Annotated in this window: 93 protein-coding genes, 1 other RNA gene and 1 pseudogene (2 of these 95 running past the window's edge); 29 read left to right on the top strand and 66 right to left on the bottom strand. The window is 60.9% G+C overall.

What is annotated here, in order from left to right; all coding sequences use genetic code 11:
• The 5 genes from hemH to KYK33_RS11070 form a co-directional block, all read right to left on the bottom strand.
• Positions 1-620, bottom strand: partial view of a ferrochelatase gene (gene hemH, locus KYK33_RS11050; RefSeq protein ID WP_224430526.1) — the 5' portion only. 355 nt of this gene lie to the left of the window's left edge; the window shows 620 of its 975 coding nt (coding positions 1-620); its start codon is at positions 618-620; its stop codon lies beyond the left edge, outside the window.
• 73 nt (positions 621-693) lie between these two features.
• On the bottom strand, positions 694-1,338 hold the full coding sequence (gene adk, locus KYK33_RS11055) for an adenylate kinase (protein WP_042043142.1): 645 nt from the start codon (positions 1,336-1,338) through the stop codon (positions 694-696).
• 250 nt (positions 1,339-1,588) lie between these two features.
• Complete coding sequence (gene htpG, locus KYK33_RS11060; RefSeq protein ID WP_224430527.1) at positions 1,589-3,514, bottom strand: molecular chaperone HtpG; 1,926 nt, start codon at positions 3,512-3,514, stop codon at positions 1,589-1,591.
• A gap of 168 nt (positions 3,515-3,682) precedes the next feature.
• Positions 3,683-4,285: a recombination mediator RecR gene (recR, locus tag KYK33_RS11065; RefSeq protein ID WP_042043139.1), complete on the bottom strand. Its 603-nt coding sequence runs from the start codon at positions 4,283-4,285 to the stop codon at positions 3,683-3,685.
• Between the two features lie 57 nt (positions 4,286-4,342).
• Positions 4,343-6,244 carry a putative bifunctional diguanylate cyclase/phosphodiesterase gene (locus KYK33_RS11070; protein WP_224430528.1) on the bottom strand — a complete coding sequence of 634 codons (1,902 nt, stop codon included), beginning with the start codon at positions 6,242-6,244 and terminating at the stop codon, positions 4,343-4,345.
• A gap of 564 nt (positions 6,245-6,808) precedes the next feature.
• On the opposite strand from KYK33_RS11070, the gene sbcB reads away from it, so the two are divergent.
• Both sbcB and KYK33_RS11080 read left to right on the top strand, forming a co-directional pair.
• Positions 6,809-8,215 carry an exodeoxyribonuclease I gene (sbcB, locus tag KYK33_RS11075; RefSeq protein ID WP_224430529.1) on the top strand — a complete coding sequence of 469 codons (1,407 nt, stop codon included), beginning with the start codon at positions 6,809-6,811 and terminating at the stop codon, positions 8,213-8,215.
• Between the two features lie 115 nt (positions 8,216-8,330).
• Positions 8,331-8,837: a hypothetical protein gene (locus KYK33_RS11080; protein WP_042043135.1), complete on the top strand. Its 507-nt coding sequence runs from the start codon at positions 8,331-8,333 to the stop codon at positions 8,835-8,837.
• A 59-nt stretch (positions 8,838-8,896) separates the two neighbouring features.
• Here KYK33_RS11080 and KYK33_RS11085 read toward each other — a convergent pair whose 3' ends face one another.
• The gene (locus KYK33_RS11085) at positions 8,897-10,609 is read right to left on the bottom strand and encodes a glycoside hydrolase family 36 protein (RefSeq protein WP_224430530.1); all 1,713 of its coding nucleotides are present in this window, start codon (positions 10,607-10,609) and stop codon (positions 8,897-8,899) included.
• A gap of 181 nt (positions 10,610-10,790) precedes the next feature.
• On the opposite strand from KYK33_RS11085, the gene KYK33_RS11090 reads away from it, so the two are divergent.
• From KYK33_RS11090 to cdd, 3 genes are all read left to right on the top strand, one after another.
• Positions 10,791-11,183 carry a CidA/LrgA family protein gene (locus KYK33_RS11090; RefSeq protein ID WP_042043133.1) on the top strand — a complete coding sequence of 131 codons (393 nt, stop codon included), beginning with the start codon at positions 10,791-10,793 and terminating at the stop codon, positions 11,181-11,183.
• Positions 11,180-11,866, top strand: coding sequence for an LrgB family protein (locus tag KYK33_RS11095; protein WP_224430531.1), 687 nt, complete (start codon positions 11,180-11,182; stop codon positions 11,864-11,866). The genes KYK33_RS11090 and KYK33_RS11095 overlap by 4 nt, the downstream gene beginning before the upstream one ends.
• Before the next feature lie 272 nt (positions 11,867-12,138).
• Positions 12,139-13,017, top strand: a complete 879-nt coding sequence (gene cdd / locus KYK33_RS11100; RefSeq protein ID WP_224430532.1) for a cytidine deaminase — start codon at positions 12,139-12,141, stop codon at positions 13,015-13,017.
• A 134-nt stretch (positions 13,018-13,151) separates the two neighbouring features.
• Here the strand turns inward: cdd and ppiD are convergent, their stop codons facing one another.
• From ppiD to tig, 6 genes and pseudogenes are all read right to left on the bottom strand, one after another.
• Positions 13,152-15,065 (bottom strand): peptidylprolyl isomerase, encoded by a 1,914-nt coding sequence (gene ppiD / locus KYK33_RS11105; RefSeq protein ID WP_224430533.1) that lies wholly within the window; start codon positions 15,063-15,065, stop codon positions 13,152-13,154.
• 149 nt (positions 15,066-15,214) lie between these two features.
• On the bottom strand, positions 15,215-15,487 hold the full coding sequence (hupB, locus tag KYK33_RS11110; RefSeq protein ID WP_005315375.1) for a nucleoid-associated protein HU-beta: 273 nt from the start codon (positions 15,485-15,487) through the stop codon (positions 15,215-15,217).
• Between the two features lie 240 nt (positions 15,488-15,727).
• Positions 15,728-18,082 (bottom strand): endopeptidase La, encoded by a 2,355-nt coding sequence (gene lon, locus KYK33_RS11115; RefSeq protein WP_042043129.1) that lies wholly within the window; start codon positions 18,080-18,082, stop codon positions 15,728-15,730.
• A 141-nt stretch (positions 18,083-18,223) separates the two neighbouring features.
• Positions 18,224-19,498, bottom strand: a complete 1,275-nt coding sequence (gene clpX, locus KYK33_RS11120) for an ATP-dependent protease ATP-binding subunit ClpX (RefSeq protein WP_042043128.1) — start codon at positions 19,496-19,498, stop codon at positions 18,224-18,226.
• 70 nt (positions 19,499-19,568) lie between these two features.
• Entirely contained in the window at positions 19,569-20,192 is a 624-nt protein-coding gene (gene clpP, locus KYK33_RS11125; RefSeq protein WP_042043127.1) for an ATP-dependent Clp endopeptidase proteolytic subunit ClpP, read from the bottom strand.
• 86 nt (positions 20,193-20,278) lie between these two features.
• A pseudogene (gene tig / locus KYK33_RS11130) lies at positions 20,279-21,550 on the bottom strand (trigger factor); the annotation flags it as partial.
• Positions 21,551-22,010: 460 nt separating this feature from the next.
• Here tig and KYK33_RS11135 point away from each other — a divergent pair.
• Complete coding sequence (locus KYK33_RS11135; RefSeq protein WP_042043125.1) at positions 22,011-22,445, top strand: YccF domain-containing protein; 435 nt, start codon at positions 22,011-22,013, stop codon at positions 22,443-22,445.
• A 90-nt stretch (positions 22,446-22,535) separates the two neighbouring features.
• On the top strand, positions 22,536-23,126 hold the full coding sequence (gene yfbR / locus KYK33_RS11140; protein WP_224430534.1) for a 5'-deoxynucleotidase: 591 nt from the start codon (positions 22,536-22,538) through the stop codon (positions 23,124-23,126).
• A 98-nt stretch (positions 23,127-23,224) separates the two neighbouring features.
• Here the strand turns inward: yfbR and lolE are convergent, their stop codons facing one another.
• The 3 genes from lolE to KYK33_RS11155 are packed head-to-tail and all read right to left on the bottom strand — an operon-like array spanning position 23,225 to position 26,443.
• Positions 23,225-24,466 (bottom strand): lipoprotein-releasing ABC transporter permease subunit LolE, encoded by a 1,242-nt coding sequence (gene lolE, locus KYK33_RS11145; protein WP_224430535.1) that lies wholly within the window; start codon positions 24,464-24,466, stop codon positions 23,225-23,227.
• Entirely contained in the window at positions 24,466-25,164 is a 699-nt protein-coding gene (gene lolD / locus KYK33_RS11150; protein WP_224430536.1) for a lipoprotein-releasing ABC transporter ATP-binding protein LolD, read from the bottom strand. Before lolD ends, lolE begins: the two co-directional genes overlap by 1 nt.
• 43 nt (positions 25,165-25,207) lie before the next feature.
• On the bottom strand, positions 25,208-26,443 hold the full coding sequence (locus tag KYK33_RS11155; protein WP_042043119.1) for a lipoprotein-releasing ABC transporter permease subunit: 1,236 nt from the start codon (positions 26,441-26,443) through the stop codon (positions 25,208-25,210).
• Between the two features lie 76 nt (positions 26,444-26,519).
• On the opposite strand from KYK33_RS11155, the gene KYK33_RS11160 reads away from it, so the two are divergent.
• Together KYK33_RS11160 and mfd are read left to right on the top strand one after the other, a co-directional pair.
• A complete protein-coding gene (locus KYK33_RS11160; RefSeq protein ID WP_042043118.1) occupies positions 26,520-27,095 on the top strand; it encodes a PilZ domain-containing protein in 576 nt (191 codons plus the stop codon).
• 90 nt (positions 27,096-27,185) lie between these two features.
• Entirely contained in the window at positions 27,186-30,662 is a 3,477-nt protein-coding gene (gene mfd / locus KYK33_RS11165) for a transcription-repair coupling factor (RefSeq protein ID WP_224430537.1), read from the top strand.
• Positions 30,663-30,795: 133 nt separating this feature from the next.
• On the opposite strand, the gene nfo is transcribed toward mfd, so the two are convergent.
• The gene (gene nfo, locus KYK33_RS11170) at positions 30,796-31,638 is read right to left on the bottom strand and encodes a deoxyribonuclease IV (protein WP_224430538.1); all 843 of its coding nucleotides are present in this window, start codon (positions 31,636-31,638) and stop codon (positions 30,796-30,798) included.
• 200 nt (positions 31,639-31,838) lie between these two features.
• Entirely contained in the window at positions 31,839-33,860 is a 2,022-nt protein-coding gene (locus KYK33_RS11175) for a glycoside hydrolase family 3 protein (RefSeq protein WP_224430539.1), read from the bottom strand.
• Positions 33,861-34,104: 244 nt separating this feature from the next.
• Between KYK33_RS11175 and KYK33_RS11180 the strand changes: the two genes are divergently transcribed.
• Both KYK33_RS11180 and KYK33_RS11185 read left to right on the top strand, forming a co-directional pair.
• Positions 34,105-35,115 carry a helix-turn-helix domain-containing protein gene (locus KYK33_RS11180; protein WP_042043114.1) on the top strand — a complete coding sequence of 337 codons (1,011 nt, stop codon included), beginning with the start codon at positions 34,105-34,107 and terminating at the stop codon, positions 35,113-35,115.
• Positions 35,116-35,337: 222 nt separating this feature from the next.
• Entirely contained in the window at positions 35,338-36,741 is a 1,404-nt protein-coding gene (locus KYK33_RS11185) for a sensor domain-containing diguanylate cyclase (RefSeq protein WP_224430540.1), read from the top strand.
• A gap of 44 nt (positions 36,742-36,785) precedes the next feature.
• Here the strand turns inward: KYK33_RS11185 and KYK33_RS11190 are convergent, their stop codons facing one another.
• Positions 36,786-37,706 carry a LysR family transcriptional regulator gene (locus KYK33_RS11190; protein WP_224430541.1) on the bottom strand — a complete coding sequence of 307 codons (921 nt, stop codon included), beginning with the start codon at positions 37,704-37,706 and terminating at the stop codon, positions 36,786-36,788.
• A 122-nt stretch (positions 37,707-37,828) separates the two neighbouring features.
• On the opposite strand from KYK33_RS11190, the gene KYK33_RS11195 reads away from it, so the two are divergent.
• Positions 37,829-38,587: an SDR family NAD(P)-dependent oxidoreductase gene (locus KYK33_RS11195; RefSeq protein WP_042043111.1), complete on the top strand. Its 759-nt coding sequence runs from the start codon at positions 37,829-37,831 to the stop codon at positions 38,585-38,587.
• Positions 38,588-38,812: 225 nt separating this feature from the next.
• Here KYK33_RS11195 and KYK33_RS11200 read toward each other — a convergent pair whose 3' ends face one another.
• From KYK33_RS11200 to KYK33_RS11340, 29 genes are all read right to left on the bottom strand, one after another.
• Complete coding sequence (locus KYK33_RS11200; protein ID WP_224430542.1) at positions 38,813-40,369, bottom strand: MltF family protein; 1,557 nt, start codon at positions 40,367-40,369, stop codon at positions 38,813-38,815.
• A gap of 314 nt (positions 40,370-40,683) precedes the next feature.
• A complete protein-coding gene (locus KYK33_RS11205) occupies positions 40,684-42,360 on the bottom strand; it encodes a hypothetical protein (RefSeq protein ID WP_224430543.1) in 1,677 nt (558 codons plus the stop codon).
• 11 nt (positions 42,361-42,371) lie between these two features.
• Positions 42,372-42,593: a hypothetical protein gene (locus KYK33_RS11210; protein ID WP_224430544.1), complete on the bottom strand. Its 222-nt coding sequence runs from the start codon at positions 42,591-42,593 to the stop codon at positions 42,372-42,374.
• A 13-nt stretch (positions 42,594-42,606) separates the two neighbouring features.
• Entirely contained in the window at positions 42,607-43,317 is a 711-nt protein-coding gene (locus KYK33_RS11215) for a hypothetical protein (protein ID WP_224430545.1), read from the bottom strand.
• Positions 43,314-43,865, bottom strand: a complete 552-nt coding sequence (locus KYK33_RS11220; RefSeq protein WP_224430546.1) for a hypothetical protein — start codon at positions 43,863-43,865, stop codon at positions 43,314-43,316. Before KYK33_RS11220 ends, KYK33_RS11215 begins: the two co-directional genes overlap by 4 nt.
• Positions 43,866-43,878: 13 nt before the next feature.
• Positions 43,879-44,601, bottom strand: coding sequence for a hypothetical protein (locus KYK33_RS11225; RefSeq protein ID WP_224430547.1), 723 nt, complete (start codon positions 44,599-44,601; stop codon positions 43,879-43,881).
• Positions 44,598-44,783, bottom strand: coding sequence for a hypothetical protein (locus tag KYK33_RS11230; RefSeq protein WP_224430548.1), 186 nt, complete (start codon positions 44,781-44,783; stop codon positions 44,598-44,600). Before KYK33_RS11230 ends, KYK33_RS11225 begins: the two co-directional genes overlap by 4 nt.
• A 68-nt stretch (positions 44,784-44,851) precedes the next feature.
• Positions 44,852-45,220: a hypothetical protein gene (locus tag KYK33_RS11235; RefSeq protein WP_224430549.1), complete on the bottom strand. Its 369-nt coding sequence runs from the start codon at positions 45,218-45,220 to the stop codon at positions 44,852-44,854.
• A 191-nt stretch (positions 45,221-45,411) separates the two neighbouring features.
• Positions 45,412-46,125, bottom strand: coding sequence for a hypothetical protein (locus KYK33_RS11240; RefSeq protein WP_224430550.1), 714 nt, complete (start codon positions 46,123-46,125; stop codon positions 45,412-45,414).
• The gene (locus KYK33_RS11245) at positions 46,122-49,148 is read right to left on the bottom strand and encodes a toxin VasX (RefSeq protein ID WP_224430551.1); all 3,027 of its coding nucleotides are present in this window, start codon (positions 49,146-49,148) and stop codon (positions 46,122-46,124) included. Before KYK33_RS11245 ends, KYK33_RS11240 begins: the two co-directional genes overlap by 4 nt.
• A complete protein-coding gene (locus tag KYK33_RS11250) occupies positions 49,145-50,038 on the bottom strand; it encodes a DUF4123 domain-containing protein (RefSeq protein ID WP_224430552.1) in 894 nt (297 codons plus the stop codon). The genes KYK33_RS11245 and KYK33_RS11250 overlap by 4 nt, the downstream gene beginning before the upstream one ends.
• On the bottom strand, positions 50,038-52,068 hold the full coding sequence (locus KYK33_RS11255) for a type VI secretion system Vgr family protein (protein ID WP_224430553.1): 2,031 nt from the start codon (positions 52,066-52,068) through the stop codon (positions 50,038-50,040). Before KYK33_RS11255 ends, KYK33_RS11250 begins: the two co-directional genes overlap by 1 nt.
• A 10-nt stretch (positions 52,069-52,078) precedes the next feature.
• Positions 52,079-52,366, bottom strand: a complete 288-nt coding sequence (locus KYK33_RS11260) for a type VI secretion system PAAR protein (RefSeq protein ID WP_224430554.1) — start codon at positions 52,364-52,366, stop codon at positions 52,079-52,081.
• Positions 52,367-52,417: 51 nt separating this feature from the next.
• The gene (locus KYK33_RS11265) at positions 52,418-53,902 is read right to left on the bottom strand and encodes a VasL domain-containing protein (protein WP_224430555.1); all 1,485 of its coding nucleotides are present in this window, start codon (positions 53,900-53,902) and stop codon (positions 52,418-52,420) included.
• Between the two features lie 61 nt (positions 53,903-53,963).
• On the bottom strand, positions 53,964-57,458 hold the full coding sequence (gene tssM / locus KYK33_RS11270) for a type VI secretion system membrane subunit TssM (RefSeq protein ID WP_318010425.1): 3,495 nt from the start codon (positions 57,456-57,458) through the stop codon (positions 53,964-53,966).
• 30 nt (positions 57,459-57,488) lie between these two features.
• Positions 57,489-58,895 (bottom strand): type VI secretion system protein TssA, encoded by a 1,407-nt coding sequence (tssA, locus tag KYK33_RS11275; protein WP_224430557.1) that lies wholly within the window; start codon positions 58,893-58,895, stop codon positions 57,489-57,491.
• 8 nt (positions 58,896-58,903) lie between these two features.
• Positions 58,904-59,506 (bottom strand): type VI secretion system-associated protein VasI, encoded by a 603-nt coding sequence (vasI, locus tag KYK33_RS11280; protein ID WP_042043852.1) that lies wholly within the window; start codon positions 59,504-59,506, stop codon positions 58,904-58,906.
• Positions 59,507-59,534: 28 nt separating this feature from the next.
• Positions 59,535-61,073 (bottom strand): sigma-54 interaction domain-containing protein, encoded by a 1,539-nt coding sequence (locus KYK33_RS11285; RefSeq protein WP_042043854.1) that lies wholly within the window; start codon positions 61,071-61,073, stop codon positions 59,535-59,537.
• 3 nt (positions 61,074-61,076) lie between these two features.
• Positions 61,077-63,728 carry a type VI secretion system ATPase TssH gene (tssH, locus tag KYK33_RS11290; protein ID WP_224430558.1) on the bottom strand — a complete coding sequence of 884 codons (2,652 nt, stop codon included), beginning with the start codon at positions 63,726-63,728 and terminating at the stop codon, positions 61,077-61,079.
• A 19-nt stretch (positions 63,729-63,747) separates the two neighbouring features.
• Positions 63,748-64,527, bottom strand: coding sequence for a type IVB secretion system protein IcmH/DotU (icmH, locus tag KYK33_RS11295; protein ID WP_042043857.1), 780 nt, complete (start codon positions 64,525-64,527; stop codon positions 63,748-63,750).
• Positions 64,528-64,552: 25 nt separating this feature from the next.
• Positions 64,553-65,890: a type VI secretion system baseplate subunit TssK gene (tssK, locus tag KYK33_RS11300; RefSeq protein ID WP_042043859.1), complete on the bottom strand. Its 1,338-nt coding sequence runs from the start codon at positions 65,888-65,890 to the stop codon at positions 64,553-64,555.
• 2 nt (positions 65,891-65,892) lie between these two features.
• A complete protein-coding gene (gene tssJ / locus KYK33_RS11305; protein ID WP_042043862.1) occupies positions 65,893-66,405 on the bottom strand; it encodes a type VI secretion system lipoprotein TssJ in 513 nt (170 codons plus the stop codon).
• Positions 66,405-67,688 carry a type VI secretion system-associated FHA domain protein TagH gene (gene tagH / locus KYK33_RS11310; RefSeq protein WP_224430559.1) on the bottom strand — a complete coding sequence of 428 codons (1,284 nt, stop codon included), beginning with the start codon at positions 67,686-67,688 and terminating at the stop codon, positions 66,405-66,407. Before tagH ends, tssJ begins: the two co-directional genes overlap by 1 nt.
• A gap of 2 nt (positions 67,689-67,690) precedes the next feature.
• A complete protein-coding gene (gene tssG, locus KYK33_RS11315; protein WP_042043865.1) occupies positions 67,691-68,689 on the bottom strand; it encodes a type VI secretion system baseplate subunit TssG in 999 nt (332 codons plus the stop codon).
• Positions 68,653-70,419, bottom strand: a complete 1,767-nt coding sequence (tssF, locus tag KYK33_RS11320; RefSeq protein WP_042043866.1) for a type VI secretion system baseplate subunit TssF — start codon at positions 70,417-70,419, stop codon at positions 68,653-68,655. The genes tssG and tssF overlap by 37 nt, the downstream gene beginning before the upstream one ends.
• 3 nt (positions 70,420-70,422) lie before the next feature.
• Positions 70,423-70,854, bottom strand: coding sequence for a type VI secretion system baseplate subunit TssE (tssE, locus tag KYK33_RS11325; protein WP_042043868.1), 432 nt, complete (start codon positions 70,852-70,854; stop codon positions 70,423-70,425).
• A 6-nt stretch (positions 70,855-70,860) separates the two neighbouring features.
• Positions 70,861-72,339, bottom strand: a complete 1,479-nt coding sequence (gene tssC, locus KYK33_RS11330; RefSeq protein ID WP_224430561.1) for a type VI secretion system contractile sheath large subunit — start codon at positions 72,337-72,339, stop codon at positions 70,861-70,863.
• Between the two features lie 35 nt (positions 72,340-72,374).
• Complete coding sequence (gene tssB / locus KYK33_RS11335; RefSeq protein WP_042043873.1) at positions 72,375-72,878, bottom strand: type VI secretion system contractile sheath small subunit; 504 nt, start codon at positions 72,876-72,878, stop codon at positions 72,375-72,377.
• A gap of 433 nt (positions 72,879-73,311) precedes the next feature.
• The gene (locus tag KYK33_RS11340) at positions 73,312-73,536 is read right to left on the bottom strand and encodes a hypothetical protein (RefSeq protein ID WP_224430562.1); all 225 of its coding nucleotides are present in this window, start codon (positions 73,534-73,536) and stop codon (positions 73,312-73,314) included.
• A 358-nt stretch (positions 73,537-73,894) separates the two neighbouring features.
• On the opposite strand from KYK33_RS11340, the gene KYK33_RS11345 reads away from it, so the two are divergent.
• Complete coding sequence (locus KYK33_RS11345) at positions 73,895-74,203, top strand: hypothetical protein (RefSeq protein WP_224430563.1); 309 nt, start codon at positions 73,895-73,897, stop codon at positions 74,201-74,203.
• 296 nt (positions 74,204-74,499) lie between these two features.
• Here the strand turns inward: KYK33_RS11345 and KYK33_RS11350 are convergent, their stop codons facing one another.
• The 6 genes from KYK33_RS11350 to KYK33_RS11375 all read right to left on the bottom strand — a co-directional run bounded on the left by KYK33_RS11350 (position 74,500) and on the right by KYK33_RS11375 (position 80,765).
• Positions 74,500-75,351, bottom strand: coding sequence for an aldo/keto reductase (locus KYK33_RS11350; protein ID WP_224430564.1), 852 nt, complete (start codon positions 75,349-75,351; stop codon positions 74,500-74,502).
• A 126-nt stretch (positions 75,352-75,477) separates the two neighbouring features.
• On the bottom strand, positions 75,478-76,539 hold the full coding sequence (locus KYK33_RS11355) for an alpha/beta hydrolase (RefSeq protein ID WP_224430565.1): 1,062 nt from the start codon (positions 76,537-76,539) through the stop codon (positions 75,478-75,480).
• Positions 76,540-76,880: 341 nt separating this feature from the next.
• Positions 76,881-77,369 (bottom strand): (R)-mandelonitrile lyase, encoded by a 489-nt coding sequence (locus KYK33_RS11360; RefSeq protein WP_224430566.1) that lies wholly within the window; start codon positions 77,367-77,369, stop codon positions 76,881-76,883.
• A gap of 27 nt (positions 77,370-77,396) precedes the next feature.
• On the bottom strand, positions 77,397-78,425 hold the full coding sequence (locus tag KYK33_RS11365; RefSeq protein WP_224430567.1) for an MBL fold metallo-hydrolase: 1,029 nt from the start codon (positions 78,423-78,425) through the stop codon (positions 77,397-77,399).
• Between the two features lie 103 nt (positions 78,426-78,528).
• Complete coding sequence (locus KYK33_RS11370) at positions 78,529-79,512, bottom strand: aldo/keto reductase (protein ID WP_224430568.1); 984 nt, start codon at positions 79,510-79,512, stop codon at positions 78,529-78,531.
• 104 nt (positions 79,513-79,616) lie between these two features.
• On the bottom strand, positions 79,617-80,765 hold the full coding sequence (locus tag KYK33_RS11375; protein ID WP_224430569.1) for an iron-containing alcohol dehydrogenase: 1,149 nt from the start codon (positions 80,763-80,765) through the stop codon (positions 79,617-79,619).
• Between the two features lie 137 nt (positions 80,766-80,902).
• Between KYK33_RS11375 and KYK33_RS11380 the strand changes: the two genes are divergently transcribed.
• Positions 80,903-81,871, top strand: a complete 969-nt coding sequence (locus tag KYK33_RS11380) for a LysR family transcriptional regulator (protein WP_224430570.1) — start codon at positions 80,903-80,905, stop codon at positions 81,869-81,871.
• Positions 81,872-82,277: 406 nt separating this feature from the next.
• On the opposite strand, the gene KYK33_RS11385 is transcribed toward KYK33_RS11380, so the two are convergent.
• Positions 82,278-82,931 (bottom strand): NAD(P)H-dependent oxidoreductase, encoded by a 654-nt coding sequence (locus tag KYK33_RS11385; RefSeq protein WP_224430571.1) that lies wholly within the window; start codon positions 82,929-82,931, stop codon positions 82,278-82,280.
• Positions 82,932-83,178: 247 nt separating this feature from the next.
• On the opposite strand from KYK33_RS11385, the gene KYK33_RS11390 reads away from it, so the two are divergent.
• Positions 83,179-84,075, top strand: coding sequence for a LysR family transcriptional regulator (locus KYK33_RS11390; RefSeq protein ID WP_033131994.1), 897 nt, complete (start codon positions 83,179-83,181; stop codon positions 84,073-84,075).
• A 489-nt stretch (positions 84,076-84,564) separates the two neighbouring features.
• Here the strand turns inward: KYK33_RS11390 and ffs are convergent.
• The 9 genes from ffs to KYK33_RS11435 all read right to left on the bottom strand — a co-directional run bounded on the left by ffs (position 84,565) and on the right by KYK33_RS11435 (position 93,971).
• Positions 84,565-84,661, bottom strand: an RNA gene (gene ffs, locus KYK33_RS11395) — signal recognition particle sRNA small type.
• Between the two features lie 109 nt (positions 84,662-84,770).
• Positions 84,771-85,559 carry a sulfite exporter TauE/SafE family protein gene (locus tag KYK33_RS11400; RefSeq protein WP_224430572.1) on the bottom strand — a complete coding sequence of 263 codons (789 nt, stop codon included), beginning with the start codon at positions 85,557-85,559 and terminating at the stop codon, positions 84,771-84,773.
• A gap of 107 nt (positions 85,560-85,666) precedes the next feature.
• Entirely contained in the window at positions 85,667-87,103 is a 1,437-nt protein-coding gene (arcD, locus tag KYK33_RS11405) for an arginine-ornithine antiporter (protein ID WP_042042108.1), read from the bottom strand.
• Positions 87,104-87,511: 408 nt separating this feature from the next.
• A complete protein-coding gene (locus tag KYK33_RS11410) occupies positions 87,512-88,270 on the bottom strand; it encodes an SDR family oxidoreductase (protein ID WP_224430573.1) in 759 nt (252 codons plus the stop codon).
• 61 nt (positions 88,271-88,331) lie between these two features.
• Positions 88,332-89,237, bottom strand: a complete 906-nt coding sequence (gene mmsB, locus KYK33_RS11415) for a 3-hydroxyisobutyrate dehydrogenase (protein WP_224430574.1) — start codon at positions 89,235-89,237, stop codon at positions 88,332-88,334.
• Positions 89,234-90,370: an enoyl-CoA hydratase/isomerase family protein gene (locus tag KYK33_RS11420; protein ID WP_224430575.1), complete on the bottom strand. Its 1,137-nt coding sequence runs from the start codon at positions 90,368-90,370 to the stop codon at positions 89,234-89,236. The genes mmsB and KYK33_RS11420 overlap by 4 nt, the downstream gene beginning before the upstream one ends.
• Positions 90,371-90,417: 47 nt before the next feature.
• Complete coding sequence (locus tag KYK33_RS11425) at positions 90,418-91,245, bottom strand: enoyl-CoA hydratase (RefSeq protein ID WP_224430576.1); 828 nt, start codon at positions 91,243-91,245, stop codon at positions 90,418-90,420.
• Positions 91,246-91,285: 40 nt separating this feature from the next.
• Positions 91,286-92,443 (bottom strand): acyl-CoA dehydrogenase family protein, encoded by a 1,158-nt coding sequence (locus KYK33_RS11430; RefSeq protein ID WP_224430577.1) that lies wholly within the window; start codon positions 92,441-92,443, stop codon positions 91,286-91,288.
• 16 nt (positions 92,444-92,459) lie between these two features.
• Positions 92,460-93,971 (bottom strand): CoA-acylating methylmalonate-semialdehyde dehydrogenase, encoded by a 1,512-nt coding sequence (locus tag KYK33_RS11435; protein ID WP_224430578.1) that lies wholly within the window; start codon positions 93,969-93,971, stop codon positions 92,460-92,462.
• Between the two features lie 242 nt (positions 93,972-94,213).
• On the opposite strand from KYK33_RS11435, the gene KYK33_RS11440 reads away from it, so the two are divergent.
• The 8 genes from KYK33_RS11440 (at position 94,214) to KYK33_RS11475 (ending at position 106,190) form a co-directional block, all read left to right on the top strand.
• Entirely contained in the window at positions 94,214-95,362 is a 1,149-nt protein-coding gene (locus KYK33_RS11440; protein ID WP_318010398.1) for an isovaleryl-CoA dehydrogenase, read from the top strand.
• Positions 95,363-95,456: 94 nt separating this feature from the next.
• On the top strand, positions 95,457-97,070 hold the full coding sequence (locus tag KYK33_RS11445) for a carboxyl transferase domain-containing protein (RefSeq protein ID WP_224430579.1): 1,614 nt from the start codon (positions 95,457-95,459) through the stop codon (positions 97,068-97,070).
• Between the two features lie 21 nt (positions 97,071-97,091).
• The gene (locus KYK33_RS11450) at positions 97,092-97,934 is read left to right on the top strand and encodes an enoyl-CoA hydratase-related protein (protein ID WP_396021396.1); all 843 of its coding nucleotides are present in this window, start codon (positions 97,092-97,094) and stop codon (positions 97,932-97,934) included.
• A 109-nt stretch (positions 97,935-98,043) separates the two neighbouring features.
• Positions 98,044-100,017, top strand: coding sequence for an acetyl/propionyl/methylcrotonyl-CoA carboxylase subunit alpha (locus KYK33_RS11455; RefSeq protein WP_224430581.1), 1,974 nt, complete (start codon positions 98,044-98,046; stop codon positions 100,015-100,017).
• Positions 100,018-100,093: 76 nt separating this feature from the next.
• Positions 100,094-101,059 carry a hydroxymethylglutaryl-CoA lyase gene (locus KYK33_RS11460; RefSeq protein ID WP_224430582.1) on the top strand — a complete coding sequence of 322 codons (966 nt, stop codon included), beginning with the start codon at positions 100,094-100,096 and terminating at the stop codon, positions 101,057-101,059.
• Positions 101,049-101,474 carry a MerR family transcriptional regulator gene (locus tag KYK33_RS11465; protein WP_224430583.1) on the top strand — a complete coding sequence of 142 codons (426 nt, stop codon included), beginning with the start codon at positions 101,049-101,051 and terminating at the stop codon, positions 101,472-101,474. Before KYK33_RS11460 ends, KYK33_RS11465 begins: the two co-directional genes overlap by 11 nt.
• Before the next feature lie 173 nt (positions 101,475-101,647).
• Entirely contained in the window at positions 101,648-104,581 is a 2,934-nt protein-coding gene (locus tag KYK33_RS11470) for a DUF748 domain-containing protein (protein ID WP_224430584.1), read from the top strand.
• 1,012 nt (positions 104,582-105,593) lie between these two features.
• Entirely contained in the window at positions 105,594-106,190 is a 597-nt protein-coding gene (locus KYK33_RS11475) for an acetate uptake transporter (protein WP_042042287.1), read from the top strand.
• Positions 106,191-106,329: 139 nt separating this feature from the next.
• On the opposite strand, the gene KYK33_RS11480 is transcribed toward KYK33_RS11475, so the two are convergent.
• Together KYK33_RS11480 and KYK33_RS11485 are read right to left on the bottom strand one after the other, a co-directional pair.
• Entirely contained in the window at positions 106,330-107,073 is a 744-nt protein-coding gene (locus tag KYK33_RS11480) for a M90 family metallopeptidase (RefSeq protein WP_224433000.1), read from the bottom strand.
• 131 nt (positions 107,074-107,204) lie between these two features.
• Positions 107,205-107,663, bottom strand: a complete 459-nt coding sequence (locus tag KYK33_RS11485; RefSeq protein WP_224430585.1) for a GNAT family N-acetyltransferase — start codon at positions 107,661-107,663, stop codon at positions 107,205-107,207.
• 266 nt (positions 107,664-107,929) lie between these two features.
• Here KYK33_RS11485 and KYK33_RS11490 point away from each other — a divergent pair, with 266 nt between their 5' ends.
• On the top strand, positions 107,930-109,432 hold the full coding sequence (locus tag KYK33_RS11490; RefSeq protein WP_224430586.1) for an alanine/glycine:cation symporter family protein: 1,503 nt from the start codon (positions 107,930-107,932) through the stop codon (positions 109,430-109,432).
• Positions 109,433-109,508: 76 nt separating this feature from the next.
• On the opposite strand, the gene KYK33_RS11495 is transcribed toward KYK33_RS11490, so the two are convergent.
• Positions 109,509-110,315, bottom strand: coding sequence for a crotonase/enoyl-CoA hydratase family protein (locus KYK33_RS11495; protein ID WP_224430587.1), 807 nt, complete (start codon positions 110,313-110,315; stop codon positions 109,509-109,511).
• A gap of 160 nt (positions 110,316-110,475) precedes the next feature.
• Here KYK33_RS11495 and KYK33_RS11500 point away from each other — a divergent pair, with 160 nt between their 5' ends.
• From KYK33_RS11500 to KYK33_RS11520, 5 genes are all read left to right on the top strand, one after another.
• On the top strand, positions 110,476-112,263 hold the full coding sequence (locus KYK33_RS11500) for a putative nucleotidyltransferase substrate binding domain-containing protein (RefSeq protein WP_224430588.1): 1,788 nt from the start codon (positions 110,476-110,478) through the stop codon (positions 112,261-112,263).
• Between the two features lies 1 nt (position 112,264).
• Entirely contained in the window at positions 112,265-112,891 is a 627-nt protein-coding gene (locus KYK33_RS11505; RefSeq protein WP_224430589.1) for a 3'-5' exonuclease, read from the top strand.
• A 107-nt stretch (positions 112,892-112,998) separates the two neighbouring features.
• Positions 112,999-113,310 carry a DUF485 domain-containing protein gene (locus KYK33_RS11510; RefSeq protein ID WP_050720192.1) on the top strand — a complete coding sequence of 104 codons (312 nt, stop codon included), beginning with the start codon at positions 112,999-113,001 and terminating at the stop codon, positions 113,308-113,310.
• Positions 113,307-114,962 (top strand): cation acetate symporter, encoded by a 1,656-nt coding sequence (locus KYK33_RS11515; protein WP_224430590.1) that lies wholly within the window; start codon positions 113,307-113,309, stop codon positions 114,960-114,962. Before KYK33_RS11510 ends, KYK33_RS11515 begins: the two co-directional genes overlap by 4 nt.
• 153 nt (positions 114,963-115,115) lie before the next feature.
• A protein-coding gene (locus KYK33_RS11520; RefSeq protein WP_224430591.1) for an ABC-F family ATPase crosses the window boundary here: on the top strand, positions 115,116-115,343 show its beginning. 1,365 nt of this gene lie beyond the right edge of the window; 228 of the gene's 1,593 nt are visible here — the first part of the coding sequence; its start codon is at positions 115,116-115,118; its stop codon lies beyond the right edge, outside the window.

Consider the following 115,343-nt stretch of genomic DNA (forward strand, 5'->3'; position numbering starts at 1 on the left):
CCCTCATCTTCACAGCGCTGGGGGATGCCGTGGAAAGAGATCAACAAGTGCTCACCCTGGCCCTGCTGCTCCCACTGGCGGCGCACGCTCATGGCCAGCGCCTGAATGTATTCCGGGTGGTTGTGATAGTCGCGGATGAGGCGCATCACCGGCAAGTGACGCTCGCCCCTCATCACCTTGGCCCAGCCATCAAACACGGCCGCCGTGGTGCTGGCGCTATATTGGGGGTAAAGCGGCAGCAATATCACCCGGTTGACCCCTTGCTCCTTGAGCGCCTGCCAGCCGTCGCTCAGGGAAGGCTTGCCATAGGTCATCGCCAATACCACGGGCACATCGACGCCTTCGCGCTTGAGCTCTTGTTCAAGGGCCGCGCGCTGACGCTGACTGATGGCCATCAAGGGCGAGCCCTGCTCGGTCCAGATCTGCTGGTAGAGCTTGGCCACCCTGGGGGCGCGAATGGGTAAAATGGCGAGATTGAGCAGGGGCGACCACAGCAGGCGCGGCAGTTCTACCACCCGAGGGTCTTGTAAAAATTGGCGGAGAAAAGCCCTGACGCCGGCGGGGGTCGGAGCGGCTGGGGTGCCCAGATTGACAAGCAGGATCCCGGTTTTGGTGGTCACGTTTGCTTCCTGTCACATGCAAAGAGGGCCCAGTATGGGCCCTATTTATATGGCAATGATCCCGATGGCGGGATCAGGCCAGAATGGCGGCCAGCTGCTGGCTCACCTGATCAACGGGCTGAGTGCCGTCGATCTTGACGTAACGGGTGTGGCCGGCTTCGGCCTCTTTGCCGTAGAAACCGATCAGCGGCGCAGTCTGCTGATGGTACACATCCAGACGCTTGCGCACCGTGGTCTCTTCGTCATCGGCACGGATCACCAGATCCTCGCCGGTCACGTCATCCTTGCCTTCCACTTTCGGCGGGTTGAACACCACGTGGTAGGTACGGCCGGAGCCGGAGTGCACACGACGGCCGCTCATGCGCTTGACGATCTCTTCGTCCGGCACGGCGAATTCGAGCACGAAATCAACAACGACGCCGGCATCCTTCATGGCTTGTGCCTGAGGAATGGTGCGGGGGAAGCCGTCCAGCAGGAAACCGTTGGCGCAATCAGCCTGAGCAATACGCTCCTTGACCAGACCGATGATGATGTCGTCGGAGACGAGCTGACCTGCATCCATCACAGCCTTGGCCTTGAGGCCCAACTCGGTGCCCGCCTTGATCGCGGCACGCAGCATGTCGCCGGTGGAGATCTGGGGAATACCGTGTTTTTCCATGATGAACTGAGCCTGGGTGCCTTTACCGGCACCCGGAGCCCCCAACAGAACAATGCGCATACACGCTCCTATTGATTGGTTATTCAAATCTTGAGAAGGCAAAAAACTACACGGTTTCCCGCTTTTTAACAAGCAAACCGCGAGCGAGTGCCGATTTTACCACCAGTATCCCCACACTCCCCTTAGGGTGAGGAGAGGCAGATGGAAACCGGAAGTGAGTGAAAATGCAGCAGCTGTCGTAGCTGTCCGGCACGACAGCTGCCAAGGGATCGGCAAAAAAGAGGCCCACTCGCCAGAGTGGGCCAACTCATCAGGACTGAAGCAACAGCCGGTTGATACGGGAGACGAAGCTGGCCGGATCATTGAGGCCGCCCTGCTCCGCCAGCTGGGCCTGTTCGTGCAGCAGGCTGACCCACTCGCCGAACAGGTTGTCATCGGTGATGGCGCCCAGCTTCTTCACCAGCGCATGGTCGGGGTTGAGCTCCAGGATGTACTTCTGCTCCGGTACCGGCTGGCCGGCGGCGCGCATCAGCTTGATCATCTGGGTGCTCATGCCGCTGTCATCGGTGACGATGCAAGAGGGTGAGTCGGTCAGCCGATGGGTGACCCGTACCTCTTTCACCGCCTCGCCGAGGCTGCTCTTGACGCGCTCAACCAGACCGGCGTTGGCCTTTTCGGCCTCCTCTTGCGCCTGCTTGGATGCCTCATCTTCCAGATCCCCCAAGTCCAGCTCGCCACGAGTGACGGAGACCAGCTGCTTGCCATCGAACTCGTCGAGGTGGCTCATCAGCCACTCGTCGACCCGCTCCCACATCAGCAGCACTTCGACACCCTTCTTGCGGAAGATCTCGAGGTGCGGGCTGTTCTTGGCAGCGGCGAAGCTGTCGGCGGTGATGTAGTAAATCTTCTGCTGGCCTTCCTTCATGCGGCCAACATACTCTTCCAGGGAGACGGTCTGGGCTTCGCCCTCGCCGGCCGTGCTGGCGAAGCGCAACAGCTTGGCGATCTCTTCCCGGTTGGCATAATCCTCGGCAGGCCCCTCTTTCAAGACGTTACCGAACTCGCTCCAGAACTTGGCGTACTTCTCGCCGTCGTCCTTGGCCAATTTGTTCAGCATGGTCAGGACGCGCTTGGAGCAAGCCTTGCGCAAGGAGGCGGTGACCTTGTTGTCCTGCAAAATTTCACGGCTGACGTTGAGCGGCAGATCGTTGGAATCCAGCACCCCTTTAACGAAGCGCAGGTAGGTCGGCATAAACTGCTCGGCGTCGTCCATGATGAAGACGCGCTGCACGTAGAGCTTCAGGCCATGCTTCTGCTCGCGGTTGTAAAGATCGAAGGGTGCGCGGGCCGGGATGTAGAGCAGGCTGGTGTACTCCTGGCTGCCTTCCACCCGGTTGTGACCCCACAGCAGCGGATCTTCGAAGTCATGGGCGACGTGCTTGTAGAACTCCTGATACTCCTCGTCCTTGATCTCTTTCGGATTGCGAGTCCAGAGTGCGGTGGCGCGGTTGACCTGCTCCCACTCGCCAGTAGTACCCGCATCGGAGCCGACGATGGTCTCGCCGTCCTCTTCGCTGTCCGGGGTGCCCTCCTTGTACATCTCCACCGGCACCGAGATGTGGTCGGAATACTTGGCGACCACGGCGCGCAGGCGCCAGTCGTCGAGGAACTCCTCTTCCTCGGCACGCAGGTGCAGGATGACGTCGGTGCCGCGACCGGCTTTGGTCACGTCGGCGACGGTGAAGGAGCCTTCACCTTCCGATTCCCACTGCACGCCCTGGCTCGGCTCGGTGCCGGCGGCGCGGGAGATCACTGTCACCTTGTCGGCGACGATGAAGGCGGAGTAGAAGCCCACCCCGAACTGACCGATCAGCTGGGAGTCCTTGCCCTGATCGCCGGAGAGGTGCTTGAAGAAATCGGCGGTGCCGGACTTGGCAATGGTGCCCAGGTGTTCAATCACCTGGTCACGGGTCATGCCGATGCCGTTATCCGAGATGGTCAGGGTCTTGTTCTCTTTGTCCACCACCAGACGCACGCGCAGCTGGCCGTCGTTTTCGAACAAAGAGGCATCGGAAAGCGCCTTGAAGCGCAGCTTGTCCGCCGCATCGGAGGCGTTGGAGATAAGCTCGCGCAGGAACACTTCTTTGTTGGAGTAGAGGCTGTGAGCCATCAGGCTCAGCAGTTGTTTGACTTCGGTTTGAAAGCCGTGGGTTTCGGCATGAACACTTTGGGTCATCGACCAGTCCTCAAAACATCGGTTGAACGGTTACCCAACCTAGATGGGGCTGGCCTTGCAAATATCAAGGGGCGAGTGTGCAATCTTGCTCACTCGCCCCTGGTCGTGGCGGTCACATTGTCGGGTGTCGGCGCGGGTGAGCGCCAAGACCCGGGTCGCGCCGAGGTGCTACTTCAGGCGCTGGCGCCCCATCAGGGAGTGGGAAAGCGTGGTGCCATCCACCAATTCGAGCTCGCCGCCCACCGGCACGCCGTGGGCGATGCGGCTCACCTCGACCCCGGCGCTGCGCGCCATGTCGGCGATGTACCAGGCTGTGGCATCGCCCTCTATGGTGGGGTTGGTGGCGAGGATAAGCTCGCTGATGGACTCATCCTTCAGGCGGCGCTCCAGGATCTCCAGCCCCAGCTCTTCCGGGCCTATGCCATCGAGGGGGGAGAGATGCCCCATCAAGACAAAGTAGCGACCGGAGAACTGGCCGGTGTGTTCGATGGCGGCCACGTCCGCCGGACTCTCCACCACGCACAGCAGACCACTCTCGGCCCGTTTGGGGCTCTGACAAATCTCGCAGCGCTCCTGCTCGGTAAAGGTGCGGCACTGGCTGCAATGACCAATCTCGGTCAGGGCGCGGGTCAACAGCTGGGCCAGACGCAGGCCACCGCTGCGCTCGCGTTCGAGCAAGGTAAAAGCCATGCGCTGAGCAGACTTGGGGCCGACCCCGGGCAGAACCTGCAAGGCCTTCATCATGTCGTCCAGCAGGGGACTGAATTTCATCTCGCACTCCTCAAGGCGTTTCCTGGCGCAGGACTATACCCGAGGCGGGGACGGGCGTCAGCCCATGAGTGAGACAGCATGTGGTTGATGGGCAAGGTAGCGTTGGCAGAAGGCACGAAAATCGGCAGCGGGCATCGGCTTGGCGTAGAAGAACCCCTGGATCTCATCGACGCCGAGATCGTAGACCACCGCCAGCTCAGCCGCCGTCTCCACCCCTTCGGCCACCACGGGCACCGCCAGCTTGTGGGCCAGATCCGTGATGCTGCTGACGAACAGCTGTTGGCGGGCGTGGCTGTCGATATCGCATATGAAGGACTTGTCTATCTTGATCTTGTTGAAGTTGAGCTCTTTGAGGTAGGCAAAGGAGGACCAGCCGGTGCCAAAATCATCGAGGGCAATGCGCACCGTCAGCTGCTGCAAAGCGGTCAGAATACGCTGGCTGAGCTCGAGATCGTCCAGGGCTATGGTTTCGGTCAACTCCAAAATCAACTGATCGGCACACAGTGGACTCGTCAGCAGCATGCGCGCCACCCGCGAGGGCAACTCCTCATTGAACATGGAGCTGGAAAGGTTGATGGAGATCTCCAGCTTCATCATCTTGCTGGGCGGCAGTGGTGCCAAGTCCTGGCTGACCTGATTGAAGATCCAGTCGCCGAGGCGCTCTCCCAGGCCATTGTCTTCGGCCAAGCTGATGATATCCGGCGGGCTGATGAAGCCGTATTGAGGATGTTGCCAGCGAAGCAGGGCCTCGGCGCCGAGCAGGTGACGCCCCTCCCGCTTGATGATGGGTTGATAGTAGAGACTGAGTTGATCACTCCCATCCCCATCCAGATGATCACGCAACTCGGCCGCGAGTTGACGGCTGCGCTCATAACGGCTCAGCATGGCCTGATTGAACAGCTGGCTGCGGACTCCTTGCTGGCGGGCATTGTCCAGCGCAATGTCGGCAAACAGCATGATCTCTTCAACCTGGTGGCTGGCAGTCAGGCCCTGGCTGATCCCCATGCTCACCTTGACTCTGTGGGCCGGATCGGCCTGAAACACCAGTTGCTGCAGGTGAGCCAGCAGGCGATCCGGGTAATCCGGCTCCTGTTCACCGAAGTACGACAGGGCAAACTCATCACCGCCAATACGCGCCACGAAGGCCCTGCCTGCGACGAACTCCTCGATGGCCCGGGCCACCGTCATCAGCAGGGCATCCCCCGCCGCATAACCCAGGCTGTCATTGACCTCCTTGAAGTGATTGAGTTCGAGCAGGCAGAGCGTCAGCGGGCGCTGCTGATTGACATCGCGTCGCGCAGCCTGCTCCAGCTCCCGGATAAAGGCGGCGCGATTGGGCAATCGAGTAAGAGGATCGTTCCAGGCCAGGAATTGATGGCGGCGGGTTTCCCGGAAAAGCATGTAGAGCATCACCAGGCCCACCAGCAACAGGCCACTCAGCAACCAGAAATTGCTCTGTTTGGATTGCAATAATGAGACTCGCTGACGAATGGCGCTCGGGCCGGTGAAGTTCTCCACCATGAGGCCGCGAATGTCCGGCATCATCTCCTTGAGTCCCAGTGCCAGCTTATCAAGGCCCGCAGACCCCGGATGGGGATCCAGCACATCCTGCTCATGGGCCTTGATCAGCGTGAAGATGCGTCCCACCTTGCTTTGTGCGTCAAAGTGCTGGCGGATGATACTCGATTCGTCCCCATTGAGAAAAATCTCCAGCCGATTCCAGGCCAGATCGTAACGCTTGTTCAGCTCGCGCTCATCCAGATCCCCGCTCTGATAGAGGATTACCCCCTCCTGGAAGCTCTGCATTTCAAACTCCAGCTGGGCCAACGACCAGGCAGAGAGCTGGGTGTAGCGCACCAGCAGGGTGAAGGCGCGATCATTGCTCCAGGCCGACCAGATAGTGACCCCGAGAAAGGCCACCAGGATCAGGGCCAGGGAGGCGAACTTGCCGCGCACCATGCTATTGGGTCTCGCGCTGAGTCATTTGCCGCCCTCTCTGACGATGGCTCGGGTGCTTGCCAGGCACTGGGCAAGCGCTGCGGGCCTTGAGCAAGAGGTGCCCATCGCCCTCCTTGCCCCGCGTCGCGAGGGGCCCGCCCCCGGTGTTCATCTGAGGCAGTCTTGCCAAGGCCCTGGCCAAACACTGCACCGCGACCGCGCGGCCGCACTCGTCACTGAGCATGATGCTCATCTCCTGCTCCTGGTGCCCCTGGCTCGCTCCTTGCCTGCGGCCGTGTCCCGCCCACAGCCCCCCTGCGTGCGACTCTGCTCATCATGCGGTTTCCTCCGATCATGCGGTTTCCTCCGAGCCTGAACACACCCTATCGATTTGATATTTCAACTTATAGTAAACCATAGTCGAATGGCAATCAGCGTCTCGAATGAGAGAGAACGGCGACCAATAATGCAGCAGACGCCCTCCCCTTGCCCCGCCAGCGTTGCAGTGGGTTCCCCATCTGTGCCAGCATTGGCGGCCCAAGGCCTCAGGGGCCATATTTCACCGTGCAGCACCAGTAGAGACCCATGACACAGCCAACATTTTACTTCCACGATTACGAGACATTCGGGATAAGCCCGGCCCGGGATCGACCGGCGCAATTTGCCGGGGTGCGCACCGATGCGGATTTCAATCTGATTGGCGATCCCCTGGTCATCTACTGCAAGCCGCCAGCCGATTACCTGCCAAGCCCGGAAGCCTGCCTCATCACGGGGATCACGCCGCAAAAGGCGATGAAAGATGGCCTGTGCGAGGCGGACTTCATCGCCCAGATCCACGCCGAATTCGCCAAGCCGGACACCTGCATTCTCGGCTACAACAGCATCCGTTTCGATGACGAGGTGACGCGCTACACCCTGTATCGCAACTTCTATGACCCTTACGCCTATGCCTGGCAAAACGGCAACTCTCGCTGGGACATCCTCGACATGCTGCGCGCCTGCTACGCGCTGCGGCCAGAAGGGATTGAGTGGGCCTTCGATGAGGAGGGCAAACCGAGTTTTCGCCTGGAGAAGCTGACCGAAGCCAATGGCATCAGCCATGCCAATGCTCACGATGCCCTTTCGGATGTACTGGCCACCATCGCCATGACCAAGAAGGTGAAGGAGGCGCAGCCCAAGCTGTTCGATTACCTGTTTGCCCTGCGCAACAAGAACAAGGTGAAGGCGCTCCTCGATCTGGTCACCATGAAACCCCTGGTGCACGTCTCTGGCATGTTTTCCCCCTGGCAGGGCTGCGTGAGCTGGGTATCCCCCCTGGCGTGGCATCCCCATAACCAGAACGCCGTCATCATGGTCGATTTGACCCGGGATCCCACCCCGCTCATCACACTCAGCAGCGAGGAGATCCGCGAACGGCTCTATACCCGCAAGGATGAGCTGGGAGAGTTGGCAGGCATTCCGGTCAAGCTGGTGCACATCAACAAGTGCCCGGTGCTGGCCCCCGCGGCCACCCTGACCCCGGAGCGGGCCGACGCACTGGGGATTGACAGGGAACAGTGCCGCAAGAGCCTTGACCTGCTGCGTGCTCACCCACAAGTGCGCGAGAAGCTGGTCGAGGTCTTCAATCAGGAGTTTGAAGGGAGCCGCGACCACGACCCCGACACCCAGCTCTACGCCGGTTTCTTCGGCCAGGGTGACAAAGCGGCCATGGACATGGTGCGCGCCACGGCCCCGGAGCTGCTTGGGGAACGGGAGTTTGCCTTCAGCGACAAGCGCCTGCCTGAGTTGTTGTTCCGCTATCGCGCCCGTAACTGGCCACAGACCCTGAGCGAGCCTGAACTCAAACGCTGGCGCCAGCATTGCAGCGACTATTTTGAATCCCAATTGCCGGACTATCTGCCCAGGCTAGAGGCGCTGGCGGAGCAGAATCAGAGTAACGAACGGAACTTTGTCATCCTGAAGTCCCTCTACCATTACCTTGAAAATCTGTAACTTGTGACTAGTTTCACAGTTAAAGCCCTGTCGCCCAGCCCTGCTCACGCCATAATGGCAACAGGCCTTGATGACAGGGCAACCAGATCCAGCCAGAGGGATACCCCATAACAAGATGCGCGCTAACCTGCTTACTGCCAGCCTGTTTGGCCTGACACTGCTGACGCCCACCGTCTTCGCTGCCCCTCGCTTCGAGGTGCCCGAATACTTGTTGCAGCTGCCACGCCAGAGCTATCAGTTGATACAGCAGAGTTTCAGCTCCCTCTACCAGCAGACCAACTTCACGCCCTCCATCACCAACAGTTACTTCAACTATTCGGATCTCTACAAGTTTGTCGGGGTGCCCCTGGCCATCACCCCCCAGGCCGGTTTTCAGCTGGAAGTGTTTGGCCAGCTCTATAACCTCGCCTCTCAAAGTTATGTGCACATGAGCCAGGACATGTCTCTCTATCGCATGCTGCGGGCAGATATGATAGGCAACCCGAACGATCAGATGGCCGTTGGCATGGGTCTGGGTGTCCCGCTCAGCCCCATGCTCACCGTCAAGGCCCTGGCCTCCACCAATCAGATCCCCGGTTACGGTCAAGCCAACTACGCCCTCGGCATCGAGTGGCGCTACTGAGTCGAATACCGCTCAACAATCAGGCTCCCACGGGAGCCTGATGTCATCCTGGCGCGGGTTCAGGTGTAGCGGATCACTCTCCCCTGACCGGCCTCCAGAATAAGCCACTCATCCACCCCGCTCGCTTGCCAGAAATCCACGCCCCCTGCCGGCACAGTCACCCTCTCTGGCTTATCGCGCCAGTTGAACAGACAGAGCAACCTGCCTCCCCCGGGCAGGTCAACCCAGCCGCGGCGAAATGCCATGGTGTCGAAGCAAGCGCCGGGGGCGCGCATCGCGCTCAGCGCCAACAGTTTTTGCAGGGCTGCCGCTTGTTGCTGGTCAAGATCCTGTAACCGGTCGCCAGCCAGCACCAAGCCACCGCTGGCCACCAGGGCCGCCAGGTGGAATTCATAGTCATGGGGCTTTGCCTGCTGACTCGGCAGATCCCGCAGACAGACGCAGTCGGGATCCAGTGCCCACAACCTGTCATTTTGCCAGCCACGGCAGAAGCTCTCCCTGGCTATCTGGCGAAAACGGTGACCACTGCGCTCCACGTCATCGCCCACCCGCATACCATGCACCAGCCCCAGGCTCGGCCACAGCGGCGCATTGCAGCCAAGCAGGAAGGCTCCCTCCCCGGCACCCGCCAGTATGGCCGTCATGCCACGGCGATAGGCCTGGATGCGGGTCGCGGCCTGGTCAAAGAAACGGCCGCCATGAATGGCACCCCAGAAGTTGGCATCCAGCTTGAAGTACTGGATCCCCCACTGCTCGCGCAGGGTGCGAAAGAGGTGCTGGAGATGAGCCTGTACCTCGGGATGAGTGCCATCGAGTACATACCAGGGGGTACAACGCCAGCCGCCATAGGTCACCCGCTCGGCAGGGAGCGGTCGCCCATCGTCTCCTTGCACGAACCACTCAGGGTGCTCTTGAAACACCCGGGAGCCTGGCTCGGCGATAAAAGGGGCGACCCAGAGCGCCGGCTCACAGCCGCTGGCGCGGATCTCTGCCGCCAAGGTGGCAACCCCTTGTTCGAACTTGGCAGAAGGTATCAGCCAGTCTCCCATCCGGGCCTGATAGCCGTCGTCGATCTGCACGTATTTCAACGCAGGGAAGCGCGCGCCCCGCACCGCCAGGTTCTCGCGGATGTCCTCGGCACCCACCTCGCTGTAGTAGTGATACCAGGAGCACCAACCCGTTGGCCGCGCCTGCATCGGCGAAACCAGGGTGCCATGCTCGGCGCAGATCCTGTCGGCCAGCTCCACCAGCAGCCGTTCGCGATCCGGCCCCGTCAGGCAGAGCAGCCCCTCACTCTGCCAATGCTGGCCGGGCCCCAGCGCCCGCCCCTCGGCCCGCATCAAGATCTGCAGGCGACCGTCGGGGTAGAGGCGAAATTCGCCACCAAATTGCATGCAGCTGGTAAAGGCCAGCAGCAGCCACCCCTCGGGATGGGCAACCAGCAAGAGATTGTGAATGGTGTGAAAGCCGTCATCCTGGGTGATGCGATAGACATCGGCATCCGGGCAGCGCCCCACCGGCTCGGGCGACTGCCAGCGACCCATCGTCTGGGCCAGCATCTGGAACCCCTCACCATAGATGGCCGCATCCAGCGAGATGCCGAGCGAGCCATCAAACAACAACCACTCATCGACTGCCGCAGGCTCAGGCCCCAGGTTATCCAGCCGTACCCGGCACAGGGGCCCCTCCCACTGCCGGGTCTGCAGCATGCTGCCGGATTGGGCCAGATCCGCGGGCAGCGCCCGTAACCGGGCGAGGAGTGATGATGACATGGCGGTTTCCTTGGATAAGTGCAGGGAGTGGCACTCATGGTGCTGCGCCAAAGGTCGTTCAGCATGCGCGGCGTGAGAGCCCAACCCTGCTTGTACCATAAGTGGGTCAGTTGGCCCTGTCCTGCGGCCCCTGCACTCTGCTAAACTGCGACCTCGCTCACAGCTATCCAATGAGGCTCAAGTGCTAGCCCAACGCGCCTTGATCTACCTTCGCGACTTCATGGTCATCATCGCCTGCCTGCTGACAGGCAAAGCCCTGGCGGCCCTGCTGCCCTTCGCCTTCCCCGGCAGCATACTGGGGCTGCTGATCCTGTTCGTGCTGCTCTCCCTGCAAATCGTCAAACTAGGCTGGGTCGAGCAGGGTGCCGGCCTGCTGCTGCGTCATATGGGCGTCCTGTTCGTGCCCGTGGCCGTCGGTCTGGTCGCCTGGCTAGCGCCACTGAGTCAGTCCATCGAACTTATCTTGCTGTGCGTCGTGGTTGGCATCGTGCTGATCCTGGCCGTGGTGGGACGCCTCTATCAGCACATGAATCGACAGATGAATCAAAAAATCAAACAGGGGGTGGACTCATGATCTGGCTGGCCCTGCCCCTGACCCTCGCGCTCTACTTTCTGACCCGGGTCCTCTATCGCCGTCTGCCCTGGCCCATCATCAACCCTGTGCTGATCCCGACCCTGGTGATCATGGGGATCATCCTCGGATTCGACCTCCCCTTCAGCGACTATCAGCAAGGCACCCGCCCCATCACGGCCCTGCTCGAGCCCGCCGTGGTGGCCCTTGCCCTGCCGCTCTATCAACAGGCACGCCAGATCCAGGCCAGGCTCAAGCCCATTCTGATCTGCACCCTGGCCTCGGTCTTGATCTCGGTGTGTACCACCTTAGGGATCGGTTACTGCATGGGGGCAGAGCCGGCCCTGCTGGCGTCGCTGGCCACCAAATCGATCACCACCCCCCTGGCCATGAGCGTCAGCCAATCCTTGGGGGGCATACCGGCCATCGCCGCCGCCGTGGTGGTGGTGGTCGGCATCATAGGTGCCCTCATCGGCTATCCCCTGCTCAAACTGCTGCGCGTTACGGATCCCGAGGCTCAGGGACTCGCCATGGGGGCCTGCGCCCATGCCATCGGCACCGCCGCATCCGCCGAGCAGGGCATTAGCCAGGGTGCCTTCGCCTCCCTCGCCATGGTGATGTGCGGCATTCTGACTGCCGCCGTGGCGCCGCTGCTGTTCGCCCTCTATCACTGGCTGATCCCTTAAATCTGATGGCGGCTTGCCAGGCCGCCATCGCTGTTCCATAACCCCCAATGAGTCGCGGCGGCTCTCCCCCCGTCATTCTGTCCAGACTTGTCTGCCCCACTCTTAGCGCGCTTAGAGGCACGTTAACCCTGGCCGCCGACAAACCACTGGCAAAGCAAACGTTTCCCCTTCCCCGTAACCCTGGCAGCACGAGCAAGCTGTGAGTTAGTTCACACAAATGACCTCAACCACTCCCTACAATGTCCTCCCAATTGGCCCATGAGGACAGATAGATGCATCCCCGCTTTGCCAAGATACTCGACCAGCTGCCGACCTCTCTGAGAGACGCCGTGACCCCCATGCTTGGGGATGACTTTACCGCCAGCTTCAGCCCGGCGCAGATCCAGCAGTTATTAGCAGCCAGCCAGCTGGCCGAGCGCGAGCTGCGCCTGGCCCTGTTGCCGCTGGCCGCCGCCTGTTCGGTGGCTCCCATCTCCCGCTTCTTCGTCGGCGCCATCGCCTGTGGCCTCAGCGGTCACTGGTATCTGGGTGCCAACATGGAGTTTGCAGGGCAAGGGCTGTTCCACTCGGTCCACGCCGAGCAGTCCGCTATCTCCAATGCCTGGTTAGGTGGCGAGACCGGGATCAGCGAGATCACGGTCAACTACACCCCCTGCGGCCACTGCCGCCAGTTCATGAACGAGCTGAGCACCGCCAAGGAGATGAAAGTTTCTCTGCCCGATGCCATCAGCACCCTGCAGGCCTTCCTGCCCCACTCCTTCGGCCCGGCAGATCTCGAGATCAGCGATGCCCTGATGAGCCCCCAGCATCATGATCTGTCCCTCTGCAGTGACGATGCCCTGGTGCTCGCCGCCCTGACCGCCGCCCGCCAGAGTTATGCTCCCTACAGCCAGGGCTACGCCGCCGTCGCACTGGAGTTCAATGACGGACGCATCTTCTGTGGTCGCTATGCCGAGAACGCCGCCTTCAACCCCAGTCTGCCCCCCATGCAGATGGCCTGCGCCCATGCGGTGCTCAATGGCGCCGATCTCGCTGAGGTGCGCCGGGCCGTCCTGGTGGAGAACAGCAAGGGCCAGATCAGCCAGCAAGATGCGGCCAGATCGGTGCTCAAGGCCCTGGGCAAGGTCGAGCTGGAATACCAGGCAGTCTAACCCCCGTCACAACCTGTCAAAAGGGAGCCTGATCCGCTATCAGGCTCCCTTTTTTGGTTCTGCCCCGCAGTATCTGTCAGCATAAAAAAGGGCCCGCTATTGCGGGCCCTTTTCATGTTGTCCGAGGCGGGTGATTACTCTACCGCAGACTCCACATCAGTGAAGTACTCAATCTTGGCGGACTTGCGCAGCCCATCGACCAGAGACTTGTAGCTCGCCTGCGCCTTGCCCTGACCGAGCTGCCCTTGCAGCATGGTCAGCATCTGGGACGCCTCGGCAGGTACGTTGACCTGGTCCAGAGCAACGATGACACGGTCACCATTGGCCTCGGTCACCAGATCCACACTCGGCTTGCCGTCGGTCGGATGGGGCAGACGGAAGGCATCGGCCAGCAGGCTCTGATCCAGATCCTGAGCGAAACGGGCGACACCCTTGTGGGTTTCAGACTTCAAACCCAGCGCCGTCAGTTTGGCACTGATCTCTTCCCCGGCCTTGATCTGCTCGAGCAGACCCTGGGCCTTGCCACGGGCAATCTCGCTCGCCTTGTCGTGGGTGATGGCAGCAACGACCAGATCCTTCACCTCGGCCAGCGGCTTGGCAGCCTTGGGCTGATGACCGGTCACATGCAGCACCAGCGCTTTGCCATCGGCCAGCTCGATCACGTCCGAGTTGGTGTTCTCCTCGCGCAGCTGTTCGGAGAAGGCGGTATTGAGCGCCTTGCCATCATTGAGCGGCGCCGGGGCATCGGCCTGGCTGAAGTAGTCAACCGACTGCACCTTGAGACCCAGGGCATCGGCTGTCATGTCCAGCGAGTCCGGGTTCTCGAAGCTGGTATCGGCCATCTTCTGCTGCAGATTGAAGAACTGCTCCTTCGACTTGTCTGCCTGCAGACGAGCGATGGTGTCGCTCATCACATCGTCAAACGGCTTGGTCTGTGCGGCTTGCACGCCCAGCAGCTTGATGATGTGGAAGCCAAACGGGCTCTTGACCACGGCGGAGAGATCTCCCTCTTTGCCAAGGGCGAAGGCGGCTTGCTCGAAGGCCGGATCCATGACGCCTTTCTCGAACCAATCCAGTTCGCCGCCCTGTTTGGCGGAGAAGGTGTCAGAGGAGTTGGCCTTGGCCAGGGCTGCAAAATCGGCTCCGCCCTTGAGCTCGGTCAGCAAGCCCGCGGCTTTCTGCTCGGCTGCTTTCTCATCCTTGCCAAGGGGGATCAGGATATGAGCCACATGGCGACGCTCGGCACGCTGGAACAAGTCCTGATGCTGATCGTAGTAATCCTTGGCTTCCTGCTCGGTCACCTTGATCTCTTTACTCAAGCTGGCGGCATCGAGCAGCAGATAATCGACCTTGACCTTCTCGTCGCTCATGAAGCGGTTGCTGTTGCTCTTGTAGAACTGTGCCACCTCTTCATCGCTCACCTTGACCTCGCCCAGATACTTGTCGGCGGCCAGGCGCACCAGACGCAGATCCCGGGTCTGGTTATAGAGTTTGTCGAGCTGCTCGGCTTCACTCTTGAGGGCGAATTCAGTGCCCAACAAGGCGCCGACCAGTTGCTGGCGTACCATGTCCTGGCGCAGGGAGTCGCGGAACATCTCGGGCGTCATGTTGGCGCGGCGGATGAGTTGCAGATAGAGGTCGTTATCGAACTTGCCCTCTTTGGCAAATTCCGGCATGGCGACGATGGCCTGCTTGATCTGTTCGTCACTGACTCGCAAACCCAGCTCGTGGGCCTTGGTATCGACCAGCGCCTGATCGATCAAACGATCGAGCACGCTGCGGCGGAACTGTTTCATGTAGTCAGGGTTGGCGGCCAGCTGGCTGAAGGCTTCTCCCATCTGGGATTCCATGCGGGCGCGCTCATTACGATAGGCATTTTCCAGCGCCTGCTGGCTGATTTCAGTCCCGTTGACGATAGCGGGTGCGGTACGAGCAGGGCCATTGAGGTAGCTGCCTACCCCGGCCAAGGCGAAGGAGAGGATGATCAGGCCCAGGATTACCTTGGCGACCGTGCCCTGCGCGCCTTCGCGTAGTTTGTCCAACATCATGTGTGTACTTATGCTCCCGAACTCGATGGGCATGAATAATGAAAAGGCGCACCGATTGCGATGCGCCTTGGTCAATCAGTATGAGGGAGAGCCCTCTAACTTTGTCTGGTCTGCGACCAAGGACGGAGCCGACAGGATCAGCAACCGACTCAGTTTACAGCGTCTTTCAGAGCCTTACCGGCCTTGAAAGCAGGCACTTTGCCTGCAGCGATCTCGATGGTCGCACCAGTTTGCGGGTTGCGGCCAGAACGGGCAGCACGCTCACGAACAGCGAAAGTACCGAAACCAACCAGAGCAACCTGGTCACCCTCTTTCAGGGCTTCGCCTACGGCATCAATGAAAGCATCCAGCGCACGGCCAGCGGCGGCTTTGGAGATATCAGCGCCGTCTGCAATTTTGTCAATCAGTTGAGATTTATTCACTCTTATATTCCCCTTTTATCGAACATCGCTGCGGCAGTGATTTCCCTGGCCACAACAAGTGGAGGTTTTATAGCAAGCCTCCTGGCCAGTTGCAAGTGACAATATGGCGCAAACCCGCGCCACATCACGCATTGCGACTGATCATGAGTACCGGATCGGGGGTCAAGGCTACTGCCGTTATCCGGCGCTTGCAAGCCTTAACCCCCGAGCACGTGCGCCAAGTTTGCGGCGCATCAACTTTTATACGACAGAAACGCGTTCGAAACCCTGTGGATTGTCCTGCAACGCCAGTTCCAACACCTCATCAATCCAGCGAACCGGATAGATTTCAAGATCTTGTTTGACGTTGGCCGGGATCTCTTCCAGGTCTCGTTCGTTATCTTTCGGGATCAGCACCCGCTTGATGCCGCCGCGATGGGCTGCCAGCAGCTTCTCTTTGAGGCCACCGATGGGCAGCACTTCGCCGCGCAGGGTGATCTCCCCCGTCATGGCCACGTCGGCGCGGACCGGGTTGCCGGTCAGGCTGGAAACCAGCGCCGTGCACATGGCGATACCGGCGCTCGGACCATCTTTCGGGGTTGCCCCCTCGGGTACGTGCACATGGATATCGCGCTTCTCGTGGAAGTCGGCGTTGATACGCAACTTCTCGGCGCGAGCCCGCACCACCGTCATGGCGGCCTGGATGGACTCTTGCATCACATCACCCAGGGAACCTGTGTAAGTGAGCTTGCCCTTGCCTGGCACATTGGTGGTTTCGATGGTGAGCAGATCGCCGCCCACTTCGGTCCATGCCAGACCACATACCTGACCAATCTGGTTCTGATCGGCGGCCTTGCCGTAATCGAAACGCTGCACCCCCAGGTACTCCTTGAGGTTGTCCTGATTGACCAGAATATGCTTGATGCTCTTGTCCAGCAGGATGCGTTTGACCGCCTTGCGGCAGATCTTGGAGATCTCGCGCTCCAGGCTACGTACCCCGGCTTCGCGGGTATAGTAGCGAATGACACCGACCAGCGCGGAATCCTCTATGGTGATCTCCGCCGGTTTCAAGCCATTGCGCTGGATCTGCTTGGCCACCAGATGCTGCTTGGCAATGTTGAGCTTCTCATCCTCGGTGTAACCGGACAGACGGATCACTTCCATCCGATCCAGCAAGGGCCCCGGGATGTTCATGGAGTTGGAGGTGGCCACGAACATCACGTCCGACAGGTCATAATCCACTTCCAGATAGTGATCGTTGAAGCTGTTGTTCTGCTCGGGATCCAGCACTTCCAGCAAGGCGGAAGCGGGATCACCGCGCATGTCCGAGCTCATCTTGTCGATTTCATCGAGCAGGAACAGCGGGTTCTTCACGCCGACTTTCGCCATCTTCTGGATGAGCTTGCCGGGCATGGAGCCGATATAGGTGCGACGGTGACCGCGGATCTCGGCCTCGTCTCGCACGCCGCCCAGCGCCATGCGCACATATTTGCGGCCGGTCGCCCTGGCAATGGATTGACCGAGCGAGGTCTTGCCCACACCGGGAGGCCCAACCAGGCAAAGGATGGGACCCTTGAGCTTGTTGACTCTCGCCTGTACCGCCAGATATTCGAGGATGCGATCCTTGACCTTCTCCAGGCCATAATGATCCGCATCCAGCACCTCTTGCGCCTTGCCAAGGTCTTTCTTGACCTTGGAACGGGTACGCCAGGGCACCTGCACCATCCAGTCCACATAACTGCGCACTACGGTGGCTTCGGCCGACATCGGCGACATCATTCTCAGCTTGGCAAGTTCAGCCTGAGCCTTGTCATGGGCATCGGCAGGCATGCCCGCCTCTTCAATCTTGCGACTGAGCGCCTCGAACTCATCCGGCGAGTCTTCCAGCTCACCCAGCTCTTTCTGGATGGCCTTCATCTGCTCGTTCAGATAGTACTCGCGCTGGCTCTTTTCCATCTGCTTCTTGACCCGGGAGCGGATGCGTTTCTCGACCTGCAAGAGGTCAATCTCCGACTCCATCATGGCCATCAGAAACTCGATGCGCTCGGACACAGAGGCGATTTCCAGCACCTTCTGCTTGTCTTCCAGCTTGAGCGGCATGTGGGCCGCCATGGTATCGGCCAGGCGCGCCGCATCGTCGATCGCCGAGATCGAGGTGAGCACCTCGGGCGGGATCTTCTTGTTGAGCTTGATGTAGCCTTCGAACTGACCGATGGCGGAGCGCACCAGCACTTCCTGATCCTGCTCTTCGATAGGTGTGGAAGCGATGTATTCGGCCTCCCCCACGAAGAAGTCCTGATCATCGATCATCTGCTCGAGACGCGCACGCTGGCCGCCTTCGACCAGTACCTTGACGGTACCGTCCGGCAGCTTGAGCATCTGCAATATGTTGGCCACAGTCCCGACCGAGAAGATCTCCTCGACGGTTGGCTCATCGGTTGACGCATCCTTCTGGGCTATGAGCAGGACTTTCTTGTCTTGCTCCATGGCCGCTTCAAGACAGCGAATGGATTTTTCCCGCCCCACGAAGAGTGGAATGACCATGTGGGGGTAAACCACCACGTCACGAAGAGGCAGGACGGGAATCTTGATGCGTTCTGAACGCTCTAGGTTCATATATGTCCTCTCGGCTTGTTATACCGTTGGCAAAGCGCTTGGCTGAGTATATGGGGGCGTAAAGATGAGATTCAATCGCCTTGGCCGTAAAAAGCAAGAAAGGGGCTAAATGCCCCTTTCATCTGATTAAAAATCAGTCTGTTACTCTGATGCAGCCGCCTGGGTATCGTTATTTTCGTAGATCATCAGGGGCGCAGAATCCCCCTTGATCACCGTCTCGTCGATCACCACCTTGCTGATCCCGTCCAGGGACGGCAAGTCATACATGGTATCGAGCAACACGGCTTCGACGATAGACCGCAGACCCCGGGCACCGGTTTTACGCTCCATTGCCTTGCGCGCAATGGCGTTCAAGGCATCGTCACGAAACTCCAGTTCCACCCCTTCCAGATCGAACAGGGCCGCGTACTGTTTGGTCAGCGCGTTCTTCGGCTCTTTGAGGATCTGGATCAGGGCCGCTTCATCCAGTTCGGTCAGGGTCGCCACCACGGGCAGACGGCCGATGAACTCGGGGATGAGACCGTACTTGATCAGATCTTCCGGCTCCACCTTGGCAAAGGTCTCGCTCAAGGAAGCCTTGGCATCCTTGGATTTGACCTCGGCGCCAAAGCCGATACCCGCGCCCTTGTGGGAGCGCTGCTCGATCACCTTGTCCAGGCCGGCAAAGGCGCCGCCACAGATGAAGAGGATCTTGGAGGTATCAACCTGCAGGAACTCCTGCTGCGGATGCTTGCGGCCCCCTTGCGGCGGAACTGAGGCAACGGTGCCTTCGATCAGCTTGAGCAGGGCCTGCTGTACCCCTTCCCCGGACACGTCGCGGGTGATGGAGGGGTTGTCCGACTTGCGGGAGATCTTGTCGATCTCGTCGATGTAGACGATGCCACGCTGGGCCTTCTCCACGTCATAGTCGCACTTTTGCAGCAGCTTCTGGATGATGTTCTCCACGTCCTCCCCCACATAACCGGCTTCGGTCAGTGTGGTGGCATCGGCCATGGTGAAAGGCACATCCAGCAGGCGGGCCAGGGTCTCGGCCAGCAGGGTCTTGCCGCTACCGGTCGGGCCAATCAGCAGGATGTTGGACTTGCCGAGCTCGACACCACTGCCATCGCCGCTGTTACGCAGACGCTTGTAATGGTTGTAGACGGCGACCGCCAATACCTTCTTGGCATACTCCTGACCGATGACATAGTCATCCAGGTGCGCACGAATTTCGTGAGGGGTCGGCAGGGCATCGCCATCACGCTTGGGAGAGATCTCGCGGATCTCTTCACGGATGATGTCATTGCACAGCTCGACGCACTCATCGCAAACGTAGACGGAAGGGCCAGCGATCAGCTTGCGCACTTCATGCTGGCTTTTGCCGCAAAAAGAGCAGTAGAGCAGCTTGTCACCTTCACCCTTGCGTTTCTCTGTCATTCAGCAACCTCGTTGTATCAATAGAGGATGATCAGTCTGCTGAGTTTACAACAGACCGGTGTACCCTGCTTTAGGCGCGCTGGTTAAACACGCCATCCACCAGGCCATAGGCCATTGCCTGCTCTGCCGACATGAAATTGTCACGGTCGGTGTCACGCTCTATGGTCGCCATGTCCTGGCCGGTGTGGAAAGCCAACCGCTCGTTCAGGGTATTCTTGATCTTGAGGATCTCCTGGGCATGGATCTGGATGTCCGATGCCTGGCCCTGGAAACCGCCCAGCGGTTGATGGATCATCACCCGGGCATTGGGCAGGCAGAAACGCTTGCCCTTGGCACCACCCGCCAGCAGGAAGGCGCCCATGGAGCAGGCTTGCCCCATACAGACGGTGCTCACATCCGGCTTGATGAACTGCATGGTGTCATAGATAGACATGCCTGCCGTCACCGCGCCGCCTGGAGAGTTGATATAGATGGAGATGTCTTTATCCGGGCTCTCGGATTCGAGGAACAAGAGCTGGGCTACGACCAGATTGGCCATGTGATCTTCAACCGGACCGGTCAGGAAGATGACCCGCTCCTTGAGCAGACGGGAGTAGATATCATACGAACGCTCGCCCTTGGCAGTCTGCTCGACCACCATGGGGATCAGGGCATTGCGGGGAGAATCTGTCACGTCGTTATAGTTTTTGTACATAAGGCATTGTCCCTAAAATAAAATGGCCCGAGTGGACATCACACGAGCCATTATACTTAACAGTGTTGACCTTAAGTCAAATCTTCTTAGGCAGCGGCGCCAGACTTGTTGATCACGTCGTCAAAGGCCACTTCTTTTTCGGTCACTTGCGCCTTGGAGAGGATCAGGTCGATGGCTTGATCTTCTACTGCCAGGTTGCGAACGCCATTCAGCATCTGCTCATTCTTCTGGTAGTACTCGATCACTTCCTTCGGATCTTCGTAGGCGGTGGCCATGGACTCGATCAGTGCGGTAACGCGTGCGTCATCAGCCTTGATCTCGTTGGTGCGGATGACATCACCCAGCAGCAGACCGACGCGCACGCGGCGCTCAGCCTGAGCCTGGAACAGCTCAGCCGGCAGCTCGGGTGCTTGACCACCCTGGAAACCACCGAAACGCTTCAGTGCCTGCTCACGCAGGGCATCGATCTCTTGCTCGACAGCTGCTTTAGGCAGATCGATCTGGTTGGCTTCAACCAGGCCGTTCAGCACTTGCTCTTTCACGCTGTTTTTCAGGGCTTGAGTCAGTTCGCGTTCCATGTTTTTACGCACTTCGGCTTTCAGGTCGTCCACGGAACCGCTTTCGATACCGAAACGCTTGACGAACTCTTCAGTCAGCTCAGGCAGCACCTGCTCTTCAACCTTGTTAAGCTTGGAGGCAAACTTGGCCGCCTTGCCTTTGAGGTTTTCAGCGTGGTAGTCAGCCGGGAAAGTCACCTCGATGGTGAACTCGTCGCCCGCTTTCTTGCCAAGGATGGCGTCTTCGAAGCCCGGGATCATGCGGCCAGCGCCCAGCTCCAGGGTGAAGCCTTCAGCCTTGCCACCGTCGAACTCTTCACCGTCGATGGAACCGACGAAGTCCATGGTGACACGCATGCCGCTGGCGGCAGCTGCGTCAACATCAGCCCAGGTAGCGTGCTGCTTGCGCAGGGTCTCGATCATGTTGGCCAGGTCGGCGTCCTTGACGGAGGCAACCGGCTTCTCAACCTTGATGGCTTCCAGACCGGCAACTTCGAATTCCGGGTAGACTTCGAAGGTGGCGGTGAATTCGAAATCTTCGCCTTCCTTGATCTCTTTCGGATCCATGGTCGGGGCACCGGCCGGGCTCAATTTGCTCTCGATGATGGCTTTGATGAAGTTGTTCTGCATCATCTCATCGGCAACGCGGGCATGAGCCATGGCACCGAACATCTTCTTGATGATGGCAACCGGAGCCTTGCCAGGACGGAAACCGTCGATGCGACGAGTCTTGGCCAGGCCATTCAATTCTTTACGCACGGCGGCATCAACAGCGGCAGCCGGTACAGTGATGGTAAGACGGCGTTCCAGACCTTGGGTTGTCTCTACAGAAACTTGCATTCTTTTACCTCGTTCAACTCAGCACTGTGTGCTGACCCTTTATTGCCCCTGGGTCGAGACCCGGAGTCTTCCTGTTTATAAAGACAACGACTGTCTTTGTGATGAGAAAATATGACGCGACATTATAGCGGCGCACTTTGGTCACGTCGAGCCGCAGAGCCCCACATCCCTGCCCCTGAAGCGGCAATGAGTGCAATTCTGTGGTGGATATGGGGCAAGCTGGGGCCAACTTCAAGGGTAAAGGGTGCAAGAATTTGCACTGGCTCACTTTTTCTTCGATAAATCTAACGAAAATGCCCCCGCTGCGCCACAGGCTGCGACTCTAATTGACCGTTCAGTATGGCGAGGCGCCTATTCACATATTGCGTCCCCCGCCCCGCGCGGCTATGGTGGCAGCCAATCTGGATTTGGAGTCAAACTGATGGGCTTTTTTCGCGTTGTGTTCAACCTGCTGTGGTTCTTGCTCGGTGGTGTCATCATGGGACTGGCCTGGTGGCTGGCGGGATTGATCTGTTTTATCTCGCTCATCGGCATTCCTTGGGGCCGCTCCTGCTTCGTGATCGGCACCTTTACCTTCTTCCCCTTCGGCAAGCAGGCCGTGAGCCGCAAGAGCATGATGGGCCAGGGAGACATAGGCACCGGGACGCTCGGCCTCATTGGCAACATCATCTGGTTCCTGGTGATCGGCATCTGGCTCGCCATCGGCCACATCGCCTCGGCGCTGGCTTGCTTCGTGACCATCATCGGCATTCCCTTTGGCATACAGCATCTGAAGCTGGCACTGATTGCCCTGGCCCCCATAGGCCAGATGGTGGTCACCAACCAGGAAGCGGAATCCGGTCGTTATATTCGCTGATGAAGAATCACCATGCAGGCGATGCCTGCGGGGCAAAAAAAGGGCAGACTAAGGTCTGCCCTTTTTTATTGCCATAGCTCGAGGTCATCCATGCTGCCCAGCCACTTCTTTGCCAATCTCTCCCGCATGAAACTCATCTATCGCTGGCCCTTGATGCGCAACATACAGCCGGAGAACATCGCCGAGCACAGCTTGCAGGTCGCCATGGTGGCCCATGCGCTGGGGCTCATCCATAATCGGCTGTTTGGGGGCAAGGTCGATGCGGATCGCGCCGCCGTGATGGCGCTCTATCACGACAGCAGCGAGGTGTTGACCGGGGACCTGCCCACGCCAGTCAAGTACTTCAACCCGCAGATAGCCAAGGAATACAAGAAGATAGAGCTGGCCGCCGAGCAGAGACTGCTGGCTCTCTTACCCCCCGAACTGGTCGAGGATTTTCGTCCCCTGCTCGATTCCGCCGCCCAGGACAGCGCGCTCGGTCGGCTGGTCAAGGATGCCGATACCCTCTGTGCCTATACCAAGTGCCTGGAGGAGAACAACGCCGGCAACCGGGAATTTGAGCCCGCCAGAAAACGCCTGGAACAGATGCTTGAGCAGCGCATGAGCCCGGCCATGCGCTACTTTATCGATGTGTTCGTGCCCAGCTTCTCCCTCCCCCTCGATGAACTCAGCGGTCACTGACCCGCCTGCGCTGTAAATAGAAGAAGGGCCCTGCCGGGCCCTTCTTCATTTCCGTCATTGCTATTCGCGAGCAACGCGGTTCATCACGTATCGTTCTATCAGTGCCCCAGCTCCCGGGACGGCACCAGAGCACTCGCCCGCCAGGCCGGATAGAGGGTCGCCAACAGGCTCATCAAGATGGCCGCCCCGGTGACGATAGCCATGTCCTGCCAATGCAGCTCGGTGGGCAGAAAATCGATGAAATAGATATCGGGGTTGAGGAAGCGATGGCCGATCACCCCCTCGATGGCACTCAGGATCTGGGTCAGCTTACTCGACAGCAGGCCACCCAGCAGCGCCCCCAACAGCGCCCCCAGCACCCCGTTCACCATGCCCTGGATGACGAAGGTGAGCCGGATCTGGCCGGGGCTCGCCCCCATGGTCTTGAGGATGGCAATTTCGCTGCGCTTCTCGTTCACCGCCATCACCAGGGTGGAGACGATATTGAAGCAGGCCACCGCCACCACCATCAACATCACCACATACATGACGGTGCGCACCATCTGGATGTCCTGATAGAGATAGCCCTGGCTGTTCATCCAGCTGCGGATATAGACGTGATGGGGGAAACGCTGGGCCGCCGCCACCGTGATGGACTGCGCCTTGAGCACATCATCCACCTTGAGGCTGAAGCCCTCTACGTTCGTGCCCATGCCGGAGATGGCCTGGGCATCATTGAGGTGCATGAAGCCGAGCAGGCCGTCGAGCTGACCGCCGAGTTCGAGCAGGCCGACCACGTGCAACGCTTCGCGCCTCGGGTTCTTGATGCCGGCTGCGTCGCCGCCCTGGGGCAGCAAGATGGCCACCTGATCGCCGATGCCGACCCCCAGCTTGTCCGCGATGGTCTTGCCGAGGATGACCCCACGCTCACCGGCCTTGAGTTCGCGAAAACCCCGCCCTGTCATGAAGTTGCCCGCATCGGAGAGATTGGCTTCGAGCTCGGGCAGCACGGCGCGCAGCTGCACCCCCTTGAGGGCGCTGCCATGTTCGAGCAGGCCGTTGAGGCGAATGACCGGGGCTGCGGCCTCGATGCCGGGCTGAGCCAGCAGATAATCGCGCAGCCTGGGCCAGTCGGGCAGCGGTGTCTCCACCGCATCCAGCTCCCCGTGGGGAATGACGGCCAGTACCCGGTCTTTGAGCTCACGCTCGAAGCCGTTCATGGCCGAAAGCCCCAGGATCAGCGCCATCACCCCCAGGGCGATGCCGATGAGCGACGAGGCGGAGATAAAGGCAATAAAACCGTTGCGACGGCGGGAGCGACTGTAGCGCAGGCCCAGAAACAGGGGCAGCGGCTTGAACATCAGGCGACCTCCGCCATGACGCCGTTCACCAGATCCACCCGGCGATGCAACTTGGCCGCCAGGCTGAGATCATGGGTCACCACCACAAAGGCGGTGCCGAGTTCGCGGTTCAACTCGCACAAGAGCTCATAGACGGCGGTGGCACTGGCGTGATCCAGGTTGCCGGTCGGCTCATCCGCCAACACCAGGCTGGGCTCATTGACCAGGGCACGGGCGATGGCCACCCGTTGGCGCTCACCACCCGACAGCTCGGAGGGTCTGTGATGCAGACGATGGGAGAGCCCCACCCGAGCCAGCATCTTGCTCGCCTTGTCACTGGCCGTGGCAACGGATTCACCGGCGATGAGCAGCGGCATGGCGGCGTTCTCCAGGGCCGTGAACTCGGCAAGCAGATGGTGGAACTGGTAGACGAAGCCCAGCTCCTGATTGCGGAATTTCGCCTGGGTACGGCTGTCCCAGTGATGAATATCCTGCCCCTTGAACTGCACTGAGCCGCTCGACGGGTTGTCAAGGGCGCCCATCAGGTGCAGCAAGGTGGTCTTGCCCGAGCCCGAGCTGCCCACCACGGCCAGCATCTCGCCGGGGGCGACGCAGAGATCGATCCCCTTGAGCACCTGGGTCTCCAGCTCCCCCTCTTGATAGATGTGATTGAGCCCCTGGCAACGCAGCAGGGGTTCTTGCAACAAGGGCTCATTCATAACAGGGACTCCACTCACATCGGGGGTAGATACAGAAGATGAATTATTCATAACGCAGTGCCTCGGCCGGACGCACCCGTGCCGCGCGGGCAGCAGGATACAGGGTGGCAGCAAAGCTCAGCAAGACGGCGCCACCGAGGATGGTGACCACCTGCATCGGCTCGACGATGACGGGCAGGCCACTGCCCCCCGCCGCCATATAGAGGTTGAGTCCCAGCCCGTTGAGCAACGGATTGAGGCCCAGGCAGAGGCCAAGGCCCGCCAGGGCACCGAACAGGGCACCAATCACCCCGCTGGAGGCCCCCAGTACCATGAAGATCTTGATGATCCCAGACTCGTTCATGCCCATGGTACGCAAGATGGCCACCTCCCCTTCCTTGTCGGTGACCACCATGACCAGGGCAGAGAGGATATTGAAGGTCGCCACCGCGATGATGAGCACCAGCATCAGTCCCATCATGCGTTTTTCCATGGCCACCGCCTGGAACAGCTCGCCACGCTCCCGTCGCCAATCTTGCCACTGGTAACCGTCCGGCAGTGGCGTCTTGATCACGGCGTCGGCCGCGAAGGGATCATCGAGCCAGAGCCGCAGACCGCCCACCTGATTGCTCGGCAGACGCAGCAGGCGCTGGGCATCCTGAATGGCGATCAGGGCTATCTGGTCATCCACATCGGCGCCGACGCCAAAGATGCCCGACACGGTAAAGAGCCGCTGCGCGGGTACCCGGCCAAAGGGCGTGAAGCGGGTGCCTTCGGTCAGGATGAGTCGCACCTCATCCCCCAGACCGACGCCGAGGCGACGCGCTACCCCCTGACCCAAGACAATCTGGTACTCACCGCCCTTGAGGGAGGCGAGCCGCCCCCCCAGCATCTGGGAGTGCAGAATGTCATCTTTGGGCCAGTGGGCGGGATCGATGCCTTGCACGCTCACCCCGGTCAGCTGACCCGGGCTCTGCAGCATGCCCTCGCTATCGAGCATGGGGGCCACCGCCACCACATGGGGCAATTTGGCCAGATCAGGCAGCCCCTCGGGGGCGGCATCGATGCGCCCGGCCTCGCTGGTCAGCACCACATGGGGGATCACCCCCAGGATACGGCCCTTGAGCTGCCCCTCGAAGCCATTCATGACGGAGATCACCACCATCAGGGCCGCGACCCCGATGGCGATGCCAAAGGTGGAAAACAGAGAGATGAAAGAGACGAAGCGATTACTGCGCCGTGACCCTGCATATCGCAGGCCAATGGCCAGCGAAAGGGGCTGAAAAAGTCCGGTCTTCAAGGATATGCACGTTGCCAACAAAATAAGATACCGGATAATAAAGGGAAACCGTCCATGACAACAAGGGATAGCCTCCATGCAGGAACAGTTCTTCAGCGTCACCCATGCCACGCCGGTCAATGTTATCCTCCTGCCGGATGATTACCTTTTACCGAGCGAACAGGCGCTGGAGGCCGAGCTGCCCGAGCCCTTTCGCATCGCCGCCGCCATCAGCTCCATCGACATGGCGACCACCCGGCTCATTCGCAGCCAGAATGACGCCATGCAGGATCTGGTCGAGATCATCAACCAGCAGTCCCACAAGATCGACATGATCATGAGCTATGTGCTGGCCGCCCAGGATCACCCCGAGCAGCGCTTCCACACCCTCACCTTTGGCGCGGGTCAGCTCACCTACCTGCACCCGGCCCAGGGGCATGGCCAGGCGCCCGCCAAGGCGCAGCTGGTGCGCCTCAAGATTTTTTTGCGTGACGAGGCCTCCGCCGTCTACTGCTACGCCAGAGTACGCGAAGTCACGACCGGCGAGCATGGCCAGCATGTCGCCCTCGACTACGCCCGTATACGTGAGGAAGATCGCGAACTGCTGGTACGAGCCAGCCTCCATGTCCAGTCCCGCCAGCTCAAGGCACGCGCCCAGGAGCGACTTCGTTAACCTACGCGCCAGTATGTGGCCCGAACGATGTGACATCTTTCGAGTCGACCAGACACCGAGCCCGCACGGGCCAAGGCTAAAGACAGAGTGATGAGATCCCTAACCCTACCCGTACTGCCCGCCAAAGCGGGCCAGAAGAGCACCTTGGGCCAACTGCATGGCAGCGCCCTGGCCCTGGTGGCCGCCGAACTCACCCGCTCAAACGATGGTCCCACCCTGCTGGTGACCGCCGATACCCCGAGCGCCCTGCGCCTGGAGCAGGAGCTGCGCTATCTGCTCAGCCAGGTCGAACCCGACGAACAAGTTTGCCCGGTGCTGCTGTTCCCGGACTGGGAGACCCTGCCCTACGACACCTTCTCTCCCCATCAGGACATCATCTCCCAGCGACTCGAGACCCTCTACAAGCTACCGCAGATGCAACGCGGCGCCCTGATAGTGCCCATCTCGACCCTGATGCTGCGCTGTGCCCCCCGGGTCTATCTCGACAAGTACAGCCTGATGGTCAAGGCGGGTCAGCGCCTCAATTTGCAACAACTGCGCGGCCGTTTGGCCGAGGCCGGTTATGTGGCGGTGGAGCAGGTACTGGAGCATGGGGAATTTGCCGCCCGCGGCTCCCTGCTCGATCTCTTCCCCATGGGCAGCACAGCGCCCTATCGCATCGATTTCTTCGATGATGAAGTGGACTCCATCCGTCCCTTCGACCCCGAGACCCAGCGCTCCAGCGAACCGGTCAAGAGCGTCAGCCTGTTGCCCGCCCGGGAGTTCCCCACCGACGAAGGAGCCATCGAGCTGTTTCGCGGCCAATTCCGCGAGCTGTTCGAGCTGTCGCGAGCCGACGGATCCATCTATCAGGAGGTAAGCAAGGGTCGCTGGCCGGCCGGCATCGAATATTATCTGCCGCTCTTCTTCGAGCAAACCGCCAGCCTGTTTGACTACCTGCCCGCCCAGACCCAGCTCATCACGGTCGGCGACATCTACCCCGCCGCCCAGGGGTTTTGGAACGACATAGGTCAACGCTTTGAAGAGCGGCGCTGGGACACCAGCCGCCCCCTGCTCGAGCCCGCCCGTCTCTATCTGCCGGTGGAGCAGCTGTTCCAGGCCCTCGGCCAATATGGCGCCGTGCGCCTGCAAGAAGAGCCGACTCCCAAGGGCGCCGGCCAGATCAATCTGCCGGTCGAGCCCCTGCCCGAGCTGCAACTCGACAACAGCAAGGAGCGCCCCCTGCTCGCCCTGGAGCAGTTCCTGCAAGACTTTGCGGGACGAACCCTCTTTGCGGTCGAAACCGAGGGGCGCCGCGAGGTATTGCGCGACTTGCTGGCCCGTATCGGTCTCAATCCGCCGGAATTTGCCAGCCTGGCCGCGTTTCTCGCAAGCCACAGCGAGCAGGGTATTCTGGTCGGGCCCCTCGAGCGTGGCTTCTTGCTGCGCGAGCCGAAGCTGGCCCCCCTTGCCTTCATCACCGAAGGCGAGCTGCTCGGCGGCAAGATCCGCAGCAAACGCCAGCGAGACAAGAGCAAAAACCTCAGCTCCGATGCGGTGATCCGCAACCTCGGCGAGCTGACTCAGGGTCAACCGGTGGTGCATCTGGATCACGGGGTCGGCCGCTACCTGGGCCTGGAGACCCTGGATGCCGGTGGCCTGCCCACCGAGTTCCTCACCCTGGAATACGCGGGGGGCGACAAGCTGTTCGTCCCCGTCACCAACTTGCATCTCATCAGCCGCTACACCGGCTCCGACAATCCCCCCAGCCACAAGCTCGGCGGCGAGGCCTGGGTCAAGGCCAGGCGCAAGGCGGCCGAGAAGGTGCGCGACGTGGCGGCCGAGCTGCTCGATGTCTATGCCCTGCGCGCGGCACGCAGCGGCTTTGCCTTCAAGCACGACAAGGAGAACTACCGCCAGTTCGCCGCCGGTTTCCCGTTCGAGGAGACCGACGATCAACTCAATGCCATCAATGCGGTGCTCGGCGACATGTGCCAGGCCAAGAGCATGGACCGGCTGGTGTGCGGCGACGTCGGCTTTGGCAAGACGGAAGTGGCGATGCGCGCCGCCTTCGTGGCGGTCCATGGCGGCAAGCAGGTGGCCGTGCTGGTGCCCACCACCCTGCTGGCCCAGCAGCACTATGACAACTTCCGGGATCGCTTCGCCAACTGGCCGGTGCGGGTCGAGGTGCTGAGCCGCTTCCGCTCCGCCAAGGAGCAGACCAGCGTCTTGAAGGAGCTGGCCGATGGCAAGGTGGACATCATCATCGGCACCCACAAGCTGCTCGGCTCCGATCTCACTTTCAAGGATCTGGGGCTGCTGATCGTCGATGAGGAGCACAGATTCGGGGTGCGTCAAAAAGAGAAGATCAAGGCACTGCGCGCCGACGTGGATATCCTCACCCTCACCGCCACGCCTATCCCGCGCACCCTCAACATGGCCATGGCCGGGATGCGGGATCTGTCGATCATCGCGACCCCCCCCGCCAAGCGGCTCGCCATCAAGACCTTCGTGCGCCAGCAAGAGCCCGCGGTCACCCGCGAAGCGGTGTTGCGTGAACTCAAACGGGGCGGCCAGATCTACTACCTGCACAACGACGTGGCCAGCATCGACAAGTGTGCCAACGATCTTGCCGAGCTCATCCCGGAGGCGCGCATCGGCATCGCCCATGGCCAGATGCCGGAGCGCAATCTCGAACGGATCATGTCGGACTTTTATCACCAGCGTTTCAACCTGCTGGTCTGCACCACCATCATCGAGACCGGCATAGACGTGCCGAGCGCCAACACCATCATCATGGACAGGGCCGATCACCTTGGCCTGGCCCAGTTGCACCAGCTGCGGGGCCGGGTCGGGCGCTCCCACCATCAGGCCTATGCCTATCTGCTCACCCCGCCCCCCAAGCTGATGACCAAGGATGCCGCCAAGCGGCTCGATGCCATTGCATCCCTGGAAGATCTCGGCGCCGGTTTCGCCCTGGCCACCCATGATCTGGAGATCCGTGGCGCGGGCGAGCTCTTGGGAGACGATCAGAGCGGCCAGATAGAGTCGGTCGGCTTCACCCTCTATATGGAGATGCTGGAGCAGGCGGTCGAGGCACTCAAGAGTGGCAAGGAGCCCTCCCTCGAGCAGCTGATGAGCGACCATACCGAGGTGGAGCTGCGCCTGCCCGCCCTCCTGCCAGAAGGCTATATCCCGGACGTCAATATGCGGCTCTCCATGTACAAGCGCATCGCCAGTGCCAGTGATGAGGCTGAGCTGCGCGAGCTGAAGGTGGAGCTTATCGACCGATTCGGTCTGCTGCCCGATGCCGCCAAGACGCTGTTCGACATTGCCAGCTTCCGCCAGCAGGCGGCGGCGCTTGGCATCAAGCGTCTGGAGATGAGCGAGCGCGGCGGCTACCTGGACTTCAATCAGGATACCCGGGTCAACCCCGGCTACCTGGTCAAGCTGCTCTCCGAGCAGCCCCGAGTGTTCAAGATGGACGGGCCGACCCGCTTGCGCTTCCAGGTACCGACCCAGGACAGAGTCACCCGCTTGCAGCGGGTGGAAGGCCTGTTAAAGGATCTGGCCGCGCACTCAGGCTGAGCAGGCCTCCTCGCTCGCGGTTGTCCGCCAGTCATCAAGATTGCACCATAACAAGAGGCCCCGGATTGGGGCCTCTGTTTCGGATGCGTCGCCGGCGTTTTTGAGCATTCGCCAGAGGCCGCTGGCCTCGGGATCAGGCGGCCAGGCTGCGCAGCCAGCGGATCTCGTCAGCCCAGATGGACTCGTCGATGGTCTCCAGGATCAAGGGGATACCGTCGAAGTGGGCGTCTTTCATGATGTGATGGAACACCGCCTCCCCCAGATTGCCCTGCTGCAGGCTGTGGTGCCTGTCGACCCGGCTGCCGAAGCTGCTCTTGGCGCCGTTGATGTGCATCCCCTTGAGATATTGAAAACCCACCTGACGGTCAAAGTCCCCGAATACCTGGGCACAGCCCTCGGGGGTGCGCAGATCGTAACCGGCGGCAAAGGCGTGGCAGGTGTCGAAGCAGATGCCGACCCGGCTCTTGTCCTCGACGCCCTCGATGATGGTGGCCAGATGCTCGAAGGACCAGCCGAGGTTGGTACCCTGCCCCGCCGTGTTCTCGATCACCGCCGTCACCCCCTGGCTGCGTTCCAGCGCCCAGTTGATGGACTCGCTCACCAGCTTCAGGCTGACCGCTTCGGGTATCTGCTTCAAGTGGCTGCCGGGGTGGAAGTTCAGATAACAGAGCCCGAGCTGCTCACAGCGTTTGAGCTCATCCAGAAATGCATCACGGGATTTGGCCAGCGCATCGGGATCCGGGTGGCCCAGGTTGATGAGGTAGCTGTCATGGGGCAGGATCTGCGTTGGGCCAAAGCCCTCCCGCTCGCAGGCGAGCTTGAACGCATCGATGGATTTGGCGGTCAGGGGGGCGGCCTGCCACTGACGCTGATTCTTGGTGAACAGGGCGAAGGCGTTGGCCCCGATGGCCTTGGCGCGGGCTATGGTGTTCTCTACGCCGCCAGCGGCACTGACATGGGCTCCGATATACTTCATTGCATCTCCTCTGTTCTGTGGATTCTCATCATGCAACAGCAGTGCGCCCCGGCACAGCAGGGCCTAGTTGGTTGATGTCATGGCATCTCCGAGATAGGGGGACATTATGCCCAAGAGGCCCAGCCGCGCCAAACCGGCTTTGTCGATAGCGGCCATAGAAAAGGCGCCCGCAGGCGCCTTGAAGGTCTCTGTTGCTGGACTTAATAGGCCAGACCCGCCCCATAGGGATAGAGCGGATTGACCGAGTCGCTCGCCACATCCGGGTGCTGGTTCAATACCGCCTGCCAGTTGGACGGGAGCTCGAAGGGCAACTTGCCCCGCGCCTTGGCCTTGCCGCTGATGACGTCAAACAGGGCCTGATCCAGGGCGCCGAAGTTGGCCAACAGCACCTGGGCGGCCGGAGCCACCTCGGTCAGGATGGCGGGCCTGTCCAGATAGACGGAGAGTACCAGGGGCACGCCGGCCTGCTGTATGACCTGGATGGCGGCCAGATCCTCACTGCCATGGTAGACCCCCTCATGGGCCGTCTCCTGCTCCGCCTGGCCCGCACTGGCAAAGCCAAGCTGACCGAAGTGGATGTTGCCAAAGGGGAAGCGCGGATCTTGCTCATTCGGGGTGTTGACCCGGGCGATGGCGAGATCGGCCTGGGCCAGATCGGTCACGACGGTGAAGCCGTTGGCCGTCGCCACCGCCTCATTGACTTGATAGAGATAGACCCGCTTGCCCTGTGCCTGGAGTGGCAGCATCTTGCCCTCATTTTTCAGCAGCACGTGAGCCGCCGCCTGGGCCGCCTGAGCCGCGTCCTGGAACTCGGCCTTGCCCACCAGCGCCACCGCGGCCTGGGCATCGACATAGGGGTTTTCAAACAGTCCCAACTCGAACTTTTGCACCAGAATGCGCAGGGCAGAGGTCGAGAGCGCCGCTTCCGTCACCAGCCCCACCTGCACCGCCGCCAACAAGGGCGCGGGATCCTCGACACCGCCAAACTGATCCACCCCGGCGTCAATCGCCTTGGCGTAACGCTCGGCCTTGGTCAGGCTCTCGACCCCCCAGGACATGCCAAAGGGCACCGTCCAGGGACTCACCCCTGCGGTGAGCTGCTCCGCGGTCAGGCCATCCTCGCAGGCGGTGTCGCAGTCATTGACGATGCCCCAGTCGCTGAGCACCACGCCGTCAAAACCAAAGTGGCCGCGCAGCAGGTCGGTGAGGATCTGGCGGTTGAAGCCAAAGCCCACCTCTTCGATGGGCTGCCCTGCATAGGTCAATCCCTCCGGCTTGGCATAGTAAGGCATGACAGCGCCGACCTTGGCCTCGAAGGCCCCTTCAAACGGCACCAGGTGATAGGCAAACTGATCCCCCGGATAGATCTGCTCCTTGCCCCAGGGGTTGTGGGCATCCAGTCCATCCTTCTGGGGGCCTGCGCCAGCGAAGTGCTTGACGACGGTGATCACACTATCTTTGCCTATTCCCTCGCTGCCGTGCTGGAAGCCCTCGATGTAGGCGCGCACCAGTGACTTGGCCAGCAGGTTGTTTTCGCCAAAGGTGCCATTGATGCGGCCCCAACGTGGCTCGGTCGCCAAGTCGGCCTGAGGGGAGAGGGCTTCGTGGATGCCGACCGCCCTGTACTCCTGGCGGGCGATGTCACCAAAGTGCTGCACCAGTGCCGCATCCCCGATGGCGGCGAGTCCCAGGGTCTCCGGCCATTGGGAGAAGGCGCCAGCACCGATGCTGGTCGCGTTGGGATCGTGGGTGAAGTGGTTGCGGGGATCCGTACTGATGGTCAGGGGAATGCCCAACCCCACCCCTTCCAGCACCGCCTGCAGCTTGTTATTGTCCTCGGCGATGGCCGCCGGATCCCCGGCCATCCGGGTGATGTAGGTGTTGACCCCATCGATGCGCAGCATCTTGTCCATGGCACTCAGATTGACCCGCCCCTTGTCGTCGAGCACCAGGGTGCCATGCATCATCAGGCCGGCCTTCTGAGCCAGGCTCAGTCGGCTCAGTAGATCCTGGGCGCGCTCGGCGGCGCCCAGACGCCAATCCTCGTAAGGGGTCAAGGTGCCGCTGCCATCCAGATCCTTGAATTGCAGGCCATCTTGTTCAATCAGACTCGCGGTACGGTGGCCCAATTCGGGTTGGCTGGGCTTGGGGGAGGAGTCATTGTCGTTACAGCCCGTCAGCAGCAGGGCGCTGATTGTCAGGGCGAGACCAGGGTATTTCATTATTGTGACCTTCCTTGTGTGTATGAGTCTGGCCACTCTATGCAAAGGCCGCCGCCCACACTTGCCCGCCGGGTGCAGGAACTTGACGGTTGGGAGCAGGTTGCAAAAGTGTGAAAAGCCTTGCAGGGTTACCTTTGGTTACACAAGCAGGACGAGAAATTGCGCCGGGATCACGGCAATGGATCCCCAACCGGGGATGATGGCGGGCCATGATGAACAGGCACCGCCGACAAGGAGTTCAGCCGTGAAAAGTGTTTCCAACCGGATTGCCCTGCACTGCCTCGCCCGCTGGCAGGCCCAGGGCCGGGATCCCGCCTCGCTCCTCCTTGCTGCCGGGATAGCCCGGGAAGAGTTGCATATTCCCCAGGGACGCATCGATGCCCAGCGCCACTTCCGGCTGCTGGCCCACTGCGCGCCCCATGCCGATCTTTCCAATCACTGGTCGCCCCCCTCATTGACGGGGCTGTTTTCCGATTATCTGCCCCTGGCCAGCCTCTGCTGCAACGCCGCCACCTTGCGTCAGGCCCTGCAATTTTTCCTGCGCTATCGCCCCCTGATCGGCGAGTGCGACCGGATCACGCTGCAGGAGCAAGATGGCGTGGCGCGGCTTAGCTACTATTCGGACTCCGATCACCCGGATGTGATCGCCATGAGCAGCCTGGTCAACCTCTGCTATCTCTATGCCCTGGTGCAGTTCTATCAACCGGGCCAGGGTCAGCTGGTGCTGCCCACCCCGGTACGCCCAAAACTGTGGCGGGAGCTGGCGGCCTGGCTGGCAGGGCAGGTGCGCCTGGGGGATGGCTATCAGCTGACGTTCCCCGCCGCTCTGCTCGATCAGCCCTATGGCGGCCACAATGCCGCCTTGCAGCCGCTGTTGTTGGGGGAGCTGACCCAGCAGATGGCGCAGTTGCAACCGCCCTCCCATTATCGCGAGCAGGTATTGACCCTGATCCGGCGCCAGCTCTGGTTGGGAGATGCAGATCCCCGCACCCTGCTGGCCGGGATCTGCACGACCCTGAACGTGACTCGCTGGACCCTGAACCGCCATCTGCGCGAGGAGCAGTGCCACTTCTCGGCCCTGCTGGAGCAGGTACGGCGAGAGGAAGCCTGTCGCTTGTTGCTCGACTCCTCGTTGCAGTTGCAAGAGGTGGGGGGACGGCTCGGCTTTGCCAGCCAGAGCAGCTTCACCCGCTTCTTCAAGGAGGCATTTGCGCAATCCCCCAGCCAGTATCGTGCCCGCCGCTACCGGGAGTGAGCGTGCTGGCTGAGAGTGCTGGTTGAGAGTGCTCCCATGCCCCCTCACCGGGCCCTGTCTTGCCCATCATCAATGGCCGGCAAGCCTGAACAAGGACCCTCTGATGAGCGCGAGTCCGCGATCTCGCTCACAGGGGGTAAACCATCTGAATTTATTAAATTTAGTTACAGCATGACATTGGCTATAGTAGCGCCACTGGCATCATAAGAACCGATCAACGGATTGAACATACGCTTAGCTCCCCTCTCCCCGTCCTGGCGGACTCGGTTCGCCCTGGCACTGGCCTGTCTCTGCTATTGCCTCACGGGCTGGCTGGGGCAGACGCTGTTTAGCCTGCAACCCGCCAACATCACCCTGATCTGGCTCCCCTCCGGGATTGCCCTGATCATGCTGCTGAACTGGGGGATGAGGGCGCTGCCCTGGATATGTTTGGGCAGCTTCATGTTGAACGTAAAAGGCATGATGATGGAGGGCGCCCTGCTCCCCTCCCTGTCCCATACCGCTATCGCCGCCCTGATCGATGCCCTGGCCCCGGCACTTGCCCTGCGCCTGCTACAAGGTTTCCTGCCCCTTGGGGTGCACAATGCCAACGATCTCATCAAGTTTGTGGTGCTGGCTGGCGTGCTTCCCATCTCGCTCTCCAGCCTGCTGCTCGCATGGAATCTGGTGCTGGGTCACTACATTCCCGGATCCGCGCTGCCCGGCATGGTCAAGATGCTCTTCCTTGCCGATATCCTCGGCATCCTGTTGATGTACCAGATCTATGTCGGCTGGCAGGAACCGCATGCCCTGCGCATTGCCCAACTGCGCCACATCATACTGCCCGGGGTGGGCCTGTCGCTGTTCGCCCTGCTGGGACTGGGTCTGCAGGCCGGCTGGTTGTTCTACCTGCTCCCGCCTCTGCTGATCGTGCTGGCCTTCGAAGTCAGCCGGTTTTATCTGGGGATATTTAGCAGCCTCGCCATGCTGTTCATGATCCTGGCCACGGCGCACGGACTCGGCCCTTTCATCCATCTGACCCAGGAGGAGACCAACACCGAGATGATGGCCTTCGTGCTCTCCTCGGCGCTGACCATCTTCGGGGTCTCATTGCAGCGGGCCCAGTTGCGCCGTACCGAGCAAGACAAGCAGACCGCCGAGAAGGAGGCCAGTTACGATCCCTTGTCGGGACTGCTTAACCGCCGCGCCTTCATGCCGCAGCTGGCGCGGCTTGCTGGCCAGGCGCGCCCCTATTGCGTGGCCATGCTGGACATAGATAACTTCAAGTCAATCAATGACACCCATGGTCACAGGGTGGGCGATCGGGTGATCCAGACCCTGGCCCAGATCATCCATAACCATTGCCGCAGCCAGGACATCACGGCGCGGATCGGGGGAGAGGAGTTTGCCCTGGCGCTGATCGATATATCGCCAGCGGATGCCTTGCCGGTGCTGGAGCGGATCCGCAGCACCCTCGCCAACATGTCCATCGTCGCCGAGCAGCAGACCCTCTATTGTACCCTCAGCATTGGCTGGGCCGAGAGCGCGCCCACCCTTGATGGGGATACCCTGCTGCACCACGCCGATCTCGCCCTCTATCAGGCCAAGGCGGCAGGCAAGAATTGCATCGTGAAATTCGCCGGCTAATTTTCCTGCCGCGTCAGTTTGCCTCCCTGCCGCGCAACCCCTTGTCACTCAGCGCCATCCGTCCCTGGCGCCGGGGCATTCCCCAGCACGCCTTCGAGCCACTGGATGAAGGCCTGCACCCTGGGCGCCAGTTGGCGACGATGCCCATAGAGCACATGAATGGGCAGCGGTGGCGCCTGCCACTCGGGCAAGAGGGCGACCAGCTCTCCCCTGGCCAGCAGCTCAGCGACGCCCTGCTCCGGCAACTGTATGATGCCAAGCCCGGCCAGGGCCGCGGCCAGGTAGCTCTCGCTGTCATTGACGGTCAGGGCGCCCGCCATGGGATGGCGCTCGACCCGGCCATCCGACCCCAGCACCTCGAATCCCGTCTGCTCACCGCCAAGATCGCTGCCGTAGTGGATCAACTGGTGTTGAGCCAGATCCGCCAGTGTCCCCGGTAGCCCGTGCCGAGCGAGGTAGGCGGGACTGGCGCAGTTGATCTGCCGATATTGACCCAGCCTGCGCGCCACCAGACTGGAGGATCCCAGCGTCCCGACCCGTACCACGCAATCGAACCCTTCCCGCACCAGATCGACCCGCCTGTCCGTGGTGCTCAGCATCAGGGTCAAGTCCGGGTGCTGAGCCAGAAACGCCGATAAGCGAGGGATCACCTGTAGCCGAGCCAAGCGACTCGGCATGTCGACCCGCAATCGCCCGCTCAGGCGCTGCGCGGGCTGAAACAGGCTCCGCAACTCGTCCACATCCGCCAACAGATCCAGGCAACGCTCGTAACAGAGCCGCCCATCCGCGGTGAGTTGCACCCTGCGCGTGGTGCGTTGCAGCAATCGGGTGCCCAGTTGCTCCTCGAGACGACGAATGGTGAGCGAGAGGGTCGCCTTGGGCACCGCCAGCTGTTCGGCGGCGCGGGTAAAGCTTTCCAGCTCGGCTACCCTCACAAACATACCCATGGCATCCAGTTGATCCATATCGGCTATTGTTTATATAAATGGAACATTGCATTCAGTATGACCATCTTTATCCAGTTTCAAAGATTAAATACAGTCGTGACACCGCATCTCCCTACCGCCAACCAACCCAGGAGTTCATCATGTACCAACCCATTGCCCTCATCACGGGCGCTAGCCGAGGCCTTGGCCGCAACACGGCCCTGACCCTGGCAGCCCGGGGGATCTCTCTCATCATCACCTATCGCAGCCAGGCCGAAGAGGCCGATCTGGTGGTTGAAGCCGCTCGCACCCTGGGAGTCCAGGCCCATGCGCTGGCGCTGGATGTGGCCGACAGCGCCAGCTTCCCGGCCTTTGCCGAGCAGGTGCAGCAGCTGCTGCAAAGCCAGTGGCAACGGACCCAGTTCGATTTCCTGGTCAACAATGCGGGCATAGGTATCAACGCGCCCTTCGAGCAGACCACTGAGCAACAATTCGATACCCTGATGAACATCCACCTCAAGGGCACGTTTTTCCTGACCCAGCAACTATTGCCCCTGCTGCGCGATGGAGGGCGCATCGTCAACCTCTCCACCGGTCTGACTCGGTTCGCCCTGCCGGGTTATGCCGCTTATGCGGCCATGAAAGGAGGCATTGAGGTATTGAGCCACTATCTGGCCAAGGAGCTGGGGCCGAGGGGCATCGCCGTCAACGTGGTCGCCCCCGGCGCCATAGAGACTGACTTTGGTGGGGGGGTCGTGCGCGATAATCGGGATGTGAACGATTTTATTGCCAGCCAGACGGCGCTCGGCCGGGTGGGTCGTCCTGACGATATCGGTGGTGTCATCGCCGCCCTGCTCGCGGACGATTGCCGCTGGATCAATGCCCAGCGCATCGAAGCCTCCGGGGGCATGTTTATCTGAGTCGATCGCCACGACGCGCTAAATAACATCACGGCACAAGGGACTCAACACATGGCCTGTCTGCTACGGGGAAGCCACTCCCCCGCTGACGCCGGGGGATAACGCAGACCGTGCAGGCCACAACATCCACTGGCCGCGAGAGTGGATTACCAGCGCAGCCGGTAAACCCCATGCAACGCAGAGGCGCCCAAGCCAATGACTTGGGCGCCTCTGTAATAGCGATGGTTATTTCGTGGCGGGTGCAGGTTCAGCTGTAATGATTTTCGGGGTCGTTAGCGTACTTGCGGCCCCACTGGCCATGCCCGCATCTTGCTCCAACGCGGCGGCAGCCTGGTTTTTTTGTTCGATCTGCTCCATCACCAGCTTGTAGGCGATATAGTACTTATAAATGTTGCCCACATAGGTCACCGTCTCAGGGCCTATCTTATCTGCCGCCACATATTCGACATTCTGGAACCAGATATTGGGATCCAAGCCCCGCTTCTTGGCTTCTGCTCGCAAGCGCGCCACCCGGGCCGGCCCCGCATTATAAGAGGCGAAGGAGAAGAGCGCCTTGTCCAGATCGGTCATGGGCTCGTCTGCATAATAGTGATCTATCATCCAGCGCATATATTTGACCCCACCGTGAACGTTGGGCTCAGTCTGGCGAATATCCCCCACCTTCATCTGCTTGCCAGTGGCGGGCATCAGCTGCATCACACCGATGGCGCCCACATGACTACGCGCCTTCTGGTTGAGGCCCGACTCTTGATAGCCCTGGGCCGCAATGAGCAACCAGCCCACCTCATAGCGTGCTCCGTATTGGCGAAACAGGTCGACCAATTGCAGAAACTTCTTGCGGTCAGCCTCGGCTGCTGCGCTCTTTACATACTTATTCTGCTTGAGATAGAGGGCCAGCCGCTGAGATCCAGTCTGCTTGCCCCGCAGCGCCGCGATCTGCTTGTTGAGCATCGCCAACAACTGAGTGCTCTCCTTGCGTACCGCCCAGGCGATGACACCCCCTTCACGAAATACCGGCTGCTCATGAACGTTGATATCGGGAAAAATCTGCTTCCAGAAGCGCGCCTTGTGCTCATCCACGATGATGAACGGCAGCAGACCGGCATTGACCATTTCGATCAAGTCTTCATCTTCCAGGGTCTCAGGTACGGCACGAATGTCAATCAGCGGCTGCCCGGCGGCCTTGCGCACCTGGTTATCACTGAGCAGGCTCTCGAAATAACTCGATGAGGGGCGCACATAGATGGCCTGTCCACCGAGATCCCCCGCCCCTTCCACCTTGGGGGAAGCCGGGCCCGAGACCAGCAGTTCACGCACATCCTCAAGCAAGGGATCGGTGAAATTAACCCCCTGCTTGCGCTGATCCGTGATGGTGAGATTGGCGGCGGCGATATCGCCCTTGCCGGCGATCAGATCGCTGAATAACTTGTCCCGCGCGACCGGAATAAAGACGATATGTAATTTGAGGTGACGCTTGATGGCTTTCTCTTTTCGCAACTGGCCGTTGTAGCGCTGCTCAAGCTGCATAAAGCCATCATAGGTGACACCCCGTTGCACGCCCTTGTTGATGAAATAGCCAGTCTTGTTGTAAGTGGTCAGCACCCGGATGCGGCCCCGTTCCAGCATGGCATCGAGATCCCCCAAGGCGGGCTTTGACAGTTCAGCACTGTTAAAGTCCAGCTGAGCACGCTCCTCTTCCTCCTCCTTGGGGTCAGCCCCCCAAACCTGCGACCAAGGCCCCATAAAGAGCCCCCATATCATCACTATCCATAACCCTTTCATAGTGGCTACCTCACCCATTTTATTGAGTGTAGTGCCGCCCAGATCGCCACTTAGCTTATTGCGTTTGATCTTATGGAGGGGTAGTAACCAGATGGTATTGAATCAGACGGCCTTGCTGGGATGTCGCCTCTGGCGATGTGGCAGAACCCGCTCGATAGTGATATCGATTCCTGCTGTGGGGAGATAGGCCAATCCCAGCGCCCGCACTGTAACCTCTATCACCTTTGCCCGCCTGATAACGAGCCAGATCCTTTTCGCTGCGTACTGACGCCATCTACCAGTTTCGTTGAACGATTGGTTTTCCTATCAAACTGTTATGTCGCGCTTGGATTAGGCATGCTGGGCGATGATCCTGACTCTTTGAACCATCCAATCAAGAAGCCGATAAACGTGAATAAATAGATTGCAGCTAGGATTATATTCACCCATATCTTGTAGTAAATACTCTCGACTTCCTCTTTCTGCGTTGGGGTAAACGCCCTATTCAAAGTGATAAATACATTTCCATTAGATTTTATTTCTTTCTTAACAACCAAGCCATGAATAGAATTTCTAACCGGTAATTCATTCCCATAAACATACCCTGAAATACTCTTTTTTACTAGTTCAGAGCTAATCATTGCATTGGCTGTCATTTTTATTTTTTGCGCTCGTTCAGACAAATATGTGATGATATATATAGGTGATGTATCAAAGTAATATATTCTTTCACCTGTCATAGTCATTGTAATAGGGCAATTAACCTGATTCCTGGATTTTATATTTATAAGGTACTCATAAGCTTCAGGGTACATCTCGAAGAGAGATTTTTTCTCATCCAATTCTACACTGTAGTCCATGCCTATAAGGTGCTGTACGGCATCCTTGAAATCGTCTTTTTTCAGTTCCGACTTATCACGAAGGCACAACGTATCATCAAAATCATGATTGACTACCAAAACACTGTTTATATGAATAAACTCTTTTGGCAACACCTCGTATAATGTGGAAAAATGGTCGCTATCAATCACTTTCTCCCTTACATATTCTATATAGCCATTATGAATCAGGTGCGCTGGCGAGTGGTATAAGTTATGAATAAAAATAAAATGTGCAACAAATAGCACCAGCGCCAAGGCGCAGTTCCACTGGCGAGAGCCAAAGAGTAGGAATTGAGCTCCATCTACATACTCCTTGTTATTTAGTCGTTCCGGAGAGAGAAACACCTCATGGTGGGAACGCACGCAATGCAATGTGTAGCGCTCCCCCGGCTGCAACTTCTTTGCGGGGTCGCTGACCATACACTCATTGATGACTTTCCTTTCACCAAATGCGCTATTGGCAGACATGAGTGAGCATTCCCCCTCGATCAGAAATAGACGATGCTGCTTTTGGATCAACCATAAATAAGCACCGAGCATACCGAGGATTAAGGTGGTTAATATTGACAGCATGGGGATGCTGCTCGACAAAGAAGCGATGAAAGTAAAAAGTGAAAATAACGGCATGATGAAGTGCAATCCCTCAAGATAGACGACATCAAATTCTCTAGGCACCCACTGCCTGGGCAGGTTTTCTAACCTCTTGGCTTCAGGAATAAAGAGTGCATCATCGGCACTGATGGCGTAGAGCGCATCTTTATAGATAATTCCTCGGATATAAACGCTATGGGATTCATCCTTGCTGGAAGGGGGCGCTGGCCAATAAATAGACTCCACCCTCAGGTCACCAACACAGGTATCTTGCCACCGCTGACGCCATCCAGGCGCCAGCTGGCGAATGCTATAGATCCCTTCATGCTGATAGATGGTACCGTCGATAAATCGTCGCCTATATATCTTTCTCAGCAAAACCAGATCGGTATCAGATAGCACATCGGCTGTCATGCCTTGTTCTTTCAATCTAGAAATGGCCTCATCCCTTTCCTTCTGGCGCAGGGTATTGTCTGACCACCAGCAAAGCAACATCATGATCTTGATGATAATCATTAATAGGGGTAGGAAAATGTACAAAAATAATGCTCCTAACTTAGAGGGTTGATCAGATAATTCTTCCCTGATGGCAAAGTGTCAAGGGAGGCAGTGAACTCCTCATACTCCTGCAACTCGATTGCTGGCGTCCACTCCAGATTGGGCTCGCTGCCCCAGGTCGATTGCAGCAGCCAGCGCTCCAGGGGAATGCGGCCATAACGGCCCAGCAATATGGTGGCGACCAGATAGGCTATACCACCGAGTGCGAACGTCATGTAGAGAGCCGACCTAAAATTCACGCCAGCTATTAACCTCTCTCACTTCATGATTAGGTAAATATGGGTATATATAATTCAGCACTTTATCTGCCTCACCTTGCTGGCAATATAAATAGATAAAGTTTCCCGCATCAAAAGGTTCACTACAGACTATCAAGGCATCTTTCCTCTTGAAAATTTTCAAATAACCATTTGGTGTAAACAAACATCCTCGGTGTTTTTTTACCGGTCGCATATCCTTGATTTTCCATGCCAACAGTGCACTTGCACCGGCGCCAATAAAGGCAGCAGGGCCCAACATGCCCGCGGCCAACACACAGACACCACAGCCAAACCAGCCCAATCCACGGGCGATGGTAAAGGCAATGTCGGGAATATTATCCTGCTGGGTATAGAAGATACCCTTGGCAGTAATATGATAGTGATAGAGCTGATTGGGAGAAAATAAGAAACGCCCGCCAAGGCACATGATGAATAGCATCACCAGTATCCATGTATCAATTTTTAAAAAAGTGTGTAAATCATGACCCCACCCAACCCATAGACTCGAAAGAAACGCAAATACGATAATGGCTGCTGGCCAAGCAAAATGATACTGGTGATTTATTTTCCATTGATAGAGCACAGGCTCCTTTTCCAATGCTCGATAGCTGTCGCTGATATAGCTGCGTAACGCCTCCCCTTGCAGAGGAGACAAGTTGTCGGTTTGCTGTTCATTCATGGTGCTATTCCAATCATTATGCCTTCGATGGGCAGGCTGGCATCACGCTCTGCGGTGAGCACGGCGCCATCAACCAGATCGCCGCGCACCACGAAGCGTTGCGCTGTGCCGCTCAGGCTCTCATCTGCCGGGTAGGTGATCAGTGCGATGAGCTGATCGTACGGGTTCAGGGTATGAAGCACGCGGTACTCTCCGCCCTGCCCGTTTTTGCTTGCCAATGCAATGGCCTCTGGCCTGTCACCGCGCGGCATCAACCTCGGGCTGCCATCGGGGTAGGACATCTTCACCATGCGCCGGGCGCCGAGTTTCAGGCTGATCTTGTCAATGTGATTCGGCAGCCGGATCACCAACTCAGTGTTCGTCATCTCAATCTGGGGAGCCGCGGTGAGCCGCTCGTACTCCTGCAACTCGATTGCTGGCGTCCAAGCTGGGTTGGGTTCACTGCCCCAGGTCGATTGCAGCAGCCAGCGCTCCAGGGGAATGCGGCCGTAACGGCCCAGCAACAGGGTAGCAACCAGATAGGCGATACTACCGAGCACGAACGTCATGTAGAGAGCCGTCCTAAAACTCACGCCAGCTATTAACTTTTATAACGTCATAAGCAGCGATATAAGGTGATAATAACTGCATCACTTTTCCAGATTCTCCCTCCTTGCAGTATATAAATGCATAGGTATATGGAGATAAAGGACTGACAATGAACTTAATTGCACTCTTCCTTTCAAATAGTCTGATTGTCATTTTCTTTTCATTTTTAACGAAGAGGCATACATTTTTCTTTTCTACCGGCTGTATATCCTTTATTTTCCATGCCAACAGTGCACTTGCACCGGCGCCAATAAAGGCAGCAGGGCCCAACATGCCCGCGGCCAACACACAGACACCACAGCCAAACCAGCCCAATCCCCGGGCGATGGTAAAGGCTATATCGGGAATATTATCCTGCTGGGTATAGAAGAACCCTTTGGCAGTAATGTGGTAGTGATAGAGTTGGTTTGGAGCAAATAGGTAGCGGGCGCTAATTGCGATAAACATAACGACCAACATGTAAATAAGATGCGTGGTGGAAAATAAAAGATCTGACTGCCCTGCGGCGTAAGTTGCTAATGCTCCCAAAATAAAAAACTGGGCAACCCCCATGAAGGTTGCATGATGTTGCTTATGGTTAATGTTCCACTGATAGAGCACGGGCTCCTTTTCCAATTCGCGATAGGTATCTTCGATATAATTGCGCAAGGCCTCCCCTTGCAGGGGAGACAAGTTATCGGTGTGCTGTTCATTCATGGTGCTATTCCAATCATTATGCCTTCGATGGGCAGGCTGGCATCACGCTCTGCGGTGAGCACGGCGCCATCAACCAGATCGCCGCGCACCACGAAGCGCTGCGCTGTGCCGCTCAAGCTCTCGTCCGCCGGGTAGGTGATCCGTGCGATGAGCTGATCGTATGGGTTCAGGGTATGAGGCACGCGGTACTCTCCGCCCTGCCCCTTGCTGCTTGCCAATGCAATGGCCTCGGGCCGGGGGCTGATCGGGATCAGGTCCGGTTGCCCTGATGTTTTAGCAAGGTCTTGAGCGCGTCACTCTGCGTGCGCCTGAAGCTGCTCGCCACCCAGATGAACGCCCCCGCGATGGCGAGCATCATCACCACGTTGAATGGCGTCTCCTGGACCATCAGCATAAACCCTATATTGAGCAACCCGACCAGGCAGATAAACATGCTCCACACCCGCATCATCTTGACCGCCTTGACAGCAGCCCCCTCATCGGAGGCCACAACGGCGTCGGCCACCAGTTGCTGGCCCCGTGCCACGGCGTCGGAGAAGACGGCCTCCAGCTCGTCGGCATCTTGCTTCTCAATGGCCATCAATTGGCGTTTGTCCTGAATGATGTAAAACGTCTTCATAATGTCCTCGTGAAAACCTTGGGATACTGAGGCCGCCGCTTGGAAAAATGGCGGGCGGCGGTGCCAAATTAGGTGGGAAGACCAGCGTTTTTACGGTTTAGCACGCCAACGGAATGCGACCATAACGGCCCAGCAGGGTGGCGGCCAGACAAGCAATACCGCTGGCCGCCAACACCATTGAGATAGCCAGCCTAAAATTCACGCCAACTATTAACCTCTCTCACTTCATGATTAGGTAAATATGGGTATATATAATTCAGCACTTTATCTGCCTCACCTTGCTGGCAATATAAATAGATAAAGTTTCCCGCATCAAAAGGTTCACTGCAGACTATCAAGGCATCTTTTCTCTTGAAAATCTTCAAATAACCATTTGGTGTAAACAAACATCCTCGGTGTTTTTTTACCGGTCGCATATCCTTGATTTTCCATGCCAACAGTGCACTTGCACCGGCGCCAATAAAGGCAGCAGGGCCCAACATGCCCGCGGCCAACACACAGACACCACAGCCAAACCAGCCCAATCCCCGGGCGATGGTAAAGGCTATATCGGGAATATTATCCTGCTGGGTATAGAAGAACCCTTTGGCAGTAATGTGGTAGTGATAGAGTTGGTTTGGAGCAAATAGGTAGCGAGCGCTAATTGCGATAAACATAACGACCAACATGTAAATAAGATGCGTGGTGGAAAATAAAAGATCTGACTGCCCTGCGGCGTAAGTTGCTAATGCTCCCAAAACAAAAAACTGGGCAACCCCCATGAAGGTTGCATGATGTTGCTTATGGTTAATGTTCCACTGATAGAGCACGGGCTCCTTTTCCAATTTGCGATAGCTGTCGCTGATATAGCTGCGCAAGGCCTCCCCTTGCAGGGGAGACAGGTTGTCGGTTTGCTGTTCACTCATGGTGCTATTCCAATCATTATGCCTTCGATGGGCAGGCTGGCATCACGCTCTGCGGTGAGCACGACCCCCGCGCGTAGATCGCCACGCACCACGAAGCGCTGCGCTGTGCCGCTCAGGCTCTCGTCTGCCGGGTAGGTGATCAGTGCGATGAGCTGATCGTGCGGGTTCAGGGTATGAGGGACGCGATATTCTCCCCCTTGCCCGTTGCTGCTTGCCAATGCAATGGCCTCGGGTTTGTCGCCGCGCGGCATCAACCTCGGGCTGCCATCGGGGTAGGACATCTTCACCATGCGTCTGGCGCCGAGTTTCAGGCTGATCTTGTCAATGTGATTCGGCAGCCGGATCACCAGCTCAGTGTTCGTCATCTCTATCTGGGGAGCCGCGGTGAGCCGCTCGTACTCCTGCAATTCGATTGCTGGCGTCCAAGTCAAATTGGGCTCGCTGCCCCAGGTCGATTGCAGCAACCAGCGCTCCAGGGGAATGCGGCCATAACGACCCAGCAACAGGGTGGCGAGCAGATAGGCGATACCACCGATGGCTAGGGCAACCACCATCCAGGGGGCGAAAATAGCTGTGATACTAGCGCCTGTTAGCAAGCCAACGCCGGAACCAAAAGCAGCGGCCCACTGGCCAGCCAGCCCTAAAGCCTTTAAACCGTAAGCAAACTGTTCTATTTCCGAATTGGTGCCATCTTTCATCTTTTCGAGCGTTTCTAACCCTTCCAATGTTGCCGCCACCAATCCCAGCCCCGCCATGGCCCCCATGGAGAGGGCAAAGCGGCTGGCAAGGATCAGGGAATCGCCGGTGACGTTCTTGATGGACAATTTCAAGAGGTCTTCGGTCAACTGCCCATAGGCCTTGCCCTGATAGACCCCGGCGATGGCGCTACCGGTCCAGGCGGCGGTATAGGCCAGGGCACGGGCCTGATCCGACTGGGCCTTGGCATCCCCACGCGCCTTGCGCTGGTTCTCCTCAAAGCCATTGAGGGCGCAGGCCAGATTGGCCATATTGACCAGGGCCGCCACACCACCAAAGTTGCCCCAGTCGCCCCATACCTGACTCGCCGCGCGGGCCCCCTGGGCACCGCCTTTGGCCAATGCGCCCTGATAGCGGGCCACTCTGGCTTCGAACGCCTCCTGATTGCCGCCACCCAGCAGCAATATCCGTGGGGTGCGCGCCGCCTTGATCTGCTCACTCATCTCCTGTAGGCGCTGGACCTGCAAGGGCGTCACGGCTTGCCCTGTGTTACCGAGCAAGCGGCTTTGGGAGCCTGCAGCATCTCCCACCTTGAGTGCCCAGAGCTGCAACTCGCTGGCAAAGTTCGGGTTGAAGCGGGCTGACTGGCCGGTGTGAACCGCCTCCAGTGCTGCCGCTGCGACCCAGGCCGAGCCCTGCTGCCCTTTGAGCAGTGCCGGGTGCAGCGCCATGGTCAGCCTCTCCCAGGCCTGCATGCCAGGCCCGGTCACCGCCTTGTTGAGGGCCGTCATGGTCGCCTGGGCACTCTTGCCAAGACCGGCAAACAACGCACTGTCGAGCAAGCGGCCATCCGCCGCCAGGGCGCTCCAACCGGCACTGGCATTGGCCAGGGCCGTGCCGTTGCCGATGTTGAGCCAGGGGGTATCCTTGATGAGCTCTTCTTTCGTTTGGGCGGAAAAACCGTAATAGACCAAGGCTGGCAGGGCGCCCTTACCCAGCTGCTTGTGCAGTTCTGCGGCCTGCTTCTCCCCCGGCGCAGTCATCGCCAAGATGTTCAACCACTCCCCGTTGGCGCTCAGCAAGAAGTGCTGTCCCTCCGGGCTCTCGGGATCTATCCCCAGCGGCAGGGGCTCCTTCCCCACAGCGTCCAGCCCCAGCAAGGCATCGGCAAAACTCAGTTGCCACTGCTCCCGCAACTCATCCAGCAGCGGCTGCTGCGCGGCTATCAGGGCTTCCAGCCCAGTCCAGTTGACCTCATCGGTCAGCCGGGCCCCCGACCATTGGGCCAGCGCCCGGCTCGGCGTGTAGCCCGCTTGCTCCAACTCATCGCCCATGGCTTGCAGGCGCTGCTCCTCGGCAAGGGAGTAGTTGTTACCCGAGCCATTCATCACCTTCTCATTGAAGGCGTGGCGCGCCGCCAGATAGCCCTGCACCTTCCGCTTGAAGCGAAAGCTCGCCAGACGATTGCCCCGCGCGGCGGCGGGCAACTCGGCTTCGCTCAAGGGGGGCAGGGCCAGCATCTCGGTGATCCCCGCCATGCTCCAGCGATGGCGATCGCTATCGGTTTTGAACGGCGCCTCCTGTCTGGCCCAGGTATCACTCAGGCGCAGCGTCAGATCGTGCATGTCAGAGATGGGATCATCCAGCGCCACCATCAGGGCGCTCTGGGGATCAGGTATCCCCGCCTGATAAGCACTCGCAGCCTGGGCGGCCTTGTCACACCAGAGCAGACCTGGCTTAGCTTCAGCCGGGGCGTTGAGGGGCGCACAACTCAAGGGGAAGCCTTGATTGGCCTGCGCCATATCTGCCACATGGCTCTCAAGCAGGCTCAAGAGCCCGGCGTGCATGCCTCCCAACTTGCTAGCCAGAGGCAACAAAGAGAAACTGCGCATCCCTTTACTACGCAAAGAGCGCTGTTCGCCATAGGCCACCTTGAGTCGGTCAGTCCAAGGCTGATGGGCAAACATCATCGATAATTTGTGCGTCGCCGGATAGAGCAGGTGTCCCTTGCTCCCCTTGCTGGCGCTGATAAATTGCGCCCCCTTGATCTCGTACTCATCGAGCACCTTGGCCGTCTCGTCATAGACATAGAGCCAACCATCGCGCAGTTGGCGCAGGGTGTAGGCACTGCCCTTGAGCGTCAGAGGGCCCTTGAACTCCTTTGCTGGCAGCGGATGGGGTTGCTTGGCACCTGTCTCAAACACCTCATCCAGGGCATAGCGTACCGGTACTATGGCTATCTCTTTGTTCTTGAACGGACAAGCCCCGTTTGGGTTTTTGCCATCGCTCGGACTTGCGCACTGGGCAGCCTGATTGGGGGTGCTCATGCCACTATCTCCTTCTTGTTCTGCACGCGGGTCTGGGCCAGTTCGGCGGCCCGTTCAATTCGCTGGGAGGGGGTCTGACTGGAAGTGGACAGGATCAACTGCCGGATATCGGCATGCTCATCCTCGCCAGACTGGGCTGACGCAACATCGGGGGCCTGCATTGCCCCCAGGCCCAGATAACCCAGCACGTTGAACATCAGCAGCTGATCCCGCTCGCTCTGAAACCCCTTGTCATAACCCCACTGGGCCCACTGGGCGACCCACTGGGAAGCATCAGGCTGCTCGGCCAAACGCGCGGGAAACCATGTGACCATGTGGCGCGAGATGGCGTCCAGGGTGTGCTGCCAGCTCACCTCCCCCAAGCGCGTCCACTGTTCATCGGTCAGTCGCAGGCGATCCCCTTGTCTGGGCAACAGCGGCGATGGCACCTGTTTGTGTTGCCACCCGGCTCTGATCGGGATCCAGACCTGACTCACCCCCTGCCATAGCCAGCCATCGTCGCCATCAAACAGCCGCCACGCCGTCTCCGGCATGGCCAGCTTGAGCAGTACCCGGCTGCCGTAGGGGCTCTCGGCCTCGATGAGCGTGCGCAGACTCTCGGCCAACGGCAACAATGAAAGGGGGGAAGATAACAGGTAACCCCATGATGATTCACGCTTTTCCATAAACCACTCTAACAGGGCCGCACTGGCACTGACCAGACAGGGACTCGCCTCCCTCAGGCTGTCCCAGGGTTGATAGAGGTAGAGCGGCTGGTAGTCAGGTGAACCCTCCACCTCGAACAGGCTTTGCTCAAGTGCGGCTATCTGGCCGCCATCGAGCAGCAAATAGAGCCGTTCTGAGTCAGATAACTGTATATCCGGCCGAGTCTTGGTAAGGCAGGATTGCATCAGGCACCTCCCTCCTTGGCCGCCAATTGCTCACAGATCTCGCAGACGGGCTCGGCCGATTTGAGCGTCGCAATCTGACGAACGGGGTCCATGGGCGCAGGGGGCGCCACCACTTCCACCTCACCAGGCAGGGTCGGCATCTTGCCCGCCCAGCCGGAGCCATTGCCTGGGCTGCCACCGGAGTTCAGCTTGATGCTGCCGCCGCTGAGGGTCACGCCGCTCGGATCGATTTTGACGAAGCTGCCACCCACTTTGAGCGTCAGCTCGGCGCCCGCCTCCAGCACTATCTTCATGCCCGCCTTGTGGTGGACCTCGGAGCCTGCCTCCACCAGCAGGGATTGCCCCAGCTTCTGATGCATGGCGCCATCCACGCTGAGCGACAGATCGCCCTTGATGTGGTCGCGCTTCTCGCCATCGACGCTCAGGTGGTCATTGGCCTTGATGCGGGTGACTCGCTCATTGTCGATGTCGCTGTGCTGGTCATGTTTGATGTGCCAGGCGGCATCGTTCTCTATCAGCACATTGAGGTCTTTCTGACCGTGAATGTAGATCTCCTCCTGCCCGGCCTGATCTTCGAAGCGCAGCTCGTTGAAGCCCTCACCCTGATGGGTCTCGGTGCGCAGCACGGTGCGGGTCTTGTGGGCAGGCAGCTCGTAGGGGGGCCTATTGGTGGCGTGAAAGGTGCGGCCGGTGACGATGGGCTGGTCGGGATCCCCTTCCAGAAATGAAACTATCACTTCGTGGCCGATGCGCGGGATGGCCATGATGCCGTACTGGCCACCGGCCCAGCCCTGGCTGACTCGTACCCAGCAGGAGCTCATGTCGTTGGAGCTGCCATAGCGGTCCCAGGGGAACTGCAATTTCACCCGGCCATGCTGGTCGCAGTAAATCTCCTCCCCCTCTGGCCCCACCACGAAGGCGATTTGCGGGCCATCGACCATGGGCTTGTGGGGGATCTGGGGGCGCCAGCTCTGCTTGGCGCGCACCACGGCAAACTGGTTGTAATAGACGGTGGGCTCGCTGCCGCCCTCCTCTTCCAGGGCCGGGGGCTGCTTGCCGGTGTGCTGGATGTTGACCAGTTGCCAGTCGTCGTTGAGGGCATCGTTGGGGTGCTCGCTCAAGGTAAACCGCTGGCCCGGCTGCAAGGCGGCGCAGTTGGATTGGCCGCGGCCGGTCACGGCGTCATTGCGCAGGGCATCGAGCCGGTACTGGCTGAACGCCTTGCCGCTGGGGTCGGCCTTGAAGCGGCCCGGGTAGTCAAAATGCTGATAGGCATCCCGTTGATGGTCGAGGGCGCTGCCCACCGCCTGATGGGAGAGGCCATAGGCCGGGGTCTGAAAGTGGTAGTCCTTGAGCTCCACATCGCTGGTGCGCACCGATTCGCGGTAGTGGAACTGACGTACATAGGGGCCCTGCTCCAGGGAGCGGTTGCCGAGATTGAAGAACAGCTCGGGGCCCGTCACAAGGGCGGCGGCATCGTCGGCGAAGACGATGCGGTGCTTGCCCTGCTCAAACTCGTGGAAGTAGAAGATGCCCTCCTCGGCGGCGAGGCGGTTGACGAAGTCCAAGTCGGATTCCCGGTACTGAACGCAATATTCCCGCTGGCCATGGTCGTTTTTCAGGGCGAAGGCGTAGTCGGTGATGCCCGCCTCCTGCAGCAAGATGCTGATGATTTCATCGGGTTTTTGCGCCTGGAAGATGCGGGCGTTGCGACGAAGGCCCAGGCGCCACAGGGCCGGTTTGACCTCCAGCTGGTAGCGGGTGCGGCGAAAGCCGCTGTCTCCCTGGGCCGCGTCGCTGACCACACCGCTGACCCGGCGCTGCAATTCGCCGTTGTACCAGACCAGCAGCTCGCAAGGCTGGTCGAGCAGGTCGGCGAAGGGGAGATCGGCCTGATGGCTGGCGAGATCGAGCCGCAGGCTGAAGGGGCGACTCAGCTGCTCATCGAGGTTGAACTCGACCAGGGCGAAGGTGGATTCGGGCAAGGCCCCTACCTTGATGGTGAACTGAAGTCCTGTGCTGTCTGCCATGGGGGGCTCCTTATCCTGCCAAACCGCTGCCGGTGCCGATGACGACGCCACCACAGCCTATCTCTGTGCCGGTCACGGCAATGGGCTTGCCGTTGACCAGTACAGAACCGACCCCGCCCGCGATGCTGCGCGGATGGGGGGGATTATTGGGTTTGTCATGGGGCGCCAGGGGATCCCCCTGACGCGCGACCGGTTTGCCGTCGAGCAGCACATTGGGACTGGCCGCGATGATGGGCGATGGTACGAAGCCATCATGATCGGTACCGAGATCTCCGAGCAGGGCAATGGTAGGGCACATATGATTCTCCTTGCATGGCGGCACCAGACAGCGTCCGGCACCGCCTGATATTCAACCGGGTGGCAGGACGCCATCGTTCTGGCGCTCGGCCAACTGCTGTAGCTGATAGAGGCGTACCGTCAGCGACTTGAGCTCATCCTCCATGCTCTTGAGCTGAGCCGGAGGCACCTGCCCTCCCCGCGTCTCCATCTCGCTCAACCTCGCGTCCAATGGCACCTCCACCAGCAGATCTTTCTGGATCTCGTAGAGGCGGGACTTGAGGTAGGAGATGGTGACCGATTTGCGCTGACGCTCCAGCTCGAGCAGGGTGCTGAGCAGGCCATCGATCCCCTCCCTGACCCCCAGATAAGCGGATCCAGTCTGTGCGGCATTGCCACGCTGACGCAGCAGGGCATCTTGCCACTGGCGGGTCATGGCCTGCACCTGGGCCGTCTCCGGGTAGAGGCGCTGCATGGAGTTCGTGAGCTCGTCACCAAAGCCATACCAGTAGAGGGGCGAGACTTGCTCCAGCTGGGCGAGCCGACGCTGGTAATCACCGATCAAGGTGGGCGCCAGATCCTGAAGGGACTGCTCGCCAAGCAGGATGCGCGCCTGGCGAATATCGTCCCGATCCAGCCCCTTGGGCATGGGTTGGGCGGGCAGCTGCAAGCGGGCAATCATGGCACTGCGCTTGGCCTGCTCCACCTGCTGTTGCACGCTGGCCGGCTGCTGACTCAGCTGCCAACCCCACCCTGCCAGCACGGGCAGCGCACAGCAGAGCACCCCGAGACCGAACCACTGCCAGGCCGGACGCCGCTTGTGCTTGGCTTCGATTTTCAGCACTGTCGGTCTGAGGGTGCCGGGTTCTCGTCCCACCAGTATGCTGCCCTGAACCGGGCTGCTCGCGGTGCTTCCAGAGGCGTTCTCGGACCCGGCGGCGACCTGGGCGCCCTGCTCGCCGTGGAAGAACACCATGGGCGGGATCTGCAGATCGTCGCTCAGTCCCGCTTCATCCGAGACAATCACGACTTCTGCCTCATCGAACAGATGGGTATAACCCTCGATGAAGTGCACCAGATTCTCGACCCTGGGAATGCGGCTGAGCCCGCTGTGGTGCAGCTTCTCGCTGATGAGCTGCAAGGCCCGCTCGCAGCGATAGACTAGCCGCTTGTCGTCATGGCTTATCTGGTATTCACGGATGATGGGGCTGACACGAGCGATGAACCAGTCCAGCATCTCGACCCGGGCCCGCTCCTGATGCACCGGCGGCCAGACGCTCTGCCACTGGCTGACGATCAGGTTGGCCATGAACTCGCACCCCTCGGCGAACCCCTTGAGCCCCTGCAGGCGCGAGCGTGCCAACACGAAATAGATGGCCGTCTGCAGATCCACCCCGTGCCGTTCGAAGATCTGGCTCGCCAGCTGATGGATCCGGACCCAATCCACCTCGGGACGAGAGGCATGACTCAACTTGTTGATTTCGCTGCGCAGTGCCTCGTATTCGGGCAGCATGCGGGGATCCGAGCCTATCTTGAGTGCCTGTTGTGCGTCTTGCATATCAATATTCCACTCGCTGGGAGCACACCGGGGACTCGCCCCGGTGTCTCGCCATTAGCTATCAATAGAGGGATTCAGGCAGGCTGAACTGGCTGAACAGGCCCCCGGCAAAGGGATTGTGAGACGCATCCGTATAGACCCTGTAGGTCATGGCGCCCTGATCCACCGGGAAGCGCACGTCGAAGGCGGCCTCCTTGACCTGAGTCAGCTCCCCCTTGTCCATCAGCCGGAACATGGCCCAGGGCCCGACGAAGCCTTCACTGCGCGGCGATCTGTCCCGGGCGGCAGGCACCAGGGTTATCTTGCTCTCGGCCCCGTCCCGCATGGTGTTTGGCCACACCAAGGGCACCTTGCTGCGCCGACCATGGGCATATTCCAGCAACTGGCCGTCCAGATTCAGCACGCTGCGCCGCTTGTTGGCGGTCAGCTCGATGGGTTCGAGCACGAACTGCACCTCCAGATTGCCTTTGGGGGTGAAGAAGGTCTGACGGATCCGCGCCGCCCGCTCGAGCTGCTTGAGCAACTCGGCCTGCACTGGCGAGCCGTAATCGCCATCCATCAGACCGCTCTCCACCATGGGCTTGAGGTTGCTCTGATAGAAGCTGTCCAGGGTGCCGCCGGGGGCGAAGAAGCGCTCCATCTCGGAGAGCGGAGCATCCTTGGCCGACACCGGATTGAAGGGATAACGCCCCGCCAGCTCGGTGTTGAAGGGGGTCACCACCCGGTCTTGCCACTCCTGATTGAGGGAGGACATGGCCAGATCCACCACCAGGCGGGAACTCTCCTCGGCCAGCTGGCTCACCCAGCGATCCAGGGGCATCGGCAGGCCAGTGGCGTATTGCTGCAGGGCAAACACCGGATCCGCATACTTGTTGGTCAATCGCATCTGCACCGCTTTCAGCGCCGCCTGGCCCGGGTCCGTGGCGTTGACGATGAGCTCGAGGTAGTGCTGCAAGTCGGTCAGCTTCTGGGTCACCTCGGAGATGAGCGGCCCCTGCTCACCACGCCCGCTCAGCACGGCGTTGGTGGCCAGGAAGGGGCGACCTATCCGGGCCGAGATGGCCTGGGTGGGATCCCCTTCCTTGTCCGACAGCTGGCGGATGCGGGTGTTGTCGTCCAGGGTCGAGATGACCCGCTGGAACGGCTGATCGTTACCCGTGATGGCCGCCAGCACATCCAGGGCCTGCTGCGGGTTTTGCAGGGATTGCACATCCAGGTTGGTCAGCAGGTTCTGCCACTGGCCCACATAGTTGGTGACATAGCGATCGTTGACCTGACGGGTGATCTCCCGCCGATCCGCCTCGCTCAACCGGGTGTTCTTGCGCTGACCCAACACCCAGGCATCGGTCGCGGTCAAGTCGATGAGCGCGGTATCCTGCTTGAGGAAGAAGGTGCTGAACCCCGGATAGGTGAGCAGCCGTGGCACCAGGCCCCGCTTCTCGTCCCGCAGCACGAAGACGCTGTCGAAGGTCGGCCCCACCTCGTCGCGGATATTGAGATCCGGCGCCAGGGTTTCGTCGGCCTTGAGCACCAGATTCTGGTAAACCCGCTGATAGAGCGGCAGCTTGCCAAGCTCACGCTGGGCGCCATAGACGCTCTGCTGGAAAGGGGCGAAGGCCATGATGGCCGCCTGATCCTTCTGCACACGGCTGCCATACCAGTCGGTATGGTCCAGGGCGTAATCCAGGTGACCCATCAACTGATCCTGCGCCACTCCCTGACCCGGGAAGGCTTGTTGCCAGCGGCTGCCCATAAACTGCTCGACCTGAGGCTTGTCACGGCCGGAGGCATCATCGATCATGCGCATCACCCGCAATATCGCGAATTTTTCCTCGCTGCCGGCCGGGGCCTGCTCAAGATCCTCTTCCAGTCCCTGCATCAGGGCCGGCAGGAAGCGCAGCCGCAGCAGTTGCAGATAGGAGCCCTCCACATAGGGGCCTATCTCGTCCCCCTGATAGAGCCCCAAGTCCGCCAGCACCGGGGAGCGCTCCCGATAGTTGCCAAACGACAGGGTCGCCTCGCGAATAAGATTGAGGCGGGGCAGCTGGTTGAAGCCCAGGGCATCCTGACCGCTCAGATCCCGGGTCTGCATGAAGTCCTGAGCCTTGGCCAATACGACCTGCCCCGCCGCCTCGTTGACTCGGTAGTAGTAGTGCCAGCCACCAACCAACCCGGCGCACACTAGGGCGATGGCGCCGATGCCCACCGCCATGCGACGGCGGCGATAGAGGGTATGCAGGCGATTCTCCCCGGCCAGATGGGCCTCGGGGAAGATGATGGCGGCGAACAGATTGCGCACGAAATAGGTGGTCGACTCCCCGCGCAACGAGGAGTAAATAGGGTCGGGCAGCTGATAGCGGCGGGCCGATGCCTGAGCGAACGCATCAAACGGCACCCCTTGCTGGTAAACGGAGCTGACATAGACGCCGCGCACCATGATGGGTTTGCCCTCTTCCAGGGGGGCCAGGGTTTCGCCCAGCAGCGCGGTCACATAATCCTTGAGCCCCGCCAGTTGGCGCACGAAGGCGAACAGCGCATTGCGCTGCTTGTCGCCGCGCCCGGCCAGCAACATCTCCGGCAGGTTGTCATTGAGATTGACCAGCCACTGATCCCAGAACAGTTCCAGATCCTGCAACCACTGCTTGCCCTGGCTGGTGCCGGGTTCGAAAGTGACCCCGAGCACCGCCTCGCGGGCCTCTTTATCCAGCGCCTCGTACACCGCATCGAAGCCGTGCAGCAGATCCAGCTTGGTGAAGGCCACATAGAGCGGCAAACGGGTATTGAGGGTGCCCACCAGCTCCTGCAAGCGCGCCCGCATCAGCTGGGCATAGGCCTTGCGCTCGGAGACGCTGGCCTGGGACAGCCAGGCGAGATCCACCGTCAGCACCAGGCCATTGAGGGGCTGGCGACCCCGATTGTCCCGCAACCAGCCAAGCAGGTGATGCCAGCGCCGTTGCGCCGGCGAGTTCATCTCATCCGCGCCCGGCTGGGCAAACAGCTGGCCATCGGGATCCAGCATCACCGCCTGCTCACCGAGCCAGCAGTCGATCTGCTGGCCCTGGGCGTCATCGCGCAGCTCGTTGTCTAGCCTGGGGTTGAGCTTGTTGGCCGGGTTGGCCCTGTGGATCAGGCTGCTCTTGCCGCTGCCAGGCAGGCCCAGCACCAGATACCAGGGCATGGCATAGAGCGCCTGCTTGCCGAGGTGCTGACGCAAGGCGCCCAGCCAGCGGTCGAGGAAACGCTGCTGACTGTCCACCAAGGCTTGGGCCGGATCCTGCTCCAGCACCACCTCTTTCTCGCGATCCAGGCGATCGGCCTTGAGCCCCTGATAGAGGCGCCAGGCGAGGATCCCCAGCGCCAGCCAGAGCCAGATCATCGTGAATACCACCCGAGCCCAGACGGAGGCCAGCGGCTGGCTCTCCCCCAAGGTCAGACGCGGGCCGAGCCACCAGGCCAGGATCAGCACGACGACCCACACCAGTCCCCCCAACAGGGTCCAGGAGGGTTTCAGCTTGGGCAGCTGTTGCCGTAAAAAACTAAATAGGGTCTTGAACATAGGATTGTGATTCAACTCCGACTCGATGACTCATTTCGACCCAGGGGTCGCGTGCTGTTCCAGGCGATTGACCAGGCTTGGCTCCCACTGGGCCAGACCCAGCCGGACCGTGGTTTGCCACAGATGCTGATAATGTTGCCGTGCCAGGCTCCCCATGCCGGCCTGCGCCAGCAGATCGGCCTGGACCAGTTCGGCATAGAAGCGCGAGCGGGGCTCGCTGAGCCCCTGCATCTGCTCCTCGAGCCGCTGCAGGGCCAGATCCAATCCGCCCTCGTCCAGATCAAGCTGCGCCAGGGATCCCAGCTCTGCCCTCCCTTCACCGGCTCGCGCCTGCTGCAACCAGTTCGCGCAAACCGCTGGCAGAAAAGGGGTCCCATCGCTAAAGCTCAGGGCCTTGAGCCCGGGCAGACGCGCGAGAAAGGCCTGGGCCTCCTCCCGGATCCCCTGGGCGGCCTCGTTGAAGCCCAGGGCCCTGGCCAGCTCGAAGGAGAGTTGGTGACCCTCCAGCCAGTACGGCGCCAACGTCAGACTCTGCTCCACCTTCTGCCAGAGCGCCTGGGTCGGCTGGCCCATGGCGGCGCGGTACTCATCCACCATGTCGGCGGAAACCGGCGCTAGCTGGGTCTTGCCATTGGCCCCCGCCAACGGCGGCGTCGCTATCCCGGACCAGATGGCGTGGCGGCGTAGCCGATATCCCACCGCCGCCTCGCTCTGGCGCTCGATCAGCAGTTCGGCCACCTTGAGCTGGGTCTGGCGCCAGGCCCTGTCATTGCTGCTGTCTATCTCCAGAGGCGCAGCGGGAGATGGCGTGGCCGTCAGCCCCATAGCGGTCGCGCTGCTCGCTCCCGATGGGGCCGTCTGGGCACGCTGGCCACCCTCGGCCTGCTGCTGGGCCGCTTGCTGGCTCTGGGCCCGGCGCAGGGCGCTGCCCAGGCTGGCCAGGGTCTCTTCCTTGTCGGGGCACAGGGCAAGCCAGCGGGAGGATAGCCTGTCCCAGCGGCCAAGCAGTTGACCCAGCTCAGCGGCACTGGCCGACTCGCAGCTACGCTCAGCCGCCGCCTCGAAGCGCTTCACTATCTGAGTCATCAAGCGCTGCTTCTGCGCAAGATTGTGCGGCCAGGCCGTCAACCAGTAGGCACCCAGCCAGGCCTCCAGTAGATCGAGGGCCGTCGCGAAGGGCGCCAGCTTGGCCGGCTGTTGCAGGCAGCGCAGCAGCTGAGCCAATACCCGCATGTCTTTGGTATGCAACTCAAACAGTTGCAGGCAGGATTCGGCGACCGCATCGAGATCCACCTGGCTGTGGGCCAGGGAGCCCAGCTTGACCAGTTCGGTCTCCACATAGTCCCACTTGCCATTGTCGGGGGGCACAGGCTCGCGGCTGCGTTCCTCAGGGATCGCGGTCAACAGGCGTTGGCACCAGGGGTGAATGTGACTCATGCGCCCCCCTACCAGCGACACTGCTGACGCAAGGGTGACAAGGCCTTGCCCAGACCCGTCAGGTCAAACTGCAACATCACCCCCTTGGGCGCCGTCAGGGTGAGCTGGCGATGGCCGACCCAGCCCTTGAGCTCATCGATGGCGGGCAGGCCGCGGCCATACTCCAGCAGCATGCCCTGCTCGCGCACGAACCAGTTGCCCTGGCGAAGCGCGTCATCGAGTCGAGTCTCGACGCGGTTCCCCACCCAGGGTTCATCCAGACGCAGTCGCAAGCTGGTGATGCTGTTGCTGCAACTGATGGCCAGGGTGGCGCCACGCAAGGCGGGTCGAGTCAGCAACAGACTGGCCTGCTCAGCGTCCGTTTCAGCATCCTGGCCGAGCAAGAAGGGCTCGCTTTGAGCCGTTCTACCCTGCTCCTGACGCCAGATGGCTTGCCAGAGTTCGGACTGGCGGGCGGGTTCGGCCAGGGCGACGGCCCCGCTGCCGATGGCGTCGTAGCAGGCCAAGCGCACTAGCGGAGACGCTTCGGCACGGCACTGTTGCAGTTGAGGCGCGAGCGCATCGCCCTGAGTCGTGACAGCGAGCAGCAAGGGGATCAGGCTAAGGGACATCAGTTCACCTCCAGCGGGTTAAGAGGCATCAGTTCACCTCCAGCTTCTGGCATTTGTGATCCAGGGTGCGCTTGGGAATATTGAGGCTCTGGGCCACCAGCAGGCGATTGCCCTGGTAGTGGCGCAGCCTGGCTTCGATCACCGAGGCCTCGTATTTCTGCATGGCCATGCGCAAGTCCCGGATGTGGTTGTAGTCATCGAGCAGGCCCGGCAAGCTGGCGCACACCCGGTTTTGCAGCTCGGGAGGCAGCGCCTCCAGGCCAATTTCCTCACCGGCCAGGGTGTGGGCACAGGCGACTTCCAGCAGGTTGCGCAGCTCGCGCACATTGCCCGGGAAGTCGTAACCCTGTAGCTGGCGCAGGAAACTGCCCTGCAATTTGCCCAGCACCTTGCCCTCGGCGGCACCAAACTGGGCCAGGAAGTGCTGAGTGAGGGGGGCGATATCTTCACTGCGCTCGCGCAGAGGCGCTATGTGCAGCAGACACTGGCAGAGCCTGTGGTAGAGATCGCTGCGAAACGTCCCCTCCTCCACTCGACGCTCAAGGGGCTGATGGGTGGCGGCGATGAGGCGAAAATCGGAGTGACACTCCTTCTCCCCCCCCAGGGGTCGGTAACTGTGGGTTTCCAGCACCCGCAGCAGCTTGACCTGCATGGCGGGGGGCATGTCGCCCACTTCGTCCAGAAACAGGGTGCCGCCATGGGCCTGAGCCACCAGGCCCGCCTTGTTGTGCTGGGCCCCGGAGAAGGCGCCTTTCAGGTAGCCAAACAGTTCGCTCTCAATCAGGTTTTCCGGGATGGCGCCACAGTTGATGGCCACGAAGGGCTTGTCGGCGCGATCCGAGCACTGGTGCACCAGGCGAGCGACCACCTCCTTGCCGCTGCCCGTCTCCCCCTGAATGAGCACAGTCAGCCTGTGCTGGCCCCCCTGATGGATCTGCTGGCGCAGGCCGCGGATTGCGGCAGACTGGCCGACCAGCCGCTCATCGAGCAGCTGTTCATGCTGGCGCTGGCGCTGACCCTCTCCCTTGATCAAGCGCAGGGAGTCACGCAGCACCGATTGGTCCCGACGGCTGCGGCCCAGCTCGCGAATGAGGGTCAGTTGATTGCAAAACAGTTGCGCCAGGGCCGTGAGGCAAGGCTCCGCGCTCCAGGCTTGCAGCCGGGTTCCCTCATCGAGCAGGGCCAGCACGGCGAACGGCTTGCCTTGGCTGTCAACCAGCGGCATGGCGTGCAGCCCTGTGCCTTGGCCAAGGGTGGTCAACAGTTGGCGAAACCCTTTATGCTCGATGCGCGCACCGCCATAGAGGGAATCCCAGGTGCGCGACTGCGCCTTGTGCAGTACATAAGCGAGGGGATGGGCGAAATCATCCGCTCCCAGCACCATGGTGACCGGCTGCCCTTGCACCCGTCCCTGGCAGTGCAGCTCGCGACCACTGACATCCAGCATGGCCAGCAGCATGCCGCTGGCCTGGTAGCGGGTCGCCAATTCGGCCAGCCACCAGTCACACAGACTCTGCTCATCACGGGCGCGGGTCAGGGCCAGGGCAAACTCGAGGGCTTGTAACATGGCTTAGCCCTCGACCTCGGCGATGAACTCACCCGACTCGACCCGGAAGCTGACGCGATTGATGGCCTGACCCGCCCCAAGGCGTTGCAGCAGTTGCAAAGAGACCGGCGGCAGCAGGGCCCCGTCGATGACGGATTCGAGCATGCGGGCCCCGTTCTCGCTGCGATTGGCCCGGCGCAGAATCTCCTCGGCCACCTCGGGCTCGAGTACCACCTCGGCACCGAACCGCTCCTTGAGCAGGCTAACCAGTCGCGCCAGCTTGCCCTGCACTATCTCGACCAGGGTGTCGTGACCGAGCGGCAGATAGGGGATCACCTCCATGCGCGCCAGCAGGGCGGGCTTGAAGAAGGCGGCCAGCTCCGGATAGAGGGCGTCGAGCAGGGCATTGGGCTGCTCGGCATGGTCCACTATGGTCTGGAAGCCCAGGTTGGAGGTGAGGAAGAACACCACGTTCTTGCAGTCGATGACTCGTCCCTCGCCGTCGGCCAGTTCGCCCTTGTCAAAGCCCTGATAGAAGAGGTTGAGCACGTCCGGATGGGCTTTCTCCACCTCGTCGAGCAGCACCACTGAGTAGGGTTTCTGACGAATGGCTTCGGTCAGCACGCCCCCCTCGCCAAAGCCGACATAGCCGGGGGGCGAGCCGATGAGGCGAGAAACCGTGTGTTTCTCCTGGTACTCGGACATGTTGATGGTGGTGAGATACTGACGACCGCCAAACATCAGCTCGGCAATCTGCAGCACGGTTTCGGTCTTGCCGACGCCGCTTGGCCCCACCAGCAGGAAGGCGCCCAGGGGGCGACCCGGCCTGCGCAAGTCGGCGCGGGCGGTGAGCAGATGCTTGTGCAGGTGCGCAACCGCAACCCCCTGCCCCTTGATGGTGTTGCCCAAAAACTCCGGCAGACGGGTCACCACATCCAGTTCCCCCTGGGAGATACGGTTGAGGGGGACCCCGGTCCACTCGGCGATCACCGCCGCTATCTGGCCCTTGTCCACGTGGGCCGAGACCAGCACTGCCCCCTGTTGCAGGGCGGTGAGTTCGGCATCGAGCTGATTGAGACGAGCGATGGCGAGCAGGGGGTCCATGGCGGCGTCGGCCAGATCCACCCCAGCCTGGGGCTGCTCCGCCTGAGCCTGTTCATGCTGGCCATCGAGCAGCGCGGCGCGCAGCGCCACTATCTCGTGCACCAGGCTCTGCTGCTGCTGCCAGTGCGCCTCCTGCTCGCCCAGAGCCAGGGTGCAGGCTTGCTGTGCCTCGTGCAGCTCGGCCAGGCGATCCTCGTTGTCGCCCAGGCCAATCATGGCCTGGCGCTCGAGTTGGCGAATTTCCAGCTCCCGCTGGCGCAGCGCGTTTTGCAGGTGACTGACGGCGCGCGGCGGCGTGGTCAGGTTGATGGCCACCCGGGCACAGGCGGTATCGAGCACGTCGATGGCCTTGTCCGGCAACTGGCGACCCGAGATATAGCGGGCGGAGAGCTGGGCCGCAGCCTGCAGCGCCTCCTCGTCGATCAGCACCCCATGGGCTTGCTCGTAGATGCTGCGCAGGCCGCGCAGGATCACGGTCGCCTCCGAGGCCGAGGGCTCACCCACCTTCACCAGCTGGAAACGGCGCGACAGGGCCGCGTCTTTCTCCACGTACTTCTTGTATTCGCTCCAGGTGGTGGCGGCTATGGTGCGCAGCTCACCCCGGGCCAGGGCCGGTTTGATCAAGTTGGAGACATCCAGACCACCGGCCTGGTTGCCAGCCCCTATCAGGGTGTGCGCCTCGTCGATGAACAAGATGATGGGACGCGTCGACTCCTTGACCTCCTGCATCACCCCCTTGAAGCGCTTCTCGAACTCCCCCTTGACCGAGGCCCCGGCCTGCATGGCGCCGAGATCCAGACTGAGCAGCTCGACCCCCCGCAATTTTTCCGGCACCTGACCCGCGATGATACGCAGCGCCAGTCCTTCGATGAGGGCGCTCTTGCCGACCCCGGCCTCCCCCACGACGATGGGGTTGTTCTTGCGGCGGCGGGAGAGGATGTCGATCATCAGATCGATCTCATGATCCCGGCACAATACCGGATCCAGGCTGTTCTGGCGGGCCTGTTCGGTCACATTCTGGGTGAAGCGGGCCAGCAGACTGGCATCGGCAGGCAGGGCGCCCTGGGTCGCGGCGCCGCTGGCGTTGACGCTGACCTGAGTTTCGGCAGACTCTTTCACCCACTCATCGAACTGCTGGCGCAGCAGTTCGCGGTTGACCTGGGCCAGCAGACGGCTGATACCGGCGCTGAGATAACGCTGGGGGGTCATCAGGAGCACCAGCAACAAGACGCCGCTGCGCAAGCGGGCATGGCCAAACTCGGCGGAGGCCAGCAGCCAGCTGTCTTGCAGCCACTCGACCAGCAACGGTGAGAAGGAGGGGTAGCCCGGATCGGTACTGGCATCCCCCGCCCGGGGTTGCAGCAGCCCCGTCAGCTCATCGACCGGTACCTCGGCCCGCTTGAGAATTTGGCGCACATCGCACAGGGGCGTCTCCAGCATCTTGAGCAGCAGATGCTCGATACGGATCTCGCTGCCTTGCTGGCTGACACACAAGGCGGCAGCCTCTTCCAACATGTGGCGACAGATGGGGTTGAGTCTTTCCACCAGTACTGGCAGTTCTATACGGATCAAGGCGTGCTCTCCTTAGTAATTATTTTAATAATTCGCCCAGTTGACGCAGCACGTCCTGGGTCTGGTTATCGAGTTGGTGATGGTAGAGACCGAAGATGAGGGCCAATACCAGGGCGCTGCCGATGCAGAGACTGCGCAGGGACCATTGGCGGGGTAACTGATAACGGGATGCCTGCTGGCCCAGATCCAGGTGAAAGACCCGGGGCGCCTCGGTCTGTGCCTCGCCCTTGAGCTGGCGATGGAGCTGGCTCACCACCCGCTCGAACTCGCCCTTGCCCTGGGTCATCACCTTGTAGCGGCCCTCGAAACCGAGGCAGAGGCACAGGTAGATGAACTCCAGGATGTCGCGATAGCGCACCGGATCCTCTTGCAGACGAGCGAGCAGCACGAACACCTTCTCGCCGCCCCAGGTCTCGTTATGGAAGCGGGTCAGCAGTGAGTGTTCCGACCACTCGCTCTGACTGCCCCAGTCGCGGCCCATGACGGCCTCATCGATGAAGGTGCAGAGGATGTAGCGAAACGACAAGACCACCCCGTTCTCATAGCCATGGGCCGTCAGCTCCTGCTCGATGGCCTGCACTTCGGTGACCACCCGTTGATAGAGCTCTGGCACCCGATCATGGCGGGTCAGTTGGCGCACCCGCTGCACCAAGCCCAGCAGCGGGGTCACCGCATCTATCATGGGGTTGATGCTCTGGCCCCGCAGGCGGAACCAGTAATCCGAGTCCATGTCCAGCTGCTCGGCATGGTCGAACAGCAGGTCCTGCATCTGGTCGCTGTGAATGATGTCCATGGTCATCTGTGATACTCCTCCCTTCGGGGGATCATTGGCTGCGGATGGCCCAGAGCTGCATGTCGAGCTCCGGGAAATCCCCTGCGATGTGGAAGCCGATGGTGTTGCCCTTGATCAGCATCTGCCAGGCCGGGCTCTGCCGGTCGAGCTGGAAGTAGCTGTAACCGGCGTGATAAGGCAGCTGGCGCGGCGCCACCGGCAGTGGCAGCAGCGGGATCCCCGGCAGTTGCAAGCTGATGAGTTCGCGGATCTTCTCGCTCGATGCCACCTTGATCTGTTGCAGCAACTGCTTGCGCAGCTGCTCCTGGGGCATGCGGGCCCGCACCGCCAGCACGAAATCGGCGCTGGCCATGAGTTCGCTCTCGCCCACCATGGCCACCATGACCCCGTATTGATGCTTGTGCAGCTGAATGGAGACGGCGCGCGGCGACAGCACAGTGCTGAGCGCCTGGCGCAGGGCCAGGATCACCGGCTCGAAGCTCTGCTGCTGATCGTCGTGACGATAGGCACCAAACAGGGGCGGCAGACGGGACTCATCGGTGAAGGTCATCAACTCGCCACACAGCTGTACCAGTGCCTCGAACAGCCGTTCGGGGTGCAGGGTGCCAAGCCGGGCCAGATGGGCGAGCTGGGGCTGGGCGCGGTTGAGCAGTTGCAGCATCATGAACTCGGCCACATCGGCCACCCCTTGCTGACCGGGGGCGGCGATACGCTGGGAGAGGCTGCGAGCCCGCTCCCCCACCAGGCCCGCTATCTCGCCCAGGAAGCGCTTGAGGCTGGGGATGGCGGAGACGCTGATGCTGCACGGCATGAAGTTGCTGTCCAGCACCAGGCTGCCATCCGGGCGCTTGTCCAGGATGCGGGCGATGGCGAGCGAGGCGTAGGCGCTGCGGTCTTCCCGTTCGAGCATGAGCCGCAGGCTCACCTTGCCGATCTCCAGGGAGACCACGTCCCCCCCTTCGCTGTGCAGATCCCGCACATCATGGCGCTGGGCCTGCAACCGGGTGGCGATCCCCTGCTCGGGGTCACTCACCTCGTTGACCCCGCTCACCGACAACGGCAGCGCCAGATAGACCTTCTGGTTGGCCAAGGAGGCATCGAGGATCTCGAGGGGGGGCGGCAACAGATCATCATTTGGGATATTGAACACTGTGCCATCGGGCAAGATGCCGCTGGCACCGACCAGGGCGATGCGACCAAAGCCCAGATAATCCTCATTGATGCTCAAGGATTGCAGGCCGAAGAAGTAGTCGCTGAGCGCGCTCAGCCTGGCCTGGAGGCTGTAGTCCCCGTGACGCTGTTGTTGTTGAAAATGCTGGGGTTTGATGAACAAACCCTCACGCCAGATAACCCGATTTCGACTGGACATAGTTATTCTTCTTCTTTCTGTATTTCGACTTCATCGAGTCGCAGGTGAACCAGCAACTGATAAGCCCGCCCCTTGCTGCGCACCTTGATGACCTTGCGCCATTCGGCGCTGTTCGGGTCGGCATAACGGGCAATGACGCCGATGTAGCGGGTCTTCTCGTCAAGCTCGATGGGCGGCAGATATTTGAACTGGTTCGGCAGCAGGGTGTAGTCCTGATGATCCAGGTAGTTCTTGCCCAGCGCCTTCTCCGGATCCGCCGTCACCTGGTCATAATCGGTGGCCAGCAGCTTGGAGTCTTCGGCCAGCAGCACTATCTGGAACTCAATCGGCGCAGCCTCTCCCCCCTCGTTCGGATTGACATCGGGCTCGGCCAGCAGGCTGAGCCCCAAGGTAGAAGGCTGATCGTCATGACTGCCGACCTGGATATCCGGATCCATGGCCACGTCAGCCATCTTGCCCATGGTGGTGCAAGCGGACAGCCCGAGCAGCAACAGCAGGCAGAGCACTGAGCGCATCAGATAAGTCCTTGTTGCTCGCGCAGGGCCTTGTCATAGGCCTGGGCATATACCTGATGGAACAGCTTGTCGAAGCCCTGCTGACGAGATGAGGTGAGCTCCTGGTAGTAGTGCTGATACATGATCCAGCTCCAGGCCTCCTCGCTCAGGTCGTCGGGTTTGCGGGTACGGCGATAGTGCTCGAAACGCGAGCGCAGTGCTTCGGGGGAGAAGGCGTGCAGTATGCTGTCCAGCGCCGCTTTGATGGCGGTCTGGTTGGCCACGTGGTGGACCCGGATATTGCGCAGGCTCTCGGCAACCGCCGCAGGGGCGGCCAGATGGACCGGGCTCTGCTGTTCGGCGAACAGGAGCGCCAGGGTGTCGTCATAACCCAGTCCCAGACGCAGGGGGTTATCTTCGATGGGCCGCAGATGCTTGTCGGTCAGGGCGGTCTGATCCGCCTGCAACAGCAGGAGCCCCTCGACCAGCGCCCGCAAGGTTCTGCCCATCTCCTCGAGCATGTCGTGAGCCTGCATGCTGTCTGCGGCGCGCAAGGATTGGCCAAGGCCACGCATCAGCGGAGTGAGCGCCACATGGCTCGCCTCGTTGTGCAGATCCTGATAATCATGCCCGGCCCCTTCGATGGTGGGGATGTCGAGATATTCCTGACTCATGGTGTCCTCGCTAACGGCGGAAGTAAAAGTGGGGGGGACCCGGTCGGTCCAATGCTTGGGGGCGCTGGCATCCGCCTCGGCAAACAGGGCGGCAATGCCCTGCCGCGGCGAGGGGCGGCTGTCGATGAGCGGGCTCTGCTGGCGCTCCTGTTGCAGGGCAGCCAGGGGGTCGAGTGCCAGATCCTGGGGACCGGCATCGGCCTGGGAGGCCGGAGTGGCGTCCCCGTTCAACCAGTCGTCGAGCTGCTCAGATGGCCGGTTATGCAGCACCTGATGCAAGTCCGGCTCGACGCGGACGGCACCGAGATAAGCCTTGAGGCGAAACGGCCCCACCACCAGCTCATCCCCTTGCTCCAGGTGAACCTTGCGAGCCCGCCCTATGGGCGAACTGGCCCCATTGATATAGGTCTGGCCGCTCAGATCGCACAGGCAGAAGCGGCCATCGTGCTGCTCGATTCGGGCATGACCCGGCATGACGACACCGAGCCGGTCCCGCAGTTGCCAGTCATCCTGCTCGGACGCGCCCAGGGTGCCACCCAGCTCGTCAAAGCTGTATTGCACCCTGTGATTGCCATCGAGCTGCTCGCTGTTGAGCACCACCAGGGACAGCTGTTGATTTATGGTCTCCACTTTCACTCCTGCACACAGATGGTCACGTAGGGATCTTCCGGCGGCTGGCCGAGAAAACTGCTCCATCCCAGCCGACCGCTCTGCTCCTCGCCGAGCTGCATGCCGTGGGCCTGGGCCGGGGCGAAGCCCAACCGCAGATCCCAGGCAAGCTGATCGCGCAAGATGAAGGAGACGAAGGTCACCAGGGGTTGGAAATGCTCGCCGTTCGGAAGAAAGGTGAGAAACTCTTCATGAGTTAAGTTATTTATTTTCAACAAAAATTTACCTGCACAATCCTTGACGCCCGCACCTATGACCAGATCGCTGCCCAGGGAGGCATTGGCACGGCCGAGCCGGTTCTGCTGTTCGCCGTGAATGGCAACCCGGCGCGGCTGCCAGGCAACCACCTCGACATCGAGCAGGTCGAAACAGTGGGCCACCAGACCCGCCACCACCTCGGGGGAGCGACTGGGGCTGGCCAGCATGCCGGCGTAGGAGAGCATCTTGGCGCGGTTGACCGGCAGGCTGTGGCACAGCTCGTCGTTACCCAGCCCCACCAGGGCAAACATCAGCCGGGAGAAGCCATCCTCACCATCGTTTTGAAAGCGCACGTGGTAGCGATACTTGCGCCAGATGCGATGGAGCAGGGTCAACAGCCGGTGGTGGAAGAAGTCCAGGAACAGGCCGAGCTTTTGCTCCCCTTGGGCATACTCCCAGGCCAGGGAGTCCAGGTAGTAACCGGGCATGGGGGACTGGCTGCCGTGCAGGCCGAGGAAGGCGACTTCCAGGTGGTGACGCCCCTCGTCATCGCGATCCACCGTCAGCACATCGCTGGTCGGAAAACCCAGCGAAGCAGACGACTTGAAGCGGATCCGCTCCCGCTCGGGCAGGTAATCGAGTCCGCTCTCCTGATCCAGGCCATCCTGCTGGCGCAAGAGCTCCACCAGCTGGAAGAAATTGTAGCGAGCCGCCTCCTGGGCGGGCCTCACATCAGGGAGTGCTGACCTATCTGTACCGGCCACTTGTAGCACTCCTTGTTGTCCAAATTGACCACCTCGAGCAGGTGGAAGGCGTTCACGCTGGCGTAGAGCGAGAGGAAATGTGCCAGCACAGTGCTGAACAGATAGAGCTCGCCCTCACTGCCAAAGGCAGATTGACGAATGGAGAGCACCGACTTGAGTCCTCGCACCGGCATGCCCTTGACCAGCCGATCGACCGGACTGGTGGTTATCTCCTCGATGCCGGCCAGTCGCTTGCGCGATGCCTGCTCCGCCTGCTTGTCTTGCAGCGCGGGAAAATCGTAGGTACGCAACACCTGCACCAGGGCATCCCGGCGCAGCAAAGAGACGTAGTTGAGGGACAGGTTGGAGATGAGAGTCCAGTGCAGACTGCCATCCAGAGCCGGATGCAGGGGCCGGGTTGGCCGCATCAGATTCCTGAAGGTAGCAAAGGAGGGGGAGCTGCCGGTCGGCACGCAGATATCCCCGGCCTTGAGCCGCGCCGCCTTGCCTCTGTTGGTACAGGTCAGGGTCACAGAGATGGACTCATCGAGCTGCACCATGCTGGTCTCGTCGCCACGCACGAAGGAGAGTTGATGCTCAAAGCCCTCCCCGGCCACCGACTCCTTGACCCGCACCCGGTAGTAGAGCGCCAGGCGGCCCTTGGCCCGCTCAATCTGATGCTGGAAGCTCTCAAAAGGCTGATAGAGTCGCGGCGCGCCCCGGGCACGGCCCAGATTGCCCTCGGCCCAGCCTTCCACCTTGTCCACCGAGAAGATCTCGAAGCTGTCGCTGTGGCGATAGCTGGCCTTGAGGGGATATTCGGTCTGGCGGCCATTGAGGTTGATGGGCTCGCTGTCATGCTGGAACAGGTTGATGGCCGGCACGCAGTTGAGCATGAAGGAGTCGGGCCGGATCTTCAGATCCGCTGGCAGTGGTCTGGTGAAGCAGAAATGGATCTTGAACGCGCTGACCGGCAAGGGCTGGCGCGGCCAGTCGCCACCGGAGAGCTCGAAAAACAGGAAGCTTTGCGGGAAGCAGAAGAACTCCTGCAAGATCCGGTAGCCGGAATAGACGTTGTTCGGGTAAGGCAGCAGCGCATCATCACGCTCAAAACCGACGCTGCGCAGGGCTTTGGCATCCTGACGAAAGCGCTTGCCCTCGACTTCCAGCTCGATATGGGAGAGCTGGTGCGAGAGCCAGAAATAGAGCTCATAAGCGGTGTAACCATCCCCCCCCAGATAGAGCCGCAACTTGTCCAGTTGCAGGTCGCTCAGGGGCAGCGGGCCATGGAGTGAAATGTCCAGGCTGATGGTGGAGAGATCCGTGCCGCTCTGGGCATCTATCCGCGCGATGTCGGCGGGGTAGATCCAGGCATCCCGGCAGGTCTTGAAATGGCAGCTCACCCCATCCTGGGGGCGGCTATCGAGCAGGCAACCCTGGCTGACCAGGGCGGGTTGGGCAATGGAGCCCGGGATCACGGAAAACTGCATCATGGTCATGCTGGGCACGGGACGCAGGTAGTTTGGCCAGAGCATGCCGAGCAGGCCATGGGTCAGCTCGGGGAACTCATCTTCGATCTTGGCCCTCAGATTGCCCGTCAGGAAGGCAAAGCCTTCCAGCAGGCGCTCGACGTCGGGATCGGTATTTTGTTCCGACAGAAATCGGGTCAGTTCGGGATGGGCATCGGCAAATTCGCGACCTTGCAGGCGCAAAAAAGCGAGTTCATCCCTGAAGTAGTGTTCCAGCGGCATTGATCAGACCATGCGGTAGTGACGGTGGTTGTCCATGTGGACATTGAACGAGGCAATCTGCTCCAGATTTTCCAGTCGTATGTGGGCGGTCACCTGAAAAGACATCTCCAACGGATTGTCCTGATAGTCGGGTGTCCTGACCTCCACATGGGTGATCCTAGGCTCATAGCGTCGGATGCACTGCCGGATCGCTTCCCGGACCCGCCCCTTGATGTCCGCCTGACCCTGGGTCGCATCGTTCAAGTCGATGACACCCAGTTCCGGGGAACTGGCACAACTGCCGGGACGGGTGTTGAGCACCTGATCGAGCTGGCGTTTCACCGAGCCTATCAATTGCTCAACATCCGAAGCGGGGGGAGTTGCAAGCCCCTCCCCCCGTATACGATCGAACAGACTGGCCGCATTTCCTCTATCCCAGGAAGAGAGATACGGCATGGGTCATTATTCCTTGTCCAGGCGCCCTACCAGAGAGAGCTCGAAGCTGGCACCCATGTACTTGAAGTGCGGACGCACCGACATGGCAACCTGATACCAACCCGGCTCCCCTTCCACGTCCAGCACCTTGATCTGGGCGGCACGCAGCGGACGGCGGCTACGCACGTCTGCCGGCGGGTTTTCCTGATCCGCCACGTACTGCTTGATCCAGCCATTGAGTTCACGTTCCAGATCCTGACGCTCTTTCCAGGAACCGATCTGCTCGCGCTGCAGCACTTTGATGTAGTGGGCCAGGCGGTTGATGATGAACATGTAGGGCAGCTGGGTACCCAACTTGTAGTTGGTCTCCGCTTCCTTGCCCTCTTTGGTGTTCGGGAACACCTTGGGCTTTTGTACCGAGTTGGCAGAGAAGAAGGCCGCATTGTCGCTGTCTTTGCGCATGGTCAGGGTGATGAAACCCTCCTCGGCCAGCTCATACTCACGGCGATCGGTGATCAGCACTTCGGTCGGGATCTTGGCCTGCAACTGACCCATGGCCTCGTAGACATGCACGGGCAGGTCATGGATGGCGCCACCGCTCTGGGGACCGATGATGTTCGGGCACCAGCGGTACTTGGCGAAGCTGTCGGTCAGGGAAGAGCCCATCAGATAGGCGGTATTGCCCCAGAGGTAATGGTCATGATCCGAGCTGATGTCTTCTTGATAGTTGAAGCCCTTGATGGGGTTTTCAGTCGGGTCGTAAGGCAGACGCGCCAGGAAACGCGGGGCGGTCAGGCCCAGATAGCGTGCATCCTCGGATTCACGCAGCGAGCGCCACTTGGTGTAGGAAGGCCCTTCGAATACCGACTTCATGTCCTTGATCGACGGCAGATCGGTGAAGCTGTCCACCCCGAAGAAGGCGGGGGCGACCGAGGAGATGAAAGGTGCGTGCGCCATGGCGCCGACCGCACTGACATACTGCATCAGCTTGATATCGGGGGAGCTGTGGGTGAAGGCGTAGTCGCCGATCACGGCACCGATCGGCTGGCCACCGAACTGGCCATAGCCCGTCGAATAGACATGCTTGTAGAGGCCAGACTGAGTGATTTCTGGTGAAAATTCAAAATCTTCCAGCAGCTCTTCCTTGGTGGCATGGAGCAGTTGGATCTTGATGTTTTCACGAAAATCGGTGCGATCGACCAAGAGCTTCAGGGAGCGCCAGGAGGACTCCAGCTCCTGCAGTTCACCGGCGTGCAAGATGACATCCATCTGTTTGCTGAGCTTCTTGTCGAGTTCGACAATCATGCTGTCAACCAGTGCCTTGTTGACGGGTTCTGCCGTTGAACCATTGTCCAAGATATTGGCAATGAGGGCGGCAACCCCTTGTTTCGCAACGCTATAACCTTCATCAACCGGGCTGATGCGGGCCTGCGCCATGATTTCGTCCAGCAAGGACCCAGAGGCGCTGCTGGCCCCTGCCTGTACCTGTTCTTCGACCAAAGACATGTCTATTTCCCTTCTCGTCAATCAGTTCCGCCGCGTTACTCGGCAGGCTTAATCACATCCAGTTCCTTGAGCAGTTGCTCACGGGCTTCGTCGCTGGACAGCAGATCCTGCAGGCGGTTGCGGAACGCCGGGATATTGCCGAGCGGTCCCTTGAGGGCCACCAGGGCTTCTCGCAACTCCAGCAACTTGCGCAGTTCGGGCACTTGCTGGGCAACGCGATCCGGGGTGAAGTCTTCCAGAGACTGGATCTGGATGGTGACAGGCAGTTCATCCTGGCTGTCTTCTTCCAGACGATTGGCCACGGAGAATTTCAACTCCAGACCGGATTCCTTCATGACAGAAGAGAAGTTGTTCTTATCGATGGAAACGGTCTGACGCTCTTCAATGGGCGTGTCTTCAGTCCGTCCCTTCATATTCCCAACCACCATCATGGTCAACGGAAGCTCTATTTCCGCCTGCTGACCACCGGTTGCCGGGACATATTTGATATTGATACGTTCTTTGGGCGCTACTGTGGCGCCGTCGATTCCCTTTCCCATGCTATAAGTACCATCTTGGATCCACTTAGGTGCACTAGGTTGGTCTCGATATAGCCCGATGGCAACCTGTCAAAAATAACAGTTGACGCTCCACCTCATAAAAACCCTTTTTCAAAAATACTGACAAACAAGCCTAAGCAACTGAATTAACTAAAAATATTAAACAAATCCATTAAACAGCTCGTCATTTAGCATGCACTCATTAACTGGGTGGATAGCGACAGTTTTTTATAATACCTGTCAGATCTGACAGGTATTATCAGGCGGCCAATTAACCAGCAAAAATAATGTGTCATTAAAATGTCATGTATTGTTCGCAATTCATAAAAATCATCATGACGGAATAATTGATGTGCGATCCTGGGGCATGTCGTTCAGATATATCGTCGTACTGGCTCAGCGAGGGGTTATCGAAAATGGAGTATGAACATCACTATTTCCCGTGGATCGCCTGCCGCGAGGCAAGCTGGGGCAGCCCTGTATCACCCAGCGACGGGTACGCGATAATTGGCCTCACCCGCTGTTTGGCCAGGGTCAGAATGGCAAACACCGGCAGCGTCACTGTGATGGCATCACGGACCTTGGCGATGAACGGGTTGCTGGCGCTGCCACCCCATTCGACGAACCAGATGCCTTGCGAACAGAGCCAGTGAATCACTTGAAAGAGCCCTGAACCATCCAATGGATGACCAAGCGCTCTGCAAGGGAATATCGGCCGTCACTGATTGATTTGCAGAAACAGGGGCCCCTCCCGCCACAATAATCGACCCTTGAGTCGCCCTCCCATATCTAGAGTTGACAATATAATCAACGCTTTGCACCAAAAAGTGCCGGGAGGGACGCTAGCGTACCGACACATTCACAGCCAATGGAAAACACACGGCACACCCACAAGGCAGCCATCCTGAGCTGTGCAGGTTTTTCATACACTTTCGTGTTTTGTAGCAAGCTGCCATTCAGCCAATCTCGGGTAATTTACCGTTGTTTAATTACCATGACTTAATCAGGGGAACATCATGACAAATCTCGCACCTTTCCAGGCAGTGCTCGGGCAGGGTTTAACGACGATTAGAGAGTCAGTGGTGAAGATATTTGGCAACGAAGGGGGCCTTCTACTTTACTGCAACCTGAACCACAGTGACATCCTCTGGTATCCGACCGTGGTGTCGTCGCTAGGCGAACACCGTGTCGTGAATGATGCCGGGATAGCTCAAGGCTTCACGACCAGACACGAAGCCGAGGAGTACATGCAGAGAGTGTGCAGGGTACTTCCCATTGAAATTGTGGAGAACACCGCCCCCTCCTCGCGGACTCTCTTGGGCTAAAGCCCTCATTCATCATGGGTTGTCTCCCGGTGGCCCTCATGGCACCACTGACCCCGGAGATGGTTGTAACCGACTGGTCGGTGAGGTCATTCAGAGAACAAAGCCTGCTGCCCTCTCCCGCACAACGCCGATAGAGCAATCAGTGAGTGATAGATTTGGATCAGACGAGCACTGTTAGCCGTCTTGCGCTTCTGATCTGGGCGGTTGTCCTGATGTTCAGGCACCAGACTCCAGTTGGCGGCGAACCGCGCCACCAACCGTCTGTCATCTCCCGACGCCATTGCTGATTGCCCTTGTCAGACGTCGAGCTTGCGCCGGGTCAGCCACTCCACCATGGCGGGGTCGCGGTGAGAGAAGAAGGCGCTGGTCGCCGTATCCAGCGCGGCTATCTGCACCATCTCTTCCTGACTGAGCTCGAAGTCGAGGATATCGAGGTTCTCCTTCATCCTCTCCTTTCGCACCGATTTGGCCAGCGACGCTATGCCTCGCTGGAAGATCCAGCGCAGCGCGACTTGTCCCACGCTCCTTCCCCGCTTCGCGCCGATGGCGGTCAGCACCGGGTGCTGGAACAGACCATTTCTGCCCTCTGCGAAGGGAGCCCACGCCTGTGGCTGTATCTGCCGACTCTGCATCCAGGGCGCGGCATGCAACTGCTGATTGAAGGGGTTCACCTCTATCTGGTTGACGGCAGGCACCACCTTGTTGAACGCCATGAGATCCGCCAGCCGATCCGGCTGGAAATTGCTGACGCCGATTGCCCGGATCTTGCCGGCTTGCTGCAACTCCTCCATCGCCCGCCAGGCGCCGTGGACATTCCCGTAGGGCTGATGGATGAGATAGAGATCCACATGATCGAGCTGCAGGCGATTCAAGGAGCGCTCGAACTGCGCCTTGGCTCCCTCATAGCTGGCGTCTTGCAGCCAGAGCTTGGTGGTGACAAAGAGTTCGTTGCGCACGATGCCGCTCTGCCTGATCCCGTTCCCGACCTGGGTCTCATTCTGATAGGAGGCGGCGGTATCGATCAGCCGATAGCCGCTGTCGATGGCCTCGATGACGGCACGCTCGCACTCTGCCGCCTCCGTCATCTGAAAGACCCCAAAGCCCAGCAGGGGCATCTCTATACCGTTATTGAGTCTGACTGTGTTCATCTCATTTTCCTTTCGCTGTGGTGTGACTGGCATGACGCAGCCAAGGGTCTCCAGGGATCAATTCGTTGCCAGGGTGCGCTGACCACCTTGATTGTGCATATCAGGCACCCTGCCGTTATCCCCTGGTTATTGCAGACCCTTCTCTTTCAGGAACTGGCTGACCAGATCGGCAATCTGCATATTGTTCAGATCGGAGAAGGGGAAGTGGGTGTTGCCCTTGATGCCAATTTCGGGCAGATGGACGACGGTGACATCCCCTCCGTGCTGGTTGACCAGATCCCGCCACTGGCGGGCCATCGCCAGCCGTACTCGCCAGCTGTCCTGGGCGGGCATGGCAGTCGGTTTGTCTGGGATGTTGTCGCCATACAGGATCAGCACCGGGATCCTGGTCAGGCTCATGAACTGCGCCATCGTCACCGGCTCCCCCTTCAGGGTATCGAACGCACTCGGCATGGGGGCTGGCAACGCCTGCTCAGGGAAGAGGAAGCCACTGCCTGGTTCGAACGCGACTATGGCCTTCACCTTGTTGCTTTTTATGGCGGTATGCCAGCCCGGTCCGCCCCCCTGAGAGTGGGTGAACAGGATGGCCGGACCACTCTTGTCCACCACCGCTGCCATGGCATCGGCGATGACGTTGACATCAAAGGGCCCGGTGTTGGGTGTCATCTGGCGGAAATACTGGTTCAGCACCGCTTGATCCTGCGAGAACTGGACGTCTTTGAAATAATCCGGCCAGACGCCGAGGCGGAACTGATTGAACCACAACTGCTCATCCGGCTTGGGCGCCACTGTCCCCTCCACCATGCCGCGACCCGCGCTGCCTCTACGGGGTTGATCGACCAGATAGGTCGCAAACCCCCGGCGCAGGAAGAGGCTCTGGAAACCTTCCCGGCCATCCGGCGTGGTCTGCCAGGTACGGGAAGACTGACCGGCACCGTGGAGCATGACGATCGGATATTTGTGCGGGTTGGACGGGATCTGATAGAAGACGCTGGCGTGATCCCCATGGTAGGTCTGACCGGCAGGCTCCAGTGGCTGCTTGGGGTCAAACTTGCCGGGGGCGGTGACGACGGTGCCCCCCGCGGCAAAGCTGCCTTGCTCCTGAATAACCAGGGGATTGGCATGAGCGGGCGCCACTAGCGCCCCCGCCAGCATGCAAAAAAGCAATGATTTACTGAGTCTCTTCATGGTTGTGTTCCCTTGTTTGGCATCAAGCATCAATCCTGTTTACGTAATGAGCCTCACCTGTCGCCATCACGACGATGACCTGTCTGCCTCGCCCAAAGATGAGATCAAGTCCCTCTGGCCTCCAGCCACCGGGCTACTGTCTCGGTCGTTCGTCTCTCCTGATCGCACTCCATGATCAGTGGTGCATCTCGCCGGGCACCTGACGCCAGTCTGGCGAGTACCGCCTCGCTATCCCCGATGCCATAGCCACCGTGGGTGATGAAAGGAACGAGCCGCTTACCCGCCAGCGGTATCAAGGTGCACTGATTGGGGATCGGGCTGACTGTTATTCCCCCGCATGCTCAATTCCGGTCCCCGGCGACGGAGGCGCGATAATCACGCTCGCTCACCTGCGCAAGCCAGGTCACCACCTGGCCATCCTGCCGTTCAGCCAGCGCCAGGTGGGTCATGGGAGTATCTGGTGCCGCACCATGCCAGTGCTTCACGCCAGCCGGGATCCAGACCAGATCCCCTGGCCGGATCCCCTGGACAGGGCCTTCTGCCATCTGCACCCGCCCCAGCCCACTGACCACGTAGAGGGTCTGGCCCAAAGGATGGGTATGCCAGGCGGTACGCGCCCCCGGCGTGAAGCTGACCAGGCCGCCAGAGATGGCGGCAGGCGCCGTGCCCTGATACAGCTGATCCACATAGACATCCCCGACGAAGAACTCGCTGGCACCCTGGGTTGCAGGTACCTGCCCCGGGGAAAATACCTGTATCGTCTGATCCTTTGCCTCGGCCTGGCCGAATGCCATGGCGGCGGCGAGCGTGGTTGCAGATATTGGGTTCATTGTCGACTCCTGTGCTTTAAAAATGTGTCAATCGTGCCACCAGGCGCTGCCCTCATGGGGGATCAGCATGTTCAGGGGCTCCCCCATCACCGGAGTGGTCAATGGGATCTGCTGCTCGGCGGCCAGACGGACAATCTGCTCGAGCGGGTCATCCCACCCATGCATGGCCAGATCGAAGGTGCCGTTGTGGATCGGATAGAGCCACTGCCCGCGCAAATCGTGAAACGCCTGCGCCGTCTGCGCCGGCAACATGTGCACGTACTCCCAGCGCTTGTCGTAGGCCCCGGTCTCGAGGAAGGTCACGTCGAACGGGCCGAAACGCTTGCCGATCTCCTTGAAGCCATCGAAGTAACCGCTGTCACCGCTGAAGAAGAGAGTGGCTCCCTCCCCGCGAATGACCCAGGAGGCCCACAGGGTCTGGTTGCCATCGCCAAGGCCACGGCCGGAGAAGTGCTGGGCCGGGGTGGCGATGAACTCAATGCCGCCGACCCGGGCCTTCTGCCACCAATCCAGCTCCCTGACCTTGTGCCGGGGGACACCCCAGGCAACCAGGCGCGCCCCCACGCCGAGCGGCGTGATGAAGTGGCTGACCTTCTCTTGCAGCGCAAGGATGGCGTCATGGTCGAGATGGTCGTAGTGATCATGGGAGAGGATCACCGCCTCTATGGGAGGCAGCGCATCCAGGGTGATGGGCGCTGCGTGCCAGCGCTTGGGGCCAAACCATTGCACCGGCGAGGCGCGCTCGCTGAACACGGGATCCGTCAGCCAGAACTTGCCCTGCAACTTAAGCAGCAGACTGGAGTGGCCGAGGCGCCACACACTGTTATCCGAGGCGGCCATCAGCCCCTCACGGCTCATGGCCTGCACCGGGATGGCGCGATCCGGCACTGTGCCATCAGGCTTGGCGAACAGAAAATCCCACCAGAGCCGGGCTCCTTCCCAGGTGCTGCGCTGCGGCAGTGCCACGACATTGCTGAACTGACCCGCCTGATACTGGGAAGAGTCAGGGTGCGCGGGCAGACCCGGTTTCAATACATAGGAAAAAATGCCTGCCATCACGGCTCCTGTTAGCAACCAGAGAGAACGCCGGCACCTTGGGACGGCGCGAGAGAGCACAGAGGGGTTCTGCATTCATGAGACTCCTGTTGACGATCCGACCTTAGCGACCCACGTTGTGCTGCAGGTGTGACGGATAGCGATCCCCCTCCACCTTGATCCCGGCCAGGGCACGCTGAATGTCTCCCAGATCGGTGGCGCTCAGTGAAACCCGAGCTGCGCCCAGGTTCTCCTCGAGCCGATGCAGCTTGGTGGTGCCGGGAATGGGGGCGATCCAGGGCTTTTGTGCCAGTAGCCAGGCGAGCGCAATCTGGGCAGACGTCACCCCCTTGCTGGCCGCAAGGTCGCCCAAGACCTCGACCAGATGCTGGTTGGCCTGACGCGCCGCCTCGGCAAAACGTGGGACTATGTTGCGAAAATCCGAGTCATCGAAACGGGTATCGGCCTTGATGGCCCCGGTCAGGAAGCCCTTGCCGAGGGGGCTGAAAGGGACGAACCCGATACCCAATTCCTCCAGCAACGGCAGGATGGTTTGCTCCGGCTCGCGCCACCAGAGGGAGTATTCGCTCTGCAGCGCCGCCACCGGCTGCACGGCATGGGCGCGACGAATGGAGTCGACACCGGCCTCGGACAGACCGAAGTGGCGCACCTTGCCCTCCTGGATAAGGTCTCGCACTGTGCCAGCCACCTCTTCCATGGGGACATCGGGATCGACGCGGTGCTGGTAGAAGAGATCGATGACATCGGTGTTGAGGCGGCGCAGCGATGCCTCCGCCACGGCGCGGATGGTGGCCGGGCGGCTGTCCAGCCCCTCCGATGTCTTGCCGTGCTTGAAACCGAACTTGGTGGCGATCACCACCTTGTCCCTGAACGGGGTCAGTGCCTCCCCCAGCAGCAACTCGTTATCGCCTGGGCCATAAGCCTCGGCGGTATCGAAGAAGGTCACCCCCAGTTCATGGGCGCGGCGGATCAGGGTGATGGCCTGCCCCTTGTCCGTGGCCGGGCCATAGCCAAAGCTCAGCCCCATGCAGCCCAGACCGATGGCCGACACTTCCAGCCCGCTGTTACCCAAAGTACGTGTTTGCATGATGGATCCTTTTTCCTGAAAGGCGCTCTCCTTGGAGAGCGCCATGGTGTGATGGCTGGCGACGTGCGGTTCAGTCCTGACGCAGGACCTGGAGGCACCGCCACTCACATGGCATTGCGAAGGATGGTGGCCAGCACGTCCTGGGTGTAGGTTTCGGCCAGGCCAAACCAGCGGGCGTTGCCCTTGAGGTTCTCCAGGATGGCAGGCAGGTCCGCCTCCGTGATGCCGAGCTGGGAGAGGCGGGTCGGCGTGCCTATCTTGTCGAACCATTTTTCAAGGGCGGCAATGCCTTCCTCAGCGGTATTCAAGCCAAACAGCTGCTGAGCAAAGCGTTCGAACTGAGCCGGATTCTGACCCTGGAACCACCTCATCCAGGCGGGCATCACCACAGACAGGCCGGCGCCATGGGGCACATTGAACAGGGCGGAGAGCGCGTGTTCGATCATGTGGTTGGGGTAACCAAAACCCGACGTCCCTGCATAGGTCAGACCATTCAATGCCAGGGTCGCAGCCCAGGCGAACTCGGCGCGGGCGTTGTAGTCGGCGGGATCCGCCAGCAACTGCTCAGTGGTCTCCAGCACGGTGGCGATGACGGACTCCACCAGGCGGGACTGAATTTTCGGCTGCACCTTGGCGGTGAAGTAGCCCTCGATGGAGTGGGCTATGATGTCTGCCGCCGAGTAGACCAGATAGTCCCGGGAGACCGTCTGCATCAGCGCCGGATTGACGATGGAGACTTTCGGGAAGGTGTGCACCGAGTTGATGGCAAACTTCTCTTTGGTGTCATCGTTGGTCACCACGGCGCCGCTGTTCATCTCGCTGCCGGTGGCAGCCAGAGTCAGGATGGCAAACACCGGCAGCGCCGCCTCTATCTGCCCCTTGCCGACGAACAGATCCCAGACATCCCCTTGATATAAGGCCCCTGCGGCAATGGCCTTGGCGCTGTCGAGCACGGAGCCGCCGCCGACGCTCAGGATGGCGTCGACCCCCTGCTCCCGCGCCAGGGCGATGGCATCACGTACCTTGGAGATGAGCGGGTTGCTGACGATGCCGCCGCACGCCACGAACGGGATCCCCTGCTCGTTCAGACTGGCGCTCACGCTGGCGAAGAGGCCATCACCCTTGATCCGCTCGCTGCCATAGGCCAGCAGCACCTTCTTGATGCCGTGCTGGGCCAGGATCTCGCCGATGAGGCGCTCCTTGCCGGTGCCGAACTCGATCCGGGTCGGATTGTGAAAGCTGAAATTGTCCATCTTGCTCGTCTCTCTGTCTGGGTTCATGCCGGGAGGCTTGTCGATGAGCTGAACTATAAATGGGCAAAAAACATCGAACTAGACGGCAAATGGATGAATCAGTTACAACTAAATGATGTAAATCGACGAGAAAGACCATGATCAGCGAATTGAGATCCATCACCACCTTCGTGCGCACGGTGGAACTGGGCAGCCTCAGCAAGGCCGCCGAGGCCCAGCAGATCTCCCCTCAGGCCGCCAGCAAGGCACTGAGGCAACTGGAGACCTATCTCGGGGTGCGTCTTTTTCATCGCACCACCCGCAGCATGTCGTTGACCGAAGAGGGCCAGCGTTTTCTGGAGGCAGCCCAACCCGCCCTGCTCGGCCTGCAACAGGCGCTGTCAGCCGCGAGGCAGACCCGGGAAGCATTCGCCGGCCCACTGCGGATCGTGGGGCCACGCTCGGTCGCGCAGATGATCATCGGCCCAGTGCTGGACGAATACTGCCGGCTCTATCCCGAGGTCCAGCCGGATGTGCAGCTCGATGACCGCATCGGCAACTGGGTGGAGGAGCGAGTCGATGTGGGCCTCAGAATCGGGCTCTCACCGCAGGATGGGCTGATCGCACGCCGCCTGTTTCCCTTGCAGCTCATCATCTGCGCCTCCCCCACCTATCTGCGCAAACATGGGGTGCCGCAAACGCTGCACGATCTGGGCGTGCACCGCTGCAGCGTGTTTCGTCATGCCGGCACCGGCCACCTTATTCCCTGGCATGTGAAGATTGGGGAGAGCGTGCAGGATCATCTCGTTCGTCCGGCAATATCGACCAATGATGAGACGGTAGAGCTGGGCGCCGTGCTGGCGGGAGAAGTGATAGGCCAAATCGCCGGGCCGACGGCGGCGGCGCACATTCGCGCCGGTCGCCTGGTTCCCCTGCTGCTCGACCACATGACAGACATGTACAGCCTGTTTCTCTACTACGGCAGCCGCGCTGCCCAGCCCGCCCGGGTACGCCGTTTCATCGATCTGGCAGTCGAGCGTCTCACCGACAGCCCGGAGTTCGTGCTCGGTGCCGAGGAGCTGCGCCTTGCCCATGCTCGGGGAGTCGGGGATGCAATGCCCGGATAAGGAGGATAAGCAGGTGATCGAGCTGTCACAGAGACAGGCGACGGCTGACTGACGAAGAGCCCTCCACGAGAGATCGGCGGGCTTATGGTGACGCAAGGGTGCCCCAGGATGTTTCCAGCATCAGCCAAAGGAGTCTGATTGACTAACCCGGCTTTTCTTCGACGCCAATGACAACCTCGTAGTCGGCCAAGAGACGCCTTTTGACCCTTCGAGATCCTTGACGCATGCGCCGGGTGGCAGACGGTTGGCGGGTTGGCGGGTTGGCGGGTTGGCGGGTTGGCGGGTTGGCCAGTATTGTGGTCACTGGTGGCGACAACTCATCGCACATCACAGGCCAAGGCAGACGGTGAACGCCCAGCAACTGAGCGGTCACCGTCACCTCGTTGTCGACCAGCATCCGACGTCGTCAAGGGGATGTGAGTGCCTCGTCCATCTTGCTCTCCACCTGAGGCAGGGGGCTCGCCACGGGATCAAAGATGGCATCCAGATGGCCACGCAATTCTTCAATAGCGCCTGCAACATCCGGCTGCTTCATCACATCGAAGCACGAGAAGGAGGGCAACACCTCTACGCCACAGAACCTGTAGTTGGCCGTGTTGCTGACGAAGACGTCATCCACCGTTTTGCCCTCGAACAACATCTGCCCAGCATCGCCAAATGCCGCCCTCGGTGCATTCCAGGTCAGCGACAGCATGTACTGCTTGCCATGCATCTTGCCGCCAGAGCCATATTGCTTGCGCGGATCCTCGCGCGTCCTGCCATCACCCGACAGAAAACACTGCTGGAACATGCCCGCGGTAAATACCTCATCGACATACTTCTTGTAGATCCACGGCATGCCGAACCAGAAGACCGGCGATTGCAGGATGATGATGTCTGCCCACAGATGCTTGTCGACCTCGCCCTGAACGTCGTAGCCCTGCTCTATGTATGTCTCCTTCACCGCATAGCCGCGCGCTGCCATCTCTTGCTTGATGACACCTGCCAGGGTGCTGTTCAGTTTGCCGCCGGAGATGCCTTCAAAAAACTGATGTGCGTTGATGATCAATACGTTTTTCATCGTCTTCTTTTCCTCAATAATCAATGGTCTGATGCGCCTTCTCACTTGCCTGTTGGTTTCGGCGTCGTGGGGTCCATCACGCTGACCAGGGCGTCACGACACCTGAGGGAAAGAGGCCCGAGGGCATGGCAATCTTGCGGATTGGTTTTCATGGGTGCCTCCTTCACGGTGAAGGCAACTATAGGCGCCGCATTAGCGCAGAAAAATAGCTTAATCCTGCACACCATATGAAGCTATGCTTCAAGATATGAAACTCAATCAACTCGACGGCCTGATGGCCTTTTGGAAAGTCGCGGAGCATCGCGGCTTCACTGCCGCGTCTGCCGAACTGGAGGTATCGCCTTCCGCGCTGAGCCAGGCGATCAGGCAGCTGGAAGCGCGTCTCGGCGTACGCCTGCTCAATCGCACGACACGCAGCGTGAGTCTGACGGAGGCTGGGGAGGACTATCTTGCCCGCATCGGCCCGGCACTCGGTCAGGTCATTGTGGCGGGTGAAGAGCTGAACGTCCTGCAAGGTGGGCCCACCGGCACATTACGCATCAATGCCGCACGCATTTCGACCTCAATGGTGTTGCAACCGCTGTTGGCAGGTTTCCTTCGTGAGCATCCGAACGTGAAACTTGAACTGACCAATGACGAAGGCTTCGTCGACATCGTCGAGCGGGGTTTCGATGCGGGCATTCGCATGGGAGAAGATCTGCACAAGGACATGGTCGCCCTTCCCCTTGGCGGCCCCATCACAGTCGCCATCGTCGCCTCCCCTGATTATCTCGCGCGCTTCCCCGCGCCCAGCCATCCGGACGACCTCGTGCAGCACAACTGCATCCGCTTCCGCTTCGCCGGAACAGGCGCGATCCACAAATGGGAGTTCAAGGTGAATGAGGAAATCGTCGAGTACGAGGTCAAGGGCAACCTGACCATTACGGACACCCTGTTCAGTACGGAGGCGGCACTGGAAGGCGTCGGGATCGCCTACACCTTTGAGCAGCTGGCCCTGCCACACATCAAGGCAAAGCGCCTGACGCGAGTCCTTGCACCGTTCTCGCCGACCTTTCCAGGCTTCTCTCTGTACTACCCCAGTCGGCATGATCAACCGTCCAAGTTGAAGGCATTCATCGAGTACGCGCGGCGGGCTGTCATCTGAGCAAGCCTGCTTTCTGCTGTTGCTGAACTGACCACTGGTGTTCAAAAACGCTCGTTCGCCCTTGTTACTCCTGCATAGTTGCTTGGGCTGGGATACACATGTCACCGAACCGGCAGATACCAGAGAGGATCGGCCGATTGCTCACAGCAATCAGTACGCTCACATCATAGATAGGGTACGGAGACTGGAACCATGGCAGAGATGACGGCTGGGTTGTACGCGAGAACAAGCGCAGACAAGCAACAGGGCGAGCTTGCTATGGACTGCCAGTCCTATCCCGCATGCTGAGCAATTTATGGATGTCCGTCGGCAACGACAGGCAAGCGTGCCGACCTTCCGAAGGTAGCAAACGTCTTAGGTATTGATGTATCGGGAACTGAGCCAGAAACGCATTGCAGATGCGATCAGTCATCCACACAAAGTGGATTACCAAGAGGTCTGAAGGGGGTTGTTAGTCGTAACTTATTGAATGGCAGAAACAGGTGGTGGCCCCACCAGCCACATCCCGGCACTCGAGTCCCCCACCTTGGCTGCTTCCTTCCGGATCTGACCAGGTCGACGGGTTATCAATGCGAGAGGACCAATGGGACCACCGGCGCTGAGTCTACCAAAGCAGAGGGTCATTGCAACGGCTTTCTGCCCTGCCAGGGTGCGTTTGCCTGCTTTTTCGGCAACCCGCACAAAGAGTCGGCAATCTAGCTAAAAATCATGAATTTGGCGCCGACGCACAGCAGCAGCAGGGCAAATCCCATGCGCAGTCGCTGGGGAGACAAACGGTGAGCCAGACGGGCGCCGAGTCGAGCGAACTGGGTACTGGTCAACACTATGCCTAACCAGGCAGGCAGATAGATGTAGCCCAGGCTCCACTCGGGTAACTGGCTATGACCCCAACCGGTATAGAGGTAACTCAGGCTGCCCGCCAGGGCGATAGGGATGCTGCCCGCCACCGAGACGGCCACCGCCTGTTTCATGGGCACGCTGTTCCAGGTGAGGTAGGGCACGGTCAAGGAGCCACCGCCGATACCGAACATGGCGGAGAGCCAGCCGATACAGGTCCCCGCGATCCCGGTGCCAAGGGGGCCGGGCAGATGGCGTTCTGCCTTGGGTTTCAGGTTCAGCCCCATCTGCAGGGCCATGACCCAAGCGAAACAACCGATGATGATGTTGAGGGTTGTGGCGCTGAGCAGATTCACCGTCAGGCCGCCCAGCCAGGCACCGACCATCATGCCCCCCGCCAGGCGGCGAATGAGGGACCAGTCCACCACGCCCTTGGCATGGTGCACCCGCAGCGAGCTGAGTCCGGTGAAGATCATGGTGAGCATGGAGGTACCAAGGGCCAGGTGGGTCACTATTTCGGGGGCTATGCCCTGGGCATGAAAACTGACCACCAACACGGGTACTATGATGAGACCGCCCCCTATGCCGAACAATCCACCCAACACACCTGCGAAGGCCCCCAGCAACAGATAACCCAGAAACAGCATCTTGCATCCTTATCATAAGCCCTTGGCACGAGTCTGCTGACCCTGCTGGCTCGATCATCATCGGCAAAAAAAGAGGTGGCCCATGGGCCACCTCGCTATTGTGCCGATTAACTCAGGGGAATGGTACCGTCCATCACCTTGTAAAACGCCAGCACCGCGAAGCCGAGCAGGGCCACCGTCATCCCCTGCTCCAGTCGGTTGAGACCACGCAGGCCGTGATGTTGGCGCGCCTTCCAGTAGATGAAGATGCCCGGGCTATAGAGCAGGGCCACCAGCAGCAGGTACTCCACCCCGGCGGCATAGACCAGCCAGCAGCCATAGAGGGTCGCCACCAGGGCCAACAACAGATCCCGCTTGCGCTGATATGGCTGCCCCTCATAGGTCTGGCCACTCAGGGCTAGTTTGAGGCCATAGGCCCCCGAGAAGACATAAGGCACCAGGGCCGCCGCCGTGGTGATGTTGACCAGGGCCAGATAGGTGCTGTTCTGGAAATAGATGATGATGAGGAAGGCCTGCACCAGGCAGGTGGAGCACCAGAGGGAGACGCTGGGAGATCCCCGCTTGTTCTCCCGGGCAAACCAGGCCGGGAACACCCCCGTCTTGCCGGCGATGAAAGGCACCTCGGCGGCCAGCACTGTCCAGCTGAGCAGGGCCCCCATCACCGAGATGACCAGGCCGATATTGATGAGCCAGGCGCCCCAGGGCCCGACCACGGCCTCCAGTATCATGGCGGTGGAGGGATTCTTCAGGGCCGCCAACTCAGGCTGGCTCATGACTCCCAGGGAAAAGAGCGTCACCATCACGTACAGCGTCAGGGCGCCGAGCAAGGCCAGCACAGTGGCGCGGCCCACGTCCTTGCGCTGGCGGGCCCGGGCCGAGACCACCACGGCCCCCTCGATACCGATGAAGACCCAGAGGGTCACCTTCATGGTGGATTTCACCTGATCCATCACGGATCCCAGCTCACCATTGCCCTGCCCCCAGAAGTCCAGGGTGAAGGTGTCCAGATTGAAGGCGAGCAGCACCGCGACGCAGAACACGATGAGGGGCACCATCTTGGCGATGGTGGTCACTATGTTGACCAGGGCCGCCACCTGCACCCCGCGCAGCACCAGCGCATGCACCGACCAGATGAGCAGGGACGCCAGCAGGATGGCGGTGGGGGTATTGCCATTGCCGAAGATGACATTGTCCGGGGTATCGAAGAAGTAGCTCAGGGCGCTGAACACCACGACGGCGTAGGAGACGTTGGCCAGCAGCTGGCAGATCCAGTAGCCCCAGGCGGCATTGAAGCCGATAAAATCGCCAAATCCGGCCTTGGCATAACTGAAGATGCCGCCATCGAGATCCGGGCGGCGCAGGGAGAGGCTCTGATAGACCAGGGCCAGGCAGATCATGCCAAGTCCGGTGATGGTCCAGCCCAGGGCCACGGCTCCGGCGCTGGCATGGGCGGCGATATTTTGCGGCAAACTGAACACACCGGCTCCGATCATGGAGCCAATCACCAGTGAGATGAGGGCACCCAGCCCGAGTTTCTTGTCCATCTCTATCCTGTTGCTTGTCTTGGCGGCGGTTGAGAATCCCTGCTCAATTCGACTCGCATCATGATGGAGCGACTGTCCCTGCCCCCTGAAAAAGGCGGCAACTATATTGCATGACTATACGGCTCGCAATCCTTCGCCATATCAATCGTTGGCCGCCTTGACCGGGCGCAATTTTACAGAAGTCACGGGCACGGCCTGTGAGCTGGCTCAAACTCTGCCGGATTGTCGCCACTTTCAGGGAATACCATGATCTGACCCCGGATCCTGGTGCCTTGCATAAGCACGCAAGCCAGGGTCGTCATGGTGCATCTGGGGGAAGAGCCGCATCTCGCTCGCTGTGCGGGCCACAAAGCAGACCACAAGGCGGGGCCTTCGCCCCGCGCTCGCTGGTTTGATGACGCTGCCCCGCTACAAGCGCAGGCCACCATCGAGATCTATCATGCGCCCGGACAGGTAATCATTGCCAAGGATGAAGCGCACCGCATCGGCGAGCTGGTGCGCCTCCCCCAGGCACGCGGCGGGGATGGCGTGCAGCATGCGATCCATCGCCTCGGGCTTCATCGCCGCCGTCATCTCGGTAGCGAAGACCCCGGGGGCGATGCCCATCACCCGGATGCCATGGCGCGACAGCTCCCGCGCCCAAGTGACCACCAGGGCGGCCACCCCCGCCTTGCTGGCGGCATAGTTGCTCTGTCCCATGTTGCCGACCCTGGCAATGGAGGAGATGTTGATGATGACACCCCCCTGGCCATGGCGCGCCATCAGGGCGGCCCCCTCGCGGCCACACAGGAAGGTGCCGGTCAGATTGACATCGATCACCGCCTGCCATTGGGCCAGGGAGAGTTTGTCGGTCAGCACCCCCTCTTTCATCTTGATGAGCAGACCATCGCGCAAGATCCCGGCGCAGTTGATAAGGCCAGCAAGGGGCCCCAGGTCATGGATGGCGGCGAAGCTTGCCTCCACCTCCGCCTCATCTGCCACGTTGCAGACATGGAGTGAACAGCGGCCACCCCGGCTCTGCAACTCGGCTTCGGTGATCTCCAGATCCGCTCGATTGACATCGATGAGTGCCAGGCTGGCCCCTTGTTCGGCCAGGGCCAGCGCAATGGCCCTGCCGAGGCCCCGTCCCGCCCCTGTCACGGCAATCAATTTATTATTCAGATCCATCAAGGCTCCTCGTTATCTCAGTGGAGGGGCCCAGTGCGGCCCGCTCCTTGGGGATGTCGTCTCAATCGGGTTCCCGATAGAGGTTGAGGATGCTGGAAAAATCGCGATCCCCCTCCCCTCGACTGGCGTGCAGATTGAACAAGTTACGCGCCAGCGCCCCCATGGGCACGGCGCTGTGGGCATGTTCGGCCAATCCCATGGCCAGTCCCAGATCCTTGACCATGAGCCGGGTCATGAAGCCGCCGCTGTAACCGCGGGACGCCGGGGCACTCTCCATCACCCCGGGCCAGGGGTTGTAGCGCTCCAGGCTCCAGTTATTGCCCGAGCTCTTGGCCATGATGCCGGAGAGCACGGCGGCATCCAGCCCCTCCTTGACCCCCAGTGCCAACGCCTCGGCGGTACCCGCCATGTGGATGGCAAGCAGCATGTTGTTGCACATCTTGGCGATTTGACCCGCGCCAAGGGGACCGGCATGAAACAGGTTCTGCCCCATCAACCCAAGCACAGGGCCGGCGGATTCAAAATCCGCCGCCTCGCCACCGACGATAAAGGTGAGGGTACCCGCCGCCGCCCCCACTACCCCGCCTGAAACGGGGGCATCGATGAAGCGATGGCCCAGCAAGCGGGCGGCGCCCCCCACGGCGCGGGCCGAGGCGACATCGATGGTGGAGCAGTCGATGACAAGGGTATTGGGGGCCAGGGCCTGGAGCAGGCCAGGATTGCCTCCCCCGTCACCGAGCCAGAGCCCCATCACGTGCTCCCCGGCAGGCAACATGCTGATCACCAGCTCGCAGCCGGCTGCCGCCTCGGCGGCACTGGCGGCGCAGTGACAGCCCGCCTGCTTGGCCGCAATCAGATGATCGGGCAGCAGATCGAACACCTGTACCCGCAGCCCCCCCTTGGCCAGGTTGGCGGCCATGGGGCCGCCCATGTTGCCAAGGCCGATAAAACCTACCCCTGTCGTCATATGCTGCTGTCTCCATGAGTCGCTTGTCCCTTGAGCTCGCGCCAGAGGGGATTGCTCGCCCCCGCGCAGGCGGGCCAGCGATAGAATTCCGCGATAGCAGTCTGTTCGGCGTCTTGCCAGCGGGGCTGCTTGTCCTTGTCGATGAGCAGCGCCCTGACCCCTTCGATAAAGTCTCCCTTGAGGACGCAATTCACCGACAAGGTCAGCTCATTGGCGAAGGATCCCGCCAGTGATTGCTGACGCCCCTGCCAGTATTGGCGCCACAACAAGGCGCGGCTCAAGGGGCTGCCGCTGCGACAACTGTCCCGCTGCTGTGCCAGCGACCCTGTCAAAGGGGCGTCGAATAGCCGATCGAGCACCCGCACCAGACTGCGGCCGAGCAAGAGGGATTCAATCTGCGCGAGATGAGGCAGCAGCAGCGGCTCGGGCAGCGGCGCTGCCGCCCCCAATGCTCCCAGCATCAACGCCAGGCTGTCATCGAGCTCCTCTGCCGGCTGCCGCCAGTCGAGCCGCAGCAATGCCTCGAGCAGCTGAGGGCGAGCGGCTCTGCTCAGCGCCCCATCGGCCAGCCCCAGCCCCAGGGCGTCGGTACCATTGATACGGGCCCCGGTCAGGCCGAGCCAGAGCCCGACGCGGCCCGGCAACCGGCTCAAGAACCAGCTGGCCCCCACATCCGGATAGAGGCCTATGCTCACCTCCGGCATGGCCAGCAGGCTACACTCCGTCACCAGCCGAAAACGGGCCCCGGCAAACAGCCCCATGCCGCCCCCCATGCAGATGCCATCTGCGACGCAGATCAGCGGTTTGGGGTAGTGATGGATCAGCAGATCGAGCCGGTACTCCTGCTCGAAGAAATCGCAGGCGTAATCCGCCAGCTCAGGGTCTGTCATGCGCTGGCGCTCATGATAGAAGGCGCGAATATCCCCCCCGGCACAGAATGCCTTCTCCCCGGCCCCCTCCAGCAGCACGCCACACACTGTGTCATCGTCTTGCCAGTCAGCTAACTGCTGCGCCAAGGCCTGGATCATCGGCAGGCTCAAGGCATTGAGGGACGCCGGACTGTCCAGGGTCAGCACCCCCAACCGTTGGCCATCCCGGGTCGGCAGTAACGCGACCTTTACCCCATCACTCATCTCGTGCTCCTCACTCAAAGCGGCTGTGGTTGGCTTGCTTGCGGCCATCACTGCGCCTGTTTGCCTGGCTCGCGCTGGCCATGACCCTGGATGTCATCACTTCGACCGTAGTGCCAACGCGGCGCCCGCTTCTCCAGAAAGGCCGCCACCCCCTCTTGCTGATTCGCATCCTGAAAAAGGTCGAGGAAGAGGGCGCGCTCCATGGGCAGTGCTTCATCACGAGGACGGCGACGCCCCTCGTTGATGAGCCGTTTGCAGGCGCGCAGGGCGGCGGGGCTTTGGCGCTCGGCATGGCTTGCCATCTGCCGGGCGGCCTCCCAGGCGCAACCCACCTTGACCACCTCTTCCACCAGGCCTATCTCGTAGGCCAGGGTGGCATCGACCTTCTCGGCGCACAAAATGAGGCGCTTGGCCCAACCCGGCCCCACCAGTTCGGTCAGGCGCTGAGTGCCGCCGGCGCAGGGCAAGAGTCCCACCGACGCCTCAGGCAGCCCCATGATGGCCTGCTGCTCGGCGATGCGGATATCGCAGGCCAGCGCCACTTCCAGCCCGCCCCCCATGGCAAACCCCGTGATGGCGGCAATGCTGACCCCGTGAAAGCGAGCCAGGGCCTCGAACGCTTCGCCAAAGGCCTCGGCCACCTGCGCGGCATGCAGGCTGTCGCCGTCGGCAAACATCTTGAGATCGGCGCCGGCGCAGAAGAACCTGTCACCGGCGCCGCGGATAACCAGGGCCACTATCTCGGGTTTGCCGTCGAGCTCGGCCATCATCTGCACGAAGGCGCGCAGGCTGGCCAGGGTCCAGGTATTGGCCGGTGGGTTGTCCAGGGTGATGTAGGCCACGTGGCCATGGTATTCGAGCCGTATCCTTGTCATGGGATCATCCTTGTGTGCGGGCAACGTCATGGCATCGCCCCTATAGCAGATTCAGTGAGGGAGTGGCCAGCAGGCGACGGGCGATGATGAGTCGCATCACCTCGTTGGTTCCCTCCAGGATGCGATGTACCCGGGTATCGCGCAGATAGCGTTCGAGGGGATATTCGCGGATATAACCATAGCCGCCAAAGAGTTGCAGGGCCTCATCGCAGATCTGATAACCGATGTCGGTGGCGAAGCGCTTGGCCATGGCGCACCAGGCGCTCTTGTCCGGGCTGTTCTCGTCGAGCTTGGCCGCCGCCTGACGCACCAGCAGCCGGGCGGCGGCCAGTTCGGTCGCCATGTCGGCCAGACGAAACTGCACGCTCTGAAACTCGCCGATGGGGCGGCCAAATTGCTGACGCTCGGTCACATAGGCCAGGGCATCATCCAGGGCCTGCTGGGCCGTGCCCAGGGAGCAGCTGGCGATGTTGATGCGACCGCCATCCAGGGCCTGCATGGCAAACTTGAACCCCTCCCCCTCTTCCCCCAGCCGATAGTTGGCGGGAATGCGCACCCGGTTAAAGGCCACTTCCCGGGTCGGTTGACTGTGCCAGCCCAGCTTCTCTTCGGCCTTGCCGTAGACGATGCCCTCGCTGTTTGCCGGCACCATGAAGGCGGAGATCCCTCCCGCCCCCTCACCGCCGGTGCGGGCCATCACCACCAGCACATCGGTGCTGCCCGCCCCGGAGATAAACACCTTGCTCCCCTCGATGAGGTAATCATCGCCGTCGCGCAGGGCGCGGCTCTTGAGGGCGGCGGCGTCCGAGCCCGCCCCAGGTTCGGTGAGGCAATAGGAGCCGAGCAACTCGCCACTGGCCAGACGTGGCACCCACTCCCCGGCAACCTCGGCGGGCAGCCAGCGCCCCAGCATCCAGCTCACCATGTTATGGATGGTGAGATAGGCGGTGGTGGAGGTGCAGCCCATGGCGAGGCGCTCGAAGATGAGGCTGGCGTCGAGCCGGGGCAGCCCCAGGCCGCCATATGGCTCCTGGGTATAGAGGCCACAAAAGCCGAGCTCGGCCGCCTGTTTGATGGTCTGGATGGGAAACTCATGATCCCTGTCCCAGCGGGCGGCATTGGGCTTGAACGCCTCGTTGGCAAAGGCGGTGGCGGCATCGCAGTAGGCCTGCTGATCTTCGGTCAGATTGAAATTCATGGGCAAGAGTCCTCACTCAACGCAGGCTGATGGTCATGTTGGGGCCAGTGGGAATGTCTTCGTCAAACCAGCGTTCGGTCACCGTCTTGGTCTCGGTATAGAAGCGCACCGCCTGTTTGCCGTAGGCGTGCAAGTCCCCATAGAAAGAGCCGCGCCAACCGGTGAAGGAGAAGAACGGCAGCGGCACCGGGATGGGCACATTGATACCCACCTGGCCCACCGCCACCTCGTGGCGAAAGGTACGGGCCGCGGCGCCGCAACCGGTGAAGATGGAGGTGCCATTGCCATAGGGGTTGCGATTGATGAGGGCGAGCGCCTCAGCCAGGCTGTCGACCTCCATGCAGCAGAGCACGGGGCCGAAGATCTCCTCCCGATAGAGCCCCATCTGCGCCGTCACGCCGCGAAACAGTGTGGGGCCCACCCAGTTGCCGACCGGGTAACCTGCCACCTCGCACAGGGTGCCATCGAGCAGACACTCGGCCCCTTCCTGTTTACCCGCTTCAATCAGATTCTCCACCCGCACCCTGGCCTCCGGGCTGATAAGAGGGCCATAGGCGGCTTGCGGATCGTCCCACACCCCGGGGCGCACGGCGGCGAATGCCTCGGCAAGTTCCGGGATCCAGTCGCGGGCACTGCCGACGAACACCGCCACGCTGATGGCCATGCAGCGCTGACCGGCGGCGCCGACCCCGGCCCCCACCAAGTTGCTCAGCACCTGCCCCTTGTTGGCATCGGGCATGATCACCATGTGATTCTTGGCGCCGACAAAGCATTGGGCGCGTTTGAGCTGTTCGGTCGCGGTGCGATAGACATGAGCCCCGACCCGGGCCGAGCCGACGAAGCTGACTGCCTTCACGTCCGGGTGGGTCAAGAGCGCATCCACCTGCTCGGCACCGCCGTGCACCACGCTGAGGATGCCCGCCGGGGCCCCCGCCTCGGTGAACAGCTCGGCCAGCCGCATGGGGGTGAGCGGATCCTGTTCGGAGGGCTTGAGCACGAAGCCATTGCCGCAGGCGATGGCCAGGGGAAACATCCACAGCGGGATCATGGCCGGGAAGTTGAATGGGGTGATACCGACGCAGACCCCCAGCGGTTGCACCCAGGAGTGCCCATCGACCCGCCGCGCCACATTGCCCATGGTCTCGCCCATGGTCTGGCTGGCGATGCCGCAGGCCTGTTCAACCACTTCGATACCGCGCCACACATCCCCCTTGGCATCGGCAAAGTTCTTGCCCGTCTCCTGAGCCAGCAGGGTGGCCAGCTCGTCATGATGGACTTTAAGCAGATGCTGATAGTTGAACATGACCCTGGCCCGCTCCGGCGCAGGCACATCCCGCCACAGCAGATAGGCTTGCTGGGCGCTGCGCACCGCCAGCTCAACCTCCTCTGCCGTGGCCCTGGGGGCGCGGGCCAGCAGACTCTGATCCGCCGGATTGGTCACCTCTATCCACTGCTCCGTCGTCGAGGCATGGGGCCCGCCGTTGATGTAGAGCGGCAGATCCCCGTACAGGGTGGCATGGCTGGTCATGTTCTTAACTCCTTTGAGTCTGGTCAGACGACTGGATTGCACAGGATTGAGCGGGCGGCAGCGCGGCCAGCTCCCTCACCACAAGGGATTTTACCTTAGACTAACAATTGATTTACGTTTACGCTAACGTAAACTAACTCTGGAGATGGACTGACCAGTCAGGACGACAGCAAGGTGCCCATTATTGCCTGCCGTCCCCGCACTCAGACCCCCTCCACCCTCGTGATGACAAGGAGACAGCTATGCCCCCATTGATGGATGAGACCCTGCTGGCCCTGACCGACCAGGTCGGCGCTTTCTGTCGACAAGTGATAGCGCCGCGCGCCGCCGAGATAGACAGCAGCAACCTCTTTCCCCGGGATCTCTGGCCGTTGATGGGAAGTCTCGGCCTGCATGGCATCACAGTCGGCGAGGAGTATGGCGGCGTGGGCCTGGGCTACCTGGCCCACGTGCTGGTGATGGAGCAGGTGAGCCGGGCCAGCGCCTCGGTCGGGCTCTCCTATGGTGCCCACTCCAACCTGTGCATCAACCAGATCCACCGCCACGGCACCCCCGATCAGAAGGCGCGTTACCTGCCTGATCTGGTCAGCGGCGCCAAGGTGGGCGCCCTGGCCATGAGCGAGCCTGGTGCCGGATCCGATGTGGTGAGCATGCGCCTGCTGGCCGAGGCGAGGGACGATCACTTCGTGCTGAACGGCAACAAGATGTGGATCACCAATGGCCCCGATGCCGAGACCTTCGTCATCTATGCCAAGACGGATGCCAAGGCGGGGGCCAAGGGGATATCCGCCTTCATCGTCGAGGCGGGCACCCCGGGATTTCGCACGGCCCAGAAGCTCGACAAGCTGGGCATGCGGGGCTCCAGTACCTGCGAGCTGGTGTTCGACAACTGCAACGTTCCCAAAGAGAACCTGCTCGGCCCGCTGCACGGGGGCATCAAGGTATTGATGAGCGGGCTCGATTATGAGCGGGTGGTGCTGGCGGCGGGTCCCCTTGGCATCATGCAGGCCTGCATGGACGTGGTGTTGCCCTATGTGCGCGAGCGCAAGCAGTTCGGCCAGGCCATCGGTGAATTCCAGCTGGTGCAGGGCAAGCTGGCCGACATGTACACCCGCCTGGCCAGCAGCCGGGCCCTGGTCTACTCGGTGGCCAACGCCTGCGATCAAGGGCAGACCAGTCGCAAGGATTGCGCCGCCGCCATCTTGCTTGCCGCGGAAAATGCCACCCAGATGGCACTGGATGCCATCCAGCTGCTCGGCGGCAATGGCTACATCAACGAATACCCGACCGGGCGCCTGCTGCGGGACGCCAAGCTGTACGAGATAGGTGCCGGCACCTCGGAGATCCGCCGCTGGCTCATCGGCCGCGAGCTGATGGGAGAGTCTGCATGAAGCCGTTGCACGCCCAGCTAACACGCCATAGCGCCGGTCGCTCTGTGACTCACCGGGCAGACCTTTTCCCTCACACCTTTTTAGGGGAGCCCGCATGAGCCAGATCCACTCCCAGCTCGACACCCATAGCCCCGACTATGAGGCCAACAGGGCCGCCATGCAGGCCCTGGTCGAGGATCTGCACGATCGGCTGGAGGAGATAACCCTGGGGGGCGGCGCCGTCAATCAGGCCCGCCACACCGGGCGTGGCAAGTTGCTGCCCCGCGAGCGCATCGACCGGCTGCTCGACCCCGGCTCCCCTTTCCTCGAGCTCTCCGCCCTGGCGGCCTGGGGGGTCTATGACGAAGCCGTCCCCGCCGCCGGTATCATCACCGGGCTTGGTCGCATCAACGGCAGGCTCTGCCTGCTGGTGGTCAACGACGCCACCGTCAAGGGCGGCACCTATTACCCCCTCACGGTGAAGAAACACCTGCGTGCCCAGGCCATCGCCGAGCGGCTGCGCCTCCCCTGCCTCTATCTGGTGGACTCTGGCGGCGCCTTCTTGCCGATGCAGGACGAGGTGTTTCCCGACAGGGATCATTTCGGTCGCATCTTCTACAACCAGGCTCGCCTCTCGGGCCAGGGTATCCCCCAGCTCGCCGTGGTGATGGGGCTCTGTACCGCAGGCGGCGCCTATGTGCCCGCCATGGCGGACGAGTCCATCATGGTCAAGCAGCAGGCCACCATTTTCCTGGCCGGCCCCCCCCTGGTCAAAGCCGCCACTGGCGAGGAGATCAGCGCCGAAGAGTTGGGGGGGGCCCTGGTCCACTGCGCCCACTCTGGCGTTGCCGATCACCTGGCCAGAGATGACGACCATGCCTTGCAACTGGCCCGCACCCTGGTCAGCAATCTGGGGGGCGACCAGCCAGCCAACCGCCCCCTCTATCGGGAGCCTGTCTATCCCATCGAGGAGCTCTATGGTCTGGTCGGTACCAGTCTGAAGCGGCCGGTGGAGGCGAGGGAGATCATCGCTCGCCTGGTCGATGGCTCGGACTTTGACGAGTTCAAGGCGCTGTACGGCACCACGCTCGTCACCGGGTTCTCCCGCATCCAGGGCATGGCCGTCGGGATCCTCGCCAACAACGGTGTGCTGCACAGCGACAGCGCCCAGAAGGGCGCCCACTTCATCCAGCTCTGCAACAGACGCGCCATCCCGTTGCTGTTTCTGCAGAACATCACCGGCTTCATGGTGGGCAGCCAGGCCGAGCGCGAAGGGATCGCCAAACACGGTGCCAAGCTAGTTACTGCCGTTGCTTGCAGCCGGGTGCCCAAGCTCACCCTGATCACCGGGGGCAGCTTTGGCGCCGGCAACTACGGCATGTGTGGCCGCGCCTTTGACCCCGATTTCCTGTTCAGCTGGCCCAACAGCCGCATCTCCGTCATGGGGGGCGAACAGGCGGCTGGCGTCTTGGTGCAGGTGCGCCGCGACAAGCTCGCCGCAGCGGGAAAGCCCCTCGACGAGCAGGAGGCGCAGGCTATCCGCACCCCTGTGCTCGACCAGTATGAACGCCAGGGTCACCCCTACTACGCCAGTGCCCGGCTCTGGGACGATGGGGTCATCGACCCGGCCCAGAGCCGCACCGTACTCGCACTGGCCCTGGCCGCCTGCCAGGATGCCCTGGCCCGCGCCCGAGTGACCCCCGAGCAATATGGCATCTTCCGGATGTAAGGAGCCCGTATGAACGCAGACATGAGGTCATCCCCTGCCGCCCTCGACAACAGGGCCGCCCCGGATGCCGGATTTCGCCTGGAGCAGACTGGCCCCCTGGCTGAGCTGGTGCTCTGTCGCCCGGCACGCCATAACGCCTTCGACAAGGCGCTGATCCAGGGGCTGCTTGGCGCCTTGCGCGAGCTGGCTGGCCGCACTGAGCACAGTCCCCGGGCGCTGCTGCTGCGCGCCGAGGGCAAACACTTTTGCGCCGGCGCCGATCTCGACTGGATGCGGGATCTCTCCCATGCCGATGTTGAACACAACAGGGAGGATGCCCGCCAGCTCGCCCTGCTGATGCAAACCCTGGACGAGCTGCCCTTCCCCACCCTGGCCCTGGTGCAGGGCGCCGCCTATGGGGGGGCACTTGGTCTCATCTGTGCCTGCGACATCGCCCTGGCCAGCGACGATGCCCGCTTCTGCCTCTCCGAAGTGGGGCTAGGATTGGTGCCAGCGGTGATAAGCCCCTATGTGGTGCGCACCCTGGGGCAGCGCCAGGCACGGCGCTACATGCTCAGTGCCGAGCCCTTCGATGCCATCACCGCCTGTCGGCTCAACGTGATTCATCAGCGGTTCAGCCCCGACGCCTTGCTGGAAGAGGGCCGCGCTCTGGCCCGAACGCTGTGCCAGAACGGCCCGGCGGCCATGGCCGACACCAAGGCACTGCTCGATAAGCTCGCCCATCTGCCCGCCAGTCAACACCAGGCGCTGACCGTGGATACCATTGCCCGGGTGCGGGTCGGCGCCGAGGCCCAGGAGGGGATGCAGGCTTTCTTTGACAAGCGCCCGCCCGCCTGGCGTCCCGAATGCAAGGAGAAACCATGACAGAGCTAGTCCCTATCAAATGGCAGATGATCGCCAATCGTGGCGAAAAAACCGGGGTGCGCCTACTGCCGCTTTTCACCGTCGCCGCCTCATCCCCGGAGCAGATGTCATGACAGAGATAGTCCCCATCAAACGACTGCTGATCGCCAATCGTGGCGAAATAGCGGTGCGTATCATCAAGACCGCGCGCCGCCTCGGCATTCACACCATCGCCCTCTACTCGGATGCCGACCACCAGGCCATGCCCGTGCGTGAAGCCGACGAGGCCTGGTATCTGGGGCCGGCACCTGCGCGGGAGAGCTACCTCGACGGTGCCAAGGTGCTCGCCATCGCCAAGCAGGCTGGGGCCGACGCCATCCACCCCGGCTATGGTTTTCTCTCTGAGAGCAGCGATTTCGCCCTTGCCTGCGAGGAGGCCGGGATCCGCTTCATCGGCCCCTCGGCGGCCGCCATCCTCGCCATGGGGGACAAATCCGGCGCCAAAGCGCTGATGGAAGCGGCGGGGGTGCCGGTGCTGCCCGGCTATCACGGCGCAGATCAGAGCCTGCTCGCCCTCAGAGCCCATGCCCAGAGCATCGGCTTTCCCCTGCTCATCAAGGCCGCCAGCGGCGGCGGTGGCAAGGGGATGCGCCGGGTCGAGGCGCTGGCCGATTTCGATGACGCCTTGGGGGCGGTCAAGCGGGAAGCCCTGGCGGCCTTTGGCGATGACAATGTGCTGCTCGAACGCTACCTGGCCGGGGCAAGGCACGTCGAGGTGCAGGTGTTTGCCGACAACAGCGGCTACACCCTCTCCCTCGGGGACAGGGACTGCTCGCTGCAGCGCCGTCATCAGAAGGTGATCGAGGAGGCGCCAGCCCCGGATATCGCCCCCGAGCTGCGCCGCGCCATGAGCGACGCCGCGGTGGCCGCCGCCATGGCCATCGACTATCGCGGGGCTGGCACCATAGAGTTCCTGCTCTGCGAGGGCGCCTTCTATTTCATGGAGATGAATACCCGCCTGCAGGTTGAACACCCTGTGACCGAAGCGGTCACGGGTCTGGATCTGGTGGCCTGGCAGCTCGCCGTCGCCGAAGGACGCCCGCTGCCCCTGAGCCAACATCAGGTTCAGCTGCGCGGCCACGCGGTGGAGGCACGCCTCTACGCCGAGGACGTGGCCGCCGGTTTCCTGCCAGCGAGCGGCCCCATCCACTGGCTGCACTGGCCGACAGGGGTGCGCATCGATACCGGGGTGGCCGCGGGTGACGCCGTGAGCCCCTACTATGACCCCATGATCGCCAAGCTGGTCGCCCATGGCGAGCACCGCGCCCAGGCCCTGGCCAGATTGAGCGAGGCCCTCACGGCCCTGGAGATAGGCCCGCTGACTCACAACGGCGCCTTGCTGGCACGCCTGTGCCAGGAGCCGGACGTGCTGGGAGTGCGTCACCATACCCAGTGGCCACTCCCCACCGATCCTCAGCCTCTGCCCGAGCTCGCGGTGCCCCTGGCCACCCTCTGGCTCGCCCATAGTGCCGCCAGCAGTGATCCCTGGCACAAGGCGACCGGATTTCGGCTCGGACGACACCAGACCTGGACGGCAGCCGTGACCCTGGCCGGGCAACGCCATCAACTCACCCTGCACTCATCCGAGGGAAAACTGAGCTGGCAGGGCCAGTCGATCCCCTACGTCATGGCCGAGGATCATATTCGCCTGCAGTGGCAGGGGCGCTGGCAGCGCTACCCTGTCCGAACCTTGCGCCAGGGGGATCAACGCCAACCAGGTTTCGTGCTGACCTTGGCGGGACAACAGATCCCCTTCGGCCCGGCTCAGGAGGTGGCGCAACAGGATCACCACGGGGATGAGGCGAGCGGCAGGTCCGTCACCCTGGCCCCCATGCATGGCCTGGTGGTCGCCCTGCTGATAGAGGCCGGTCAAGCAGTGAGCCGGGGCCAGCCACTGCTGGTGCTGGAGGCGATGAAGATGGAGCACCAGTTGCGCGCCCAGCAAGATGGCGTCATCGCCGAACTGCTCTGCCGCGAGGGGGATCAGGTCAGCCAGGGGGCTCCCCTGGTGCGCTTTTTGGAGAGTACAGAGGCCGCCAGCTAGCCATGACAGGGCTCACAGCAGCCTTCTTGCCACCACATAGTGGTTGGCCGCAACCAGAGTCATAGAGGGGATCAGCATGACGCAGATAATGGAGCAGGATGACAGGGTCAGCCTGGTCGAGATGGGGCCAAGGGATGGCCTGCAAAACGAAGTGGTCCAGCTCACGCTGCCCCAGAAGCTGACGCTGATCCGGCGACTCGGCGAGAGCGGCTTGCAGCGCATCGAGGTCGGCGCCTTTGTCTCCCCGAAACGGGTGCCCCAGATGGCAGACTCCGCCGCCCTGCTGGCCGCCCTGCCCCGGGGCGCCATGCCGGGCAGAGCGCCGGTTCGATATGGCGCCCTGGTGCCCAACCTGCAAGGGCTGCAGGGGGCCATCAACGCTCGGGTCGATGAGATTGGCCTGTTCACCGCCTGCACGGATGGCTTCACCCGGGCCAATATCGGCATCAGCGTGGAGGAGTCTCTGGTGCGCTTCGCCCCTCTGGTGCAGGAGGCGCGCCGCCTGGGCATCCGGGTGCGCGGTTATCTCTCCACCGTCATCGCCTGCCCCTTCGATGGCCCGACCCGTCCCAAGCGGGTGGCGGCCATGGCCGAACGGCTGCTGGATCTGGGCTGCCACGAAATATCCCTCGGGGACACCACTGGGGTCGGCACCCCAGGCACTGTAGTGCCCATGCTCGACGCCGTGCTGCGGGAGATCCCCGCCGGGCGCCTGGCGGTGCACTTTCACGATACCTATGGTCAGGCCCTGGCCAATTTGATGCCAGCCCTGGAGCGTGGCATTCGCACCATCGACAGCTCGGTGGCCGGGCTCGGCGGCTGCCCTTATGCACCGGGGGCGTCCGGTAATCTGGCCAGTGAAGAGGTGGTCTATCTGTTGCGAGGGCTGGGCATGCAGACCGGGGTGGATCTAGAGAGTCTCGCCGCCACCGGTCAATGGGTGAGCGAGCTGCTTGGCCGACCCAACGCCTCCCGGGTCGGTCGCGCCCTCGCCGCCCGGCGAGAGATGGACAACCACCAGGGGAGCTGCCATGTCAGATAATCACGCCGGCAAGGAGGTCACCTACAGCATCTCGGAACTGGCGCAGGAGTTTGACATCACGGCCCGCACCATTCGCTACTACGAAGATGAGGGGCTCATCTCCCCGACCCGGGAGGGCCAGAATCGCATCTACAGCCACAAGGACAAGATCCGTCTCAAGCTGACCCTGCGCGGCAAGCGCCTCGGCTTTAGCCTGGCCGAGATCCGCGAACTCTTTGACATGTATGACACCGACAGATCCAGCCGCACCCAGTTGCTCTCCATGGTTCAGCTCATTGAGTCCAAGCGCGAGGCGTTGCGCCAACAGCAAGAAGACATCCAGATGGTGCTGGCCGAGCTGGAAAGCGCCGAGCGACGTTGCGCCGGGGCCCTCGATAATCTCGGTGATCAGGGGGGATTGGGCCAGCTGGGCTGATGCGCAATAAGAGACGGGTAATTGCAGGCCTGGACCAAACGGACGTTGGACCGGCCTGCCTGCGATCCCCTGCCCCGACGTGAAGAGCAGTAGGTGGCGATTGACTCTGCCTATGGCCCTTAGCCCCAAGGGCATGTTATAGCTAGCGCGTCTCGCCCCTTCAGGAGAATTCGATGGCTCTGCCTTCCCGCCGCCTTGTGCTGTCGCTCATCGCCGGCCTGCTACTGCTGCTCTTCATCGGAGTCATCATATTGCTGTGGCAAGCCCCCGCCCTGACGGTGCGCTATCTGCCCGGCTGGTTGAAACAGGAGTATGGCCTCAACCTCACCCTGGGCAAGATCCAGGTCAATCTGCAACAACCCTCATTGACCCTGGGCCCCAGCGCCCTCACCGATGAGAACGGCAAGCCCCTGCTCAGCCTGGCCGAGCTCAGCCTCAGACCCGATCTCAAGGCAAGTTGGCACCAAAAGGGCTTGGTACTCACCGAGGCGACCCTGCTCGCCCCCAAACTGGCGTTGCAGCGGCTGGCCCCCGATCCCAAACAGCCAGGCACGCCCCGCTTCAATTTGACCGATGCCCTGAGCCAGTTGCTTGCCCCCTCCCCCAGGGCCGCCAGTGAGCCACCCGGTTCTCCCCCCTTGTTCGAGATAGCCAGGCTGACGCTGCAGCAGGGCAGCCTGACTTATCGGGACAGCCGTCCCGCACAGGCCGATGGCTGGTTGCCGCCCCAAACCCTGACGGGGCTGACGCTCACCCTGACCCATCTCGGCTCGCTTCCCGATCAGAACACGCTCTACACCCTGGCCGCCAATCTCGGCAAGAGTCCGCTAAAGGCCGAGGGCAGTTTCAGCCTGCGTGGCGCCAGCCAGGGCACTCTCAGCCTGGCCAAGCTGCCCCTCAAGGCTTTTGCCCCGCTCTGGGCCCCCTATCTGACGCTGGATTTGAACAAGGGTCAGGCCAGCGCCCGGGCCAGCTATCGCCTGACCCCAGGCAAGCAGGGACTGGATTGGCAACTGAGCAAGGGCAAGTTGACCCTGGATGGGTGGCAACTGACACACCCCAAGGGGGCAGAGTTTGCCCGCTTCACGCAACTGGCGCTGAGTGATATCAATCTGGATAGCCGGCAGCAACTGCTGAAAATTGGCACCCTGAACCTGCAGCAACCTGTGCTGCGCGCCGCCCTGGATGCTCAGCACAACCTGGACTTGAGCAAGGTATTGGCGCCCCGGCTTGCACAGACGAAGCCCAAGCCCGCCACCACCAAGGGGGGCAAGGCCGCCAAGCCACAGAGTGCTCCCTGGCGCTGGCAGCTCGGCCAGATTGCGCTGCACAAAGGCAGTCTCAACCTGCTCGAATCGAGCAGCGGCAAGCCGCTGACCCGCGAGCTGACGAGCCTCGAACTGACCCTGAGCGGGCTCGATAACCGCCTGGGCAAGGCAAGCCTCCTCACCCTGAAGAGCAGCCTCAACCAGCAGGCTCAGATCGCCTTCGAGGGCAAACTGACCCCCATGCCCTTCGCCCTGGAGGGGGAGATCAAGCAGCAAGGATTGCCACTGAGCTGGGCCCAGCCCTATCTGCAGGAGCGAGCCCGCGTCAAGGTACAAGAGGGAGTGCTGTCGAGCCGGCTCAAGCTCGCCCTCGCCACCAATGACAAGGGTGACCTCACCAAGTTTGACCTTGGCGGCGGGCTCGACATCGATGGACTCAATGTGTTGAGTCGCGCCGACAACCAGCGTTTGCTGCAGATAGCCCGACTCGAGCTGACCGGGCTCCACTATGAGGGATTAAGCCAGCAGGTGAAGATAGATGACATCTTGCTGCGCCAACCCTTTGCCCGCATCGAGATCAACGAGGATGGCACCACCAATGTTCAGCAGCTGATCTTGCCTGCCCCTGCGGCGGGCAAGGGCTCAGCGACTACCCATGCAGGCCCGGAGCCTCGCTTGGTCATCGATCAGATCCGTGTCCAGCAGGGCAATCTGCGCTTTGCCGATCGCAGCCTGAGCCAGGAGTTCAATGCCGATATTGCCGATCTGAACGGTCAGAGCCGCCACATCACCAATATTCCCAACCAACGATCCGACATCGCCTTCAACGGCAAGGTCGACAAATATGCCCCCGTGACCATCAGGGGCGGCGCCAACCTGCTCATCGATGAGCCCGAGCTGGACTTGGCCGTCGCCTTCAACAATCTGGAGATGACCAGCTTCAGCCCCTATTCCGGCACCTATGCGGGCTATGCCATCGACAAGGGGCAGCTCACCATGAAGCTCAACTATCGCCTGGTCGGTAACCGCCTGGAGGGCGACAACGACATCATCATCAAGAAGCTGCAACTGGGCGAGAAGATAGCCAGTGACAAGGCCAAGGATCTGCCGCTGGGACTGGCTGTGGCCCTGCTCAGCGATGCCAATGGCGTCATCAGGCTCAACCTCAAGGTGAAGGGCAACCTGGATCAGCCTGATTTCAGCCTGGGGAGCATCTTCTGGAATGTGCTGGGCAACACGCTGCGCAAGGCCATCACCTCCCCCTTCTCCCTGCTCGCCTCCCTCGCGGGAGGGACGAAAGATCTCGATGAACTCTCCTTTGCGCCCGGCGAGTATGAGCTGACACAGAGCCAGCAGAACAAGCTGGCCAAGCTCGCCGAGGCGCTCAAGGCCAGACCCCAGCTCAGCATGAATATCCGCGGCAAGGTGAATTTCAACGAGGAGCGCCCCCTGCTGCAACGCCAGAAGCTGGAGCGGGTACTGGCCAGGATCACCGGCAGCCCGGTTGACCTGACCCGACTTGGCCAAGATGAGGCCATGCAGACCGCCCTGGCCCAGGCCTATCAGGAGCGCTTCAAGGAGGATGTCGCGGCCCTGGCGGACCGGCTCGGCCTGGCGGTCACCAGCATGGCGTTGCGGGATCAGGCGGTCATCTTGCTGCGGGATCAGCAGCTCATCACCGCCAAGTCACTGCGCAACCTTGCCATGGCCCGGGCCCGCAACACCAAGAGCTATCTGGTCGAGACACAAGCCATTACCCCGGATCGCCTGTTCGTGCTCGACAGCCAGGTCAAGGAGACCGACAAGACCGCCAGGGTGGTGCTCACCCTGGATGAGTGAGCTGCCCACTCGGCTGGGCAAACGCATTGGGGATGGCTCCTCTGTCTCTGCCCTTCACCCTGTGATGCCGGCAACCAGCGCGCAGGAGCGACTTGCGCGGCATCCCCGGCGACGCCTCCGCACAGGGTCCTCCTCTCCCGAACAGCCCCTTCTCCGGGATGGGTGTCAGGCTCTCTCTGAGCTAGGCCGCGCTGATGGCCAGCGTGAGCACCGCCTGCGACAGGGGCTCACACTCCCTTCAATGGGGGCTGAATAACCTCCGTTCTCGCCAGCTGCGGCACCCGGTTTTTCACTGCCATCCCATCTCTGAGCCTGCCAATGCGCGGGCATGAGCCCCGTTCAAGCTGGACTCACACGGGAGGTGCCCGGCGCCGAACCGCTGCTAAGCCGCTTGAACCAGGGCTCTGTCACACTGTGTTTTAAACATGGTCATCAAACTCTGGTTTGATGGCATATTCGTTCGAAATGCAACCATCTCTTTGTCGGCTCGTGTGGAGACAATCCTGACGACCCCGGCCAGTCAATGATCCCGGCAACCCCAGGTGCCCTGCCTCGCCGGTTGTCGGAATGAGATCCAATATCTCGAGAGAGACGACCCCACCTGGTGCCCTCACCTGCCGAGGCAAGCGATACCTGCGGCGGACACCGTACCTGGCATCTCATCCACGGTTGATGAAGAGAGTGGCTTCCTTGTGGCGGCGAGGGATGTGCTGCGGAGGCTGCACTTGGCATCACATCAACGACGGAGAGAGATAGCGGCGCCCAACTGGCCCCCTCCCCCGATCAGACCTGATGGCATCCAATCTGGTAATAAACACAAAAAAACAACCTGCTCCCTACCTTTTATTTACCAATTAACCACTGATTAGCCACGATTTAACCCTGCGCTGGTCTGAGTTGTAGTTTTTTTACTATTTAACTGCCCTTTCCCCTTGCGAGGGCGTGGAGCCCTGCCTAAAATCCCGCGTCCTTTGAACAACCCCCACACATTTTTGGAGAACACCACGTGAGCGTGAGCGAAAAACTGGCCAACCCTGCCCCCCTCGGTCTGATGGGCTTCGGCATGACCACTGTCCTGCTGAACATCCACAATGCGGGTTTCTTCCCCATCAGCGCCATGATCCTGGCCATGGGCCTGTGCTATGGCGGTCTGGCCCAGATCATCGCCGGTATCATGGAATACAAGCGTGGCAATACATTCGGCGTCACCGCCTTCATCTCCTACGGCACCTTCTGGTGGAGCCTGGTGCTGCTGATGGTCCTGCCGGCAATGGGCCTGGCCGAAGCCACCCCCGCCGCCTTCATGGGTTGGTACCTGCTGATGTGGGGCATGTTCACCCTCTTCATGATGGTCGGGACAGTCAACTACCCGCGCGCCAAACAGTTCGTGTTCGCCTCCCTGACCGTGCTGTTCTTCCTGCTGGCTGCCCACAACTTCACCGGTAGCGCACTGATCGGTCACATCGCCGGTTTCGAAGGCATCATCTGCGGTGCCAGCGCCATCTACCTGGCCATGGCGACCGTGATCAATGAGCAGTTCGGTCGCACCGTATTGCCGATTGGCGATCACAAGAAAGCCGCCACCGTGCAGCTTAAAGCCGCCGCCTAAGCGCCCGCAGGCAAGGGCCAGCCTCAGGTTGACCCTCGCCACGGCGATGAAACACAGAAGGCACCCCCAGGGTGCCTTCTTGCTATCTGTCCCTTGCCAACCGCACGCCTCTGCGCAGTCCGCTTCTCTTGTACGCGGACTAAGGTGACGGCGAGTCCCCCTCCCCCTCGTCAGCCTCCGGCTGCCGTTGCAGGGGCTCCTGACCATAGAAGCGGGTGAACAAGCCATACACCGCCGGGAAGGCGTGATGCAGCTGCCGGGGTTGGCTGAAGAAGAGCTCGCTGCACACGGCAAAAAACTCGGCCGGATGACTGGCAGCATAAGAGTCTATCAATGTCGTCTCCCCCCGCTCGCACTGGCCCTGAAGCTGGTCGAATGCCTGCTGGCAGGTGACGGCCCACTCAGATCCTGTCAAACCCGCTGGCAAAGGGGGCGCGCCGTCGGCCTCTCCCCCCAGCATGTCGAGCTTGTGGGCAAGCTCGTGGATGATGAGGTTATAGCCATCCCAATCACCGTCCTGCTGCAGCTCGCTCCAGGCCAGCACCAGCGGCCCCTGTGGCCAGGCCTCGCCGGCATTCTCCTCCTCCCACTCGCTCACCAGACCGAACTCGTCCTGCACCTGCTGACGGCGAGCGACGGGCTCGGGAATGATGATGATCTCATGAAAGCCCCGATACCAGTCGAGACTGAGCGCCAGAATGGGCAAGGCACCTTGCAGTGCCAGGGCACGCCGTTGACGCTCACTCAGCTCGACACCGAGCAGGGTCCAGCTCTTGCGCTCGAGCAGGCGGCGCGCCAGAGTCACCAACTGAGCCTGCTGGGCCTCACTCAAGCCATGGAGAATAGGGATGGCAGCAAACAACCCCTGCCACTCCTCCTCCATGGGTCTGCCCGGTGATTGGGCATCTGCGACGGCCTTGCACTGACTCGGTGCACCCAACAGGGTGCAGAGCAAGCGACTTGCCCTGATAGCTGACCACACGCTCGCCACTCAATACCTCGACCATTGGGATGTCATTGTGATAGCAGGGATTTGACGAAGCGCGTTGGCTTTTCCCGATAACCCTGCTGCTGATAGAAGTGATGGGCCCGCTCACGGTGCGGGCTGCTGGAGAGTTCAATCTGGCCACAGCCGGCCTCCCGAGCCATTTGTTCGGCGGCCGCCAGCAAGGCGGCCCCCCAGCCCTGACCGCGAGCCTCTTCATCGACCACCAGCGCCGAGATCAATGCCCAGCCTGGCGCCAGATGCAGAGGCCGCAACAGATGCAGCACCAGCACCCCCGTCACGCCGTGCAGGTTTTCACTCACCAGCACCTGTCGTCCGGGCTCCATCGCCAGCAGATCCGCCACCAGCCTGCCGGGTTCATCCCCATAGCCGAGCTGGACAAAGAGCCTCGCCATCACCTCCGCATCGGCGACCCCTGCCAGGCGTATGCCCTCACCGGGACCGATATCTTCCATCTGCTCGTTCATGATTGGCCTCAAAATTGCTATATCACTGCCAAGGCACTGTTTCAGGAGAAAATAACGCCGTTTCATCCCGTTAATCAAGCCGTGAAAAGCGCGCCACCATATCGAGTTCACAAATTGGCAACATTAACGCAAATTTCACTGGGAAGCGCCGAAGCAAGTCGATATGTTAAACGCCTCGGCCTATGCCGACAGCAGAAATGACTGAATAACAAAGATCGAGTGGGCAAAAGCCCGCCGGAAGTCTCACAACAAAGGAGTTGTTGTACATGAACGAGATCGTCAATGCCATCAATGGTGTGATTTGGAGCCCTGCGCTCATCTATCTGTGCCTCGGGGTAGGTTTCTATTTCTCCTGCCGCACCCGCTTCCTGCAACTGCGCCATATCAAAGAGATGGTGCGGTTGATGATGGATGGCAAGGCGACCGATGCCGGTGTCTCCTCCTTCCAGGCGCTGACCATGACCCTGGCAGGCCGAGTCGGGACAGGTAACATCGCAGGGGTGGCCACCGCCATCACCTTCGGTGGCCCCGGCGCCCTGTTCTGGATGTGGATGGTGGCCTTCCTGGGCGCCAGCTCCGCCTTTGTGGAGTCCACCCTGGGTCAGGTTTATAAAGAGAAGATCAACGGTGAATTCCGTGGTGGTCCCGCCTTCTATATCGAGAAGGGTCTGGGGATGAGCTGGTATGCCTGGACCTTCGCCATCGCCACCATCTTCGCCTGCGGCGTGTTGCTGCCTGGGGTGCAAGCGAACTCCATCGGCTCCAGCCTGCAGACCGCCTTTGATATTGACCCCAACGTCACCGCCGCCGGTCTGGCGCTGCTGCTGGGCTTCATCATCTTCGGTGGCGTCAAGCGCATCGCCCACTTTGCCTCGACGGTGGTGCCCTTCATGGCACTGGGCTACATCATTGTGGCCTGCGTCATCATCGCCCTCAATATCGGCCAACTGCCAGGTGTCATCCTGCTTATCTGGAAGAGCGCCTTCGGTCTGGATGCCGGTTTCGGTGCCATTCTGGGTCTGGCCATCATGTGGGGGGTCAAGCGCGGTATCTATTCCAACGAAGCCGGTCAGGGTACTGGCCCCCATGCTTCGTCCGCAGCGGCCGTGAGCCACCCGGCCAAACAGGGTCTGGTCCAGGCGTTCTCCGTCTACATCGATACCCTGTTTGTCTGCTCCGCCACCGGTTTCATGCTGCTTATTACTGGGCTTTATAACGTACAGGGTCCGGACGGCGCCGCCCTCTATACCGGCATCGCCGGCATCGCCGCAGGCCCTGGCTATGTGCAGACCGCCATGGAGAGCATGATGCCCGGCTTTGGCAACATCTTCGTCGCCATCGCGCTCTTCTTCTTCGCCTTCACCACCATCGTCGCCTACTACTACATCGCCGAGACCAACATTGCCTTCATCAACCGCAAGATCAATCGCCCCTGGTTGACCTTCGTGCTGAAGATTGGCTTGATGGCCGCCACCGTGTACGGCACCGTCAAGACCGCCGACTTGGCCTGGGGACTAGGTGATATTGGCGTCGGTCTGATGGCCTGGTTGAACATCATCGCCATCCTGCTGATGCAAAAAACCGCCTTCATCTGCCTGAAGGATTACGAAAGCCAGAAGGCTCAGGGAGTCGACCCCGTCTTCCACCCCGAGAAGCTTGGCATCAAGAACGCCGACTACTGGACGGGTCGCCGCTCCGAGCACAATCTGGAGCAGGAACATAACGGCCACGAATTCGAGCCAGACCGCGAGCCAGGTGCTAGCAAGTAAGCCCGATATTCACTCATCAAAATGGCAGCCTCGGCTGCCATTTTTCATGTTGTCTGCTGCCCGGCGTGGGCTCGGCTCAGTGCCGGTCACGGCGTGGCCCAAAGCGCAGTCGCCAGCCAAACAGCCCGTTGAGGGTGGCCCGCCACTGATTGGGGCGTCCCAGGATCTGCCTCTGCAAACGGGTCTCTTCGTTGAGCATCGTCTCGTCACTGTGCGCCCAAGCCTGACGGTAAAGGTGTTTGATCCCCGCCAGTGCATCCGGTGATTTACCCAGCAGGCTATTGGCGAAAGCACGGGCCTCGGCCAGGGGATCCTCGCAGACCCGGCTCACCAGCCCCAGCGCCTTGGCCTCGGGGGCCAGCAACTCGCGTCCGCTCATGGCAAGCTCCATGGCAGTATCGACGCCCATGAGGTTGCGCAGGGTGACGCTGCCGCTCATGTCCGGGATGATGCCCCACTTGATCTCCATCACCGAGAAGCGGCAATCCGGCGTGCTGAAGCGAAAATCGGCGCCCAATGCAATCTGCAGGCCGCCACCGAAACAGACCCCCTGGGTGACGACGATCACCGGCACCGACAGCTGACGCCAGCCATAGGCCACCCGCTGGGCCAGATTGGTCGCCTCGTCCGCCTCGCGCTTCAAGATATCCAGCGCGGCCAGCGGCTGCTTGAGCATGGCCTTCACATCCAGCCCGGCGCAGAAGCCGCGCCCCTCTCCGTGCAGGATCACGGCCCTCAGCCCGGGCATCTGCCGCAGACTCTGCAGCGTCTGATCCAGGGCCCTGAACATGGGCAAGTCCAACGCATTGAGCTTGTCTGGCCGGCTCAGCATCACCTCGGCGATGCCGTCCCGGATCTCCCATTTGACCCTTGGTTTATCCATGTCCCCTGCCCTCTCCTTAGTCGATACTGGTCATACCACCAAATTATCAGAGTGTTACCGACGGGTACAGGGAGGCGAGAGCCTCCGTGCGACTAAAGTCGGCTGGCCCCGCTCCGGCCGCTTTGTCAGACTGGCCTCACGCCCCCGGCCGAGACCCGCCATGACCATCTTGTTCAACTTCAGCCGCCCGCCGTTTGACTGCCTCGGGGAAGCGGCGCGCCAGCGGCTCGGACAGAGCCTCAGCATCTGTTACTTTCGGGCGGGCCAGACGGTACTGAACCCCGGTGAAGCCCCGCCTGGGCTCTATCTCGTCATCAAGGGGGCGGTGGAGGAGTCGAGCACCCACCAGTCATTCGGGGATTATGGCGAGGGGGATCTGTTCGACGTGCGCGCCCAGTTCGATGGCCACTGCCGCCATGGCTTCAGCGCCCTGGAGGACTGCCTCTGCCAGCTCATTCCCCGCGCCGTGTTTCAGGTGCTCTGCACCGACAACCCCGATTTTGCCCACTACTTCACCGCCACCCTGACGGAACGCCAGCGCGAGCAGGATCGGCGCAGCCAACTCGGCCAGCAGAATCTGGCGGAATTCATCCTGACCCGGATTGAGCCCTGCCACCTGCAGCCACCGCTCCTCGTCGAGAGCCGACTCAGCCTGCTGGCCGCGACCGAAGCCATGGCCAGCCAGAGCAGCGATTGTCTGCTCTATCCCGCCGCCGACGGCAGTCTGAGCCTGGCAACCCGCAAGACCCTGCTCCATGCCCTGACTCTCAAGGGACTGCCTCTGACGGCGCCGCTGGTGGTACTGACTCCGGCGTCGCTGATCGGCCTAGCGCAAGGCAGCTATTTGTTCGACGCCCTGCTGCTGCTGACCCGCCACCGCATCAAGCGGCTGGTCATCTGGCAGGGGCAGGAGGTTGCAGGGATACTGCACCTGACCCAGGTGCTGGGGCTCTTCTCAACCCACTCCCATGTACTGACCCTGCGCATCGCCCGGGCAGACAGCCAGGCCGCCCTGGAGGCCGTCGCCCGGGAACAACAACAGCTGACCCGCTCGCTATTTGCCCAGGGGATCCACACCGCCTTCCTGATGAGACTCATCGCCACCCTCAACGAGCAGCTGATCGCCAAGGCCTTCGCCCTGGTGATCCCCCCCGAGGTGCAGGATAAGGTGTGCCTGCTGATGCTGGGATCGGAGGGTCGTAGCGAGCAAATCCTCAAGACCGATCAGGACAACGCCCTGATCCTGCCCGCCAGCCTGCAGTGGCCAAGCCAGCAGGCAGACCTTGCCGCCTTCGGCGCCCTGCTGGAGCGGCTCGGTTATCCCCCCTGTCCGGGCCGGGTGATGGTCAACAATCCCGCCTGGGTGAAAGAAGCAACGCAATGGCAGCAAGCAATAGAACGGGCCTGCCTCGAGGCCAGCGAAGCCGACTTGCTCTGGCTCGCCACCTTGGCCGATGCCCAGCCCATCGCCGGTGATCGCAGCCTGCTGCCCCTCATCGCCCACAGGCTAAGGGAGCAGCTCGCCGATCGGCCCGATCTGCTGGCGGAGATGGCCCGCGCCGCGGTCGCCTTTCACACCCCCCTCACCCTGTTTGGCCGGCTGGCCCAGGAGCCCGAGGGGCTGGATCTCAAGCGCGGTGGCCTGTTTGCGCTGGTACACGGCATCCGCCTGCTGGCGCTGGAGGCCAAGATCCTGGAGACCTCCACCCTGGGTCGCATCGAGGCGCTGGTATCTGCGGGCCGGCTCAGCAGCGATTACGGCGCCAATCTGGCGGAGGCGTTTAGGCTCTTCGTGCGCTTGCGCCTGCGCAGCCAACTCAAGGAGGGCGACGATCGGGTGCGAGTGGCGACACTCAGTCACGGCGAGCGGGATCTGCTGCGCCATGCCCTGCATCAGGTGAAGAAATTCCAGCAGTGGCTCGGCTTGCACTTTCGTCTGAGGCAATAACATGTGGAATCGCTGCCGACGCCGTTGGATTGGCCGGGCTTTTCGTCACGGGGAGTTCGCCCCGCTCTTTGCTACGCCCCCAAAGGAGGAGTGGGTAGCCCTCGATCTCGAGACCACCAGCCTGGATCCCGCGCAGGCGGAAATCGTCGCCATCGGCGCGGTGCGTATCCAGGGTAACAGGCTGCTCACCGGCGAGGCACTCTCCCTGCGGGTGCAGGCGCCCGCCAGCCTGAGCGAACAATCGGTGGCGATTCACGGCCTGCGCCATCAAGATTTGCAGCAGGGCATGGCGCTGGAGGCCGCGCTGCGCCAGCTGTTGGCCTTCATCGGCCCACGTGAACTGGTGGGCTACCACATCGCCTATGACCTGCGCATCCTCAACCTCGCCTGCCAGAAACAGTGGGGGCTGCAGTTGCCGCAACGGGGGATAGAGGTGAGCCGGCTCTATCACGATCACCTCTATCGGCGCTACCCGGGTGCGGTCATCAATCTGCACCTGGCCGCCATCAGCAGCCATCTGGGGCTGCCTGCCCTGCCCGCCCACGACGCCCTGGCGGATGCCATCACCGCCGCCCTCATTTTCCTGCGTCTGCGCTTGGGTGGCCCCCTGGCTTATCCCAAAGTCTAATTGCCGATCAATAACATTTAATTCACATTTCCATTACATGAGCGGGCGTCCTGCTCGGTAGAGACATCCTTCATTCACAGCCGACATTCATGTCATGGAGAAATGCAATGGAACAGCAACGTTATCTGAGGATCCAGCAAGATCCTGTCTTCCAGGAGTTGGTCAGCAAACGCCAACGCTTCGCCTGGACCCTCTCCATCCTGATGCTGGGGCTCTACCTGGCGTTTATCCTGCTCATCGCCTTCGCCCCCGGCTGGCTCGGCACGCCGCTGAGCGAAGGCTCCGCCATCACCCGTGGCATTCCCGTCGGTGTGGGGCTGATCCTCTCCTCCTTCGTGCTGACCGGCATCTATGTGTATCGCGCCAACGGCGAGTTTGACGAGCTGAACAACAAGATCCTCAAGGGAGCCCAATCATGAAAGGCAAGTCTCTGCTGCTGCTCGGCAGCCTGATGTCCACTCCCCTGCTGGCGGCCGATGCGCTGACCGGCGAGGTGCAACGCCAGCCCTTGAACGTGCCGGCCATCGTCATGTTCGTGGCCTTCGTGGCCGCCACCCTGTTCATCACCTACTGGGCCTCCAAGCGCAACCGCTCGGCCTCCGACTACTATGCCGCCGGCGGGCGCATCACCGGCTTCCAGAATGGCCTGGCCATCGCCGGTGACTACATGTCTGCCGCCTCCTTCCTTGGCATCTCCGCCCTGGTCTATACCTCGGGCTACGACGGCCTGATTTATTCCATCGGCTTTTTGGTGGGCTGGCCCATCATCTTGTTCCTGATCGCAGAGCGGCTGCGCAACCTCGGCAAGTACACCTTCGCCGACGTGGCCTCCTATCGCCTCAAACAGACCTCGGTGCGCACCTTGTCTGCCAGCGGATCCCTGGTGGTGGTGGCGCTCTACCTGATCGCCCAGATGGTGGGTGCCGGCAAGCTGATCGAGCTATTGTTCGGCCTGCAATATCACATCGCCGTGGTGCTGGTCGGTATCCTGATGGTGCTCTACGTGCTGTTTGGCGGCATGCTGGCCACCACCTGGGTGCAGATCATCAAGGCGGTGATGCTGCTGTCCGGTGCCTCTTTCATGGCCATCATGGTGATGAAATCGGTCAACTACGACATCGGTGCTCTGTTCAGCGAGGCCGTCAAGGTCCACGCCAATGGCGCCGCCATCATGAGCCCGGGCGGCCTGGTGGCCGACCCCATCTCCGCCATCTCGCTCGGGCTGGCGCTGATGTTCGGCACCGCCGGCCTGCCCCACATCCTGATGCGTTTCTTTACCGTGAGCGATGCCAAGGAAGCGCGCAAATCGGTGTTCTACGCCACCGGCTTCATCGGTTACTTCTACATCCTGACCTTCATCATCGGTTTTGGCGCCATCTTGCTGGTCAGCACCAACCCGGACTTCAAGGACGCCACCGGCGCCCTGCTCGGCGGCACCAACATGGCGGCAGTCCACTTGGCCGATGCGGTCGGCGGCAGCCTGTTCCTCGGCTTCATCAGCGCCGTGGCCTTCGCCACCATCTTGGCGGTGGTTGCCGGCCTGACCCTGGCGGGCGCCTCCGCGGTGTCTCACGATCTCTATGCTTGCGTGCTGAAGGACGGCAAAGCCAACGAAGTCGATGAGCTGCGCGTCTCCAAGATGACCACCCTGGTACTGGGTGTCGTCGCCATCGGTCTTGGCATCTTGTTCGAGAAGCAGAACATCGCTTTCATGGTGGGTCTGGCCTTCTCCATCGCGGCGAGCTGCAACTTCCCGGTGCTGTTCCTCTCCATGTTCTGGTCACGCCTGAGCACCCGTGGCGCCGTCTATGGCGGCTGGCTGGGGCTGGTGAGCGCCGTGACCCTGATGATCCTGGGCCCCACCATCTGGGTGAAGGTACTGGGTCACGCCGAGGCGATTTTCCCCTACGAATACCCTGCGCTCTTCTCGATGCTGCTGGCCTTTGTCGGGATCTGGTTCTTCTCGGTGACCGACAAGTCCCAGAACGCCAGCGAGGAACACCAGAAGTTCTTCCCGCAGTTCGTGCGCTCCCAGACCGGGCTCGGTGCCTCCGGCGCCAGCTCCCACTGAGAGGATTGAGTTTCTTGACAAGCCGGCCCTGGGCCGGCTTTTTTCATGACCCGTTCCCCCCATGCAATAGCGCCAGATCACAGTTCCTGCTAAAACTTTCGGCAGATCTGTGCCATAATGCGCGCCATTTGACAGATCAACCGGGACATTCCAGTGCTTTCGAGTAATAACATCACCATGCAGTTCGGCGCCAAGCCGTTGTTTGAGAACATCAACGTCAAGTTTGGCGGCGGCAACCGCTACGGCCTTATCGGCGCCAACGGCTGTGGCAAGTCCACCTTTATGAAGATCCTCGGCAGCGATCTTGAGCCCACTGGCGGTAATGTGAGCCTGGATATCAACGAGCGGATCGGTAAGCTTCGCCAGGATCAGTTCGCTTAC

Origin of the sequence: Aeromonas rivuli, from assembly GCF_020149575.1 — a bacterium.
Classification (GTDB): Bacteria; Pseudomonadota; Gammaproteobacteria; order Enterobacterales; family Aeromonadaceae; genus Aeromonas; species Aeromonas rivuli.

What these genes read in the sequence shown, in the direction of transcription:
- KYK33_RS11450 (WP_396021396.1), top strand. Translation starts at nt 97,092, where the DNA reads ATGAGGTCATCCCCTGCCGCCCTCGACAACAGGGCCGCCCCGGATGCC.
- KYK33_RS11220 (WP_224430546.1), bottom strand. Translation starts at nt 43,865, where the DNA reads ATGACGTTCGTGCTCGGTAGTATCGCCTATCTGGTTGCTACCCTGTTG.
- KYK33_RS11470 (WP_224430584.1), top strand. Translation starts at nt 101,648, where the DNA reads ATGGCTCTGCCTTCCCGCCGCCTTGTGCTGTCGCTCATCGCCGGCCTG.
- tssK (WP_042043859.1), bottom strand. Translation starts at nt 65,890, where the DNA reads ATGTCCAGTCGAAATCGGGTTATCTGGCGTGAGGGTTTGTTCATCAAA.
- KYK33_RS11200 (WP_224430542.1), bottom strand. Translation starts at nt 40,369, where the DNA reads ATGAAAGGGTTATGGATAGTGATGATATGGGGGCTCTTTATGGGGCCT.
- KYK33_RS11250 (WP_224430552.1), bottom strand. Translation starts at nt 50,038, where the DNA reads ATGCAATCCTGCCTTACCAAGACTCGGCCGGATATACAGTTATCTGAC.
- KYK33_RS11255 (WP_224430553.1), bottom strand. Translation starts at nt 52,068, where the DNA reads ATGGCAGACAGCACAGGACTTCAGTTCACCATCAAGGTAGGGGCCTTG.
- KYK33_RS11440 (WP_318010398.1), top strand. Translation starts at nt 94,214, where the DNA reads ATGCCCCCATTGATGGATGAGACCCTGCTGGCCCTGACCGACCAGGTC.
- KYK33_RS11490 (WP_224430586.1), top strand. Translation starts at nt 107,930, where the DNA reads ATGAACGAGATCGTCAATGCCATCAATGGTGTGATTTGGAGCCCTGCG.
- KYK33_RS11345 (WP_224430563.1), top strand. Translation starts at nt 73,895, where the DNA reads ATGACAAATCTCGCACCTTTCCAGGCAGTGCTCGGGCAGGGTTTAACG.
- KYK33_RS11500 (WP_224430588.1), top strand. Translation starts at nt 110,476, where the DNA reads ATGACCATCTTGTTCAACTTCAGCCGCCCGCCGTTTGACTGCCTCGGG.
- KYK33_RS11510 (WP_050720192.1), top strand. Translation starts at nt 112,999, where the DNA reads ATGGAACAGCAACGTTATCTGAGGATCCAGCAAGATCCTGTCTTCCAG.
- yfbR (WP_224430534.1), top strand. Translation starts at nt 22,536, where the DNA reads ATGCTGCCCAGCCACTTCTTTGCCAATCTCTCCCGCATGAAACTCATC.
- sbcB (WP_224430529.1), top strand. Translation starts at nt 6,809, where the DNA reads ATGACACAGCCAACATTTTACTTCCACGATTACGAGACATTCGGGATA.
- KYK33_RS11285 (WP_042043854.1), bottom strand. Translation starts at nt 61,073, where the DNA reads ATGTTACAAGCCCTCGAGTTTGCCCTGGCCCTGACCCGCGCCCGTGAT.
- cdd (WP_224430532.1), top strand. Translation starts at nt 12,139, where the DNA reads ATGCATCCCCGCTTTGCCAAGATACTCGACCAGCTGCCGACCTCTCTG.
- KYK33_RS11095 (WP_224430531.1), top strand. Translation starts at nt 11,180, where the DNA reads ATGATCTGGCTGGCCCTGCCCCTGACCCTCGCGCTCTACTTTCTGACC.
- KYK33_RS11400 (WP_224430572.1), bottom strand. Translation starts at nt 85,559, where the DNA reads ATGCTGTTTCTGGGTTATCTGTTGCTGGGGGCCTTCGCAGGTGTGTTG.
- KYK33_RS11160 (WP_042043118.1), top strand. Translation starts at nt 26,520, where the DNA reads ATGCAGGAACAGTTCTTCAGCGTCACCCATGCCACGCCGGTCAATGTT.
- tssB (WP_042043873.1), bottom strand. Translation starts at nt 72,878, where the DNA reads ATGGGAAAGGGAATCGACGGCGCCACAGTAGCGCCCAAAGAACGTATC.
- tssE (WP_042043868.1), bottom strand. Translation starts at nt 70,854, where the DNA reads ATGCCGTATCTCTCTTCCTGGGATAGAGGAAATGCGGCCAGTCTGTTC.
- KYK33_RS11390 (WP_033131994.1), top strand. Translation starts at nt 83,179, where the DNA reads ATGAAACTCAATCAACTCGACGGCCTGATGGCCTTTTGGAAAGTCGCG.
- htpG (WP_224430527.1), bottom strand. Translation starts at nt 3,514, where the DNA reads ATGACCCAAAGTGTTCATGCCGAAACCCACGGCTTTCAAACCGAAGTC.
- tssA (WP_224430557.1), bottom strand. Translation starts at nt 58,895, where the DNA reads ATGAGTCACATTCACCCCTGGTGCCAACGCCTGTTGACCGCGATCCCT.
- KYK33_RS11265 (WP_224430555.1), bottom strand. Translation starts at nt 53,902, where the DNA reads ATGCAAGACGCACAACAGGCACTCAAGATAGGCTCGGATCCCCGCATG.
- KYK33_RS11070 (WP_224430528.1), bottom strand. Translation starts at nt 6,244, where the DNA reads ATGGTGCGCGGCAAGTTCGCCTCCCTGGCCCTGATCCTGGTGGCCTTT.
- KYK33_RS11175 (WP_224430539.1), bottom strand. Translation starts at nt 33,860, where the DNA reads ATGAAATACCCTGGTCTCGCCCTGACAATCAGCGCCCTGCTGCTGACG.
- KYK33_RS11410 (WP_224430573.1), bottom strand. Translation starts at nt 88,270, where the DNA reads ATGGATCTGAATAATAAATTGATTGCCGTGACAGGGGCGGGACGGGGC.
- icmH (WP_042043857.1), bottom strand. Translation starts at nt 64,527, where the DNA reads ATGACCATGGACATCATTCACAGCGACCAGATGCAGGACCTGCTGTTC.
- KYK33_RS11215 (WP_224430545.1), bottom strand. Translation starts at nt 43,317, where the DNA reads ATGAATGAACAGCAAACCGACAACTTGTCTCCTCTGCAAGGGGAGGCG.
- KYK33_RS11135 (WP_042043125.1), top strand. Translation starts at nt 22,011, where the DNA reads ATGGGCTTTTTTCGCGTTGTGTTCAACCTGCTGTGGTTCTTGCTCGGT.
- lolE (WP_224430535.1), bottom strand. Translation starts at nt 24,466, where the DNA reads ATGTTCAAGCCGCTGCCCCTGTTTCTGGGCCTGCGCTACAGTCGCTCC.
- clpX (WP_042043128.1), bottom strand. Translation starts at nt 19,498, where the DNA reads ATGACAGAGAAACGCAAGGGTGAAGGTGACAAGCTGCTCTACTGCTCT.
- tssM (WP_318010425.1), bottom strand. Translation starts at nt 57,458, where the DNA reads ATGTTCAAGACCCTATTTAGTTTTTTACGGCAACAGCTGCCCAAGCTG.
- KYK33_RS11350 (WP_224430564.1), bottom strand. Translation starts at nt 75,351, where the DNA reads ATGAACACAGTCAGACTCAATAACGGTATAGAGATGCCCCTGCTGGGC.
- nfo (WP_224430538.1), bottom strand. Translation starts at nt 31,638, where the DNA reads ATGAAGTATATCGGAGCCCATGTCAGTGCCGCTGGCGGCGTAGAGAAC.
- KYK33_RS11380 (WP_224430570.1), top strand. Translation starts at nt 80,903, where the DNA reads ATGATCAGCGAATTGAGATCCATCACCACCTTCGTGCGCACGGTGGAA.
- KYK33_RS11455 (WP_224430581.1), top strand. Translation starts at nt 98,044, where the DNA reads ATGACAGAGATAGTCCCCATCAAACGACTGCTGATCGCCAATCGTGGC.
- mfd (WP_224430537.1), top strand. Translation starts at nt 27,186, where the DNA reads ATGAGATCCCTAACCCTACCCGTACTGCCCGCCAAAGCGGGCCAGAAG.
- tssC (WP_224430561.1), bottom strand. Translation starts at nt 72,339, where the DNA reads ATGTCTTTGGTCGAAGAACAGGTACAGGCAGGGGCCAGCAGCGCCTCT.
- KYK33_RS11480 (WP_224433000.1), bottom strand. Translation starts at nt 107,073, where the DNA reads ATGGAGGAGGAGTGGCAGGGGTTGTTTGCTGCCATCCCTATTCTCCAT.
- tssJ (WP_042043862.1), bottom strand. Translation starts at nt 66,405, where the DNA reads ATGCGCTCAGTGCTCTGCCTGCTGTTGCTGCTCGGGCTGTCCGCTTGC.
- recR (WP_042043139.1), bottom strand. Translation starts at nt 4,285, where the DNA reads ATGAAATTCAGTCCCCTGCTGGACGACATGATGAAGGCCTTGCAGGTT.
- lon (WP_042043129.1), bottom strand. Translation starts at nt 18,082, where the DNA reads ATGAACCTAGAGCGTTCAGAACGCATCAAGATTCCCGTCCTGCCTCTT.
- lolD (WP_224430536.1), bottom strand. Translation starts at nt 25,164, where the DNA reads ATGAATGAGCCCTTGTTGCAAGAACCCCTGCTGCGTTGCCAGGGGCTC.
- KYK33_RS11505 (WP_224430589.1), top strand. Translation starts at nt 112,265, where the DNA reads ATGTGGAATCGCTGCCGACGCCGTTGGATTGGCCGGGCTTTTCGTCAC.
- adk (WP_042043142.1), bottom strand. Translation starts at nt 1,338, where the DNA reads ATGCGCATTGTTCTGTTGGGGGCTCCGGGTGCCGGTAAAGGCACCCAG.
- KYK33_RS11260 (WP_224430554.1), bottom strand. Translation starts at nt 52,366, where the DNA reads ATGTGCCCTACCATTGCCCTGCTCGGAGATCTCGGTACCGATCATGAT.
- KYK33_RS11370 (WP_224430568.1), bottom strand. Translation starts at nt 79,512, where the DNA reads ATGCAAACACGTACTTTGGGTAACAGCGGGCTGGAAGTGTCGGCCATC.
- vasI (WP_042043852.1), bottom strand. Translation starts at nt 59,506, where the DNA reads ATGTCCCTTAGCCTGATCCCCTTGCTGCTCGCTGTCACGACTCAGGGC.
- KYK33_RS11225 (WP_224430547.1), bottom strand. Translation starts at nt 44,601, where the DNA reads ATGAATGAACAGCACACCGATAACTTGTCTCCCCTGCAAGGGGAGGCC.
- KYK33_RS11445 (WP_224430579.1), top strand. Translation starts at nt 95,457, where the DNA reads ATGAGCCAGATCCACTCCCAGCTCGACACCCATAGCCCCGACTATGAG.
- tssF (WP_042043866.1), bottom strand. Translation starts at nt 70,419, where the DNA reads ATGCCGCTGGAACACTACTTCAGGGATGAACTCGCTTTTTTGCGCCTG.
- KYK33_RS11375 (WP_224430569.1), bottom strand. Translation starts at nt 80,765, where the DNA reads ATGGACAATTTCAGCTTTCACAATCCGACCCGGATCGAGTTCGGCACC.
- KYK33_RS11385 (WP_224430571.1), bottom strand. Translation starts at nt 82,931, where the DNA reads ATGAAAAACGTATTGATCATCAACGCACATCAGTTTTTTGAAGGCATC.
- KYK33_RS11210 (WP_224430544.1), bottom strand. Translation starts at nt 42,593, where the DNA reads ATGACGTTCGCACTCGGTGGTATAGCCTATCTGGTCGCCACCATATTG.
- KYK33_RS11365 (WP_224430567.1), bottom strand. Translation starts at nt 78,425, where the DNA reads ATGGCAGGCATTTTTTCCTATGTATTGAAACCGGGTCTGCCCGCGCAC.
- KYK33_RS11430 (WP_224430577.1), bottom strand. Translation starts at nt 92,443, where the DNA reads ATGAATTTCAATCTGACCGAAGATCAGCAGGCCTACTGCGATGCCGCC.
- KYK33_RS11240 (WP_224430550.1), bottom strand. Translation starts at nt 46,125, where the DNA reads ATGAGTGAACAGCAAACCGACAACCTGTCTCCCCTGCAAGGGGAGGCC.
- KYK33_RS11235 (WP_224430549.1), bottom strand. Translation starts at nt 45,220, where the DNA reads ATGAAGACGTTTTACATCATTCAGGACAAACGCCAATTGATGGCCATT.
- KYK33_RS11360 (WP_224430566.1), bottom strand. Translation starts at nt 77,369, where the DNA reads ATGAACCCAATATCTGCAACCACGCTCGCCGCCGCCATGGCATTCGGC.
- KYK33_RS11485 (WP_224430585.1), bottom strand. Translation starts at nt 107,663, where the DNA reads ATGAACGAGCAGATGGAAGATATCGGTCCCGGTGAGGGCATACGCCTG.
- ppiD (WP_224430533.1), bottom strand. Translation starts at nt 15,065, where the DNA reads ATGATGTTGGACAAACTACGCGAAGGCGCGCAGGGCACGGTCGCCAAG.
- KYK33_RS11080 (WP_042043135.1), top strand. Translation starts at nt 8,331, where the DNA reads ATGCGCGCTAACCTGCTTACTGCCAGCCTGTTTGGCCTGACACTGCTG.
- KYK33_RS11195 (WP_042043111.1), top strand. Translation starts at nt 37,829, where the DNA reads ATGTACCAACCCATTGCCCTCATCACGGGCGCTAGCCGAGGCCTTGGC.
- KYK33_RS11245 (WP_224430551.1), bottom strand. Translation starts at nt 49,148, where the DNA reads ATGAGCACCCCCAATCAGGCTGCCCAGTGCGCAAGTCCGAGCGATGGC.
- KYK33_RS11435 (WP_224430578.1), bottom strand. Translation starts at nt 93,971, where the DNA reads ATGACCAGCCATGCCACCCTGTACGGGGATCTGCCGCTCTACATCAAC.
- KYK33_RS11085 (WP_224430530.1), bottom strand. Translation starts at nt 10,609, where the DNA reads ATGTCATCATCACTCCTCGCCCGGTTACGGGCGCTGCCCGCGGATCTG.
- KYK33_RS11465 (WP_224430583.1), top strand. Translation starts at nt 101,049, where the DNA reads ATGTCAGATAATCACGCCGGCAAGGAGGTCACCTACAGCATCTCGGAA.
- KYK33_RS11460 (WP_224430582.1), top strand. Translation starts at nt 100,094, where the DNA reads ATGACGCAGATAATGGAGCAGGATGACAGGGTCAGCCTGGTCGAGATG.
- KYK33_RS11495 (WP_224430587.1), bottom strand. Translation starts at nt 110,315, where the DNA reads ATGGATAAACCAAGGGTCAAATGGGAGATCCGGGACGGCATCGCCGAG.
- arcD (WP_042042108.1), bottom strand. Translation starts at nt 87,103, where the DNA reads ATGGACAAGAAACTCGGGCTGGGTGCCCTCATCTCACTGGTGATTGGC.
- KYK33_RS11420 (WP_224430575.1), bottom strand. Translation starts at nt 90,370, where the DNA reads ATGAGTGATGGGGTAAAGGTCGCGTTACTGCCGACCCGGGATGGCCAA.
- clpP (WP_042043127.1), bottom strand. Translation starts at nt 20,192, where the DNA reads ATGTACAAAAACTATAACGACGTGACAGATTCTCCCCGCAATGCCCTG.
- KYK33_RS11190 (WP_224430541.1), bottom strand. Translation starts at nt 37,706, where the DNA reads ATGGATCAACTGGATGCCATGGGTATGTTTGTGAGGGTAGCCGAGCTG.
- mmsB (WP_224430574.1), bottom strand. Translation starts at nt 89,237, where the DNA reads ATGACGACAGGGGTAGGTTTTATCGGCCTTGGCAACATGGGCGGCCCC.
- KYK33_RS11515 (WP_224430590.1), top strand. Translation starts at nt 113,307, where the DNA reads ATGAAAGGCAAGTCTCTGCTGCTGCTCGGCAGCCTGATGTCCACTCCC.
- KYK33_RS11355 (WP_224430565.1), bottom strand. Translation starts at nt 76,539, where the DNA reads ATGAAGAGACTCAGTAAATCATTGCTTTTTTGCATGCTGGCGGGGGCG.
- KYK33_RS11425 (WP_224430576.1), bottom strand. Translation starts at nt 91,245, where the DNA reads ATGACAAGGATACGGCTCGAATACCATGGCCACGTGGCCTACATCACC.